This window comes from Methanohalophilus halophilus (assembly GCF_001889405.1).
In the GTDB taxonomy this organism is placed as follows: Archaea; Halobacteriota; Methanosarcinia; order Methanosarcinales; family Methanosarcinaceae; genus Methanohalophilus; species Methanohalophilus halophilus.
On sequence record NZ_CP017921.1, the window covers coordinates 173,014 to 288,356 of the forward strand.

111 protein-coding genes, 5 tRNA genes and 1 pseudogene (2 of these 117 only partly in view) are annotated in these 115,343 nt (G+C 40.6%); 46 read left to right on the forward strand and 71 right to left on the reverse strand.

The features are described from left to right. Both BHR79_RS00870 and BHR79_RS00875 read left to right on the forward strand, forming a co-directional pair. A protein-coding gene (locus tag BHR79_RS00870; RefSeq protein ID WP_072560379.1) for a DUF7109 family protein crosses the window boundary here: on the forward strand, positions 1-41 show its 3' end. Its footprint begins 517 nt before the window's first position; 41 of the gene's 558 nt are visible here — the last part of the coding sequence; its start codon lies off the left edge, out of view; its stop codon occupies positions 39-41. A 34-nt stretch (positions 42-75) separates the two neighbouring features. Further along, positions 76-867 carry a 23S rRNA (uridine(2552)-2'-O)-methyltransferase gene (locus BHR79_RS00875; RefSeq protein WP_072560381.1) on the forward strand — a complete coding sequence of 264 codons (792 nt, stop codon included), beginning with the start codon at positions 76-78 and terminating at the stop codon, positions 865-867. A gap of 3 nt (positions 868-870) precedes the next feature. Here BHR79_RS00875 and BHR79_RS00880 read toward each other — a convergent pair whose 3' ends face one another. After that, positions 871-1,173 carry a DUF211 domain-containing protein gene (locus tag BHR79_RS00880; protein WP_072359243.1) on the reverse strand — a complete coding sequence of 101 codons (303 nt, stop codon included), beginning with the start codon at positions 1,171-1,173 and terminating at the stop codon, positions 871-873. 133 nt (positions 1,174-1,306) lie between these two features. Between BHR79_RS00880 and BHR79_RS00885 the strand changes: the two genes are divergently transcribed. Both BHR79_RS00885 and BHR79_RS00890 read left to right on the forward strand, forming a co-directional pair. Then, on the forward strand, positions 1,307-1,942 hold the full coding sequence (locus tag BHR79_RS00885; RefSeq protein WP_072560383.1) for a histidinol phosphate phosphatase domain-containing protein: 636 nt from the start codon (positions 1,307-1,309) through the stop codon (positions 1,940-1,942). A 23-nt stretch (positions 1,943-1,965) separates the two neighbouring features. After that, the gene (locus BHR79_RS00890) at positions 1,966-2,556 is read left to right on the forward strand and encodes a cyclase family protein (protein ID WP_268766004.1); all 591 of its coding nucleotides are present in this window, start codon (positions 1,966-1,968) and stop codon (positions 2,554-2,556) included. On the opposite strand, the gene BHR79_RS00895 is transcribed toward BHR79_RS00890, so the two are convergent. From BHR79_RS00895 to BHR79_RS00905, 3 genes are all read right to left on the reverse strand, one after another. Next, positions 2,551-3,105: an XTP/dITP diphosphatase gene (locus BHR79_RS00895; RefSeq protein WP_072560387.1), complete on the reverse strand. Its 555-nt coding sequence runs from the start codon at positions 3,103-3,105 to the stop codon at positions 2,551-2,553. The genes BHR79_RS00890 and BHR79_RS00895 overlap by 6 nt on opposite strands. A 71-nt stretch (positions 3,106-3,176) precedes the next feature. Next, a complete protein-coding gene (locus BHR79_RS00900; RefSeq protein WP_234970461.1) occupies positions 3,177-3,767 on the reverse strand; it encodes a Kae1-associated kinase Bud32 in 591 nt (196 codons plus the stop codon). Continuing rightward, complete coding sequence (locus BHR79_RS00905; protein ID WP_072560388.1) at positions 3,752-4,744, reverse strand: bifunctional N(6)-L-threonylcarbamoyladenine synthase/serine/threonine protein kinase; 993 nt, start codon at positions 4,742-4,744, stop codon at positions 3,752-3,754. The genes BHR79_RS00900 and BHR79_RS00905 overlap by 16 nt, the downstream gene beginning before the upstream one ends. Positions 4,745-4,845: 101 nt before the next feature. On the opposite strand from BHR79_RS00905, the gene BHR79_RS00910 reads away from it, so the two are divergent. Beyond that, positions 4,846-5,094, forward strand: coding sequence for a hypothetical protein (locus BHR79_RS00910; protein ID WP_143743590.1), 249 nt, complete (start codon positions 4,846-4,848; stop codon positions 5,092-5,094). A gap of 5 nt (positions 5,095-5,099) precedes the next feature. Here the strand turns inward: BHR79_RS00910 and BHR79_RS00915 are convergent, their stop codons facing one another. The 8 genes and pseudogenes from BHR79_RS00915 to mtbC all read right to left on the reverse strand — a co-directional run bounded on the left by BHR79_RS00915 (position 5,100) and on the right by mtbC (position 13,933). Continuing rightward, positions 5,100-6,203 (reverse strand): DNA topoisomerase IV subunit A, encoded by a 1,104-nt coding sequence (locus tag BHR79_RS00915; protein ID WP_072560390.1) that lies wholly within the window; start codon positions 6,201-6,203, stop codon positions 5,100-5,102. After that, positions 6,203-8,056, reverse strand: coding sequence for a DNA topoisomerase VI subunit B (locus BHR79_RS00920; protein ID WP_072560391.1), 1,854 nt, complete (start codon positions 8,054-8,056; stop codon positions 6,203-6,205). The genes BHR79_RS00915 and BHR79_RS00920 overlap by 1 nt, the downstream gene beginning before the upstream one ends. Positions 8,057-8,145: 89 nt before the next feature. Continuing rightward, entirely contained in the window at positions 8,146-8,589 is a 444-nt protein-coding gene (locus BHR79_RS00925; protein ID WP_072560392.1) for a nucleoside deaminase, read from the reverse strand. A 1-nt stretch (position 8,590) separates the two neighbouring features. After that, entirely contained in the window at positions 8,591-9,817 is a 1,227-nt protein-coding gene (locus BHR79_RS00930) for a peptidase U32 family protein (RefSeq protein WP_072560393.1), read from the reverse strand. Positions 9,818-9,862: 45 nt separating this feature from the next. After that, positions 9,863-10,042, reverse strand: coding sequence for a hypothetical protein (locus BHR79_RS00935; RefSeq protein ID WP_072560394.1), 180 nt, complete (start codon positions 10,040-10,042; stop codon positions 9,863-9,865). A gap of 205 nt (positions 10,043-10,247) precedes the next feature. Further along, positions 10,248-11,765 (reverse strand): APC family permease, encoded by a 1,518-nt coding sequence (locus tag BHR79_RS00940; protein WP_072560395.1) that lies wholly within the window; start codon positions 11,763-11,765, stop codon positions 10,248-10,250. A 78-nt stretch (positions 11,766-11,843) separates the two neighbouring features. Then, positions 11,844-13,247 (reverse strand): annotated as a pseudogene (gene mtbB, locus BHR79_RS00945) ([dimethylamine--corrinoid protein] Co-methyltransferase). Positions 13,248-13,258: 11 nt separating this feature from the next. Then, positions 13,259-13,933: a dimethylamine corrinoid protein MtbC gene (gene mtbC, locus BHR79_RS00950; protein ID WP_449288778.1), complete on the reverse strand. Its 675-nt coding sequence runs from the start codon at positions 13,931-13,933 to the stop codon at positions 13,259-13,261. Between the two features lie 251 nt (positions 13,934-14,184). Here mtbC and BHR79_RS00955 point away from each other — a divergent pair, with 251 nt between their 5' ends. Genes BHR79_RS00955 through BHR79_RS00965 form a run of 3 tightly spaced genes read left to right on the forward strand, consistent with a single transcriptional unit; the run spans position 14,185 to position 17,627 of the window. Further along, positions 14,185-14,964: a helix-turn-helix transcriptional regulator gene (locus BHR79_RS00955; RefSeq protein ID WP_072560396.1), complete on the forward strand. Its 780-nt coding sequence runs from the start codon at positions 14,185-14,187 to the stop codon at positions 14,962-14,964. Positions 14,965-14,974: 10 nt separating this feature from the next. Next, positions 14,975-17,242: a histidine kinase dimerization/phosphoacceptor domain -containing protein gene (locus BHR79_RS00960; protein WP_072560397.1), complete on the forward strand. Its 2,268-nt coding sequence runs from the start codon at positions 14,975-14,977 to the stop codon at positions 17,240-17,242. After that, positions 17,232-17,627 (forward strand): response regulator, encoded by a 396-nt coding sequence (locus BHR79_RS00965; protein WP_072560398.1) that lies wholly within the window; start codon positions 17,232-17,234, stop codon positions 17,625-17,627. The genes BHR79_RS00960 and BHR79_RS00965 overlap by 11 nt, the downstream gene beginning before the upstream one ends. Positions 17,628-17,633: 6 nt before the next feature. Here the strand turns inward: BHR79_RS00965 and BHR79_RS00970 are convergent, their stop codons facing one another. The 13 genes from BHR79_RS00970 to eif1A all read right to left on the reverse strand — a co-directional run bounded on the left by BHR79_RS00970 (position 17,634) and on the right by eif1A (position 28,489). Then, a complete protein-coding gene (locus BHR79_RS00970; protein WP_072560399.1) occupies positions 17,634-17,780 on the reverse strand; it encodes a 30S ribosomal protein S27ae in 147 nt (48 codons plus the stop codon). A 9-nt stretch (positions 17,781-17,789) separates the two neighbouring features. Beyond that, positions 17,790-18,098, reverse strand: coding sequence for a 30S ribosomal protein S24e (locus BHR79_RS00975; protein ID WP_072560400.1), 309 nt, complete (start codon positions 18,096-18,098; stop codon positions 17,790-17,792). Continuing rightward, positions 18,079-18,669: a GTP-dependent dephospho-CoA kinase family protein gene (locus BHR79_RS00980; RefSeq protein ID WP_072560401.1), complete on the reverse strand. Its 591-nt coding sequence runs from the start codon at positions 18,667-18,669 to the stop codon at positions 18,079-18,081. Before BHR79_RS00980 ends, BHR79_RS00975 begins: the two co-directional genes overlap by 20 nt. A 1-nt stretch (position 18,670) precedes the next feature. Further along, a complete protein-coding gene (gene spt4, locus BHR79_RS00985; RefSeq protein ID WP_072359208.1) occupies positions 18,671-18,856 on the reverse strand; it encodes a transcription elongation factor subunit Spt4 in 186 nt (61 codons plus the stop codon). Between the two features lie 14 nt (positions 18,857-18,870). After that, complete coding sequence (locus BHR79_RS00990; protein ID WP_072560402.1) at positions 18,871-19,434, reverse strand: DNA-directed RNA polymerase; 564 nt, start codon at positions 19,432-19,434, stop codon at positions 18,871-18,873. Positions 19,435-19,512: 78 nt separating this feature from the next. Next, positions 19,513-19,878, reverse strand: coding sequence for a DNA-binding protein (locus tag BHR79_RS00995; RefSeq protein WP_072560403.1), 366 nt, complete (start codon positions 19,876-19,878; stop codon positions 19,513-19,515). Next, complete coding sequence (locus BHR79_RS01000) at positions 19,875-21,101, reverse strand: translation initiation factor IF-2 subunit gamma (protein ID WP_072560404.1); 1,227 nt, start codon at positions 21,099-21,101, stop codon at positions 19,875-19,877. The genes BHR79_RS00995 and BHR79_RS01000 overlap by 4 nt, the downstream gene beginning before the upstream one ends. Positions 21,102-21,250: 149 nt before the next feature. Continuing rightward, positions 21,251-22,348 (reverse strand): COG1361 S-layer family protein, encoded by a 1,098-nt coding sequence (locus tag BHR79_RS01005; RefSeq protein WP_072560405.1) that lies wholly within the window; start codon positions 22,346-22,348, stop codon positions 21,251-21,253. Positions 22,349-22,371: 23 nt separating this feature from the next. Continuing rightward, positions 22,372-23,472 carry a COG1361 S-layer family protein gene (locus BHR79_RS01010; RefSeq protein ID WP_072560406.1) on the reverse strand — a complete coding sequence of 367 codons (1,101 nt, stop codon included), beginning with the start codon at positions 23,470-23,472 and terminating at the stop codon, positions 22,372-22,374. Further along, the gene (locus tag BHR79_RS01015) at positions 23,469-25,778 is read right to left on the reverse strand and encodes an efflux RND transporter permease subunit (RefSeq protein WP_091828914.1); all 2,310 of its coding nucleotides are present in this window, start codon (positions 25,776-25,778) and stop codon (positions 23,469-23,471) included. The genes BHR79_RS01010 and BHR79_RS01015 overlap by 4 nt, the downstream gene beginning before the upstream one ends. Before the next feature lie 232 nt (positions 25,779-26,010). Then, a complete protein-coding gene (locus tag BHR79_RS01020; RefSeq protein WP_072560407.1) occupies positions 26,011-26,493 on the reverse strand; it encodes a MarR family winged helix-turn-helix transcriptional regulator in 483 nt (160 codons plus the stop codon). A gap of 382 nt (positions 26,494-26,875) precedes the next feature. Continuing rightward, positions 26,876-27,952, reverse strand: a complete 1,077-nt coding sequence (locus tag BHR79_RS01025) for a KamA family radical SAM protein (protein ID WP_072560408.1) — start codon at positions 27,950-27,952, stop codon at positions 26,876-26,878. A 201-nt stretch (positions 27,953-28,153) separates the two neighbouring features. Then, entirely contained in the window at positions 28,154-28,489 is a 336-nt protein-coding gene (gene eif1A, locus BHR79_RS01030; protein ID WP_072560409.1) for a translation initiation factor eIF-1A, read from the reverse strand. Positions 28,490-28,914: 425 nt separating this feature from the next. Here eif1A and BHR79_RS01035 point away from each other — a divergent pair, with 425 nt between their 5' ends. The 4 genes from BHR79_RS01035 (at position 28,915) to acnA (ending at position 33,286) form a co-directional block, all read left to right on the forward strand. Continuing rightward, positions 28,915-29,340: a hypothetical protein gene (locus tag BHR79_RS01035; protein ID WP_072560410.1), complete on the forward strand. Its 426-nt coding sequence runs from the start codon at positions 28,915-28,917 to the stop codon at positions 29,338-29,340. Between the two features lie 73 nt (positions 29,341-29,413). Next, on the forward strand, positions 29,414-30,052 hold the full coding sequence (locus BHR79_RS01040) for a CDGSH iron-sulfur domain-containing protein (protein WP_072560411.1): 639 nt from the start codon (positions 29,414-29,416) through the stop codon (positions 30,050-30,052). A gap of 310 nt (positions 30,053-30,362) precedes the next feature. Then, positions 30,363-30,482, forward strand: coding sequence for a citrate/2-methylcitrate synthase (locus BHR79_RS10695; RefSeq protein ID WP_234970385.1), 120 nt, complete (start codon positions 30,363-30,365; stop codon positions 30,480-30,482). Between the two features lie 26 nt (positions 30,483-30,508). Further along, positions 30,509-33,286, forward strand: coding sequence for an aconitate hydratase AcnA (gene acnA, locus BHR79_RS01050; protein WP_072560412.1), 2,778 nt, complete (start codon positions 30,509-30,511; stop codon positions 33,284-33,286). 178 nt (positions 33,287-33,464) lie between these two features. On the opposite strand, the gene BHR79_RS01055 is transcribed toward acnA, so the two are convergent. Continuing rightward, positions 33,465-33,896, reverse strand: coding sequence for an FKBP-type peptidyl-prolyl cis-trans isomerase (locus BHR79_RS01055; protein ID WP_072560413.1), 432 nt, complete (start codon positions 33,894-33,896; stop codon positions 33,465-33,467). A gap of 168 nt (positions 33,897-34,064) precedes the next feature. Here BHR79_RS01055 and BHR79_RS01060 point away from each other — a divergent pair, with 168 nt between their 5' ends. Further along, the gene (locus BHR79_RS01060; RefSeq protein WP_072560414.1) at positions 34,065-35,285 is read left to right on the forward strand and encodes an NAD(P)-dependent malic enzyme; all 1,221 of its coding nucleotides are present in this window, start codon (positions 34,065-34,067) and stop codon (positions 35,283-35,285) included. An 8-nt stretch (positions 35,286-35,293) separates the two neighbouring features. Here the strand turns inward: BHR79_RS01060 and BHR79_RS01065 are convergent, their stop codons facing one another. From BHR79_RS01065 to BHR79_RS01075, 3 genes are all read right to left on the reverse strand, one after another. Continuing rightward, the gene (locus tag BHR79_RS01065) at positions 35,294-36,127 is read right to left on the reverse strand and encodes a 4Fe-4S binding protein (RefSeq protein WP_234970386.1); all 834 of its coding nucleotides are present in this window, start codon (positions 36,125-36,127) and stop codon (positions 35,294-35,296) included. 224 nt (positions 36,128-36,351) lie between these two features. Beyond that, entirely contained in the window at positions 36,352-36,855 is a 504-nt protein-coding gene (locus BHR79_RS01070; protein WP_072560416.1) for a type 1 glutamine amidotransferase domain-containing protein, read from the reverse strand. Positions 36,856-36,901: 46 nt separating this feature from the next. Further along, entirely contained in the window at positions 36,902-37,267 is a 366-nt protein-coding gene (locus BHR79_RS01075; RefSeq protein ID WP_072560417.1) for a carboxymuconolactone decarboxylase family protein, read from the reverse strand. A gap of 871 nt (positions 37,268-38,138) precedes the next feature. Here BHR79_RS01075 and BHR79_RS01080 point away from each other — a divergent pair. The 3 genes from BHR79_RS01080 to BHR79_RS01095 all read left to right on the forward strand — a co-directional run bounded on the left by BHR79_RS01080 (position 38,139) and on the right by BHR79_RS01095 (position 40,264). After that, positions 38,139-38,642 (forward strand): CBS domain-containing protein, encoded by a 504-nt coding sequence (locus tag BHR79_RS01080; RefSeq protein WP_072560419.1) that lies wholly within the window; start codon positions 38,139-38,141, stop codon positions 38,640-38,642. A gap of 179 nt (positions 38,643-38,821) precedes the next feature. After that, entirely contained in the window at positions 38,822-39,184 is a 363-nt protein-coding gene (locus BHR79_RS01085) for an Mth938-like domain-containing protein (protein WP_072560421.1), read from the forward strand. Between the two features lie 384 nt (positions 39,185-39,568). Continuing rightward, positions 39,569-40,264 carry a 4Fe-4S binding protein gene (locus BHR79_RS01095; protein ID WP_072560425.1) on the forward strand — a complete coding sequence of 232 codons (696 nt, stop codon included), beginning with the start codon at positions 39,569-39,571 and terminating at the stop codon, positions 40,262-40,264. Between the two features lie 126 nt (positions 40,265-40,390). Here BHR79_RS01095 and BHR79_RS01100 read toward each other — a convergent pair whose 3' ends face one another. Continuing rightward, positions 40,391-40,888 (reverse strand): flavodoxin family protein, encoded by a 498-nt coding sequence (locus BHR79_RS01100; protein WP_072560427.1) that lies wholly within the window; start codon positions 40,886-40,888, stop codon positions 40,391-40,393. 598 nt (positions 40,889-41,486) lie between these two features. After that, the gene (locus BHR79_RS01110) at positions 41,487-42,950 is read right to left on the reverse strand and encodes a HEAT repeat domain-containing protein (RefSeq protein WP_072560429.1); all 1,464 of its coding nucleotides are present in this window, start codon (positions 42,948-42,950) and stop codon (positions 41,487-41,489) included. Between the two features lie 359 nt (positions 42,951-43,309). Here BHR79_RS01110 and BHR79_RS01115 point away from each other — a divergent pair, with 359 nt between their 5' ends. The 6 genes from BHR79_RS01115 (at position 43,310) to BHR79_RS01135 (ending at position 48,919) form a co-directional block, all read left to right on the forward strand. Further along, the gene (locus tag BHR79_RS01115; protein WP_072560430.1) at positions 43,310-44,440 is read left to right on the forward strand and encodes a tyrosine-type recombinase/integrase; all 1,131 of its coding nucleotides are present in this window, start codon (positions 43,310-43,312) and stop codon (positions 44,438-44,440) included. Positions 44,441-44,821: 381 nt separating this feature from the next. Next, on the forward strand, positions 44,822-45,037 hold the full coding sequence (locus tag BHR79_RS10445) for an AbrB/MazE/SpoVT family DNA-binding domain-containing protein (protein ID WP_143743522.1): 216 nt from the start codon (positions 44,822-44,824) through the stop codon (positions 45,035-45,037). Beyond that, positions 45,030-45,176: a hypothetical protein gene (locus BHR79_RS10450; protein ID WP_157198639.1), complete on the forward strand. Its 147-nt coding sequence runs from the start codon at positions 45,030-45,032 to the stop codon at positions 45,174-45,176. Before BHR79_RS10445 ends, BHR79_RS10450 begins: the two co-directional genes overlap by 8 nt. A 112-nt stretch (positions 45,177-45,288) precedes the next feature. Continuing rightward, positions 45,289-45,957, forward strand: a complete 669-nt coding sequence (locus BHR79_RS01125) for a hypothetical protein (protein WP_072560434.1) — start codon at positions 45,289-45,291, stop codon at positions 45,955-45,957. 147 nt (positions 45,958-46,104) lie between these two features. Then, complete coding sequence (locus tag BHR79_RS01130) at positions 46,105-47,640, forward strand: UvrD-helicase domain-containing protein (RefSeq protein ID WP_072560436.1); 1,536 nt, start codon at positions 46,105-46,107, stop codon at positions 47,638-47,640. A 1-nt stretch (position 47,641) separates the two neighbouring features. Then, a complete protein-coding gene (locus BHR79_RS01135) occupies positions 47,642-48,919 on the forward strand; it encodes a hypothetical protein (protein WP_072560438.1) in 1,278 nt (425 codons plus the stop codon). A gap of 338 nt (positions 48,920-49,257) precedes the next feature. Here BHR79_RS01135 and BHR79_RS01140 read toward each other — a convergent pair whose 3' ends face one another. Further along, the gene (locus BHR79_RS01140; protein WP_091828922.1) at positions 49,258-50,130 is read right to left on the reverse strand and encodes a DUF5655 domain-containing protein; all 873 of its coding nucleotides are present in this window, start codon (positions 50,128-50,130) and stop codon (positions 49,258-49,260) included. A 219-nt stretch (positions 50,131-50,349) separates the two neighbouring features. Here BHR79_RS01140 and BHR79_RS01145 point away from each other — a divergent pair, with 219 nt between their 5' ends. The 4 genes from BHR79_RS01145 to BHR79_RS01160 are packed head-to-tail and all read left to right on the forward strand — an operon-like array spanning position 50,350 to position 58,141. Continuing rightward, positions 50,350-53,106: a type I restriction endonuclease subunit R gene (locus tag BHR79_RS01145; RefSeq protein WP_072560442.1), complete on the forward strand. Its 2,757-nt coding sequence runs from the start codon at positions 50,350-50,352 to the stop codon at positions 53,104-53,106. 39 nt (positions 53,107-53,145) lie between these two features. Next, positions 53,146-54,630 carry a PIN domain-containing protein gene (locus BHR79_RS01150; RefSeq protein WP_072562247.1) on the forward strand — a complete coding sequence of 495 codons (1,485 nt, stop codon included), beginning with the start codon at positions 53,146-53,148 and terminating at the stop codon, positions 54,628-54,630. Beyond that, a complete protein-coding gene (locus BHR79_RS01155) occupies positions 54,608-56,593 on the forward strand; it encodes a restriction endonuclease subunit S (RefSeq protein ID WP_072560444.1) in 1,986 nt (661 codons plus the stop codon). The genes BHR79_RS01150 and BHR79_RS01155 overlap by 23 nt, the downstream gene beginning before the upstream one ends. A gap of 36 nt (positions 56,594-56,629) precedes the next feature. Continuing rightward, the gene (locus BHR79_RS01160) at positions 56,630-58,141 is read left to right on the forward strand and encodes a type I restriction-modification system subunit M (RefSeq protein ID WP_072560446.1); all 1,512 of its coding nucleotides are present in this window, start codon (positions 56,630-56,632) and stop codon (positions 58,139-58,141) included. A 1,267-nt stretch (positions 58,142-59,408) separates the two neighbouring features. On the opposite strand, the gene BHR79_RS01165 is transcribed toward BHR79_RS01160, so the two are convergent. Further along, on the reverse strand, positions 59,409-61,010 hold the full coding sequence (locus BHR79_RS01165) for an RNA-directed DNA polymerase (RefSeq protein WP_072560448.1): 1,602 nt from the start codon (positions 61,008-61,010) through the stop codon (positions 59,409-59,411). A 689-nt stretch (positions 61,011-61,699) separates the two neighbouring features. Between BHR79_RS01165 and BHR79_RS01170 the strand changes: the two genes are divergently transcribed. Both BHR79_RS01170 and BHR79_RS01175 read left to right on the forward strand, forming a co-directional pair. Continuing rightward, on the forward strand, positions 61,700-62,575 hold the full coding sequence (locus BHR79_RS01170) for a hypothetical protein (RefSeq protein ID WP_072560450.1): 876 nt from the start codon (positions 61,700-61,702) through the stop codon (positions 62,573-62,575). 58 nt (positions 62,576-62,633) lie between these two features. Further along, positions 62,634-62,972 (forward strand): hypothetical protein, encoded by a 339-nt coding sequence (locus BHR79_RS01175; protein ID WP_072560451.1) that lies wholly within the window; start codon positions 62,634-62,636, stop codon positions 62,970-62,972. 247 nt (positions 62,973-63,219) lie between these two features. On the opposite strand, the gene BHR79_RS01180 is transcribed toward BHR79_RS01175, so the two are convergent. Next, positions 63,220-64,068: a restriction endonuclease gene (locus BHR79_RS01180; protein WP_072560452.1), complete on the reverse strand. Its 849-nt coding sequence runs from the start codon at positions 64,066-64,068 to the stop codon at positions 63,220-63,222. A gap of 368 nt (positions 64,069-64,436) precedes the next feature. Between BHR79_RS01180 and BHR79_RS01185 the strand changes: the two genes are divergently transcribed. Beyond that, on the forward strand, positions 64,437-64,793 hold the full coding sequence (locus tag BHR79_RS01185; protein ID WP_072560453.1) for a hypothetical protein: 357 nt from the start codon (positions 64,437-64,439) through the stop codon (positions 64,791-64,793). 326 nt (positions 64,794-65,119) lie between these two features. Here BHR79_RS01185 and BHR79_RS01190 read toward each other — a convergent pair whose 3' ends face one another. Continuing rightward, complete coding sequence (locus tag BHR79_RS01190) at positions 65,120-65,701, reverse strand: HEPN domain-containing protein (protein WP_072560454.1); 582 nt, start codon at positions 65,699-65,701, stop codon at positions 65,120-65,122. Between the two features lie 309 nt (positions 65,702-66,010). On the opposite strand from BHR79_RS01190, the gene BHR79_RS01195 reads away from it, so the two are divergent. Together BHR79_RS01195 and BHR79_RS01200 are read left to right on the forward strand one after the other, a co-directional pair. After that, positions 66,011-68,266, forward strand: a complete 2,256-nt coding sequence (locus tag BHR79_RS01195) for a DNA methyltransferase family protein (RefSeq protein ID WP_072560455.1) — start codon at positions 66,011-66,013, stop codon at positions 68,264-68,266. 634 nt (positions 68,267-68,900) lie between these two features. Next, complete coding sequence (locus tag BHR79_RS01200) at positions 68,901-69,830, forward strand: zinc ribbon domain-containing protein (RefSeq protein WP_072560456.1); 930 nt, start codon at positions 68,901-68,903, stop codon at positions 69,828-69,830. A 230-nt stretch (positions 69,831-70,060) separates the two neighbouring features. On the opposite strand, the gene BHR79_RS01205 is transcribed toward BHR79_RS01200, so the two are convergent. From BHR79_RS01205 to BHR79_RS10615, 4 genes are read right to left on the reverse strand one after another with little or no spacing between them, the layout of a single operon-like run. Next, complete coding sequence (locus BHR79_RS01205) at positions 70,061-72,727, reverse strand: DNA polymerase (RefSeq protein ID WP_072560457.1); 2,667 nt, start codon at positions 72,725-72,727, stop codon at positions 70,061-70,063. Continuing rightward, positions 72,720-73,052 carry an HNH endonuclease signature motif containing protein gene (locus BHR79_RS01210; RefSeq protein WP_072560458.1) on the reverse strand — a complete coding sequence of 111 codons (333 nt, stop codon included), beginning with the start codon at positions 73,050-73,052 and terminating at the stop codon, positions 72,720-72,722. Before BHR79_RS01210 ends, BHR79_RS01205 begins: the two co-directional genes overlap by 8 nt. 14 nt (positions 73,053-73,066) lie before the next feature. Then, positions 73,067-73,708 (reverse strand): hypothetical protein, encoded by a 642-nt coding sequence (locus tag BHR79_RS01215; RefSeq protein WP_072560459.1) that lies wholly within the window; start codon positions 73,706-73,708, stop codon positions 73,067-73,069. Continuing rightward, positions 73,708-73,848, reverse strand: coding sequence for a hypothetical protein (locus BHR79_RS10615; protein WP_169818151.1), 141 nt, complete (start codon positions 73,846-73,848; stop codon positions 73,708-73,710). The genes BHR79_RS01215 and BHR79_RS10615 overlap by 1 nt, the downstream gene beginning before the upstream one ends. A 134-nt stretch (positions 73,849-73,982) precedes the next feature. On the opposite strand from BHR79_RS10615, the gene BHR79_RS01220 reads away from it, so the two are divergent. The 3 genes from BHR79_RS01220 to BHR79_RS01230 all read left to right on the forward strand — a co-directional run bounded on the left by BHR79_RS01220 (position 73,983) and on the right by BHR79_RS01230 (position 76,881). Beyond that, positions 73,983-74,891 carry a hypothetical protein gene (locus BHR79_RS01220; RefSeq protein ID WP_072560460.1) on the forward strand — a complete coding sequence of 303 codons (909 nt, stop codon included), beginning with the start codon at positions 73,983-73,985 and terminating at the stop codon, positions 74,889-74,891. Next, on the forward strand, positions 74,891-76,093 hold the full coding sequence (gene cas1, locus BHR79_RS01225; protein ID WP_072560461.1) for a CRISPR-associated endonuclease Cas1: 1,203 nt from the start codon (positions 74,891-74,893) through the stop codon (positions 76,091-76,093). Before BHR79_RS01220 ends, cas1 begins: the two co-directional genes overlap by 1 nt. A 113-nt stretch (positions 76,094-76,206) precedes the next feature. Next, on the forward strand, positions 76,207-76,881 hold the full coding sequence (locus tag BHR79_RS01230; RefSeq protein WP_072560462.1) for a hypothetical protein: 675 nt from the start codon (positions 76,207-76,209) through the stop codon (positions 76,879-76,881). 210 nt (positions 76,882-77,091) lie between these two features. Here the strand turns inward: BHR79_RS01230 and BHR79_RS01235 are convergent, their stop codons facing one another. From BHR79_RS01235 to BHR79_RS01275, 9 genes are all read right to left on the reverse strand, one after another. Beyond that, a complete protein-coding gene (locus BHR79_RS01235; protein WP_072560463.1) occupies positions 77,092-77,478 on the reverse strand; it encodes a hypothetical protein in 387 nt (128 codons plus the stop codon). 104 nt (positions 77,479-77,582) lie between these two features. Next, a tRNA-Leu gene (locus tag BHR79_RS01240) sits at positions 77,583-77,667 on the reverse strand. A gap of 254 nt (positions 77,668-77,921) precedes the next feature. After that, entirely contained in the window at positions 77,922-78,422 is a 501-nt protein-coding gene (locus BHR79_RS01245; protein WP_072560464.1) for an SOUL family heme-binding protein, read from the reverse strand. Positions 78,423-78,475: 53 nt separating this feature from the next. After that, the gene (locus BHR79_RS01250; RefSeq protein WP_072560465.1) at positions 78,476-79,174 is read right to left on the reverse strand and encodes a DNA alkylation repair protein; all 699 of its coding nucleotides are present in this window, start codon (positions 79,172-79,174) and stop codon (positions 78,476-78,478) included. Between the two features lie 65 nt (positions 79,175-79,239). After that, positions 79,240-79,311, reverse strand: a tRNA-Gly gene (locus tag BHR79_RS01255). Positions 79,312-79,401: 90 nt separating this feature from the next. Further along, positions 79,402-81,378 (reverse strand): excinuclease ABC subunit UvrB, encoded by a 1,977-nt coding sequence (gene uvrB / locus BHR79_RS01260; protein ID WP_072560466.1) that lies wholly within the window; start codon positions 81,376-81,378, stop codon positions 79,402-79,404. A 33-nt stretch (positions 81,379-81,411) separates the two neighbouring features. Next, positions 81,412-81,723, reverse strand: a complete 312-nt coding sequence (locus BHR79_RS01265; RefSeq protein ID WP_072560467.1) for a TIGR00304 family membrane protein — start codon at positions 81,721-81,723, stop codon at positions 81,412-81,414. Then, entirely contained in the window at positions 81,720-81,968 is a 249-nt protein-coding gene (locus BHR79_RS01270) for a TIGR00304 family membrane protein (RefSeq protein ID WP_072560469.1), read from the reverse strand. Before BHR79_RS01270 ends, BHR79_RS01265 begins: the two co-directional genes overlap by 4 nt. A gap of 30 nt (positions 81,969-81,998) precedes the next feature. Beyond that, positions 81,999-82,742 (reverse strand): hypothetical protein, encoded by a 744-nt coding sequence (locus BHR79_RS01275; protein ID WP_072560471.1) that lies wholly within the window; start codon positions 82,740-82,742, stop codon positions 81,999-82,001. 505 nt (positions 82,743-83,247) lie between these two features. On the opposite strand from BHR79_RS01275, the gene BHR79_RS01280 reads away from it, so the two are divergent. Together BHR79_RS01280 and BHR79_RS01285 are read left to right on the forward strand one after the other, a co-directional pair. Further along, on the forward strand, positions 83,248-84,474 hold the full coding sequence (locus BHR79_RS01280; RefSeq protein WP_072560473.1) for a proteasome-activating nucleotidase: 1,227 nt from the start codon (positions 83,248-83,250) through the stop codon (positions 84,472-84,474). Positions 84,475-84,545: 71 nt separating this feature from the next. Next, positions 84,546-84,620, forward strand: a tRNA-Glu gene (locus tag BHR79_RS01285). A gap of 40 nt (positions 84,621-84,660) precedes the next feature. On the opposite strand, the gene BHR79_RS01290 is transcribed toward BHR79_RS01285, so the two are convergent. Next, complete coding sequence (locus BHR79_RS01290; protein ID WP_072560475.1) at positions 84,661-86,256, reverse strand: hypothetical protein; 1,596 nt, start codon at positions 86,254-86,256, stop codon at positions 84,661-84,663. Next, positions 86,253-87,416 (reverse strand): poly-gamma-glutamate biosynthesis protein PgsC/CapC, encoded by a 1,164-nt coding sequence (locus BHR79_RS01295; RefSeq protein ID WP_072560476.1) that lies wholly within the window; start codon positions 87,414-87,416, stop codon positions 86,253-86,255. Before BHR79_RS01295 ends, BHR79_RS01290 begins: the two co-directional genes overlap by 4 nt. Positions 87,417-87,631: 215 nt before the next feature. On the opposite strand from BHR79_RS01295, the gene BHR79_RS01300 reads away from it, so the two are divergent. Further along, positions 87,632-88,858 (forward strand): RNA-guided endonuclease InsQ/TnpB family protein, encoded by a 1,227-nt coding sequence (locus BHR79_RS01300; protein ID WP_072560478.1) that lies wholly within the window; start codon positions 87,632-87,634, stop codon positions 88,856-88,858. A gap of 7 nt (positions 88,859-88,865) precedes the next feature. On the opposite strand, the gene BHR79_RS01305 is transcribed toward BHR79_RS01300, so the two are convergent. Beyond that, the gene (locus tag BHR79_RS01305) at positions 88,866-90,101 is read right to left on the reverse strand and encodes a M1 aminopeptidase family protein (RefSeq protein ID WP_143743524.1); all 1,236 of its coding nucleotides are present in this window, start codon (positions 90,099-90,101) and stop codon (positions 88,866-88,868) included. A gap of 230 nt (positions 90,102-90,331) precedes the next feature. Beyond that, a complete protein-coding gene (locus BHR79_RS01310; protein ID WP_072560482.1) occupies positions 90,332-90,823 on the reverse strand; it encodes a rubrerythrin family protein in 492 nt (163 codons plus the stop codon). 103 nt (positions 90,824-90,926) lie between these two features. On the opposite strand from BHR79_RS01310, the gene BHR79_RS01315 reads away from it, so the two are divergent. After that, positions 90,927-91,289 carry a dihydroneopterin aldolase family protein gene (locus tag BHR79_RS01315; protein ID WP_072560484.1) on the forward strand — a complete coding sequence of 121 codons (363 nt, stop codon included), beginning with the start codon at positions 90,927-90,929 and terminating at the stop codon, positions 91,287-91,289. Here BHR79_RS01315 and hisC read toward each other — a convergent pair. From hisC to BHR79_RS01355, 8 genes are all read right to left on the reverse strand, one after another. Further along, positions 91,284-92,369: a histidinol-phosphate transaminase gene (hisC, locus tag BHR79_RS01320; protein ID WP_072560486.1), complete on the reverse strand. Its 1,086-nt coding sequence runs from the start codon at positions 92,367-92,369 to the stop codon at positions 91,284-91,286. The two genes, BHR79_RS01315 and hisC, sit on opposite strands and share 6 nt — an antisense overlap. Beyond that, entirely contained in the window at positions 92,356-93,462 is a 1,107-nt protein-coding gene (locus BHR79_RS01325) for an acetylornithine transaminase (protein WP_234970387.1), read from the reverse strand. Before BHR79_RS01325 ends, hisC begins: the two co-directional genes overlap by 14 nt. A gap of 71 nt (positions 93,463-93,533) precedes the next feature. Then, positions 93,534-94,379 (reverse strand): acyltransferase, encoded by an 846-nt coding sequence (locus BHR79_RS01330; protein ID WP_072560490.1) that lies wholly within the window; start codon positions 94,377-94,379, stop codon positions 93,534-93,536. A 134-nt stretch (positions 94,380-94,513) separates the two neighbouring features. Then, a complete protein-coding gene (locus BHR79_RS01335; protein WP_072562248.1) occupies positions 94,514-94,987 on the reverse strand; it encodes a PUA domain-containing protein in 474 nt (157 codons plus the stop codon). Between the two features lie 198 nt (positions 94,988-95,185). Beyond that, complete coding sequence (locus BHR79_RS01340) at positions 95,186-96,646, reverse strand: RtcB family protein (protein WP_072562249.1); 1,461 nt, start codon at positions 96,644-96,646, stop codon at positions 95,186-95,188. 17 nt (positions 96,647-96,663) lie between these two features. Continuing rightward, positions 96,664-97,092: an archease gene (locus BHR79_RS01345; protein WP_072560492.1), complete on the reverse strand. Its 429-nt coding sequence runs from the start codon at positions 97,090-97,092 to the stop codon at positions 96,664-96,666. Positions 97,093-97,136: 44 nt separating this feature from the next. After that, on the reverse strand, positions 97,137-97,748 hold the full coding sequence (locus BHR79_RS01350; RefSeq protein WP_072560494.1) for a CDP-alcohol phosphatidyltransferase family protein: 612 nt from the start codon (positions 97,746-97,748) through the stop codon (positions 97,137-97,139). A 45-nt stretch (positions 97,749-97,793) separates the two neighbouring features. Beyond that, entirely contained in the window at positions 97,794-98,339 is a 546-nt protein-coding gene (locus BHR79_RS01355; protein WP_322787690.1) for an aldolase, read from the reverse strand. A gap of 91 nt (positions 98,340-98,430) precedes the next feature. Between BHR79_RS01355 and BHR79_RS01360 the strand changes: the two genes are divergently transcribed. From BHR79_RS01360 to BHR79_RS01380, 5 genes are all read left to right on the forward strand, one after another. Then, a tRNA-Thr gene (locus BHR79_RS01360) sits at positions 98,431-98,504 on the forward strand. Positions 98,505-98,814: 310 nt separating this feature from the next. Next, positions 98,815-99,237, forward strand: coding sequence for a phosphate-starvation-inducible PsiE family protein (locus BHR79_RS01365; RefSeq protein WP_072560497.1), 423 nt, complete (start codon positions 98,815-98,817; stop codon positions 99,235-99,237). A gap of 381 nt (positions 99,238-99,618) precedes the next feature. Further along, positions 99,619-100,128, forward strand: coding sequence for a cupin domain-containing protein (locus tag BHR79_RS01370; protein WP_072560499.1), 510 nt, complete (start codon positions 99,619-99,621; stop codon positions 100,126-100,128). An 82-nt stretch (positions 100,129-100,210) separates the two neighbouring features. After that, positions 100,211-101,035, forward strand: a complete 825-nt coding sequence (locus BHR79_RS01375) for a CbbQ/NirQ/NorQ/GpvN family protein (protein WP_083432981.1) — start codon at positions 100,211-100,213, stop codon at positions 101,033-101,035. Between the two features lie 7 nt (positions 101,036-101,042). After that, the gene (locus BHR79_RS01380) at positions 101,043-104,015 is read left to right on the forward strand and encodes a nitric oxide reductase activation protein NorD (RefSeq protein WP_072560503.1); all 2,973 of its coding nucleotides are present in this window, start codon (positions 101,043-101,045) and stop codon (positions 104,013-104,015) included. A gap of 5 nt (positions 104,016-104,020) precedes the next feature. Here the strand turns inward: BHR79_RS01380 and BHR79_RS01385 are convergent, their stop codons facing one another. The 3 genes from BHR79_RS01385 to BHR79_RS01395 all read right to left on the reverse strand — a co-directional run bounded on the left by BHR79_RS01385 (position 104,021) and on the right by BHR79_RS01395 (position 106,349). Next, positions 104,021-104,614, reverse strand: coding sequence for a GNAT family N-acetyltransferase (locus tag BHR79_RS01385; RefSeq protein ID WP_072560505.1), 594 nt, complete (start codon positions 104,612-104,614; stop codon positions 104,021-104,023). 105 nt (positions 104,615-104,719) lie between these two features. Next, positions 104,720-105,085, reverse strand: coding sequence for a DUF1641 domain-containing protein (locus BHR79_RS01390; RefSeq protein WP_072560507.1), 366 nt, complete (start codon positions 105,083-105,085; stop codon positions 104,720-104,722). A gap of 10 nt (positions 105,086-105,095) precedes the next feature. Then, positions 105,096-106,349 (reverse strand): NAD(P)/FAD-dependent oxidoreductase, encoded by a 1,254-nt coding sequence (locus tag BHR79_RS01395; RefSeq protein ID WP_234970366.1) that lies wholly within the window; start codon positions 106,347-106,349, stop codon positions 105,096-105,098. A 122-nt stretch (positions 106,350-106,471) separates the two neighbouring features. Between BHR79_RS01395 and BHR79_RS01400 the strand changes: the two genes are divergently transcribed. Both BHR79_RS01400 and BHR79_RS01405 read left to right on the forward strand, forming a co-directional pair. After that, positions 106,472-106,699: a hypothetical protein gene (locus BHR79_RS01400; protein WP_123130975.1), complete on the forward strand. Its 228-nt coding sequence runs from the start codon at positions 106,472-106,474 to the stop codon at positions 106,697-106,699. Positions 106,700-106,756: 57 nt separating this feature from the next. Next, the gene (locus BHR79_RS01405) at positions 106,757-107,197 is read left to right on the forward strand and encodes a universal stress protein (protein WP_072560512.1); all 441 of its coding nucleotides are present in this window, start codon (positions 106,757-106,759) and stop codon (positions 107,195-107,197) included. A gap of 2 nt (positions 107,198-107,199) precedes the next feature. Here BHR79_RS01405 and BHR79_RS01410 read toward each other — a convergent pair whose 3' ends face one another. The 7 genes from BHR79_RS01410 to BHR79_RS01440 form a co-directional block, all read right to left on the reverse strand. After that, positions 107,200-107,406: a hypothetical protein gene (locus BHR79_RS01410; protein WP_072560513.1), complete on the reverse strand. Its 207-nt coding sequence runs from the start codon at positions 107,404-107,406 to the stop codon at positions 107,200-107,202. A gap of 9 nt (positions 107,407-107,415) precedes the next feature. After that, positions 107,416-108,657, reverse strand: coding sequence for a 3-isopropylmalate dehydratase large subunit (locus BHR79_RS01415; protein ID WP_072560515.1), 1,242 nt, complete (start codon positions 108,655-108,657; stop codon positions 107,416-107,418). Between the two features lie 80 nt (positions 108,658-108,737). Beyond that, on the reverse strand, positions 108,738-109,673 hold the full coding sequence (hdrB, locus tag BHR79_RS01420) for a ferredoxin:CoB-CoM heterodisulfide reductase subunit HdrB (protein ID WP_072560517.1): 936 nt from the start codon (positions 109,671-109,673) through the stop codon (positions 108,738-108,740). Next, positions 109,670-110,275: a ferredoxin:CoB-CoM heterodisulfide reductase subunit HdrC gene (gene hdrC / locus BHR79_RS01425; RefSeq protein ID WP_072560519.1), complete on the reverse strand. Its 606-nt coding sequence runs from the start codon at positions 110,273-110,275 to the stop codon at positions 109,670-109,672. The genes hdrB and hdrC overlap by 4 nt, the downstream gene beginning before the upstream one ends. Beyond that, positions 110,272-112,569 (reverse strand): ferredoxin:CoB-CoM heterodisulfide reductase subunit HdrA, encoded by a 2,298-nt coding sequence (gene hdrA / locus BHR79_RS01430; protein WP_072560520.1) that lies wholly within the window; start codon positions 112,567-112,569, stop codon positions 110,272-110,274. The genes hdrC and hdrA overlap by 4 nt, the downstream gene beginning before the upstream one ends. A 176-nt stretch (positions 112,570-112,745) precedes the next feature. Then, a complete protein-coding gene (locus BHR79_RS01435) occupies positions 112,746-113,123 on the reverse strand; it encodes a transcriptional regulator (RefSeq protein WP_083432982.1) in 378 nt (125 codons plus the stop codon). Positions 113,124-113,280: 157 nt separating this feature from the next. Beyond that, a tRNA-Ile gene (locus BHR79_RS01440) sits at positions 113,281-113,357 on the reverse strand. A gap of 386 nt (positions 113,358-113,743) precedes the next feature. Here BHR79_RS01440 and BHR79_RS01445 point away from each other — a divergent pair. Further along, entirely contained in the window at positions 113,744-114,856 is a 1,113-nt protein-coding gene (locus BHR79_RS01445) for a PAS domain-containing sensor histidine kinase (RefSeq protein ID WP_072562250.1), read from the forward strand. 103 nt (positions 114,857-114,959) lie between these two features. Here the strand turns inward: BHR79_RS01445 and BHR79_RS01450 are convergent, their stop codons facing one another. Beyond that, a protein-coding gene (locus BHR79_RS01450) for a flavodoxin domain-containing protein (RefSeq protein WP_072560524.1) crosses the window boundary here: on the reverse strand, positions 114,960-115,343 show its 3' portion. 51 nt of this gene lie beyond the right edge of the window; the window shows 384 of its 435 coding nt (coding positions 52-435); the start codon falls outside the window, past its right edge — the gene reads right to left on this strand; its stop codon occupies positions 114,960-114,962.

The window sequence follows — 115,343 nt, forward strand, 5'->3', positions numbered from 1 at the left end:
TCTCATTGAGTGCGCGGATAGAGGAACTTAAAGAGGCATAACCTTTTATACTTACATAATGAAGGAAGCAATCCAATGGCAAGGCATAGAAGAGATAGATATTACTGGCGTGCAAAAGCCGAAGGTTATCGCTCAAGAGCAGCGTACAAACTCCAGCAGATTAATAAGAAATTTAACGTAATCAGGGAAGACAGTGATGTCGTAGATCTCGGAGCCGCTCCCGGTGGGTGGCTTGAAGTCGCAAGAGAGTTGACAAAAAGGAAAGTTGTCGGTGTAGACATATTGCGTATCAAGCCAATGGACAGAATAACCATCATACGCGGTGATATAACCCGGGAAGAGACTGCAAATCAGATCAAGGAAGCAGTAGGAGAAGAAGGAGCTGATACTGTTATATGTGACGCTGCACCCAATCTTTCAGGAAACTGGAACCTGGATCATGCACGTTCCATCGCTTTGGCCGAATCAGCACTTGAATGTGCAACTCGTATCCTTAAACCCCAGGGAAATTTTGTTGTAAAAGTATTCCAGGGAGATATGTTCAAGGAATACCTGGATAGAGTAAGAGGCGAATTTACCTATGTCCGGGCCCATTCTCCAGAGGCTTCAAGGTCAGAAAGTGCCGAAATATACGTCGTAGGCAAAAAATTCCTTACCGCGCCAATCAGAAAAGGGGAGGAATACGACGTTGCCATCGAAAGAATGGGATCCGGCGGCGACGGTACTGCTTTTGTGGAAGGGTTTGTAGTATTCATCGGTGACACTGAAAAAGGAGAAAAAGTGCGCATAAAAGTAAGAGATGTAAAACCCAATTTTGCTTTTGCAGATGTTATACAGAGACTGGAAAGTCCTGAAGAAGAAAAATGAGAATCACCTGTCCTGGTGAGTCTCCACTTCTTCGATGATTTTTTTACCGGCTGCAATCTCATCTACGCTATGGACCACCGCACCCATGTTCTCTATTTCCTGGCGGATAAGTTCATAATCAAGATCCAGCCCTTCCAGGGTGATCTTTACATTTTCGGTTTTCTGATCCATTTCATAAAGACTAAGATTGACACCATCAACTCCTTCCACATCACCCAACACACCTGCAAGCTCAACTATGGAAGGATTATGTGGCTTCAGAACATCCAGAACCAACCTGCGAATCCCTGACTTATTATTCATCATTCATTATCTCCAATATGAAGAATTATTTAGATATCCATTCCATGCATATGATATAAAAATATGGACATCTATCACAGAAGATATTATCAATGCAAACAATAAATACTTTATACAAAACACAACAGGAATTATCATGATAGATCTGCATACACATACAATATTCAGCGATGGAGAACTTATTCCAAGTGAGCAGGTCCGCAGGGCAAAAACCCTCGGATATGAGGCAATCGGACTTACAGACCATGCCGATTTCACCAATGTAGAACACATCCTCAACTGTGTTACCAAAGCAAAATACCTGGAAGAGCTAATGGACATAAAGGTGCTTCCCGGAATTGAGATCACACATGTGCCCCCTGAAAAAATAGCATCCCTTGCAAAACTTGCAAGAGAACTGGGAGCCGAAATTGTGGTTGTACACGGAGAAAGTCCGGTTGAACCTGTTTTGCCCGGCACAAACCGTGCCGCTGTGGAATGTCAGGATGTGGATATCCTGGCACACCCCGGTTTTATCACCCTAGAGGAAGCCGAAATTGCAGCAGACAACAATGTATGTCTGGAAATTACAGCAAGAGGTGGACATAACAGCACCAATGGGCATGTTGCCAAAATCGCAAAACTTAGCGGTGCGACAATGGTCGTGGATACCGATTCACACCATCCTTCTGACCTGATTACAAAAAGCACTGCATTGAAAGTGGCAATGGGAGCAGGTCTTGAAAAGGATGAAGCAAAGCAGGTGCTGGAAAATTCAAGAGGCCTTATCTGAAAATGACATAGGAAATTATTGATATTACACGATCCATCGCTCCTGAAACCAGAGTTTATCCGGGAGATCCAAAAGTTACCGTTGAAAGGATTGCTTCTATAGAATCCTGCGGATACAGTGTCTCAAAACTTGAAATGGGAAGCCACACTGCCACCCATATCGATGCTCCCGCCCATATATTAGAGGGCGGGGCCACGGTGGATGAAGTGGACTTGTCCTCTCTTGTGGGCAGGGCTTATCTGATCGATCTTTCCGGGAAAAACGAAATCGGAAATGACGAAATAGAAAAAGCCTTTCCCTTCAAAGAAAAAGGCAGATGTGAAATCGTATTGCTGAAAACTGAATCATCAGACCAAAATTTTGCAAGAATACTTCCCGACACCGCAGAATGGATTGCCAAAAAAGGATACCTGACAGTTGGAATCGATTCAGAGTCGGTGGATTCCGGAGAAGAATTGGACAACCACATGATATTGCTTGGAAAAGGAATCAATATCATTGAGAACCTGGACCTTAAAAATGTTGAACCGGGTTATTATGGATTTGTCTGTCTGCCACTAAAAATAAAAGAATGTGATGGGGCACCGGCGCGGGCAATACTTCTCCAGTCATAAGTTTGAGTCAATCCATTCCACAAACTTGTCCACGGCACGTCTTCTGTGGGATACTTTATTCTTTTCCTCATCTCCCATCTCACCAAATGTCCGGCCACCATACAAAAATATAGGGTCATAGCCAAAGCCGCCTTCCCCTTTTTCTTCATAAGCGATGTTGCCTTCAACCGTACCGGTAAACGTCAGGGGTTCTTTTCCAGGCTCACAGTAGCCAATAACGGATTTAAAATAAGCACTGCGATTTTCTTCATCCTCCATCAATTTCAGGACTTTAGGATTGCCAAGATGATCCTCCACAAAGGCGGAATACGGACCAGGAAAACCATTCAGGGCATCGATGAAAAGCCCAGAATCATCAACTATCACGGGCAATCCCAGCTTTTCACAGACCCGACGAGCACCATCGGCTGCGATTGGTTCCAGGTCATCTTCCTGTAATTCAGGGTAACCATCGGTGTTCTGGAGGACCTCAATTCCCCTCTGTCCCAGGATTTCCTTTATTTCTCTGAATTTGCCACTGTTGCCGGTAACGAATATAATTTTGCGCATGATATCACACTATGAGTTGTTAATTGATTATATCTGGCTGTACAAGAACAAAAATGTATGATGAAAATTACTCAGGCGTACCTTCCCCTCGTTTCAATTTCAACAACCCTTTCCAGTACATCTTTCGCAGCTTCAAGGGTGCGATTATAACCCCTGCAGAAGGCATCTATGAGTGCCTCGTGGTTGGGATGTGAGCTTTGAAGGGTCTGGAAGAGCACATGAACATCTACACCGCGGGATTCAAGGTCCTCTGCACTGAAAGCAAGGCCGAAATCGATAAGCCACATCTTGCTTCCATCCCAGATGATATTCGAGGTTGTAAGGTCTCCGTGAATTATACCTGCAGCATGGAGCCTGCCCACAAGTTCCCCGAGTTTTTCACACAAATCTTCAGAAATGACGTGTTTCAATGGCTTACCTTCAATGTAATCCATCTCAATAGTGGAATTATAAATATCATAGATAACAGGTGTAGCCACACCGGCCCGGCGGGCTTGCGAGATCAAACGGGCCTCTGCACGGGTGCGTTCCCTGCGTATCCGCTCATCCAGTTCCCACACACGATAACGTTTAGGGATACGACTCTTGACCAGACGATTATTCCTCCGGATGACCTTTGCCTCTGCACCATCCCTGATCATTTCATTTACTCCTTCAGCCATGTCACATCCACCATGTCAGGACGGTAATTGGGATTTACATGAGAATCCTCGACCCTGATTGTATCGCCTGCCTTATACATAAGAAGACCGAGCCAGGCGATCATAGCACCATTATCCCCCATGAAACGTTTTTCAGGAACATAAAAGGATGCACCACGGTCATCACACATGATATCAAGCATCTCCCGCAGGCGCATGTTCGCACCGACACCACCACCGAGCAACACCTCATTTTTACCGGTATGTGCCAGAGCCCGTTCGGTTACCTCCACAAGCATTGCAAAAGCATTTTCCTGCAAGGAATAACAAACATCCTCCAGCGTATGTTTTTGCAGGGCATCGGTGGCTGCAGTTGAAAGCCCGGAGAAGGAGAAATCCATACCCTTCACCACATAGGGCAGGTTTACGTAGTTCACTGAGTCCTTCGCATACATCTCTATCTGCGGACCACCGGGATGAGACAGGTGGCCACTGCGGGCAAACTTATCAAGGGCATTTCCTACACCAATATCCAGGGTCTCCCCGAATACGCGATATTTACCACGCCTGTAGGCCAGTACCTGGGTATTGGCCCCACTTGCATAAAGCACCACAGGATCCTTTGCAGGTGTTTTCCACCTGCCGATCTCCACATGGGCTACGCAATGGTTCACCCCCACCAGAGGAATTTCAAGGGAAAGGGAAAGGGCCCTGGCAGCAGTTGCCACGGTCCTCAGACAGGCACCCAGACCCGGACCCTGTGAAAAAGAGATTGCATCAATATCACCGGGACTTATGTTTTTCTCTGCAATTTCGTCGAAAAGATTGGAAATTACCCAAAAAGCAAACTGGGCATGATGTTGAGCAGCTTCGCGGGGATGAATGCCCCCGGTTGCCGGTTTGTAGGTATGCGTCACCTCACAGACCACTTCATCTTCGTTAACAACAGCCGCACTCAGATTCCATGCGGTGCCCTCTATGCCAAGAACCAGCGTCACTTGCAATAACTCCTCTGCGGTAATGGGAAGTGGGGAATATTAAGTTTACTGATGCAAACTCAGGTAAGTTATATATTCAGGGAAATGCAAAAAGGGATTCCATGTCAGAAGAGAAAACCGAGCAAACAAAAACAGAGGCACAGGCATCCGTAAAAGAATGGAAGATAGGGGAAATGGGATTTTCCGACCGCTTGGCCACACCTGATGAAGGTATTAGTTATATCCCCCATAAAACAAGCGGCCTTCAGAGTGCAGCTGATATGTGGATTGACAGGGACAGGATGCTGGAAGGCCTCCAAACAAAAAAGAGTGTTGAGGACCTGCTGCAACGCACAAAATTCTTCAAATGACTATTTTAAATTATATCCATATCTGAAAGCCTGTCGGGCAGGTATGTCTTTGTGACAAAGTCCAGACCCTTGCCCGCAAAGGCCTGCTGTTCTGCCTTTTTCCCTATATCAAGCTGCAGGTTAATCTGTTCTTTCCAGTAATCGGTTTCAAACCTGGGGTCTGTAAGTTCACTGCGCAGGGCATCGACATCCTTATCAGTCAATTTATCGGTGGACAATTCATACTCCACGATATCCGAAGGCTGCACTCCGACAAACTTGGCCGCAGGAGTTGCCATGAACTCAGAAAGGTGGGCACTCTTGATGGCACCGTATGCAACTGAAGCATAGATACGATAGGACCATGGGTCACCGTCAGTAAAGACCACAACCGGGATACCCAGTTCTTCATTCATCCTTTTGATCATACGCCGGGTCGAGCGAGCAGGCTGGCCTTTGAGATGTACAAGTATAGCATCATTTAGTTCATCAAAACCATTCTCAATCAAACGGGCATACATACCACCGGTCTCAATCGCTATTATAAATTTGGCATCATGACCTATGAAATCGATATTCTCCACATTAAAAGGGATCTGATAGCCACTTTCACCTACGTCCTCCTGACAATGGATATCACGATCGCCTCTCTTGGTCTCTTCCCTAAGCTGCAGAGGACCAAAAAGTGTAGCACCGTCTTCTTCGGGGCGCATGTGGAAATATTCCCTCTGTAAACTGGAAATTATCTCAAGATCCTCAATCAGGCGATCACTTTCGGGTTGTTCCTTGAATTTGGCAATATTCCAGTTCTCTGAAATATAGTATAATTCCCTCAAAGTTGAACCACGATTATTCCCTATATGGTTATTTAAAAGAAAATCAAGCACATGAGAGGTTTTCAATAACTGGAATGCGCCTTTGACGGTCTTGGCACTCCTTTCACTCTCCCGGCCACCATACACCCATACATCACTGTTTTCATTAAACTCAATATTGTTCTTGGTTCTGCTGGGCATATTCACATAAGGGATCTTTCCATCCACAAAATGCGAATACAACTCCGATGCAAGACCCGTCAACCTTTGCTCTGCAAGCCTGTCATGCTCCTTACGGTGTTCATTCTTAGCCATTATACAACCCCTTTTATCGCTCTGGCACCTGTAACAATCTCTTCCTCAACCCCTTCTACAATAGGAGGTTCTTTTATAGAATCCAAATCCGATGGGTCAGGTAACTGGTAATTCACGGCAAAAGCCTCACCTGGCTTGAGAACAATTTTCCATATGTAATCATAATCATTGCCCATACTGACCACTTTGGGTGCTGGGGTTGCCTCGACCTGGAAAGGCAATATCTCATGTAATTTGAATTCTACTTTCTTACTCCCAAAATTCTTTGTCCTGAGGGATACACTGGCATTACCATCATCTAATTGCCTGTCAACAAGCAGGTTGCCCATCACCCTGGCAACAACAGGATTGATATCCGGTACTTCCCTATCAAGCGTTTCTGCCAGTTTTTCAGCCATCCTGGGCAATACCTTGTTAATAATAACTTCCTTTTCCTTGCGTTTTTTAAGGGAACCTTTCTTTTTAAGAAAGCGGTTTAGTTTCCTTCCCACTTCTTTGAGAGCCAGTTCCACCTCATCCTGAATCTCAGGGATATCCGCAATAGCGTCCTTGGATTCAGATGTAAAAGGTACATTTGTGGAGGCCACATGTATAAGCAATACCAAAGGACCAATAGGCAGCCCTCCGCCCGGCTGGTTAATGCCGTATTGTTTCCATTTGATACCTTCCACACCATGTGTGGTCACACAGCCGCCCTGCTGATAAAGAAGAGGGACCCTGTTGGCAAACCGCATTATATTGACCCTGTCATCCTTTTGCAGATTGCCGCCATATGCAATTCCAACTTCCACGACAAAGGGATTACCGGAATATACGGAGGGAGTACGCGTGGTAGTTGCAATAAAATCTACTTTGAATTCTTTCTCCAGACCTTTATAGATCAATTCTTCACCTATTGGGGACAGACAATCTGTCGGAGGGGACATGATTTTTACTTTCTGGAAGGCATCAAGAAGGCGTTTGGCATCTTCCCTTTCAATGGTGTGCGGGTCCATATCCACATCAAGTCCACTGGCACTACAGATTTCTTCTGCTGTGAGCAAACCTATCTTGGAAAAAGAATATCTCAGAAAGGGAGCAAGTCTTTGCCTTCCAGTATAACGCAGCATTTTCATAAGAGTACCCAGCTCGATACCATGAGGATGCGGCAAAATCTCGCTTGCAGGTTCGGGTATCTTATCAGTGGCCCTGTCAAATATTCTCTCATCACCTTCTGGATCAATGAGTTTTAGGCGGGCATGGGGGTTTACAATGGCTGTGGCTTTGAGATATTCCTCTACCGATTGGCGGCGCCCCTTTACATAGGTGGCCTCCATTTCCATCTCCACCCGGGTTCCATGGGGACGATCCCATTCGGTTATTTCATCTTTCAATATCTCAGGGTCATTGGTGCGGGTATTGATCATCAGTTCATAATAGTGAGCCGGGGACTGGGAGCCTATCTTTGAAATAATCCTGGTAGCATGGCCTGCTGTAAGCTGGGAATAGAGGACCGCTGCAGAGATACCGATGCCCTGCTGTCCCCTGCTCTGCTTGAGCGCATGAAAACGAGAACCATAAAGCAGTTTGGCAAAAACCCTCGGGATCTGATCTTTCACAATACCTGGACCATTGTCCTCAATAATCACAACAACTCCGCTTTTACCCGAGCGTTTAATATGAAGCATAATATCGGGTAGTATCCCCGATTCCTCACAGGCATCCAGAGAGTTATCCACAGCTTCCTTTATCGTAGTAATAAGACTTCTGGGGGCCGAATCAAAACCCAGTATCTGTCTGTTCTTTTCAAAAAATTCGGCGACACTTATTGACTGTTGTTTTTTTGCAAGTTCTTCTGCAATTGGTGCTGGCATTGAACCTTCATCCCCTTAAAAACAAATTTCCTGCAAAATTAAGACCACAGGAGACGCTACAATATAGTCAGCATATATTTATATATTTGTTAGTATGGCTCACTTTCTCCTATATCCTCATTCCAGAGCTCAGGGTATTCCCGAATGAATTCCTTCATCAACATTTTACATTCAGATATATCCAGATCAACCACCACAACTCCTTTGCTACGCAGGAAATCCTGTGCGCCTTCAAAAGTTTCTGATTCCCCGGCAACCACTTTCTTTATGCCAAATTGCACCACGGCACCGGCACACAGGTAGCAGGGCATAAGGGTGGAATACAACACCGTATCCGCATAACTTCCAATTCTGCCCGCATCCCTCATACAGGAAATTTCCGCATGTGCTAGCGGGTCGTCTTCCTGGACCCTGAGATTATGCCCCCTTCCAATAACTTTTCCATTCCTTACAAGGACAGAGCCTATGGGGATACCACCGCTATCGCGACCAGCCATAGCTTCATTTATCGCTTCTTTCATGAATTGATCCATTTCACTCACTCCCGGATGTGCCAGGATATACTATCCTGAATACCTTATCATTGGGCCTGACCCTACCATCTACGGCAAGTCCTACATCCATACCTTTTTCAGCTGATTTAATATTATTACCTTCCACCTGCATGGAAGATACCTGCTGTTCAAGATGAGTATTCTCCCCTTCAATCAGAATAGTATCACCTATATTAAGGCCAGAATCAGTCAGCCTCACATATGCAGCACTCTGGTTTTTATAATAATTTACAACCTCACCTACAAGTTCTTTGAGGATTTGCGATGCATTCATGTCTTTTTCCACAATGAAACCTTCCCGTGAAGGGATCCCGAAATAGAAACCTGTGGAAAAACCTCTGTTATAAACAGCATAAAGCTGTTGATTCCATTCAAGTATCCTGTTGTTTTCAAATTCCCCGCTTCTGCAGGCCTCCAGAGCCTCTGAATAACATCGGGATACAGTGGAAATATACCTTGAGTCACGTAATCGTCCCTCAATCTTGAAGGCATCTATCCCGACTTCTACGAGTTGGGGAATATGTTCAATCATGCACAGGTCCCTGGCACTTAGCAAGTATTTCCCCCCCACCTGCACCTTTGACCCATCATCCGCATTGAGTGTCCATTCCCATCTACAAGGCTGGGTACATTGACCGCAGTTGCCGGATTTACCCAGAAGATATGCCGACAGGTAGCACCTACCGGAAATCGCCTGACACATAGCCCCGTGAACGAAAACCTCCAGTTCCATATCAGTATGTTGCCTGATTTGTTTTATTTGATCAAGACTTAGCTCGCGCGATAGAATAATACGACTTGCACCAAGAGAACCATAAAATTCTGCCGTCGTTGCATTGGAAACATTAGCCTGTGTGGAAATATGTATATCAAGTCCCATAGAGGATGCCTGTGATATCACAGCGGGATCCCAGGCCACGATTGCATCCACTTTTGCTCCCCTGGCGGCTTTGAGGATAGCCGATAAATCAGCAGTGTCTTCAGGATATATGACAGAATTGACAACAAGATAAGCTTTCAACCCTTTTTCTCGTACCGATTTTACAAAATCTGAAAGATTATCCACAGTGATAGCCTTTGCGCGGGAACGCAGGCTCAGCCGATCTACGGAAAAATACACAGCATCTGCATACTGTGAACATGCGTACAGGGTACCTTCATCCCTTACACCTACTACAAGTTCAGGCAGCGGGTAATTAGAATCCATGGGTAGAAAAGGTATTAGGCATGATATAGAGATTTTGTCTTTATATCAGGGAGCCCGCAGGAAATTGTTATAACCGGTTGCTACAAAAACAAGAACCATTCCCATCATTACCTTTTCCATCCGTGGAATATAAAGTTGCGAGCCGGATGTTACAAGATAAAGGCCAAGTGCAACTGTGAAACTTGTGAGAAGTAGCCCGATAATCATATCCTCAATATCTGGCATGTTTTTCGCTCTGATTCAGTTTTGGTATGAATACAAAGTGAAAACGATATGACATGTATATGTATTTTTGCAGGGAGAATTAAATAAAAAATAGTGTATAAAAATGAACAAAAAATTAAAAGAATGGGATTTTAGACAGCTAGAAAATATAGGAGTGAGCATTTCCGGTTAGGAGAAACCCGGAAATGCTTTAGACAAATCCCACTCACTTCTTTTTACTGGAGGAGATACTTGAAACAAGGCTGACAGCACTGATTGTTTCTTTTTCCTTATGTGCCTCGTTTCTAGAGTAGAACCACATTGGCAGGTAAAGTGCCAGTACTATGAATCCTACCCAGGTTGAAGTCCATCCGACTTCAAGACTGTTAAGATAGACTACACCCACAAGACAGAGAGGAATGTTAAACACACCAAAGAGCAATGCAATGTTCTTCCAGCCTGTTGGTGCCTTGAATGGCCTGTCGAGTGCGGCCATTTCCGGGTCTAATTTGGCTTTTACATAGGCAAATAGACTGATACCGTTTGCACATGTGTAACCAATGGCAGATGCTGCAAGGATTGCAGTCGGTGTACCCATGGATATCAACAGGAGGTTGAAAAGACCGATCACTACCATTGCCACAACAGGGGTACCGGAGGAATTTAGTTTACCGAAAATTTTTGGCAGATTTCCTTCAGTAGCCATCGAGTGCATTGCCCTGGCAGAACCAAGGTAAGCAGTCTGGATGATAAGCACCATTGCTGCTATCAACATGACGATTGCAACCACTGCACCGGCAGACCCAAAAGCAGCCTGTGCTACAGGAATCATTGGGGATATTGGTTGTGCAATTGTACCTTCAACACCGAGAACTCCTATTACTGCTGCCTGTACAAGTACGAAAGAGAAGAAACATACTACACCACAGACAAACAGAGCTTTTGGTACGTCAGATCCCGGATTCTTGTATTCAGGACCATAGATAGCCGCTGTTTCCCAGGCACAGGCACTCCACTGAGCCATTGCAAACAGACCAAACAGTATCAAGATATGATGAGCATCCCACGCCCAATCTGCTGGAAGCCACTGGCTTGTGATATTAGACATTACTACATCACCGGTTGCAAAGGGTGCCAGAGTAATTACAATAAGGGGCAACAGCGAAATAGCCGCAAGTATATAGCCGGCAAGTGCACCACCTTCAAGACCACGGTAATTGACCAAGATAAGTCCACCGAATATTACAATTCCCGCAACCAGAGAAAGCTGGTATTCAGTAAATGTTTCTGCAAGTATGGGGAAGAGATTGTACATATAGCCACCGACAAGAATGGCAAATATCGCAAGTACAGGATTCCATGCAAACCAGTAACTCCAGGCACTGAAACCGCCTATCAGTTTACTTTTATCAAATTTTCCCGTGTAATCTTTTGTTTTAAACACATTTTGTGCAAATCCGGGAAGACCCGATGCATGGGGAAAGGCGGTTGCAAGTTCACCATAAGCAAGGTTTTGCATAAAACCCTGGAATACAGAAAGACCCCAAACGATTATTGCAGCTGATGATACCCAAAGAGGGAAATATCCCAGAGAAGGCAGGATCAACAGCGGGACACCAAGTGCGATGGCAAGTCCCTGTTTCCAGTCAATAGTACGTTCCAGTTCACTGGCATCGCACACGACTTTACTACATTGTTCCGCATGATGCAGATCGATTCCTGCATCACCTTTTTCTTCGCTCATAAGAAACACCACGCTCCTTTTTATTGAAATGTATTATAAAGATAATAAATTAAAACCGGGAAACCCCGGCCTTTAAATTTAGCCTGTGATTTCCCTGAATTTGTCACAGCAGTTGATGTCAATATCGAGAAGTTTCTCAATATTCATCTTGGATGCGATACCCTTGGCACATCCTGGAACGGATGTAAGTACGCCAATGTCAAGGTCTTCACGGATTTCCCTCATGACATGCTCGTCACCCAGGTCAAGTGCTTCAACCCCGAGTTTCTTGGCAACATAGTCCTTGGCTTCATTTATGCGCATGTCCTTGGAGAACTGCATCCTGGCAACAAGGTCACCGGCTGCACGCATACCTGTAAGACCGGATGCCATGATGTGTGAGATTGGCATACCTATTGGGTCGCCAACTCCGATCTATATACCATCGACACCTGCAACTTCAACCATTGCCTTGCTGGCACGGGTTACTGCATCGATCGGTGGAGTCTCGAACATTGGAATACCGCCGACACCCATACCCATATCAACATGACAGGGGATGTTTGAAGCTTCAACTGCAGCTTTGGTGAAGGTGACTGAGCGGGCAAGATTCCATGCGGAAGACTTGCTGGTATTGGTGTTACAAACCGGACCGAACACGTTTGCACCAGCCTTTTCTGCAAGTGGTGCCTGTTCATGTGGCCACAGACCAGCAAGAACATTACCTTCAAACTCAAGTTCGCCGTGCATACCAAGAGTCAATTCACCGGCCATACCTGCTTCGATGTAGATGTTGGGGAATTCTTCCCTGAGTGCCTTGATAGAATAAAGGGAAGCATAAAAATCACCATCTCCGGCTGCACCGATAGTATCGAAGTTGACACCGTCACAACCTACTTTCTGAAGGTGCTGCATGATCCAGGTCATGTCACGGGTTGCATGATCACCGGCATGCTCGATGGATTCACGGGCTTCTTTGATCTTGAAAGCCTTCATGAGGTCACCAGGGTTTTCGAATGGACCATCTGGTGTATAATAGAGACCAAGGTTTGGCATTGCACCGTAGAGAAGGGGGACAGTCATGTTCTGCTGACAGACTTCCATTGCCTGCTGTTCCTGGGCAATTACTGGTTTGACAGGTTTGAAACTGTAGTCGATATGACCCAATTCCATTGTGTCAGCACCGAAACCTCTCTCGTGCATCATACAGCCAGTAAGACGGCTGGATGGGATGCCTACTCCGCTGTTACCCTGGTCACCATCGATCCTGAGAGTTCCAATGTCGTGGGTAACCGGGATTTCCATACCTGGTTCGACACTGACAAGGCGGTTGGGATTCATTATGATGTCTGCGAGTTTGTCAATTTGGTCCCCGGAAAGTTCAGGAATGTTACCAAGGTCTGCTGCATCTGCACTACCTTCCTGCAGGTCTGCAATTATCTGCTCCTTGGTCATGGAGATTCTTTCACCGTCTCCCATTCTTAAGAAATATTCATTTGCCATAAATAATCACCTTATAAGAGAAGTTCCTTTGCTTTGTTGACAGCTTCAGTTGCATTTTCTGCATAGCAATCTGCACCGATCTTTTTGGCCCAGGAGTTGGTTGCAGGTGCGCCGCCTACCATGACTTTTACCTTGTCACGGAGACCTTCTTCTTCAAGGGCTTCGATTACTTCCTTTTGGCCCTGGAGAGTGGTAGTCATAAGTGCGGAAATACCGACCATGTTTGCACCAGTTTCCTTGATCTTGGCAATGAAATCTGATACAGGTGCATCACGGCCAATGTCATGGACTTCGAATCCTGATGTCTGGAGCATGGTTGATACAATCGATTTGCCAATGTCATGGACATCTCCCTCTACTGTACCGTTGACAATTACGCTGGCAGCTTTTTCGGATGATTCAGGCATATCATCTTTAAGTTCATCCACACCGGCCTGCATGGCTTCTGCAGCCATCATGACATGTGGAAGGAATAACTTACCCCTTTCAAAAAGGGTACCGACTTCGTTCATACCTGCTGCAAGACCATTCTCAATGATGTCGGGAGCCTCGAGTTCACCACGGGCTTTTTCGACAGCAGCAAGAACCTGGTCTTTCTTGCAACTTACAATTGCATCAGACAGTTCTTTGTATAATTCTTCTTTTGACGTAGTTACAACCTCCTTTCCATAGAGATTTGAGACCACCGATTTAATCGGCTTACTCTCAAGAAAAAGAGGATATGAATTGTATATAGCCTGAATTGCATCGAATTTGCGAAAGATAAAAGAATGATCAAACCCTAAGAGGTTTGTCAAGGGGTATGAGCAATTACCAGTGGTATGGGAAATTATAACGGTTTTAAAATAAATAACCTCGTTTTAATGGACCCTTTTCTGAAATGGTATAAATAATATAAAAAAAAGAAGTTTAACCCCCGTTACTAAAAGGTGAATGTATGCAATCATCATTGAGTGATACTATCTGGCTCTCTGAAAAAAGAAAAAGACTTCTTTTACTACTAATGGAAGGACCCAGAAATATAGACCAGATCAAAACATCCCTTAATGTTACATCCAAAGCAATGATGCCCCAGATAAAAATACTCAGGGAGCAAAACCTAATCATCGAAGAGGACAGGGTCTATCTGCTTTCGGATATAGGGGAAATTATAGTAAAAAATATGGTCCCACTGTTGAAAACCCTGGGGGTAATAGAGGAAAATAATGACTACTGGGCAACCCGGGATTTAAGTTCAATCCCGGAAGAACTTGATTCACGGCTGGGTGATATAGGGGAATGTATGGTAATCGAACCGGATATGAACCATCTTTTTGACCTGCCCGAAGAGTTCAGCAAGAATCTGATCAAATCTAATAAAGTAATGACAATAATGGCCTATTTCCATCCTCTTTATCCCGATCTATATTATGAACTGGCAAACGACGGGGTTCAAATAGACCTTATCCTTACTGAGCCAATTTACAAGCGGATGAAAGAAGAATACACTGATAGATTCCGCCACATTGTTGAACGGGAACATACAAATCTCTATATTTGCAACGAAGTCAATCTTACATCCGTTGTAACAGATAGGTTCATTTATCTCTGCCTCTTCAATAAGAATGATATGTACGATCACAAGAAAATAATGAGTTTTGATGCAAGTGCACTTCAATGGGGTACTGAATTATATGAACACTTTCGCCAGAAATCAACTCTGATAGAATGGGATTGACCCCGACTGAATGATTGAAATGACATGGAAAGATGTACCACTAAAATCCAAACTTGTATTTTTTATCCTGATGGGAATACTTGTGGTACTGATTACATCCACTGCAGTGATTATTTCAACAGTTACAACCCAGGAAGAGGATCTGGCATACCAGCAATCAATAGAGACGGCGAAAAACTATGCCAATAAGTTTGATATTGAAATGCGATCAAACCAGGCCATTGGACAAACGATAGCCCATTCCCTTACACAGTATCATTCAGAAAACCGTACAGAAGTAAACAATATATTACTAAAACTGCTGGAAGAAAACCCTGACTTACTGGGAACCTATGTCTGTTTTGAACCCAATGCATTTGATGGGATGGATAGTAGTTATGTAAATACGACCGGCCACGATGAAACCGGGAGATTCATTCCTTACTGGAACAGAATACCAGGAGAAATAACACTTGACCCACTGCTCGATTATGAAACATCCGGATACTACCAGCTGCCAAAAAAACTAAATCGGGATATCGTTACTGAACCTTATTACTATGAGGGTGTATTCATTGTAAGTTATGTCACACCCATTATGAGAGAGGGTGAATTTATTGGCATAGGGGGTGTAGATGTCTCCCTGAATCACCTTAATGCTGTAATAAACAAGGTAAAAACCTTTGATACCGGCTATGCGATTATGACCGGAAATACAGGGATTCTCATATCTCATCCTACAGATGAAGAACTTGTGGGAGCAAAAACCCTCTATGACTACGGTGTGCCGGAAATTACACAGATGGCTGATGAAATAAAACTCGGCAAAAGTGGCTATATTGAAACAATAGATCCCATTACCGGCAAAGATGTGGTCATGTTCTATGAACCAATAAGGACCTCAAATTTTGCATTTATCCTGGTGGTACCAAGGGATGAAATGCTTGCAGGAGTAACAGACCTCAGGAATAGATTACTTTTGATTTCCTCAATATCATTGATATTCATGGGAGCTGTTGCAATCTTGATTACCAGATCGGTGACAGGCCCGATAAATGAAATAGTGAACGACTTTAAGAATATATCTGATGCTGCGATAGGAGGGAAACTTGATGAAAGGGCCGAAACAGACGTAGATATTGATTTCCGGGAAATACCTGAAGGATTGAATGATATACTTAATGCTCTTGAGAATGCCAGTCAGTTACGAGAAGAGATGGAAAAAGTTGTCAACAACAGCCCCGTAATTGTTTTTAAATGGAAAGCAGAAAAGAACTGGCCTGTTGAAGTTGTATCAAAGAACATATCCCAGTTTGGATATTCTCCGGAAGATTTCGGACCAGATGGCCTTGATTATGGGGATATTGTACATCCGGATGACCTGCCCGAAGTTGAAACTAAACTTGGGGAAATATGCTCCGGTAAGGAAACCCAGTTCAATATAGAGTACAGGATACTGACAAAAGACGGTGAAACCCGATGGGTTGATGAGCGTACCTTTATCCAGAGAGAGCAGCGTGAAGTCATACATAATATTATTAATGAAGATAATGACATTTACAGCCAGGTTTCTGATCTGGAAGGCAAATGCCATGATGTGAAATATCTACAGGGCGTAATCGTGAATATCGATGAAAGGAAAAAAGCTGAAGAAGCCCTTCTCAAAATTGAAGATATACGAAAAAAAGAAATACACCACAGGATAAAGAATAATCTTCAGGTTATATCCACACTATTATACCTTGAATCTGAAAAATTCAGGGATGAGGATGTGCTGGATGCTTTCAACAATAGCAGGGACAGAGTTCGCACAATGGCTCTTGTACATGAGAAACTTTACCAGTCAAAGGACATGGAGAGTATTGATTTTGCAGACTACAGCAAAAATCTTATCAATTATCTGTCCCAATCCTATGTACTGGAAAAAAGTGAAGTCGATATAAAAATTAATGTAGAAAACATATTTTTGGGAATGGATACAGCCGTTCCACTCGGAATAATTATTAATGAACTTGTATCCAATTCATTGAAGTATGCTTTTGATAAGGGTAAAGGCACTATAATAATCGAGCTTCGAAAAATAAATGATCATCACAAACTGGTTGTCAGTGACAATGGTATCGGAATGAAAGGTGAAATTGATTTCGAAGATACAGATTCCCTTGGCCTCCTGCTTGTCCATACACTTGCAGAACAGATCAATGCAACAATAGAAATAGACACATCAAAAGGCACAAGATTTGAAATTACTTTCCAGGAAAAAAATCAAGAAATAACAGAGGGCGAAGATGTCAGGTGAAAAAATCCTCGTGGTAGAAGATGAAAATATAGTAGCCCTTGGCATAAAAAAAATGCTCAAAAGAATGGGGTTCAGGGTGCCCAGCATAGCAGCTTCTGGCGAAGAAGCCATAAAAAAAGCTGAAATCACTTTTCCGGATCTTGTACTTATGGATATAATGCTGAAAGGCAAAATTGATGGAATTGAAGCAGCTGAAAAGATATATGGCACCATGGACATCCCTGTTGTATACCTTACAGCTTATTCTGATGATAAAATACTTGAAAGGTCAAAAAAAACAAAACCCTACGGCTATCTTATAAAGCCCTTTGAGGAAAATTCCCTGCAAAATACTATAAAAGTAGCTCTGGGCAATTACAGGAAAGAAAAAGAAAAAAAAGAGTGAAAATATTTATTTGAATTCAGTATAGCCACATTTACCACAGGTCAACCTGTCCTTATGTTCGGCAAGGAATACACCTTCGCCACAACGGGGACAGAACTGTCTGGTACGTTCGATATTATCGCCGTCTATTTTATAATATTCTTTTACAGCCATGTAACCACCTTATTCTTCACTTGCTTCTTCTGCTTCAGTTTCTGGAAGCTCATTTCTTTTGAGGCTATATTCCTTTTCAACTTCTTTCATGCGGGACGCATCTTCATAGATCCTGGCATAACCGGATAATTCCTGTTTACCGAACATGTTTCTCATGTCCTGGACTATAATAAGTTCAATAGGCACATTCAGCATGGCTGCAAGTTTTGATTTGACATCATTTCTTGCAGGTGTTGGCCCCTCAAAAGTCACATTGAACTTCAGTTCCTTTCTGTTTAGAAGAGTATTGTTCTTCTCTTCAATTATGCTGATATCCATACAACTTCCTCCACATAGTGTATAATTGTTCTTTACAATGCTGTTTATCAATGATCTTGTCAATTAGTTCTGTCATCTCTTCCTTTTTGGAAGCAGTGATTCGGACAAACATCATACCTTCGCCAGGTTGTCCATAGAGAACGACGGATCCTACAGGGGCCATCATTATTGCAGGAAGAGATGCAAGATCTTCTTCTCCCTGCACAAATATCCTGACTCGCCGATTTGAACCTAGTGCTTCCGCAAGTGCATCCACCAGTTCTTCAGTAATTGAACCGGCGGGATTATTTACAACCAGTTCCTTGAAACCTGATTGTTTTGTACCTGTGATCATCTGCTCGCAAGCAGGTTGGCGATGAGTTTTTTCATCGATTACAAGTATATCTGGAATAATATTCGATTTGAGCAAGTGGAACGTAGTAACATCACCTACAGATATAAGTTTTATGGGGTCATCAAGATCCCTTGATACTTTTCCAATGTTATCTTCGCCGGACCCTTCATAAAGGACCCCAAATTTTTTACGTAACAGAGGACGCAGGGATGCGGGTATCGAAATCGTTCCACCCAAATTACCGCACCTTCAAAGCATATTTGTCAGGAATCGTAACCCCTATCTTTTTTGCGATTTCGGACTTTTCAGGGTCCACTATAACCAAAAGTCCGCTCCAATCGTTACTAAGGTTAGTGGTGCCACAAACAGGACATTCCTGACCTGCAACAAGCCTGTGACAGTCCATGCAAACAGATTCAACCATACTAAAACTCCTGATTATTTATTTGCTACAGTGGGTTTTCTCTGTTCATCGAGCCATTCCAGCTTACCCAGAGCAGGTTGTCGCATTGTCAGGCCGATCTTACTGTCACGTGGCTCCCTTTCATTAATACTAACAGCCACTATACGAGCCCTTACTCGATCGCCTTCAGAAAGAGCTTTATTTACGTTCTTACTGATCAGCCTTCCATTCTTTCCATCATAGGACATGAAATCGTCTGTGATCTGGCTAACATGCAGAAGACCGTCCATTGCACCTATGCTGACAAAAGCTCCAAATTCAACGGTTTCAACAACTTCACCTTCGATTACTTCCTGAAGCGTCGGTATGAACATGATCGCTTCAAAAGTAACATCATAATAGACTGCGCCATCTCCTACAAGAATATGACCTTCACCTATCTCATCAATATCAGTGATAGCTACAACAGAGCCGATCTTTTTGTCAACTCGCCCTTCAAGTTTATTCTTGAGAGCATTTTTGACACTGACCCTTACATCATCGGCAAGGAGACTGGGAGCGACCCGAACTGTATCAACAAGCTTCATCCTCTTGTACATATAATTATCTCCGCAATATCATTATATAAGAATACCAGAACTTCTCATCCCTTATAAACCATTGTGCTATTATCCAGATTACAGGAAATCAAGTTTGTTCTTTTGCCTCAGCCTTACAATTGGTATTTCCTTTTCTTTCAACCTTTGCTGTAATCCAATATCATTGGTCAACACAGCTGCATCATAAACGGGTGCAAGGCGGACAATCACATCATCCGCAAATCCCTCTCCTTCTATAATATCACATCTTTGGGATAATGAAATAGCTAATTTCGCAGCCATTTTATCCTTACCCCGACAACGTCTTACAAGGCCATCAAGTTCGTGCAGGATCGCTGTGGGAAGGAGGAATTGATCAAAACCCAATCTCCTGAGTTCCGCAAATATGTCCACACCAAATTGTGCTGGAAGCATTATCCCGTTTGTGTCAATGATAACCTTCAATCCTCAATTACCCCGATACCGATCAATCTCCATCGGGAACCAATCCTGCGGCTTATGGCAACCATTGAACCAATGTCTGCACAAACAGGTCTTTTAAGATTGACCTCGGCAACATCTTCCCTGGCACTTGTAACAATTCCCACAGTTGTGGCTGTGCCGGCGTTTAACATCAGGGGCTCACTTGTCTTGATCTGACCAATTTCCCCTTCATCATCCACTCCGACAACACGATCAAGAAGTTTTAACCTGAGGGTGAAAGAATGATTGGTACTGGGTAATGTCCCGGGTTTACCTGCTACCTGGCCGGTAAGAGAATCACTTTTTGTCAGGTCCGGGTCAAGCTCTGTACCCACTGCCAGAAGACCTCCGGGAGTAGCTTCATCAACGGGAGTCGTACCTGCTATAATACCAGTTACCCTGGTATGAATAGGATCCCAGTGGATGGCACCTTCACTTTCAACTTTCCTGCCTGGTTTTATTTCCAGCTCATCGCCAGCCTTCAATGTGCCCTCTGTAAGGGTACCACCGATAACACCACCTGATATCTGGTCAATAGGAAGACCTGGACGGTTTATATCAAAAGATCTTGCAATGAGCATTCGTGCATCCTTATCAAGTTTGTAGGTAGGAGCCGGAATCACTTTTTCCATTGCATCTATAAGTGCATCAATATTTATATCCTGCTGGGCAGAAATAGGGATTATGGGAGCATTCTCTGCAACCGTGCCTTTGACGAATTCCTTTATCTGTTTATAGTTCTCTATGACATCTTTCCTGTTTACAAGATCAATCTTGTTCTGGACTATGACAACGTTTTTGATACCAATGATGTCAAGAGCCATGAGATGTTCCTTTGTCTGGGGTTGGGGGCATTCCTCATTGGCAGCAATGACAAGAATAGCACCGTCCATAATGGCTGCACCCGAAAGCATTGTAGCCATCAGTGTTTCGTGCCCAGGAGAATCTACAAAGGATATGGTCCTGACTTGTTCTGTTTTTGCGCCACAGTGTGGACATTCTTTCTTTACTGAATAACACCGTGGTTCAGGGCAGGTGGGGCATTTCATCAAAGTTGTATCTGCATAACCCAGACGGATTGAGATACCTCTTTTCAGTTCTTCACTATGCTTATCAGTCCATACACCGGATAATGAACGTACAAGAGTGGTTTTTCCATGATCGACATGACCTACCATGCCAATATTAACACAAGGCTGACTCAATTTTTAATTTCCCTCCCTTTTGGGACTAAAGTAGAAATGTAGTTGATATAAGATGAATTGAACGTGAAACACTTAATAATTCTAATTACGTAAAAATGTTGCTGTCAAAACAGGATTGTACAAAAATAAGGAGAGGAGTGATAAAAACATCACTCTTCTGGTTTTTGACCTGGTTTACGCCTCATATACAACACAATAGCACCTATAACCAATGCTGCAATAGCAAAACCTACAGGTAACATCAATCCGCCTGTATAGGTGTTGGATGAAGCCGATACCTGTGTTTTTATTTTCACATTATCTGAAACCCTGTCATGACCTTTAGTGTCCTCATACTTGATTTCACTGTTTATGGCATATGGTTTTTCAATCGCAGTATCCCCTACTTTAATTTTAAATACCGCAACGGAACTTTCCCCGGCATCCAGATCCCCGAGATATGCCTGATCATCCGTGGTACTGAAAGGATTAGCTGCACTTATACGAACAATGGCATCCTTTACAGGTTCATTACCCGTATTGGTATAGGTAGCATGCAGCATTCCTTCCTCACCAACAGCCAGCTTCCCGGAAACATTGGTAACCTCAAATTGCGCTTCCTTTTTCACATTTACAGGGATGGTAACATTCTGGGAACCCACATCATACCAGAGTCCCACATCCATATTTGTAACTCCAAGACTTGTTTCATTATCCCCGGATACCTGGACATTCTTCTGGTAACCATAATAAAGACTGAGAATCAGGGGATAATCCCCTGATGGTGCATTCTTCGAAAACTCCACATTAAACATAACAGGAGATGAAGTCTGCTCACCGGAAGCCAGTGAACCGGCTTCCTGCGGACCGGATTTCACTTCTACATTGGGATCAGGGGAAGTGAGAATTGCCACAATCCCAATCGCAGTTGTCCTTTGGGATTCATAGGACATTTCCTGTTGCTGTAGTTTCTGATCAAGTACATCTATCGGGTCATCATCCTTTTCAGACCTGAAACCTGTAATCAGCCCCTTATTCATAAGATTGATATTCAAAGTGACGCTATCACCACGATAAAATTCATTATCCCCAACAATGTTTGCGCTTACATCGGGACCGCCATATACAGTGTAGTAGTTATCACTAAAATCAAAGTTATCAGGCAGGGCATTATTCTGCGGGGTAAAGCCCGCAGCAGAGCCCGGAATCAGGCACACCAGGGATATTCCCAGTGCAATTATTCCTATTATTAAATTTCTTTTGTTCATGTTCACTCCTCTCCTTTACAGAATTACTTTTTCTTTTTGCGGATACTGTCAACTACCAGATATATCGTTATCAAAAAAGTCAATAAAAGTGAAATCTGAGTAATACCAATCCATTCATCTGATGATTGCATTGGAACATTTATTTTCATGTTATCAGAAAATGCGTATTCCCCATCCTCATCCATATAGCGTATCTCACTATCTATTGCATATTCCTTGACAACAGCCATAACGTCTGAATTCACATTAAATGAAACTGTATGTTCTTCGCCCGGTTCAAGAGTACCCAGCAATTCAGTAGAACTGCCGGTACTTAAGGGGTCCATGATGACCACCCTGGCAAGAGCACCCTCCGCGGTCAATTCACCTACATTGCGATAAGTCACCTCTATTAGGCTTTCTTCACCGGCAACCAGATCTCCATCGACATTCACTACCTGGAATTTAGCTGCTTTTTCTATATGGATAGGTATTTGCAGAGTTGTATTCGAATTATTGTAGTAGGTAGCATGATCCATGTCAGGTAGCCCTAGCTGAATAGTCTTGCCACCTGTCATACGAACATCCTCCTGATACTCATAGCTTACAGGAAGAAACAGTATATAATCCCCTGCTGGAGCGTTATCCGAAATTTCAATCGTGAACGTCATAGGACGCGAGGGTAAATCTCCGGGAACCAATTTTTCCAGGGTCTGGCCATTGGTCGAAGAATCGATCTCTATATAATCAGTGGGGGAAACAAGACTGGTCTTTATACCGTAGGCAATTGTGCGTTTTGTTTCATATTCCAGCTCTTTCATGGCAAGGGCTTGTTCGGCCTTATCATCCTCCACATCTGTGACGGATTTAAAGCCGTGCAAAATACCCCTGTTAGATAGAATAACATTGACATTGGCTTTTTCGCCCCGATCAAAATGAGTGTCCCCTACTACTGAGGCATGAATATCCGGCATACCATAACCCCGGTAATAATTTGTAGTATATTCATAAGTTGGGGGAATGTACTCTTTCGACTGGGCCGTAGACACACCAATAAATAGAGTTGCAAGCAGTATTACTGAGATCAGGGACAGAAAGACCAGTTGTCTTCTGAAATTATTTGTATTGTGTTGGGTTCTACTCATGTGATATCAGCCCCTGTTTGAAGGTTATTTGCAGATAAATTCAGATTATGCCCTGCTTTTTTTGCTCTGTGTTTTTCCCTCCATTTGTCCAGGGTTACAATTACGGGAGGGAATATGACAAATGTAGCAATCATAGCAAGGGCAACATCGATTACAGTAATAATACCAAAACTGCTTATAATACCAAAAGCAGAAGCAACCAGTGCCAGGAAACCAAATAATGTGGTCAGTCCGGAAGTAACGATAGCCTTGCCGATCTTAACACTGGCTTCACACATAGCTGCTTCAGGTAGAGCACCCTTTTCCCTCTCCTCAAAGTAGCGCTCCATCATAAGTACCGCATATTCCGAACCAACACCCAATATCAGAGCTCCAAGGGTCGCGGTCATCGGCGTGTATTCCATATTCAGATAGTACATAAGCCCTCCAGTCCATCCAATTACCATAAACATGGTTATGACAGGTACAAAGGCTTTCAGGAAATCCCTGTATATTAAAAGCAAACCGGCGAAAACCATTCCAAGACCCAGGTATGTCATGAAAATCCTCCCAGAGGTAAGGGCACCTATTACCTCGATAAACACAAATGAATGACCCGTGATTGTCACACTTACATCTGGTGGAGGAGCAAGCCACTGAATATCGTTTTCAATGACATTAGCAAGAGTTTCAATACCTTCCAGTCCCAGACCGCTCATAGCATCACCAATGTTGAGGTTGACGACCATTATATTCTGGCCACTGATGTATCGTTCCTTTGCTGAATCAGGAATCGCTGAAAGAACATGCCTGACCCCTTCCTCTGAATCCGGAAGCACTCCATCATTGTTCGATTTGACAAGGGAAGCCAGACTTGTGGCTCCATAGATATTCTCACGATTATCAACTTCATGCCGGCTGAATTTATCGACCCAATGTAAAAGGTCAGGGTCTGCAATATTTGAAGTTTTTATGATTATGTTGAGCTCATCATCCCCACCTGTAATATCCCCGAGATGTTGAAGGTCTATCAGGGCAGGCATGTCTTCCGGCACAAAGGTTTCAGTGTCTGTCTGGATTGGCACAAAGGTATCTGTGTAGAGACCGTTTACACAGATCAAACCTGCAATGATGAGTACGGGAACGGGATGCTTCATTGTAAAAGTCGCAACCGAACGCAGGGTATTGTCAATAAAGCCGCCTGAATCATTGCTGGTTTGCTTTTTGCCAGATTTTTTGAACCTGCGTGTGATAAGCCTGTGACGGAGGGAATCGACATGGTGCTTCTTTGCCTTTTCCTGTCTTTTTTTTGCAAAGGTATCAAGCCCGTATATAACAGTCACACCTACAAAAAGAGAGGACAAGAAACACATAAACACACCAATAAGAAGAAGTTTTGCAAAATCCTGTACCATAGGTACTGTAGAAGTCGCAAGAGAAACAAAGCCAAGTGATGTGATTGTAAGCGCAATCATGACAGCCGGACCGGTATGTTTGATCGTGTCGATAACCGCCTCCCTGGGAGATTCACCCCTGTCCAGTTCTTCCTCAATACGGTTATGGAACTGTATGGCATAATCAATTCCCAAACCAATAAGTACCGGAAATGCTGCCATGGATACCATTGTCATGGGTATACCCAGATAACCCATTGCACCGAACGTATAGATTATTCCCAGAAGCACAATTGCAAGGGGCATCAATCTCCATCTTACGTGTCTGAATACAAGATAGAGAACAATGACCATCAAAAAGGCGGAGAGCAAGAGCAATACACCCATACTGGACATCATTTCCTCATTCATCCCTATCTCAAAGGCAGGATCACCGGTGACGATAAAATTGTACCCTGGAGGAAACTCTGCCAGGTCTACCGAAGATTCAACTTCACTAAGAATTTCCTGTTTTCGAATCTCACTGGTGTCCCCTGCCATTTCAATAAAAACAAGTGTATGGGTTTTATCCGGAGACAGGGACGACGGAATATAAGGAATTAATTCGGACAACTGTTCATCATTTTGCGGGATCTCAAATCTTCCGTTTTCCAGATTGTTGGCTTCCTTTACAACCGAAGAAGCACTTTGCGTACTCAGCACACCCGGTATCGAAGACGACATCCTATCCAGACGATCGATCGCTTCCAGTAAAGCCCTGTCCTGTACATCACCACCTTCCACCATAACAACGATGGCTTCCTTACTGAAAAGGCTCAGATAAAGATGATCATAATTCTGGTACAGCTGCGAATCTTTATCTACAAATGTTTCTGTACCCGATTCCATCTTGATCAGCTGAGCACCTTCAAATGAAACAAGAACAAGTAACATTGCAATTATCAGAATGGCAACCGCATGATCCTCTATGAAAATACCCAGTTTCTCAAAGATGTTTTTAATGGGGACCCGCTCCTTTTGATTTATAAATATTATAGATTTACTCAAATATGCTGGATTTCTTGTAGATTAGCATTTGACTATATATTGGCGGGTTTGACCATGCAATTCGTCTATATATAATTTCGCATTTATTAATAGAAAGAATTCATTTATACCAATTATATTAATTATCTGAAACATAGGCAGATATTTTTCGTTCCAGATTTACTACCGAACGCATGCTTTGCAGCATTTCTTCAATTTCATCCTCTACAAGCCCTTCAAGCATGACATTAACGAATTTTTCCACACAGCCTTCAAGAACATCCATATACCTATAACCAGAGGAGGTTAGAGAGATCCATATTTTTCTCCGGTCCATAGGATCAGCTGTCCTTTTTACCAGACCGTCCTTTTCAAGAGAATCAATAATGCTTGTCACACTGCTTTTTTTCAGGTTCAGGAACTTGGCCAGTGCGGAAGGCATCATCTCTTTTTCACGCCCAAGGATAAGGATTGCATGATTGCGATTTTTTAAATTTGGCAACGGCTCGGACTTGTTATCAAAAACTTTTTCCACAACATCATAAAGAACTTTCCTGGATAAAATATCATATTCCAGTTTCAGTTCTGCAAGTTCCTTTATAGATGAATGAAAATCTTCCAATTAGTAACAACTCCACAACATATTTCATATTCCAAATAGTCAATTTATCGAACAATTAGAATAATGAAATATAAATTTAACCCCTGAAACAATTAGCAGAATAGAAAATGCCTTGACAGCCTTAGAAAATGATAAAAAAATCCGTAAATGAACTGGAGAGGGATACAAGCAGAATCCCTCCCGTTTGGAGCGAGTGCTACAGATCAACTCTGATACATATACTTGTCGCTTATGAGGATGCTGGCGTAAAGTAATTAGAACTGAAAACAAAATAGAGCATACTGATAGATTAAAAAATAGACAATTATGAGAAATATATAAATATTATAGATCATAGGTGCCAGCTAACTGACACCATATAACCTGAAGAAACAGTTCCCTTTTACTCAGGTACATTCGGAATTTCCGTTAATTCACCCCGATGATTCCTGAGAACATATTTTTCCTCATCTTTATCTACCATATAATAGTCCGGCATCAAAGGAATTTTACCAACATTGGTTGCAATTACATACATTGGCTGAGCAAGTCCTGTTGTGTGCCCCCGCAGACCATCGCGTATCAATTCCGCGCCTTTTTCTACAGGAGTACGGAAATGATCGATGCCCGGTGCAGGTTCACAGTAGAACAGATAATATGGTCTGATTCTTGCAGTCAATAATTTCTGATGCAAATCCCTTATGGTTTGCACATCATCATTTATGCCTTTCAACAAAACGGCCTGATTACCTACATTAACACCTGCAGATACAAGATCATAGACAGCCCTTTTTGTTTTATCAGTTATCTCTTTGGGATGATTGCACTGGGTGTTCAGCCAAATTGGCACATCATGATACCCACCCAGTATCCTTTTCAGATTATCAGTAATCCTGTGAGGCAAAACAATAGGCAAACGTGAGCCAATACGAATCATCTCAACATGAGGAATATCCCGAAGACTTCCAATAATATATTCAATCTTTTCATCCGATAAAAGAAGCGGATCACCACCCGTTATCAGAACGTCCCGGACCTCAGGATGCTGGCGAATCCATTCAATCCCATCGTCCACATTAAAGTCCAGTTTCAGATCATGATTCACAACCAGTTCTTTCCTGAAACAATGGCGACAATAGATACCGCATTCCTGGAAAACCGTGAATGCGACCCTGTCCTTATACTGCCTGGCTATACTATCAGGCCGTACTTCTTCGGTTGCCCTGTTTTCTTTCCAGACAAGGTAATCTTTCATCCCATACCTGTTATGAGTTTCCTGAAGGGATGGGACAACCTGTTTCCTGATTGGACACTCCGGATCATCCTTGTCCATAAGGGAAGCAAAATAAGGTGTAGTACCCCAGTGTGTATCAAGGGTTTTTATGGCTTCCCTTTCAGATTCAGTTAGATTGATTATTTCTTCGAGCTTTTCAAGAGAATTAATTTGATTAGTAATTTGATCTTTCCATTCTTCACTCATTATAGTGAATACTCCTTAGCAAGAGATAAAAGTCATAAAATATATTGTTTATGGTAGATATTTGTAAATAGAACAAGTTGCTTTGCTCAAATCCAGACAAAAAAAACATATTCAAACAAGCCAAAAAAGGCGTCTAATTAAAAACTGATTGCGTGAATGGATGGAAAAAACGCTCCATCCCTGCAACACATTAAGTGAAAATTATTTCAGATAACCTTTTTTCTGAAGCCAGGCGACTTCCTGTCTTCTGTATTTCCAGACGACATCGGCTTTTGAATCCTGAATATCCCACGGTACTGCAAGAACCACGTCACCTTCCCGTATCCTCATACGTCTTTTACGGGAACCGGGAATTCTTCCCATTCTTACAACACCATCCATACATTGAAGGTCAAGCCTTTTGCCTCCAAGCATTCTGGATACTGTAGCAACAATTTCATTCCTGTCCTTACGCGGAGTCCGGACTTTAGTAAATTGTGCACCCTCACTCTGCTGTTTATTCTTATTCTTTTTTTTGTTATAGTTGTTATAAGCCAGATTGATACCTCATTTAGATTTTATGAAGGATTTCTATTTTAGTAATCAGAAGACGGAATAATACAAATTATCCTCAAAACAAAACCAATTCCTGATAATAAATTATGCAATCACAACGTTGCTCTATATGCATTCAACATATTTAAACCCAATTGAACAGAGTAAAATAAAGATGAAACATATTAATTTGTTGCAATTGTAAATGAGTTACAAAGCAAGTATCATAAAGCCACATTCGATGTACAGTTGCAATATATTCTTTGCATTTGGATCACTGTTTAATGGTAACAGAAAGTACAGGTAAACATCATCATATTTTCCACCATCCTGTCTAATATGCTCCAATATAATACATATCTGTACATACTAAAGCCACCATCTGTTATTAACCAGAAGTACAATATTATTTGATGGGAGGGATTTCCATGAACAACGACAGGGAAGATTTCTGGGAAAAACAATCCTTTGTAGTAATAACTGACAATACCAAGCCGGCAATGAAGTACACCATAGACGAACTAAATGAAAGAGGTAAAGAAGTGTACGTTTTTGATTTATCAGCTAACCCCGGTAAAGGAGATATAAAAAGTGTTGAAGACATACCAGACAATGTAGAAAATACTGTACTGGGAATCACAACATCTAATCCGGCAGACTTTGTGCAGGCTCTCAAAAACAGAGGATGTTCTAATTTCTGGATACACTGGCGTACTGAAACCCCAGAAATCGAGGAGATGGAGGATCCTCATATACAGATAATAAAGGGAAAATGTCCCATGATGTACCTGGGAAAGGATTTCAGCATCCATGGTCTGCATAGATCAATTGCTAAACTTACAGGGAAGTACTGAATAAAACATATACATTATTTTGCAATAATTATTTAAGCTATTCAGGACAAAAGTCTATGCAAGGGGAATGTTAATGGATAAAGGCGACAAAACCATTATAAAAGTATCAAAAGACGGGCCATACATTGTAAGCAATCTAAACAGCCTGCGTAATTCAAAAGGGGTATTCATTGAAACAAAGCCCACCATTGCAATGTGCAGATGTGGAGGATCCGGGAACAAGCCTTTTTGCGATGGCACACACATGAAGAACGGTTTTTCAGGGGAAAAGAAAGAAGATCGCGTTCCCGACAATATGGATACTTACAAAGGAAAAGCAATTACAATCCATGACAACCGTGGGGTATGTTCCCATATGGGCCACTGTACCGACAATTTACCTTCGGTTTTCAGGAAGGGTGTTGAACCCTGGATCGACCCTGACGGCGCTGACCCGGAAGAAATAGCAAGGATTATCAGGATGTGTCCCTCCGGAGCATTGAGCTACACTATGGATGGACAATTGCACAAAGATTATCCGCATGATGCGGAAGTATTTGTCGGGAAGGACCGTCCCTATAATGTTGTGGGAAATATTGAACTTGAGGACCCGGATGGCTCTAGGCCTGAAACCCAGGACCACTATTGCCTGTGCAGATGCGGTGGCTCCAAAAACAAACCATTCTGCGATGGCAGCCACTGGTACGTTGAATTCAAGGATGAGAAAAACTGAACTCATGTACATCTGGTAAAAAGGCATAATATGAGATTGGTTGGCCTTACAGGAAAGCACTTATTATAATTTCTTATTTTTTTTTTGGAAAATAGCACGATCGATGTGACCCAATTATAACACATAAATTATTGGTTTGGACACCGTGTATACAAAACATACGACCCAGAGCCAGAGTTTACGAACAGCTTGCACGTAAGATTGCCGGGAAAATATAGAAGGTCGCATATGAAGGATGTGTGCAAAATGGGGGTAAACCTATATATCCGAATGTAGATTTTATTCCGGTGTCGTCTACAAATATCTTGACATCCCTCCCAAACTTGCAACGGCAGTTTTTGCCATTGGAAGGATATCGGGCTGGATTGCACATTGTCTTGAACAATATTCAGATAACAAATTGATAAGACCACGTGCAAAATTCGTTTAACGAATTTATAATTACAGGTGCCAATTATGGATAATAATTCAGTTTCTTTTAAAGCAAGAGATACTCTTAATACCAGGGGTAAGAAGAGTACCATATACCGTCTGGATAAACTTGAGGAAAATGGCCTTTGCAAAATATCTTCTCTTCCCTATTCCATCCGGGTATTGCTGGAAAATCTGGTAAGGAATACAGATGGCAAGGTTGTAACAGAAGAGGATGTAAAAAACCTTGCAGGCTGGAAACCCGGCAATGTACCGAAAACGGATATCCCATATATCCCTTCAAGGGTTATCCTGCAGGATTTTACAGGCGTACCTGCGGTTGTGGATATTGCCGCAATCAGGTCTGCAATGAAAAGACTTGGGGGAAATCCAGAGGAAATTAACCCCGTAATTCCTGCAGATCTTATTATAGACCACTCAGTACAGGTCGATTGTTACGGCACTTCCTATGCAAGAAACTGTAATGAGAAATATGAGTTCCAGAGAAACGGGGAGCGTTATGAACTGCTGCATTGGGCCCAGAACGCTTTTGACAATTTCAACGTGGTACCCCCGGGAAGCGGCATAATCCACCAGGTAAACCTTGAACACCTGGCAAATGTGGTACATCTGCGGGAAGAAAACGGCGAAATGGTCGCATATCCCGATACTCTTGTAGGAACCGATTCCCATACAACCATGATCAATGGCCTGGGTGTGCTGGGGTGGGGAGTCGGTGGAATTGAGGCCGAAGCGGTCATGCTTGGCCAGCCCTACTATATGCCAATACCTGAAGTTGTGGGTTTTGAACTAAGAGGAGAACTGAAAGATGGTATCACAGCCACAGATCTTGTACTCACAGTAACCCAGATGCTCAGGGAACATGGGGTTGTAGGTAAATTCGTGGAATTCTATGGTCCCGGTTACAGGAAACTTTCCCTGCCTGACAGGGCAATCCTTGCCAACATGGGTCCAGAATACGGCGCAACGATGGGATTTTGTCCTGTTGACGAAGTTACACTGGATTACATGCGCATGACCGGACGCAGTGAAGAACATGTTAACATGGTTCGCCAATATTGTAAGGAGCAGGGCCTGTTTGCAGAAAGTGATGCACCGGTTCCGGAATATACCTCTACCCTTGGACTTGATATGGGTACGGTGCAGCCCTCCCTTGCAGGTCCGAAAAGACCACAGGACCGCATTGTGCTCAGTGATATGTCCGCAGCTTTCCACAGGACAATGAAAGATGTATACTCCCTGAAGAAAGGAAGTGAAGACTTCGAGAGTGATCCGGATTACAGTCGCTGGCTTGAAGAGGGCGGTTATAATGTTGTGGAAAAAACACATCCCGACCACAGCGGGATCATGAAGATCAAATGTGAAGGGGAAGAGGTCGACTTAAACCACGGTTCCGTCGCCATTGCTTCCATTACATCCTGTACCAATACCTCAAATCCTTCAGTACTTATCGGTGCCGGACTGGTTGCGAAAAAGGCAGTTGAAAGAGGGCTTAAGGTTCAGCCCTTTGTGAAAACAAGTCTTGGGCCCGGATCAAAGGCGGTAATGGACTATCTGGAAGCAGCCGGACTTGTACCTTATCTGGAAGCCCTGGGATTCCACCTTGTGGGCTACGGCTGTCTCACATGCATCGGGAACAGTGGCCCCCTGCACGAAGCGGTAGTGAAGGAAATTGAGGACCGTGATCTGACTGTCGCATCGGTACTCAGCGGAAACAGGAATTTCGAAGGCAGGATCAGCCCTCATGTAAAAGCTAATTATCTGGCATCCCCTATGCTAGTTGTTGCCTTTGCCCTGACGGGCACAGTAGATATTGACCTCACAAAAGAGCCTATTGCATGTGACCCGAACGGTGAACCGGTCTACCTGAAGGATATCTGGCCTGCAAACGGTGAGATAGAGCAGTATTGTGATAAATATGTACAGCCCGAAATGTTTGAAAAAGAATATGCCAATGTATTCCAGGGAACTGAACGCTGGCAGGAACTTGACGCTCCGGAAGGATTACTTTACGACTGGAACAATGAATCCACCTATATCCAGGAACCTCCATTTTTCCAGGACTTCCCGCTTGATATCGAAAATATGGATGATATAAAGCAAGCAAGGGCGCTTGTAGTTGTGGATGACAGTATAACCACCGACCATATATCTCCGGCAGGTTCGATTCATGCCGATTATCCTGCAGGCAGGTACCTTATTGAACACGGCGTGGCGGAAGAAGAATTCAATTCCTATGGTTCCAGAAGGGGCAACCACGAAGTAATGATGCGTGGAACCTTCGGTAACGTGCGCCTGAAAAACAAACTTGTGCCTGGTAAGGAAGGTTCATGGACAGTTTACCTCCCCGAGGGAGAGGAGATGCCAATCTATGATGCTGCCATGAAATACATGGAAAATAACATTCCATTGGTTGTAATTGCAGGCAAGGAATATGGAACAGGCAGCTCCCGTGACTGGGCGGCCAAGGGTACACAACTGCTCGGTGTGAAGGCTGTGATCGCACAGTCCTATGAAAGGATTCACCGCAGTAATCTTGTAGGAATGGGAGTGATCCCCCTACAGTTCAGGGAAGGTGAAAATAAAGAAAGCCTGGGGCTTAAAGGTAATGAAAACTACACCATCAAGGGCATCTCAGAAATGAAACCCGGTGGCGAACTCGAGGTTGTAGCCCGTGACCCAGATGGAAATGAATTCACATTCAATGTAACTGTAAACCTCAATTCCGATATAGAGGTGGACTACTGCAAAAACGGTGGAATTCTACACAAGTTCCTGAGGGACAAGGCAAAGGGGGAATAATTCCCCACCTCTTTTTTCATATTTTCCAGAAAAGTAGGCCTATATTTGATTCATATACTATTTTGCTACCTAAAAGATAGATTTCCAGAGCTTATGCTGGTTAAAATATATTGGGAAAAGTTAGTCAGGCAGCCGTAATTTCAGTAAAGGAATTAGGAAATTAGATGAAAAAGAGATATCAGGATGATATCTCTTTGACCTGTATATTAAAATTCAATGCTTTACCGGCAAGGGGATGATTCATATCGAGTATGACTTCCTCATCGCCCACTTCGGCAATCTTTGCAGGAAGTTCCTGGCCATCTGGTGTTTTTACCAGCAACATCATTCCAACTTCAACGTCAATATCTGACTGAATGTTGTCTTTAGGTACTGGTTGGGAAAGCCCATCATTGTATTCACCATAGGCTTCAGAAGGCTCAAGTCTGAACTCTTTTTCTTCACCTTCTTCCATATCTCTGACAGCATCGTCAAATCCCTGAATAACCTGACCTTCCCCTACAGTAAATTCAAGAGGCTCCTCATGGTTTTCGGAACTGTCGAAAACTGTGCCATCATCCAGAGTACCTTTATAATCAATCTTTATTGTGTCGCCTTCTTTTATTGACAATATATCAACTCAGTGTTGTATAAAAACGAGTTTTCACTCATCTCATAGCCAACCGAGGTATTCTACATTACTTAGGTGTTTTGGGTGAATTCCCAGTAGCGAGATTATAAGTATATAGCCTTCACTATTATAAATCAGGGAATTAACCAGTATAGAGGGGAGTAAAAGTTGAAAGATTTGACAGTAAAATCGTGCATGCAAACCGATGACTCACTTGGAAAGGAGTCGCTTCAACTACACGAAAAAAATCATGGGGTCCTTGAAGTGGCAAGCAAAATCCGCCTGGATAATATCCGGGACTTAAGCATTGCCTATACTCCCGGTGTTGCCGAGCCCTGCAAAAAAATCGCTGAAAATAAGGATGATGTATATAAATATACGCTGAAACAGAACACCGTCGCAATCATAACAGACGGCTCAGCCATCCTAGGGCTGGGAAATATCGGTGCATCTGCAGGTTTACCTGTAATGGAAGGTAAAGCTATCATATTCAAGGAACTTGCAGGAATTAATGCATTCCCGGTATGTCTTGATACCCAGGATACCGAAGAAATCATTAAAACTGTCAAAAATATCGCCCCGGTTTTCGGAGGAATTAACCTCGAAGACATAAGTGCACCCCGCTGCTTTGAGATTGAAGAGCGACTCAAAAAGGAATTGCCAATACCCGTGACACATGACGACCAGCATGGAACCGCGATTGTTACAATCGCAGGCCTACTGAATTCACTTAAACTTACCGGCAAAAAAATCAACGAGATAAAGGTAGTTATAGCCGGCGCCGGTGCTGCCGGCATGGCAATTGCCAAAAAACTCCTTCATACAGGAGTGAGACCTGAAAACCTGCTTGTATGTGACAGACATGGAATTATCAGCAGAAAACGTACAGAAGGGATGAATCCTAAAAAGGAAGAGATCGCTGGATTTTCAAATCCTGAAGAAGTAAAAGGCAGTCTTGATGACGCTGTATCCGGATCTGACGTGTTTATAGGCGTATCTGTTCCCGAAATCCTTACAGAAAAAATGGTCGCTTCCATGAACAATGACGCCATTATCTTTGCTATGGCAAATCCCATACCTGAAATCATGCCCCTCAAAGCCTTTGAAGCAGGTGCTCGTATAGTGGCAACCGGAAGATCTGATTGTCCCAACCAGATCAACAATTGTTTGGGATTTCCGGGGATTTTCAAAGGTGCACTGGACACCAGGGCCACCCAGATAAACCTGGAGATGGAACTTGCAGCCGCCAATGCCCTTGCTGCAATTGTGGATGAGGACGGCATTGAAGAAGATTACATAATACCCAATCCTCTTGACAGAAGAGTAGTGCCTGCTGTGGCAAAGGCCGTTGCAGATGCGGCTATTAAGAGTGGTGTTGTCCGTAAATAATGATGGAATTAAAGGGCTGCATCTTTGTAATCATCAAAACCCCGCCTGTCAAGCAGGTCGCCAAAGCGTTCTCCTTTATGTCCGTATTTCCTGTAATAGGCAAGCGTCTTTTCGAGAATAGAAAATAGCTGTTGTTCATCGGCCAATTCAATTAGCTTGTCACAGGAGCGGGGGAAGCGTCCAACCTTACCTCCTACAAATATAGTATAACCGGATTCTGCACCATAGATTGCATCTTTTTTGCAGGACGTGATGCATTCACCACAAAATATGCAGCTGTTACTGTCGATGTCTAACTGGCCGTTATCGATGGTTATGGCGTCAGTCTTACAAACCTTTTCACAAAGGCCACAGGCCACACAATTGTTTTGGATCCATTCAGGTCGCACCACTCCCATAATACCGAAATCATTTTCCTGAGGTTTCATGCAGGATGCAGGACAGCCGGTTATTGCAATCTTGAATTTTTTGGGAGCATAGGTTCCAAAATATAGCTCATCGATACTTGCAGCCAGTTCAGGACAGTTAATGAGACCGTGGTTGCAGACGGTGTTACCCTGACATGACACTACACCCCGTACCTTCTGACCACTTGCCCCGCCAAAGAGACCTGCATTTTTCATATCTTCACTTATATTTTCGACATCATCCAGATCCACAAAAGGGATCTCCGCACCCTGCCGCGAGGTGATATGGACATGTCCTTTTCCATATTTTTCTGCAGCATCGGCAAGGGCACGCAACTGGTTTGCCTCTACACATCCGCCAACAAGATGTGTACGCATTGAAAATTTTTCATCCTGTCTCTGGGGCAGAAAACCATTATCTTTCAGCGATTTCAGGTTGTTTTTTTACTCATAATGGTCACTTATTAATCGAGTGATGAAAAAGGAGTATATAAATATGAGTGACAGGATTTAAAAACCGATATCATTTGTATATGTAGCGAATTATTTTTCAGATAAATATACAGACCTGCAACATTTCGAATTCACTAAATAAAACTGAAGACCAGACGAAATGATAGCAAAAAAGAGGCATCCGGGAAGATCCCGGAAACCATACTTCATCCTTTAATCAAACCAAGCAACTCACGGCCAAAGGCGAAAAGGTCACCCGGGTGACGTGAAGTTACAAGATTGTCATCAACTACCACTTCATTATCCCGATAATCTGCACCTGCCACGATCAGGTCATCCCTGATACCGGGCCAACAAGTGGCTTTGCGACCATCCAGCACCCGGGAGGATATCAGAAGCTGCGGGCCGTGACAGATAGCAGCCACGGGTTTTTCTTCATTCATGAAATGTTTCACTATATCAAGCGCATATTCATTCAGCCGCATTGTCTCAGGTCCCTTGCCACCGGAAATTACCAATGCATCGTATTCTTCTGGATCAATCTCATCAAAGGACAGGTCCGCTTCAACATGATAGCCATGTTTACCTTCAATGGTACCACGGGAAACAGATGCCACCCTCGCATCAATACCTTCCTCTTTCAACCTGTGCAAAGGATAAAACAATTCGAGATCTTCAAAACCATCAGCTCCAAAAACCAAAACTTTCATTCAAATGTACCCCCATAAAAATTAAAAACCGGAATATAATCCGGGATTATTCCTTAAGAAGTTTCAACGCATCCCTGCAGGCAGCTACCGCGGGTGCACCAGAGGTTATGGATATGACCTCCATGGTTTCCATAATCTCTTCAGCCGTAGCCCCGTTTTTCAAGGCACTCTGCATCTGTACAACCGTGCATCGTTCACATTGCTTGGATGCCACCACTGCAAGTGCCATAAGAATCTTCATTTTTGCAGGCAGCGCACCGTCTGATAGGAGTTTCTGATTGCAATGATTGTATTTTTTCAGGAAATGCGGATCGATCTCACCCAATGTTTTCAGAATCTGCGGAGTGAAACCCAGTTTGTTACTCATACTATCCAGTAATTCTTCATGTTCAAGTTCTTCATGTTTAGACATGTAATACCCCCATTTGGTACATGCGTTTTTGGTTGCATGCTATATAAATACATTTGGTGAAGAATATTTCTCCACAGAAGCAGTTTACACCTCGATTAATATTATAATTTTTTGTGACTTCATTTTGGTTAGCAAAAATCTAAAAGTTAATTAGTCGATTATATTGTAATTAAAATTTTTAATTGCTTAAAAAAAAACCTCACACTACAGAAATTCTATCCCCATTTAGGTTATATGGGAAAATATCCTATTAGGAATTGCACCCGGGAACTTTTGCAGCAAGTTCCTGACCTGGATACAGCCGAAAGGGGTTTGGCTTTAAAAATGGGAGTGGGTGGTACGATTGAGAGCAGTGGATGGGGGTCCTATGCTCTCAATTCTCCTGTGTTTTAAAATGAGAAATGAACACATAAGCTGCATATTTGATTTAACAACAAAACAGATATGATCAATGTGGGAAAGGGTGGTTTGTATGATTAGATTTTGGGAATTATTCATGATATCTGGAATTTATGTATTGGTTACAAGCGCTGGATTTTATTTATTCGACTTTTTGCGTAAGATGGAATTCTAAATTTTTTTGAAATCAAGCCTGGTTAAACTTGCCTTAACCTGAAAACTATCTGGATATTACAGGTAATTTACACATAATCATAGTGTCAAGGGTTTTACTATTTTCAATATCCTGTTCTGCTGGCCATATGGCTGCAACGGCCCTTACATTTCAATAATTAATGGAATATAATGGATGCAAAGGTGCGTCCTGTATCCAATTGTACCATCGGCAACAATATTTTTGATATGAATGGAAATACATTAATCGGACCACTTATATACTGACATATATAGATTTTATTCAGGGGGGAGGAGCTTGCCATTTGATGCGCCGGATAAATCCAAAAATCCAGATTATAAAGATAAAATCCAGATCTCAAAACAATGTACGAATAAAGCGATCACTGAAATTATGACTATGGAAGTAGTAGGAATCGATGAGAGCACTTCTATTGAAGACACACTCGAATTAATAGGAAAATATCGGTTTCACAATTTTCCTGTTGTTGATAAGGACTACAGGCTCAAAGGTGAGATCGATCAGAACATTATCCTGGAATTGCTTTTCCATAACAGGTTACCCAGTTCCAGCCATACCCATCTGACTGCGGTAAGGTCACTGGGAGAAGATGCAAAAAGTATCATGATCCCACATCCCCTGACAGTATCTCATGACACCAGCTTATGTGAAGCTGTGGATATGATACTAAAGCACAATATAAATCATGTGTGGGTAATCGACAATAAAGATAAATTGATAGGAGTTGTCACAAAACACGATATCATTAATGAGGCGTACAGGACAGGGAAAAAAGACTGATGGAAGAAATCATTCAGAATTGATGCTTACTTCATCTATATCCAACAACCCCATAGGGTCTTCTAATAGACATTATAGTCAATATGGCAACCTATGACAGGTGGTATTCGGTGATCTATTATTTTTGTCAAATAAAGTCTATATGCTAAAGGAACATACCATGGATCGGGGATAAATCCATGAAGCCGAAAATAGACAATACAAAATTCGGTTCGATTACAATAGAAGGGGAAGAGTACGAAAAAGATGTCCTTATTCGACTGAGCGGAAATATCAAGAAAAGGAAAAAGAAACTGTCAAAAGCGATATACGGTACATCCCACAAGATATCGCTCGATGAAGCAGAACATGTTTATGAAAATGGTGCAGAGAAAATCATAATCGGCTCCGGTCAGAACGGGATGGTGGAATTATCAGATGAGGCACGTGATTTTTTCAAAGCCAAAGGTTGCAAGGTCAAACTCTGTCCTACCCCAGAGGCCATTGATAAGTGGAATTGTGCAAAAGGAAAGGTTATTGGTTTGTTCCATCTCACCTGCTAAAGCAAACGGATTTTTGAGGGACAAATCTATACAGACTGTCCTATGGAGAGGAAGTAAAAATTTCCATTGGGTAAATGAACCATTTATCGATTATCAGACAGGAAAGGTTAGGCAAAACTCCCACTATTTCAAGCCATTAGTAATACGATTCTTGAATATATCAATCATCTATAAACCAAGTTTGATGGGAATATTGGTATTCTTGAGAGGAAGCATATTGATGCTAATGAGCTTGAATCAGGATATAGATTTTAGAGAGGGGATAGATATGTATCAGTTATTACTTTATCGAGATAACTAAAAATAACTATATGTATAAAACTATGCCAATTTTTCCAATCAAATTTTACAAATTAGAACAGGCACTTTTCAAGAGGAGATAAAATGACAGAGAACAATATTACAGAAGATTTGAGAAACATGGCCCTTGAGTTAGGTGTTGATTTTATCAGTATAACTAATAAGTCCTGTTTTGAAGATTCAGATTATACTGGAAACAGGCCCCAGGATGTGATGGATAATGTACAATCAGTAATAATCCTGGGGGTTTCTTTACCACGAGGAACTTTTGAAACGTTACCAAAGGGCAGAGGTGAATATACGAATACACTTATGGCAGCTACAACCACATTGAGGTTGATTGCATTCAAGATAGCTAAACTTATTGAGAAAGAAGGTTATATGGCAACGATTGCCCCAAGTGAAGGAAGTGAGTATGGCTACTGGTATGCCAATCGTGAGACGCTTAAAGCAGATTTATCTTTCAAATATGCTGCTTATCGTGCAGGAGTGGGAAATTTTGGCATGAATCATCTTCTGATCACAAAGGATTTCGGGCCTAAAGTACGTATGACTGCCATACTGACGGATGCACCATTAGATACAGAAGAAAAAACCGAGTTGCCATTTATCAATGATGCATGCAGTGAATGCATGAAGTGTATCGAAGTATGCCCGGTTGATGCTCTTACATCAGAAGGGGTCATTCATAGAGAAAAATGCGCTGAGTATATGTTTAATGTTCTTGGCGGACTTCGATGTGGACTATGCGTTAAAGTGTGCCCTTTGAGCAATTTTTAATTAATTCAAGTGTGGAATTTCTCTGAAAAGATTAAAGATTAAATGAACTCAACCTGAGTTCCAATTAACCTTTGTTAATAGCACGTAAACCCCCTACATGAATTGCATGAAATCAGAGAGATCCAATCACTGAACCTTAGCCTGGATCTCTTTTGCAAATTCCCTTGCCTTCTGTACACGAGATTCGTCAGGCTGTCCCTTAGTAGAAGGACCCATCTCACCAAACTCTTTCATTTGTGGATCATCGGATTCCATCAACATGTCGATGACAGGTTGTGCCAACTCACCCTGACATTCGAATGTACCAAGATAATTTCCACCGGCTGCAATATCCTTGCAGGAGCCGGTCCATGAGTGAATGGCTTCGAACCCTTCAGGAACAGCATGGGTCATGAAAAATGCTATGTTCTTACCAGCTACATTCTCTTTTACAAATTCTGAAACCTTCTCAGGTATATTGAATTGCAATACCGGAAAACCCACAAACACAAGATCATAACCTTCAAAGTTGCTTACATCTGTGATGTCTTTGATATCCTTCTCACCGGTAATTTCCTCATAAATTGCTTCAGCTATCTTCTTTGTATTTCCAGTCTGTGTCATATATGTTACTAATGTTTTCATATAATCCCCCTATAATCATTAAAAAATTACTTACTACTAGTTTATATAGATACGGGATTAGTAAAATGTCTCTTTCTTTTCGGTACAGAATAGCAACTTTTTTGAGAATATCTTGATCTGGCTGTATTTTCACTGGTTGAGAAAGAAGCAATGGATAAACAGGATTTTATCAGAACTGAGAACTATGGTTTAAGGTTTAAACCGACTGCTTCTAGACGTTTAACCTCTGAGTTTAACGTTATTTTAAGAGGGGTTTAAAGTATAAAGGTAAAAACTCCTCGTGGAGTTCCATATTGTTGTTGAAAACAAGAGAACTGGCTTTTTATCTTACTGGTAGAAGGAAGAATTTGGAGTTTGTCGATCCTGTGTATAAAGTTGAAAGGGATGATTCAGGGCAATAAAGTCAGAAGATCATTGATATATCTTATTCTAAATGGAAGAAGATGGGATTCTCTAAAGGTACTTTGCATTACATGAAGCAAAATGCTAAGTCTGGTAAGCCTTTTAGTTTGAATGCTCATGTTAGGGAGAGATTGGAGATGTAGAATACTATTTCTAAATTCTAATAACACCTCCAATCTGGTTACAGTAGTTATTTTCAGCTAATTTTTTTCAATGATTTCTTTGCAGCATCCTGTACTTTTTTGTGTTTATCATACCGGCATGCTTTAAGCGGCTCAACGGATATAGGATCACCTAATTCTCCTAGTGCAAGACAAGCAGATTCTTTAACATACATATCATTAATTGAAAGGGCTTTTATGAGTGGATACACAATTTTTGGGCTTTTGATGAAACCTAAAGCCTTTACAGTTGCTCTTATTAATCTTTTTTTCTTGAAATTATTTTCATCATCCAAAATTTGAACTAAGGGCTCTATGGCATCTTCTCCAACGTTTCCTAGTGCTTGAGCTGCATAATTTCGAACACGAATATCGTCATCATCCAAAACGTGAATAAGTGGTTTTATTGCCCTTTCATCTGCAATCAGGACAAGACCCATGCTTGCATATTTTCGAACTGTAACATCTTCATTTTCTAGAGCTTCTATAACAAAATCAATGTTTTGTTGATCGTATAAGCGATTCGAAAACAAAAGGGCATTCGCTGCAGACAATCGAACATTTTTGTCTTCATCATTCAATGTTTGAAAAATTATTTTAGTTACAGATTCACTTTTAGATTCATGTAATCCCCAAACGGCGCTTTTTCTGATTTCGGCATTTCCACTTTTTAAACTTTTGAATAAACCTTCTAATGCATTTTGAGTGTCTATCTTTCCAAGTGAACATGCAGCGTTTTTCTGAACAATACTAGAGGTGTCATTAAGTGATTGAATAAGGGCATCTACAGAACGTTCATCATTTAGCTCATTAAAACATTTTGAAGCATATTCCCTTACTTCAACATCATCATTATTCAAATATTCTAAAAAGGGTTCTATAGGGGTTGATTTTTCGAATTTTCTGAATGCTTTAGTAACATTTTTAAGGTTTCTTGGAATTTGGGCATCATAATATTTGTTTAATTCTTCTACCGCTTTGTCATCATCAAATTCTTTAAGAGCTTCTTCCGCATAAGATCTAACTTCTTCATTTTTATCATTCAAAAGTTCTAATAATGGATCAATTGCTTTTGAATCACCGATACATCCAAGAGACGATGCTGCTGAAGTGCGAGCTGCCCAATATTTATGCGATAATACTTCTATAAGTGGGTCAACAGCTCTTTTATCATTTAATCCTGCAAGGGACGATGCAGCATAATCTACCACACATTCATCTTCATCATTTAAAGATTGAATAAGAGGTTCCACCGCCCGTAAATCTCCACATTCACCAAGCACCCTTGAAACAAATCTTCTTATCCTCTTATCTTCATTACTCAGGTTTTTTATAAGATATTCAATTTCATTAAAATTCGCCACTTCAAAAATTGTTTCTTCTGCTTGATGTCTAATTTTTGCATTACGATGAGTTATAGCATTGAGTATTCCTTTGAGATCTTTATTATCTATTAAAGATTGCACATTAGGGTCTGCAATTTTATCAATTGAATCCATGTTTGATTCCTATCTATTTATTAGATATTAAAATTTATGATTGAGCCAAAAAAGAACAAAAATACAAATGAAGGTAATTAAAAAAGACAAAATTGTAATGTCTACTTTTTATAGCGTTACAAAAGTTTCAATTTATTGATAGATAGGTTTTAATTAATTTATTAATAGTATTTTAAAATTAATTGTGTATATACTTTACATAAGCGTAGTGTTTTTTAGAGATAACTATAACCCAAAAAAAAGATGCGGGGAGTGGGATTCGAACCCACGAACTTCTACAAGACAGGGTCCTAAGCCCTATTTACAGGGTTACGTAATATTCGAAACCTTTATGAGTATTTAACACTGTATATATTAGTATGAAATACCCACCAGAATTTACCGGCACAAATGCAGATACACTGCAGGACTATAAAAGGCACTTAGACTTGAACAATTTTAAACCAGCAACCATAAATACAAAATTATGGAAAGTCTATGCCTTCTTGAAATTCCACAACAATATGGACGTAAAGAAAGTTACTAAACGGGAAGTAGAAGACTATATCCTACATAGACGCAAAAATAACAAACCTAAAACCGTCCATAATGACATTATTGACCTGAGGTTGTTTTTTAAATGGCTAAAACCTGAAAATAATTTTTTTGAAGACATCCGAAAAGTCAGAGAAAAAAGAAGGTTGCCTACAAATGACCCTATTACCCCAGCAGATGTTAGAAAGCTCCTACGGGCGTGCCAATCACAACGAGATCGGGCCATAACAGCTCTTACCTATGACAGTGGAGCCAGGATTAGTGAAGTGTTGGGGCTTAATGTAGGCGATGTTGTATTTGACCAATATGGAGCAGTGGTTACAGTTGATGGCAAGACCGGAATGAGACGCATAAGACTTGTTGATTCAGTACCAGAAATCCAGCTATGGATTAATCAGCACCCCTATAAAGATGATTCTAAATCGCCACTGTTCACAACAAGCAGAAAGAAAAATGAAAAATTCCAGCGTCTCAATGTAAGGACTGTCCAAAACCTATTCAAAAAACTGGCCGAGGAAGCCGGTATAAACAAAGGCGTACACCCACACGCCTTAAGACACGGTCGATTAACAGAGTTGGTAAAATTAGGCATGAAGGAGATGGAACTCAGGATATTTGCAGGATGGGAACCCGGATCAGACATGCCAGCCACATATCTACACCTTTCAGGAGAAGATGTGGATAAGAGAGTGCTTTCAATACATGGGATTGTGCCGGATGAGGACAAGCCTGAGAAGGATGAAACACTCAAACCTCGTGAATGCCCAAGATGTGGGAAGAAAAATCCCGCGGATGCAAAATACTGCAGCCAATGTTCTCTCGTATTAGATGCAAAAACAGCTATGAATCTAAAAGAGGACCGGACACAGGCTTCAAACGCCTTTAAAAATGCATTAAATAATCCTGAATTTGTAGCCAAAGTCGCCCAAATGATGCAGAAAGAGCAAGAGAGATGAAATGCATTATGTGTTCTGAGACCATCAAATTAGTTCATAAATTCCCTCATTCCAATTTGATGATGTTAAGTCACACATAATTTGCAAATGAATTCGTTTGTTTGACCTTATTTTGCAAATTTGCAGTTACAAGTAATTGATTGCACCTAAAAAACAATATATCAAATATTTTAGAATTATCACCAATAAAATTTTTTGTGGCACCTATTATTGTTTTTCGGTAATGTAGATAGAGAGTGTGATTCTATAGAAATTATCTATCAAATCAATACAACAAGAAACAAGCACTTAGGTGGAAGTAAGGGGGGGTCTGACTTTCATTTATATAAAAAGAAATACAAAGGGAAATACAACAATAAAAACGATATAAAGAGGCCCAAAATGCCACTTACAAGAACGTTAAATAAAGTAGGCAATTCTTTGAAGGTGACAATTCCTTCACAATTTGCCGAATACCTTGACCTCATAGAAGGGTCCAAGGTTAGTATAGCTTTGAAGAACAACAAAATTGTATTCGCTCCGGTCACTGCAGGCCGCCAAACCAACACAGAGACCGGAGAGGCACAAACAGCTATGGAGGGCTGCGGCAATGACTAATATTACTTCTGATGATATAAATGCTTTTGAATTTGCGCAAAATCACCGCGATATATTGTGGAATCTGGCAAAACATGGAACCCTCATTGAGAAAGCGATGGCAAAAGCTTATCTCGAACTCTATGGAGGTCAAAAATGAATCAATATTATACATTTTCCTCAAAGCATTTTGTCTTCTATTTCAGAAAGCAAAATGATATTGAAAATATCTCCAGGTCTTTCATTTCATTTGGCACAAGGAGGGTGGAGTAATGTCTACTGATACTACCCTCCAAAATCCTTTTTCAGAACCTAGTAAACATACGTTGAGGGTAATCATTGACAATATTCAGAAAGTCATAAAAACACCACCAATAAAACCTGATGATACATGGACTTACCATATCCATATAGAAGGTAAAGTCTTAATTCTGACAGGTGCACAATTATCCAAAGGTCCCGGAAGATTCAAAACTTTGTATTTGGATAACTTTGGCAAATACCTCCATATACAGAAAACAGATGATTGGTACAAATTTGTGGAGTATATTTGGGGCATTGCAGAAGAAGGGAGGCTCGAAGAAACAAGTGCTGTTATAGCAGCAGACCTAATTTTTGAGCAAATATGTGTTGATTTTGATGTAACTGACGACAAGACAAGACTGCTCGAAGGGGAAGCATGTTACTGTTTAGTTTTGCATAAACCAAATGATCAACTCTATATGGTTGTACCTTCAGCAGCTGTAATTGAACTATCAAAAGAATGTGGTGCAAGGGCACCTATAGAGGAGGTTAGTGCAGCTATGAGAGCCAGAGGCTACAAAACAGCTAATACTGCCCTTGTGAAAGCAAATGGCACCCCTGTAAGATGTTGGTGGTTATTGCCAAAGGCAATTGAGGAATATGGAGTAGACTTGTCCAATTTTGAGGTGGAATTGTGAGATGGGTAACACCTCTATTACCCTTATTTTTCCTTAAAAGGGGGTGTTACCCCTGTTACCCTGTTACCATAGTAGTGTACGGTAGCGTTTTTTTGGTAACATCCCCTCTAAAAAAGGTGTTACCCTTGTTACATTGGGGTGATGCACATGTCTAATTTGGCAATATGGGGGGCACCAGGAACAGGCAAGACATCAGCTTTGATTGAAAAATACCTACAGAAATCAGGTAAGAAACTGATTGTCACATTTTCTAGATCAACAGCTGACGATATACGTAAAAGGCTCAGTGATCTAAATGGAGAAGAGGTTACAAAGGACGAGGTAAATACCATACATGGAACTTGTAATTGTTTGTTAGCTGAAAAGAAAAATGTGAAATTGATGAAACCAAATGATTACAAACGTTTTGAGAATGATACGGGAAATAAACTATCAAAACCAACACATGATGAAACGGAACCTTCCAAAAGTCGAGGTCTGGTTGATTGTTGGGGGTGGATGCAGAACACAGGCACACCTTATAAAAAAATAACAAAATTTCCGGGTTGGAAGGAACTAAAAATACCCCCATCACAAGCAAGAAAAGTCATAAAAGACTTCCAACAATGGAAACTAGATAATGATAAAATAAATTTCACAGATATGCTCGTAGAAGTGCTTAGGCATCAATTGATACCAGACTGTGATGTTTTATTGGTGGACGAATTTCAAGACCTGACTGCACTCCAATTTAAAATTATAAAACTATGGAGTGAAAATATAGATACAGTAATAATAGCAGGTGACCCGTTACAATCCATATATGGGTTTTGGGGTGGTAGCCCAGAATATTTCAAGCAATTTGATAGTGAACAAACTGTTCTCGACAAAAGTTACAGGTTACCAGCAGCAATATGGGAATATGCATGTGGGCTGGCTAATAGATATAATATGGATATTCCAAAAATAGATACAACAGCACAAGAAGGAAAAATCGATCACTTAAATTACAAACAGTATTTGGCTCATAAATCCTTCTGGAAGGGAAATAAAAATTTCAAAGTATTCCATCTTGTGAGATCTAACTATCAGGCTGCACGCATTGCCCATGAAATGGCTCGTGAAGGAATTCTATGGGCAGGTATTAGTGGATGGACCAAACAGGAAATTATCGTGCTCAATATACTTATAATGGCAAAACATGGAATTGAGAAACTAGTTCTATCGAAGTCTGATATTCTTGCAATGCTGGACCAATTTCCAGTTAACTATTTTTCATATGGTGGTTCAAAGAAAAGTATTAAGGCAGCCATCGAGGAAGAACAATATCGTGATGATTATGGACCACTTTTCGTTGGAGATTCATTGTACAAAATATTGGAATCACCAAATCCTGTAAATTACATGTCTAACCCTTCAGATCTAAAATACGAGAAGTTCCAAGCTGCATTAGAAAAATATGCCGAAGAAGTTACATGGAGCGAAGCAGAAGCAACTGTTCTCACAACTATACATGGAAGTAAGGGACTTGAAGCAGATAGAGTTTTTTTGCATACTGGAATAAGCAATAAAATAAAGAAAGAAATGCGTAAAGATCCTGCTGAAGAAGCTAGAGTATTCTATGTAGGTATAACTAGATCCAAAGAGGAACTAATCGTTGTGAAAGATAAAGGCAAAAATTTCCCTCTGACAAGGAGGCAATAAAGTGCCTACAAATGCAGAAAAGATAGAGGCACAAAGACGATATCTGGATATGTTACAGGACAAATATAACAAAACTCCTGTATCAATCAAAATAAAGGAAGGGAAAAATCCAGACCCTCAGAATATAGACATGAAACTGTATAAATGGTTACCATATAAGGATGTATGGCACCTTGTAGAGGAGCCCATATATACACGATCAATAATGCCTAATGAAGTGTTTATAGACCCTGACACTGACGATTGGTGGACCATGCAGGCATCTATATCTCGACTTCTGGAATACTGCATGAAAAACTATATCCCATTTAATGAATGCGCTTTTAGTGGTGGCAAAGGAATACACGTTTCCTTTTTATTATCTCCTTTTAATCTTCCTGAAAAACTGGAAAGATCTATTAAGTCATTTAACATAGATTATATGCGAATAATTAGACAGATATTAGTTACCCAACTGTTACAGGAAGCAGCTATTCATCCAGATAAAATCGGCCTTGATTGGGGCAAAATCAAGTTCAGTAAAGATAGAAAAGGGACACAAGTTCGCTGCTTTGGCACCACTCGTAAAGATGGTAATTTTAAGACCCAGATTGAGTTGGATAAAATACCAGTTGAGCCTCCAAAACCAGGGAGTTTGCCCCTGAAAATACCAGATAGAATTCAAGAATGGGATATTACAGACACACATTATCACACCATAATAATTGAAGCACTAAAAGCAGAATGTGACAGGGTAAAGAAAGCCAATAGGAATCCAACAAAGGATGTTGAAATCAACGATGAACTTCAAAACTTCCCTTGTATGCGTTACATTATGGCTAATATTGCCGAAATGAAACATGGACGATATGAAGCAGCTAAGGCGATTGTTCTATTATGCGAAAAACTGGGAAAGTCAGAAGATGAAACATACGAAGCAGTACATGAAATCATAAAGAAATGTAAACACTTTACACCTTCGGAACCTGAACTGTATATACATAATGCCATGACTGTCTACGGGGGAAAATATCACTTTAGCTGCATTAAAACTCGTGATCTTGTGGGTTCCGTTGGATGCGATAAGGATAACTGCCCGATCTCTCAGGCATACAGGCAGGCACAGAAACTAACAAAGGCAGACATATCACCCAATACGGTATCGGTTGAGAGGTGGCCAGGATGTATTCATAACGTCCTTGAAGCAAGGGACCCAACCGAAGACATGCTTATTTTATTGTCTGCTTTTTTAGGACAGATGGGAATACCTAAAGAATCTGCACAGGCGATATACAAATAGGAAACCGACAACATGCAGCCTTTTAATATTGCTTATCAAAGGTTAAAAACTTCCAGTTGTGACAAAATCCGGGAAATGGGAATATGTAAACCGGGTCCAAGTTGTATAAATGTTCCAAGTCCTAGATATGCAGCTGATAAAAAAGCAAATGCAGAGAGATTAAAAAGGCAACTTCAGAAGTAAATAAGATCATATTTATTAAATTATTATTGCCTTACCATTTGTCGCCTTGTATGGATGAGTTTATATAAAATAGCGACCTTCAACCTCCCTCAAAATACGCATATAGTAGAAAATATATAATATACTGTGTGTTTTGGATGTTGATTTAGGACATATCATAAATGAACATAATCATATGACATCTGCATTAATCTCCTGATTATTTCTTCATTATCTACAAGATCTTTTTTTACCAAACGGATTCTTTGAAGCCCACTTCTACGGTTGTAATCCATAAGGTCTAAGCCTGATTCAAGAAGCTCGTTTTGGATATCTTCTGAGTCTTCTAGTTTTAATCGCATAATCAGGTAACTTTTCCTTGCCTTAAAACTTACAAAATTATCTGCTGAACCGTCTTTTGCCAAACCAATATAATATTTGTTATATTTGAGTTCAAAGGTGGGATCGATCTCTTTGATTAATTGAAGTAAATTATCCGTCAGTTCCACTGTTTCTTTAGATCCTTTATTTTCCCAATAATACCTATCTACAACTTCAGTTACTTCCTCATCTTCATCGATGAGACCAAGTTCAAATTCATCCAGTATCTTTGTGAAAGTCAGAGCAAGGCCGGAAGTATTTTCCACTTCATAAGCATTCATTTGGATGGCAACAATAGGTATGTTGCCGTTAAAGAGCTGGATTACATTAAAAAATCGACTTGTAATATCCTCGGCTATAATCACAGCACAATGGTCATATTGTGGATATTTCTTTCTTTCATTATCCCAGTATTCTATAGTCCTTATTATGTGAGATTCATCTGTTTTACCTAATTGAATTTCAACTTCATATCTTTTTAAAGAATCAGGGTCCTGAAGTAATAAATCAAGCCGACCAGCACCTCGATGATTGCGTTCTATATCTTTCAGAATCAAATCTCCAAACCCTAGTATTGAAGGATCAGAAGATATTTGCTCCTGTATCCATTTTTCATTTATACCAGAATTTCGTTTCAAAGAAATCTTTTTAAGGTTTATTAAATGCACACCGACCACACCCCAATACATTACTATAGAATAGATATGTGGAAGTCAAGATATAAAAATTATTTTTACCAAAATTCTGAACATGTCTAACAAAAACAGCATAAAATCATTAAACTTTTAATTAACAAACATATTATAGATAAATACAATGATCCAGACCTATCCACAATTAATCTCCATATCCTAAAAAAATAAGTTTACTTCAGCGAGATCAAACGCATGAGCCACAATCAAAAACCCGAACAAGTAGCCAGAGATCTTATAGATAAAAAGTTGGATGATTCGGGCTGGGCTGTGCAGGATAAGAATCGGCTCGACTGGAACGCTTCGACCGGTGTTGCGATAAAGGAATACCAGACCGAGGTGGGACCTGCAGACTATGTACTTTTTGTGAATCAGAAGCCTGTCGGAGTTATTGAAGCCAAAAGGGAAGAGGAAGGTCACCACCTTACTGTTGTTGAAGAGCAGTCAGCTGAATATGCTACGAGCAAGTTGAAGTACCTCAATAATGAACCACTTCCTTTTGTGTATGAAAGTACGGGGAAAGTTACAAGATATACTGATTATCGGGACCCAAAGCCAAGATCCAGGCCTGCTTTCTCATTTCATCGTCCGGAAACATTTCTGCATTATCTCAAACAGGAGAAGAGTTTAAGGGAAAGACTCCTTGAAATGCCCGATTTTAAAACAGATGGATTACGTGATTGCCAGATTCGGGCCATTTACAATCTTGAAGAATCTTTTAAAGAAAACCGTCCCCGTGCTCTGGTGCAGATGGCTACAGGATCGGGAAAAACCTATACTGCCATCACGTTCATTTACAGATTGCTGAAGTTTGCCGATGCTAAGAAAATACTTTTCCTTGTGGATACACGTAACCTGGGAGAACAGGCTGAACAGGAATTCATGGCCTATGTACCCAATGATGATAACCGCAAATTTACCGAACTCTATAATGTCCAGCGCCTGACTTCCAATTATATTTCCTCGGATAGCCAGGTGTGCATCTCCACTATACAGAGACTTTATTCCATACTGAAAGGTGAAGAACTGGACGAGGAATCAGAAGAGGAAAATCCGGCTGAAAAAGAGTGGAAACCAAAAGAACCCCTGCCGGTTGTATATAATGAGAATGTTCCCATAGAAGAATTTGACTTCGTGGTTATCGATGAGTGTCATCGCTCCATCTACAATCTGTGGCAGCAGGTGCTTGATTACTTTGATGCTTTCCTGATCGGCCTGACGGCTACACCAGATAAACGTACCTTTGCTTTTTTCAATGAGAATGTGGTGAGCGAGTACAGTCATGAGGAAGCCGTGGCAGACGGGGTGAATGTGGGTTATGAGGTTTATACGATTGAGACCGAGATCACCAAAAACGGAGCAGAGATCAAGGCCGAGGAGTTTGTCGATAAACGTGAGAAACTGTCCCGCAAAAAACGCTGGGAGCAGCTTGATGAAGATTTCACATATACTTCAAATAAACTGGATCGTGATGTGGTTAATCCCAGCCAGATAAGAAATGTGATTCGCACTTTCAAGAATAAACTTCCCGAGATTTTCCCGGGCAGAAAAGAGTTACCCAAGACCCTGATCTTTGCCAAGACGGACAGCCATGCGGATGATATTATCCAGATCGTGCGAGAAGAGTTCGGAGAGGGGAATGCTTTCTGCAAGAAGGTGACGTACAAGGTGGATGAAGACCCGAAATCCGTCCTGTCCCAGTTCAGGAATGATTACAATCCCAGAATAGCGGTTACTGTGGACATGATTGCTACCGGCACGGATGTCAAGCCGCTGGAATGCCTTATGTTCATGAGGGATGTGAAGAGCCGCAATTACTTCGAGCAGATGAAGGGACGCGGTACACGCACCCTGGATTTTGATGATTTGCAGAAGGTGACTCCCTCGTCAATCTCGGCCAAGACGCATTTTGTGATCGTGGATGCTGTGGGTGTTACCAAATCCATGAAGACCGACAGCCGGCCTCTGGAGCGCAAGAAGGGCATTCCTATGAAGGATCTGCTTGGAGCGGTCACCTTCGGAGCAGAGGATGAGGACGTTTATGTTTCTTTGGCCAACCGGCTGGCAAGATTGGAAAAACAGATTACACCACAGGAGCGGGAAACCTTTGCCGAGAAGACTGGCGGGAAAGAAATCAATGAGGCCATTAAGGATTTGCTCAATGCCCACAACCCGGATGTAATCGAGGCAAAGACGCAAATGATTCAGACAGAAGAGCCGGAAATGTCTGAAAATGAGGCCAGAAGGAAGGCACGGGAGAATTTATTCAGCACTGCAAGGGCTACCTTTACCGGCCAGTTGAATGAGTATCTGGAAAATGTGCGCAAGGTCCATGAACAGATTATCGATACGGTAAATACGGATACAATCCTGAGAGCGGAATGGGACGAGGATGCTGTTATCAGGGCTGATGAGGTGGTAAGTGATTTCAAAACCTATCTGGAGGCAAACCGGGAGGAGATCACGGCCCTGAAGATTTTCTATAACCAGCCCTATCAGCGCAGGGATGTCACTTTCAGGATGATCAAGGATGTGCTGGAAAAACTAAAAGCTGAGAAGCCCTATCTGGCTCCGTTGAGGGTCTGGCAGGCCTACGAGCAGCTGGAGGAGGTCAACGGGAATTCCCCGAAGAACGAACTCACAGCCCTGATCTCCCTGATCCGCAGGGTTACCGAGATAGACCCGGTACTGACTTCCTATGACTTAACCGTAAGCAGGAATTTCCAGAACTGGGTATTCGATAAGCAGGCCGGTACCCTGAAATTCAATGAAGACCAGATGGGCTGGCTGCGAATGATCAGGGATTACGTGGCTACCAGTTTCCATCTGGAAATCGATGACCTGGATTATCCTCCGTTCGATGCACTGGGAGGACGTGGCCGGATGTACCAGCTCTTCGGAAATGAGATGAACACGATGATTGATGAATTGAATGAGGCACTGGCGGTTTGAACTCTTATGGTCTTTCAATAAATGAAGTTGTGTGATGGCATGAAAATTCTATATGATACTAATATTTTGATTCACATACAGGACCCGAAAATTCTTTCTCCAGATCTTCAAGAGTTACTTGCACTAATCAGAGAACATAGTCATCAAGAGGTTATTCATCCTGCTTCTCTCAAGGATATAGAAAATGATAATGACGCTGAAAGAAGAGAGATGATTCTATCAAAACTTCATGGTTATCCAATACTACCATCACCACCTCAACCAAATGATTCATTTGTGTCTTTGGTAGGCACACCTTCAAATTCACATGACATAAATGATAACGAAATACTGTATTCACTTTATAAAGATCTCGTAGATTTTATTATTACAGAAGATAAAGGAATACGGAGAAAAGCATTCCGACTGGATGTTGACGATCGCGTTTTTTCTATCTCTTCAGCACTTGACTATTTCAAAAGATTATATAAAAGGTACGAACCCAAACATACATTGTTAAAGCAATTATATGCTCATGAAATTGACATTGATCAACCCTTTTTTGATTCTCTAAAAAGAGATTATACCAATTTTCAGCAGTGGTGGACGGAAAAATGTGTGAAACAAAGTCGTAAATGTTGGATATATGAAGAGGAAGGGGAAATAAAGGGATTTCTGATGCTCAAAGAGGAAACTGAAGCAATAGACACATATCCTCCTCAACCTATTAAATCTCGGGTCAAAATAACAACTTTAAAAGTAGATTTGTCCGGTTCTAAAATGGGAGAACTGTTTCTAAAAATAGCATTTCAATACTGCATAAATAACAATTTCTTTGAGATATACCTCACCCATTTTGAAACAAACGATGATTCTCTAGTATATGTAATTGGAAATTATGGTTTTGAGAACATTGGAAAGAGAACCTCCAATGGTGAAGATGTATATTTAAAAAAATTCAAAGTGGAAGACACAGGGTTAGAACCTCTTACGATTGCCAATCGATATTATCCATGTTTTAAAGATGATGAAAACATCAAAAAATTTATCATTCCAATCCAACCAGACTATCACGATACTCTTTTTCCTGATTGTTCCAGAAGACAGTTGACTTTTGATGACTATACAAAAATAAACGTTCCTGGAAACGCAATTAAAAAAGCCTATTTGTCGTCCTCAAGAATAACAAAAATAACTCCGGGAAGTATAGTTCTGTTCTATCGCTCTAGAGATCAAAAAGCAATTACAGCTGTAGGTGTGGTCGATCAAGATCCAATTAGAACAACAGACCCCGCAGAACTGAAAAGAATTGTGGGAAAAAGAAGTGTGTATTCCGATGAAGAACTCATGGGATGGACAAAGAAAAACGTATTTGTGATTCCATTTAAACACCATTTATATTTACCAAATCCCTTAAACTTAAACTATTTGAAGGAAAAAGGTATTCTTAAGAGCCACCCCCAATCAATAACAGAAATAAACCATGAACGATATGTAGCCCTAAAAAGTGGTGGCAAACTCGATGAACGTTTTACTGTCAATTAAACCAGAATATGTTGATGAAATCCTAAAAGGAAAAAAGAAATTCGAGTTCAGGAAGTCCATTTTTAAAAGAAGAGATATCACCAAAGTCTTCATTTATTCAAGTTCACCAGTCAAAAAAATTGTTGCATCATTTGAAATTGCCGGCATCATCGAAGATTATCCCGAAAATATATGGGATCAATGCCATGAATATGGAGGTATTACCAAAAACGATTTTTTTGACTATTTCAGTAATACTCAAATTGGTTATGCAATCAAGATTTGCAATCTCCATGAGTTCTCCAAACCAATCGATCCCTATCTGCTAAAAAAAGACTTCAGGCCACCTCAATCTTATTATTATCTGCCTTTAGATTATTTCAGAGATTATGAACCAGTATTAATGGAATCTGGTAACGAGTATCGTACTGAAATGGACAGCAAATTAGATACGCAAAAAAACATGCTGAATAAGAATATTTTAAAATTTGAGGAGAAGTACGGGTGGAAAACAGTTCGTTTAGGTGATTTTGCCATATATAAAAAAGGAAAAAAACCAAAAAAACAACAATCAGAAGGGTCTGATGTATTCAAATATCCATATATCAATATCAGAGCTTTTGATAAAGGGGAAATAAAATATTATACTGATGGAGAGAATTGTGTAATATGTGAAGAAGATGACCTAGTAATGGTTTGGGATGGGTCTCGTAGTGGTTATGTTGGAAAGGCAATAAAAGGTGCATTAGGTAGCACCTTAATGCGTCTCAAGATCCAAGCTACAGAAAATAAATTTGCTTATTATTTTCTGAAATCTAAATATCTTGAAATTAATACAAGAACAAAGGGAACAGGCACACCTCATGTTGACCCTGCTATCCTGTGGAATTATCAATTTCCCTTACCACCCCTCCCCGAACAACGCGCCATCGTTTCCAAAATCGAGCAACTCTTCAGCGAACTGGACAACGGCATAGCCAACCTCAAAAAGGCACAGGAGCAACTCAAAGTGTACCGGCAGGCGGTGCTGAAGAAGGCATTTGAGGGAGAACTTACGCGAGAGTGGCGACAGCAGCAGACTGACCTGCCGGATGCGGAGGAATTGTTGGAGCAGATTCGAAAGGAGAGGGAAGAAAGCTACAACAGGAAACTGGATGAATGGAAAGCGGCGGTTAAAGAGTGGGAAGATGGTGGAAAGAAAGAGAAGAAGCCTTCCAAACCAAAAATGAGCAAAGAAAACAATCTCCTATCTGAAAGTAAAATAAGTAACTTATCCAATTTACCAAAAAAATGGACATGGACAAAGATAAAGGAAATTTCAATTGTAGGAACTGGAATCACACCTCTAAAAAAAAGACGGGATTTCTACGAAAATGGAACAATTCCTTGGATTACTAGTGGAGCACTAAACAAATCCTATGTGAATCTACCATCTGGATACGTTACTGAAACTGCTTTAAATGAAACAAATCTGAAAATTTATCCTAAGCATACTCTACTTGTAGCTCTTTATGGAGAAGGAAAAACACGCGGTAAGTGCTCTGAATTGCTAATTGAAGCAACAACAAATCAAGCTATTGCTGCAATTGTTCAAGAAGGAACTGAAGAAAAAATAAGACCATATTTAAGATGGTTTTTGATGAAAAATTATGATGAAATTAGATTAAAATCTTCTGGCGGAGTGCAACCAAATCTAAATTTAGGAATTATAGAAAATACATTCGTACCTCTTTGCCACTTAAATGAACAACAAGCCATCGTCTCCGAAATCGAAACCCGCCTTTCAGTTTGCGATAAAGTTGAGCAGGACATCGAGGAAAATCTGGAAAAGGCAGAAGCGCTGCGCCAGAGCATCCTGAAAAAGGCCTTTGAGGGGAAACTGCTCAACCAGCAGGAACTGGAAGAGGTACACAATGCACCGGACTGGGAACCTGCAGAGGTGCTGCTGGAGAAGGTACAGGCGGAGATAGCCGGTGCGAAATAAAACGTTACAACTAAAAACATTATCAAAGGTCCAACAATGTCAGAAAACACATCATCCATAGTATCCAAGGTATGGAGCTTCTGCAACGTCCTGCGTGACGGCGGGGTCAGTTACGGAGATTATCTGGAGCAGCTGACCTATCTTATTTTCCTGAAGATGGCCAGTGAGTATAACAAGCCGCCCTATAACCGGGATATCGGGATTCCTGAAGAATACTCATGGGAGGAATTGAAACAGAAACGGGGTGCAGAACTGGACACTCATTACAGGAAGCTGCTTGAGGAAATGGGGAAAAAGCCCGGTATGCTCGGCCAGATCTTCCTTAAAGCCCAGAACAAGATCAGTGACCCGGCAATGCTGTACAAGGTCATTGATATGATCGATAAGGAAAGCTGGGTCATGATGGGTGTGGACACCAAGGGAGAGATCTACGAAGGGCTCTTGCAGAAGAATGCGGAAGATACCAAAAGCGGTGCAGGCCAGTATTTCACACCCCGGCCTCTCATCAAGGTCATGGTGGAATGCCTGCAGCCCGAACCCCTCAAAACCATCGGAGATCCCTGCTGTGGTACCGGTGGGTTCTTCCTGGCAGCCTATGACTTCCTCAAAAACCGGGAAGGAGGATTGAACCGGGAACAGAGCCGCTTTTTGAAAGACAAAACGTTTTCAGGCAACGAAATCGTGGCCGGGACACGCAGGCTGGCACTGATGAATCTCTTTTTGCACAACATCGGTGAGATCGACGGAGAACCGATGATCGACAACACCGATGCACTGATTGCCGACGCAGGTAAACGCTACGACTACGTCCTCACCAATCCCCCTTTTGGAAAGAAGAGCAGCATGACCTTCACAAACGAAGTCGGGGAAATCGAAAAGCAGGATCTCACCTATAACAGGCAGGATTTCTGGGTCACTACAAGTAACAAACAGCTCAACTTCTTGCAACACATCCGCACCATGTTAAAAGCCGCAGGTCAGGCAGCAGTGGTCCTTCCTGACAATGTTTTGTTTGAAGGCGGAGTTGGTGAAACTGTACGCAAAAAACTTCTTGAAACCAGCGATCTGCATACCATACTGAGATTGCCTACAGGCATCTTCTATGCAAACGGTGTGAAAGCAAACGTGCTTTTCTTTGAAGCAAAAAAGGCTGCTAAAGACCCCTGGACAAAAGAAGTCTGGATTTATGATTATCGTACCAATGTACATCATACCCTGAAAAAGAATCCGATGAAATACTCCGATCTTGACGACTTCATCAGGTGCTATAATCCGGAAAACCGTTTCAACCGGGAAGAAACCTGGGGTGAAGACAATCCAGAGGGACGTTTCCGTAGATTCACCTACGATGAAATTGTAGCACGGGACAAAACCAATCTGGATATATTCTGGCTCAAGGACGAAAGCCTCGCTGACCTTGACAACCTGCCTGAGCCTGACATTCTGGCAAATGAAATTGTGGAGAATCTTGAATCAGCTCTTGAAAGCTTTCAGGAGATTATAACTACGGTTAATGTGCAGGATGAAAAACCAGATGAAGAGGGTTAACCAGATAAACTCCTATGAAGCCTTGAACGCCCTCTGTGCCAATCCTCGGCGATATTGTGATTATGCTCTAGGCCCGCCTGCCCCAGTGGATACAGGATTATCGCAGTCAGATATATGCCACTACACCGGATACCCCATAGGAAGCCCACAGAAGGCCGTGACAAAGAGCAACCCTCAATCAATGTGTAGGCCCTGTCTACCCCTCTGCGCCTTGTGAGCGGGCTCTGTGTTAAGCCTCGTGGATATTTGGGCCTAACTCCCTTCTAGACTGTCAACCTATGCAGTTATGCGCACATATCCGCCAGCCCCCATGAATGACACCACTCATCCGTCAAAGAATTTCAACCCACAACCTGCTAAAAAATAACCAAAAAAGCCGCCTGTTGGTGGTTTGTACATCGCCGGTTATGCAATGACGGCACAAAACCGTTCCCTTGCTAGCGATAAGTCACAAAACCCTGTCAAAAGCCCTATTGTTTTATTACACGTATTTTTATTATTTCACGTATTAGGCCACCCTAATTTTAAATTTAAGTGTGTCGTATAGAGTTTTTTACCCTATAGAGGGGGGTTTGTGACGTATCGCTATATAGCGCCTTGTTTTAGTATGACATTAGTTTACCATCTAAATTTTTTTATGTCTAAAACACTAGCAGGCGGGCCCTAGGTTTTCGACAGTAAATTTTGGAGTTTGACGTCTTTAAAAACCAGTTAAGCCTAGAAGTAAATAATCATATATCAGCAGGCGGGTTATAATAATAAAGGATAATAAAACACAAAAAGTAAACAACAAGTTTATAAGGTAAAATAGTTTAAAATGTTAAAGTTTGACGGATTTGTGACGGCACTGTAAAAATTTATTTGAAAAATATGGTAGTGGTGAACACGGGCTTAGAATCATATTGTCTGGAGTGACAGACCCGTGCTCATGGTAGTGGTGTGCCAGTGGAATTTGAAATCATTTAACAAAGGAAACAAAATCTTCAGATTATAACAATATAATGGAAGTTGAAAAAAGTCTTTTAAATCTGAGTCAGAAACTGTTCATGTATGTCAGATCCAAAAAGATAAAAACGCATTAACAGTAATAGTTTTGTTGGGTTTAATAAAGAAGAAATATTGAAACATATTTTCACAAAAACAACCATTGATGGAAATACATCGCCTCCATTTATTTAATTTTTGTATCTCTAGCAGTTAAATTGAATCATCAGAGACAGTGAATTGGTGGATAATTTTTCCGTAATGGAAAATATGATTGAATAGCTCATTCATAATCAAAACTATAATAAATATATTCACCATAGGGTTCGTCTCCATCTGAATTACCTTCTTCATCTTTTATTTCAATCGGTGTTAATTGCTTATCTTCATCATAAAACGAGATATCATTCTCCTTCAGAACACTGAAATAATCATCATTATCTAAAAGACCTGAATCATTTGGCGTAATCCATCCTTTCATTGTTGCTTCATAAGTCAACAACCACTTATTTTCGTATAGTGATTCTGATGTTAGTTCATCAGCTAAAAAAGATGTATCTAAATCTGAATCAAGTAAATTTTTGTTTATCAGATCCAACACCAAAACCTGTGGAATAACATCATTAGAACGAAGAATCGTATTCGCAAAATTTGCTGGGATTTTTATTTCAAATGTCTTAGCCATCCATAAAATCCATGAAAGTTCATAAGAATGCTTTTTGTAAAGATGTTGACCAAGTAATGTATGAATCAGATCTTTTATTTTGTTTTGGTTTTTAAATTCCTTATAATACAATAAAATTTCTATAATTGGTTTTATTGTTTTTGCATCCAATAAAGTGCATTTAAATAATAGCGATTCAAACAAATCCCAATTTGATTCATAAATTTCATATTCTTTTATTCTTCTGATCGCATACTTAAGTACATGTTCACTTCTGTGTTCATCGAACAAATCAAAGGCCAAATTAAAATATTTCCAAATATCTTTTTCTTGCATGGATTCGTTTTTCCTTAAAGAAAAAGTACTTAGAGATAAAACCCATGGATCATCATAAGCCATTGGATAATGATTAATAATTGTTTTTTGTTCGTTTAAGACTAATTGATACTCATTTAAAATAGATTGTAAATAGACAATAAGGTTGTCAACATGATCTCTGTTTGACAAATAGAAGCAATAATCATCATAGTACCTATAACCCTTAAGATCAGGGAATTCTTCTTTAAGTTTTTGATCTATTGCACAAAGTATAATTTCAGCAATAATGTGAGAATTATCAGGCCCGGTAGGAATTCCATTTGTTTGGCCTGACTGACACGCTCTCATATATTTATCTAGTACATTGCCATAATATCTTTGGTAATCATTACGATTGTTTTTTGCTTCCTCTTTGGTATGCAATGCCCACGGAATTGAATGTGTGTAAATAGAAGGGTAAAACCAGGAAATATCTGTTTTTAGTTCAAACATTCTATCATAAGAACAAGTAATACATTTCTTCTTATATTGCTGAAATGAGTTTAGAGTTTGTATCGAACGTTTATTTTTTGGATTTTCAAAACAATTTTCGACGGGCCTGCTTGTAGAAAGTTCTGATTTACTACAATGAGCTTTTATTTCTGCCCAATTATCAATTATGAATTTTGATAAATAAAATTGAGATATGGGGTTCACAATACTTAGTTTTCTTCTAATATGATTCTTTTTAGGAATCAAGTAATCCGTAAGTTGTGTATTTGGTATTTTAGGAACATCATTTCTAGATGTCGGATTCCATTGTGAATCAATTATTTGATGTTTGCTTGCAAAAGATTCTGTTGAAAATGCAGGAGGTAGTTCTTTTGGAAAATATCCATTTTCAAGTAAATTTTTAAGATTCATTGTGAAGTTTATACTATCGTATCAACATTTAAATTTTTGTATTCATTTCAAAAAATTTTGCCGAATTCTAGTGTACTTATAACTAAAAAGAATAGGGCAGTATATAGTTAATAATAAAAAAAGCAAACACTTAGAAATTGTTTATATGACTTTACATTATGAGATAATTGCCGAAGAAAACATGTTGAAAATATTCCAGCCTTTATGCAATAACAAGATTGACTGCCACTACTTCCAATGTACTGGATAAATGCAAAGGTATTAATTATAACAAAGAACGGGAAGGACAGACCAAGCCATTAAGCAATACGATTCTTGAGTATGTGAATCATCCATAACATAAGTTTGAGGATTATATTGGTGTTCTTGAAAGGAAGCATATTGATATTGATGGTTTCGTGTATATTGGCAAAGAGGCCAATGAGATTGATGAGCAAACTATGGACGTTTCAAGGCCACAGAAATTCTTGAATAAGGGATATGTTATGCAGAAGATACTTGATTAATCTCAAAAACAGGATGAGGAATGGGGAGTAGATAGAAAGACGTTTCAGAGAATCAAGAAGAGGATAATTGAGAATAGTGACATTAAATTGAATACTGTTGCTGTAAAAAACTAACTTCATCTTTACTTAGTTAAAGTTAGTAATAAGAAAACGTTTTCTAATGTTAGAGATAATAAAAAAACTATGACGCGGCTCAAAGAAAACACTATTAACCAATTATCACGCTTGATTTGTGGTGAGGATTTTGATTTTTTACCGTATCGCAAATCATCTCAATTAACTGATTTTTTTCAAGAGCTTGGTTTTGACTATACTCATGATGGATCTACCCGAAGATATTGGGTAAGAGACGTGTTAAGCGAAATAAACACCGAAACACCTTCAGATTCCGTATTTCCGTCTCCAGAAATAATTGCTGTAATTGAACACATATTAAATCCAGTGAATTTTCTTGATCTTCCTGATTCTGAAGAAAAACAAAATTTAGGCATTGAACGTGTAAATAAGCTGTTATCTTTACAAGACTTGTTTGTTGAAAAAGAAGAAAACGGTGCTGTTCAACTTCATTCTAGAAAAGGTGACTTTGTATCTACATCAGTAAATAGGGATGAGAAAAAAAGAGTGATGACTTTTTCTCCTTCTGTTTTTGAATTGCCTAAAGGTTCCACAATGAAAAACTGCGTTTCCATAATGATGCCTTTTTCGAAAGAATTTGATAATGTATATTCCGCAATAAAAGCAGCCTGTGTTAGCGAAGGAATACCCTTTCACAGAGCTGATGATTTCTGGAAAAATAGTGTCATAATTCAAGATATTTTTGAACTAATATGCCGTTCATCAATTGTTATTGTTGATTTTTCAAATAGAAATGAAAATGTATTTTATGAAGCTGGTATTGCCCATACTTTAGGAAAACATGTTATACCAATAACTCAAAGTATCGACAGTATACCTTTTGATTTGAGACATCATCGGCATATAGTATATCTAAACAATGGCGAGGGTTTGAGAGGGTTAGAAAAAAAGTTGATTGACCGGCTAGCTTCTCTAAAAGAATAAGTTTTGGAGAGGCGATGTTATGAAAAAAGACAATTTCGTCTATAAAGGGGAGTAATAGATGAGTCATGAAGAACATTCTAAAATAACAAACGGTATCTATGTGTCTTTTGGAGAATTTGTAATTAATTCTGAATTAGTTGTAGAAAATATGAAACTATGTATTTATGAAATGTTTAGTAAAAGAGTGCTTAGTAATACCTTTGAAGGGCAGCAGTACTTAAATCTACTTTTAGCAGATTTTACATCCGCCCCTGTCAGGATGAAAATGAGAGTACTCATGGTTGAATCCTATATTAAGTTATCCAGAGACAAAATTCTCTGGTTGTTTTTTATTATTCTGTATGAGAAATCAAAACAAAAAAATATACAAAATATTCTCAAATGCAACCTTTCATAATACTCAATAATCTTCAGGCAATATAATTGTGAATTTTCCTATTTCGTTTATTGCAATATAGATATTCTGCCGTATTCCACTGGGCAATTCTATCTCTCCTGCTGAAGCTAAAGAAATCGGGATTAATAGTAGGAGTACATTGAATAAATTGAAAAAATAGGGCGAAAGAAGGGCATTTTAATTTGAATACGAAGGAGATGAGGAAGATATCCTTAAGTTTAATTTAATTATTCTCTAATCTATTTACTCAAATATGCTTATAAAGACCCATTTTAATCTTCCCACCTTCACCGAATTCAAGCTCTGAAAAACTAACTCCTTCAAGAAAGGTCATATCTGAATCTTCATAGCGGATTATATCTGAAATCGGGAGCTTTTTTAGTTCCTTCCACAAATGAACTTCAGCAGTAAAACCTTTTAACTGATACATTTCAGTTTCAGAAATCTCCATTTTATAGATTTGGTCTTTATCAGCAAATGCAACTTTCTTTTGAATTCGAATTCCATCTTCTGGAATATCTTTGAATATTTCACTTTGTTTTACAATTACTTCTTGATAGAACAGTTCGTTCAAAGATAACTTTTCATTATTGGACATGAATTTTTCTTCATCACTTTCAAATTTAATATTATTACCATTATAATCAACTAATTCAAAAGTAAGTATTTTTATAATTTCATATTGCTTATGTATTACTGGTAGACAATCACCTAAAAACCAAGAATGGATATCTTCTTTGCCGATTTGACTTAACACTCGTGTTTCAATTCCATAATGTTTTGCCGTTGTTTTTGCTGGTTCTGTAAAATCGTTAGATGAAACAGCTATTACTTTTTGAACGTTGAGATTTTGACACTTTGTTGCTAATTGCTCAATCCACATTGAATCCTGTTTAGTATTTCGATCTCTGCATTCTATGATTATTGTTAAAGGTATGGAGCCAATGTTTGCTTTAATTGAGATATCAACTTCTCTTTGCTGCCCAGTAATTTTGTCGATTAGAAAATCTGGAGAGGTAATTTCATATTCGTCTTTTGTTAATATTTTATGTAGCAGAGAAACCGTTTCTTCTAATTCTTTCCCTTTTCGTGCCATTAAAAATTAAATTAATTGTCATGGTTAAAAAAGTATCTGATAATGATTTCTTTTTAATGATAAATGTGGTTATTTGAGTTTTTTATTTTTGGGTAAAGGTGTACATTTTTTCTTAGGAAATTAAAAAAATGGTTGTGCGTACAGAGTGCAAAACGCCGTACACTTTTTTCGCGTTGTATATATCCCAGAAAAATAGTGCGGGGATATAGTTATCTTAGATTTTTTGTACGGTATCTGTATTCTTTGTTCTTACTTAAAATAGAATGATTTATTTTAATAGTGGTTTTATATATTTGACAATATATTAATTCAAAATATGTTTTGGTTTAAGAGAAATTATTTTGTACAAGTATATTTAATGATTGGGTATGAAGAAAGATGAACTTTTTATTAGAGAGTTTATTGTTGGATTAGGCTTTGTAAGTGGTTTATGGATTGCTGTTGGAATAAATCCAGAATCCCTAATAATTGAACAACTAGTAAAAATTGGGAATACATTAACACCAAAACATAATTTTGGGTTTCTATTAATACTACCAAGCATAACTACTTTAATATCAATTATAAGTGCGTGGTTTTATGGTGGAGTTTTGGGTATGATTGCTATATTACTTGCTTTTATTAGTGGCATACTAATAATTCATTTTACCATGATAGCATCTGTTTTTTTGATGCTTTCTTTATTATTGGCTTCATTATCTGTAGATAATAATTATACTTATTGAATTGATTCATGGCCTTAATAAACATAATTAATAAGATAGTTATTGAGATTAGATATGGTTTTGTATTGTAATTCTATTAAGTCAGGTAATTTTTTAACAATTGGTAGTTCTTGGCTATAAATACTTGTGGGATATATGACATTTCTAAGCCTTGATTTGCTATTACTTTTTGTTCTTATCGGATAACGTGATAATATTGAATGAGTTAGTGGGATTTTTGCTAAAACATAAAGTGGTCCCAATACACTTATGAATTTAAGGGCCTGCAATATTATTTTTTTTATATCAATCGAAAGTTGCAGTAATTGTGAGTCATTCAATTCAGATTAAATATTAACAGATCCCAATTGTTCTTTATCTATATATTCACATTTCTCAAAATTACTAACTAATTGATTTATATTGTCTTTCCATTGTTTTAGATCTATCGAAGATTGATCTAAGGATTCAATACTTTTTTTAATAGAAATTTCTAATTCAGAGACACTCTGAAAAATATCATTTATCTCGCGGGTTGATAAGAAATAAGGATTACGCTTAGATTTTTGCATCTTGCCAATTTCCCGCAAGCCATTTTCACAGTGTACTATATTTTCTTCAGGTGATATTTCAATCAAAGAAAATATTTCATTAATTTCTGGAATATGATTAAGTAATTTAGCAGATCTTTGATATTTTTCTTTTTGGTCAATAAGCATTCTTTTATATATTTCCATAGGATCGTGTCTGATTTCTAGCATGGATTCTTCATCGAATTTTCCAGAAGATAAAGCAAGTGCTTTGTTTGCCTTTTCCACACTTTGGGCAAAGAAAAAGATTGATTGTGGATAACATTTATTTTCATATAATACAACTGAAGATTTTAAATCAGATTTTGCGAGTTTTACAAATTCTTTTACATATTTCATACTCATTCTCTCGTATATAATTATGCCATATTTATACCTTCACTCAAAAAACACAACAAATTTATAATTCATCATATAAATCTTACTGCATAATAATTGTGTGATAAATTATAAATTTGTTGTGTTTTATTAAGTGTGGGGAACAGATTTCTATAGAAATTACTACCTCTGGATAAACAACACAGATAGATATTATAATGATAGATTTAAATGAAAAATGCTTAATAAAGACCTACAAAATATATAATATGAAGAAGAATGAAATTTTAATTATGGAATATCAGATACAATTTACTTGGATTGAATAGCATGGGCACATATAAAAAAGAGACGCATAGCAAAGACTTATATGAGCTATATAAGCATGCAGAGAAAAACACAAAATCCGATTTCATTTCTATTTTTCGATGGTTGCGTAATCAGAATCAAATACTTGGCATAAACGATTTACTCAAACTTCAACAGTATAATTCTCCTAACTATGGACATTGGGAAGTACCACTTTCAGTTATCCAATTATACAATATATTGCTTAATTCGAGAAAGTCTAAAAATATTCTTGATCCAGTAGGGAAATTAGGTTTGTTAGGGGGCATAATCTCAGAAAATGAAAATGTTCAAAATGTCGACATTGTAAGCAGTTTGCATGAATCTGAAGAAATAATACAATCAGTAAATATGCCAAAAGTTTCGCTTACTATTGGAAATATTATTGATCTCAAAGATAATTTAAAAGATAACTACGATGCAATAATAGGCATACCACCAATAAATAACAAGGGGGATGTCAATAATAATTTAGTGGAAACTGCAAAAATGTTGTCCAAGGAAGGAATAATTGCTTTTGTAGTACCACCTCGCATTGCTTGGGATAAAAGCAAAAAATCAATAAAAGTGTCTCTAGAAAACAACGGATTATACCTGTCAGCATTATTGCAATTCCGTCCGGGAACATTTACTACAACAAATATACCTTTTTATCTTGCAATTTTTGAAAAAGTCAATCATGATACTTTGTTCGTAGGGGAAGTTCCTGAAAAATATGATGAATATGATGAATTGATAAAATGCTTTTCAAAAAGAAAAGAGGGAGAAACTATAAATCAAGGAAGATTGGTAGACCCCAATAATTTTAATGGGATCAAATCTCTCAAAGCAAAAGAAAGAGCAAAAAAACTTGCTTCAGAAAGAGGACTTAAACCCATTCCTTTTGATAAGGTAGTTCACACAATAAATACTCCTAAAAAGAGAGGAAAAGATTTTGAAAGATTTGATGAACACCCAGATGCGGTTTATTTGCCTCAAATGGCAACAACAGAAGCAAAAACTCATCAAAACGATCTATCTCCGAAATTGAAATCATATTTGCAACTGATAGTCAATCATGATGTTGTTTTACCTGAATATTTAGCTGAATGGCTTAATACAACATTGGGTATTGCCTTTCGGGAATCAGCAATGCAAGGAATAACTATACCCAGAATAAATAAGAGCAATCTTCTATTAAGTAACCTTTACTTGCCTTCTGTTATAGATCAGCGTAAGGCATTAGATGCTCTTCTTTCAATTCAAGAAATGAAGTCTGATCTAGATGAGCTTGGGTCCAAAATATGGTATCAACCTTTAAATGTGTCAGAGGTCATAACATCTTTAGAAAAAATTAATAGAGAGGAAGTATTTGGCGATTGGATAGAATCTCTTCCATACCCCCTCGCTTCAATTCTTAGATCATATGATACAGTAGACCAAACAGACAAAGACAAATATGAACGGCTCTTGCTTTTTTATGAAGGATTTGCTGAATTTTGCGCAACGGTGCATATTAGTGCATTTAAGAAACAGCCAGCTATTTGGGAGCCATTGAAAAATAAAATAAAACAAGTAATGGCTGAGAATAATTTTTCATTTGAAAAACCAACTTTTGGTTTGTGGGCCTCTATAACAAGTATATTGGCGAAAGAATTACGTTCAATGATTAATGGAAAACAAGATGATAAAGATGCTACAAATGCACTTTATGAAACAGCTGATTTAGAACCATTAGAAATATTGTCATCCAAATCTTTAGTTAATTTAATAAACGAAACTAATAAAAAACGCAATGATTGGAGTGGTCACACAGGGGCTGTTTCCCAAAAAGAAGCTCGTGAAAGACATGACCACCTGAAAAACCAACTATCAAATTTGCATAAAATAATAGGTGATCTCTTCCAACAATATAAGCTTGTGGAGGCCGAGCCATCAGGAATTGATGCTTTGACAGAGTCAAAGTTTAAGTGTAAAGTTAAATTAGTAATGGGTTCAAATCCTCTTCTTGAACGTCAAACATTGCAATTGAGTATGACGTTAATTACAGGGTCATTATATATGTATAACATTGGAAATGATAGGGTTCTTGAACTGGTCCCATTTATTCAGGTCACTGAATCTCCACAATCTGCTAGTTACTTCTATAATAGAGTGGAAAAAGAAGGGTTACGCCTTGTTTCTTATCAAGTTATTAATGAATCAGAAATATTTAGAAAAAATCAGTACCTAGAGGATTTGATAAAAAGTTTTACTTAATGAAAGAAGGGAGTTATGAAGATTCTAACTATTACCAAATATAATATAAAAAGTACTCTTAGACAGTTTCCAAAAAAACAATCATTAATGATGAAAATATATTCTTTTCATCAGCATTTCGAGTATCCATGCACAAAGTGATAAATGTATTTTGAGTAGTAGGTCCTTTCAAAAATAGATTAATGCAGTTTGGTCAAATGTTGCTTTTTATTAGTTAGTAAGTATAAAATACGAATTAATATAATTTTTTGGTGGTTGTATTTTTCAATTCTACCTATAACCCCGATTTTATGTGTGAGTGATAAAATTCGAACCAAAACTTTCTAAAATTCTGAGTATCTTATTTTCAGGATACCTATATCCCAGAAAAATAGTGCGGGGATATAGTTATCTCTAATTTTTTGTACGCTAAGTATTTACAGACTTATTTAAATTAACTACTGGGTTAATCTTTTAAATTGAAACCCAGATAAATGTACAGAACGTTCAATTCACATCTTCTTTTAAAAGAGTGTCACTTTTTCGCAAAAGGAACATTTTTATAATAAACGGTTTATGATCCATTATCATTATACTTTTTTATAAAATGATGTAATATATCATGTTAAATATAGTTTGATTATTGGGTGGTATTATGTATTGCCATAATTGTGGTTCAGAAATAGATGATAATGATGCTGCATTTTGCTCAAAATGTGGAACTAAAATCAAAAAAATAGAAAAAGAAATATTGTCCTCTACACTTGATGTAAAAAATGAAGAAAGTAGGAAGGATGAATCATATATTGAGTTAGATACAGCCAACCAAAATAACACATCTATTAAAAAAGAAAATCCAGATTCGTGGGTTTTTATAAAAATATGTGCATATATAATTTGTGCTGTGGTTATTTCTTCCTTATTTATAGGCCTGTATAATATTGGTAGTGATTTTTATGGGGGTGAGGGAGCGTTTGTACAAGGTGAAGGTGGAGAAGGATTCGTTGCTTCAAATTCTGATATTACCCATAGCTTAACACAAGAACAAAAAAACACTCAAATTTGTGAAGAAATTGTACAAAACTACTATGAAACCCATACATACGTATCGGATGATGTTTTTGATTGCGATAACATGGCAATGGATGTTTGGAATTTAGTAGAAAGTAAAGGAATAAATGCTGAAATTGCCGTGGGTAATGTAGATATGAAGGATGCAAATTTAGAAGATATCAATCATGCTTGGGTAATAGCAGAAGTTTCACCACAAAATTGGGTAGCTATAGAATGTACCAGTGGTTATCTTACATATGATGATGTGTATTATTCGGGTTGGTTCTTTGACAACCCTAAAAACTATCAAAGTTTTTTAAATGTATATACCACTTGGGAATATAAATATCAAGAATATGAAAATTATAGATTATATTATAATGAATTGGTTGAACAGTTTAATGAGGCTGATGCCTATGAGCAAGCCTCACTAAGAAGTGGTCTTGAAATTGCAAGAGAAAATCTTCATCAAAAAGAAAGAGATTTTTTACAGGCTAAAACCGAATTAAATGCATTATTAGAATATGGGTAAATATCATTATGAAATTGAATATATTTCAAAAACATCTTTCCAGAAAACTTCAAGGACTGCAACAATTAAAATTACAGTTTCATCGCGAAAAGCTTTATTGTTTAAATTATTGATTTTTTCAAAATTTATTTCAAATGCTTTGTTAATATCTTGTATTCATGGATTTTATCATTTTGAGACATAAACAAAATAATGTATGTCAACACTTATTGTTTTATTGATTCAGAGCTTTACATAAAAGCATCCATAATTCTCTCCATATTCCTACTCTTAAAATTCAACTCTCCTTCCTTTGCTTTTTTCTTCAAGTAAGCCAAAGCACTCCTATGTTTAATTCCAATCCTTCTGGCATCTTCAGGAGTTAAACCAAGAATAAACTTCTCCACTGCTTTTCCATCAATGAACTTTTGAGGTCTTACAACATCCAACTCCTGCTCATCAATATCATTGGCCTCTTTACCAATATACACAAACCCATCAATATCAATATGTTTTCTTGCAAGAGTGCCAGTATCACCCCCAAACTTATGCTCTGGATGATCTATATACTCAAGAATCGTATTGCTTAATGGCTTGAAATAGTAAGATCCTTGCCTGACTTCTCCAGTCTGATAATCAATAAAAGACTCATAAACTATCTTCTGATAATCCTTAGTAAAAGGTGCTAAAGGCTTGACAACCTTGTCATTTTCTTCTGTTGTCTGAAACCCAACCAGAAAGAAATTGAATGGTTTGATCTGTTCTCTCCATTCCTTGACAGCATTAAGATCCTTGAATCTATCCAATACATTGGAAGTACTGACAGTAAGCTGAGAGATTGCATACAGGCTAGAATATTTCTCAACAATATCTTCCTCAGAAATAATCCCATAATGTAACTTGAGTATATCTTGCCAAATTTCAGCCTGCCAATCTTCAACATCCTTTGGAAACGGATTTGTTAAATGACCAAGCCCATGAAGTTTGTAAGATCTCTCTCCTTCCATGAACTCAATTTTATCCTTGTTTAAGTTGTAGAGTGCATATCTCTTGGAAGAGATCCCATAAAACCACATATCCTCTTTCTCAGGCTTCAATAAAGGAATATCCAGAGCATAAGGATTCAATGGCTGGAAATAATCAACTATCTCCTGTGCATTTTCAGGAGGAACAAAGATTGAATCTGTATCCATATAAGCATGAGTTCCACCAAGTTCTTTGAGTCTGGCTTCAGCCATAGCCAGAAAAAGCCTTGAACCTGCTGTAATCATGACTGCCACAAAAGGATGATAGAAATTACCTGGCTTTTCAAACCTATTCTCTGAAGTACTGAAATCATCAAGCCCATAAACCTGAATATCACTTTTCTTATCTTCTGGATTAAGTTCAATAAAGATCCCATAACTCATTGCGTTAACAAGAATCTTGATGGCCTGTGCTCTGCTCTTTAGATGTTGATATTCAGGATCTTTTTTATCAAGACTTTTCATATCCTGTTTTATCTTTTGCCTTTCCTCAACCATTATCTTGGTTAGGCTTTCTTTGGATGGATCAATATTTATTCCAAGTATCTCCTGAATGTTCAAGTCATCCTGAATCCCAACAGGAACAAACTTGACAGCCTCTATGATCTCAGGGGTCTTTCCAGTTAATAGGACAGAACCGATAACATCAGGCAAAGCATACCATAAACCATCTTTAGAACTTACATGATTTAATCCAACATTATAACTCTCATTCTTGCCTTTGTAATCCATCCTTACAGGCAATATATCCTCATCTGGTTTCAATTTAACAAGGATATTGAAATGAGGCCAGTTATCTGGATTTTGTAAATAATCAAGATCTATATTGGAAAGAATCTTTTTTGCTTCCTCTGTTGCATCTTCAGTCTCAATCCTGTCAGCAATCAAAAATGGCCAGAGATCCAACATTAAAGTAATAGTAGGATACATACTGGTAAAATCAAGAACTGTAACTTGGGTTGGTGTTTTCCTGATCTTGCATTCACACCTGCCACCAAAATAAGCAGTCATTATATTTCCTAACATCTCAGGAGAGAAATCAGGATTCTTTTCTAAAAATGGGTTTATTCCAATTTGTTTCATGGCATGTTTACCAAGAGAAGCAGCACTAAACACTCTGGTTATGGGTATATCAATACCATAAAGATCCAGTTCTTTCACAAGTTCCCTGTAAACTTCAAAAGTAGTTTTGACATCAGTTACAAGATAGTCAATATACTTCTCAGTAACTCGGCCATGTTTTATATTCTTCTTTTTCTTAATGTTGGTATTGAGCCTCTCTCCTACCTTATCAAGTGAAATATGATTCTTTGATTGAAGGAGTACTTCAGCCAGTTTTTGAGCATCTAAAAAGTATCCCCCAAAATACTCTTTACCCTTGTTTTGCTTGGTTGTTGTGAATTTGAAGGAATAAGCAGTACCAAGTTTTTTGATAACAATTGGGGGTTTAACTCTATCATCTGACAGAGTAAGAGTAAACCCACCTTTGTTTTTCCCTCTGGAATTTCCAGATCTCTTGGCTATCCTGCTTATATCAAAGGCCAGATTGAATCCAACACATAAAGTTTGGAAATCATATACCTCTGTATAGAACACATTATCTACAAAATCAGATAGAGTATAGATAGATATAGTATGTCTAGATGCATAGATATTCAAGGCTCTTGTTTCCCTTACATCCAGCATTGAAGGATCATAAAATAACCCTTCATGCTGAATATAGCCATCCTGATATATCTGGAAATATCCAATTTTCATGTTTTGGTACTGGTCTGTTGTAGTCTCAGTATCAAAGACCAATACTCTATCATGTCTCAAAGGTGTGGTTGGAGTTTCACCCTTCCATGCTTTCTTTTCTTTGTGGGTGTATCCCCTCACAGCAACCTTAGTCATGTTTCATCAACTCATGTCCATAACTGAGCAACTGATCCCCTATACCCCTGAGTAATGCACCAACTGAGATAAACCAAAATCCCCTCTGTTCAATAGGTTTGGCCTTTTTTGACCTTTTTTTAGGACTTACCTTGTTCTGTTCTGCTGTAGTTTTGAAATGGCAGCTCTTGCATAGAGGAATTGTTTCATCAGAATTGCATCTACCATAAACATGATGCATCTCTATGACAGAAAGATCATCCTCTCCACATTCAACACAACAAAGAGATGTTTGCTTGTTTCTCTTCTGCTTCCTTGTAGCCTTTAGATATGTTTCTTTATCCATCTGTATCACCTCCTTTAGCTCTTGTAAATCTCCAGAAATTCAGGTTCTTCAATAGTTTCTCCAATTTCATACAGTCTCTCAAGGCTGGTCTCAAGTCTGTACTCGTTACCATCAGCATCCTTTATCTTCATATCCTTGAACTTCTCAAGACCTGAAGGATCTCCTGTTTTCAAGGCCTTCTGTACAGCAGCAAAATATTTTCCAATCCTTGATCTATCTCTGGAATTGGTGACAACAATACTGGTTACTCCTTCATCTTCAGAGTAGATCAGCATTTCAGACTGAATAGAATCAGTTTTTGTGACCTGCCATCTGCCACCCTCTTTTTCCAGATGTGTTCCAAGATGCTTGAGAGCAAACTGTTTGTTTACTCCAAGTTTACTGGTGGCCTCACTCAGAGTTTTACCATGTCTCATTTTCCTCAAAATTTCAAGGGATAGGTTTCTATCCCTTTTCTGACTTGAAGACAGGTTTTGCCATACTGTATTGCTGAGGTCATAATCACTTATCTTCAGATTCCTTAATTGCTTCAGACTTTTATCAGGGGAATACTGATGTTTCCTGATTATCCCCTTTGCATACCTGGAAGTCCTTGATTGAGCATTGAGCCACTCACCATAGGTTCTGTGCTTTCTGGAGAAACGTGGTCTTCCCATTATTTCTCAGCCTCCCAGAGTTTCAGTAATGCTATCCTGATAACTTCAGCCTGAGAGCATCCAAACTTATCTGACAACTGTACAAGTGTCTCCTTGAGATAAGGAGAAAGTGTTGTTATTATTCTTTCACTTTCATTCATTGGTTTTCACCAATAGACTGTATGTACAGCCATACTGATATTAACAATGATATTGATTTTAATACTAAAATGAGCATTAATGATATAAACCATAACAAATATGATATTATATTAGATAGTGAGAGGTAGAAATATTGATACAAAATGAGGCTGATTTTGAGGAGGAAGTTGTTCAGTATTTAAACAAGAATGGCAAGATGCGAAGAGAGCAGTTGATTAAAGTACTTATTGAGGCGCATACACAAACAAACGAAAAAGGAGACAAATTTGTAGATGGTGGATATAGTAAACCCACAATTAATAGAAAACTTGGAGATATGCTTGGATCTGGTAAAATCATAAGATTGAATTACCACCAGCTTAAAAACTATGGCTTTTCTGAAGATGATGGGAGGGCAACATATCTGTTTACTGAGGAAGGGCTACGATTGAAGACACATATTGATGAGGTACTCAAGCTTCTTGCTTCAGATGATGAAATTGATAAACAGATTGCTTTGAAAGAATTAAACCGATACAGTGAAATTTACTCTTTTGATGAAACTCAGCTAGATTTAATCGTGCAAAATCTAGCCTCCAAGAACGCAGAATTGACAAACAAGTTTCTTACTACTCTCAAAAATTACATCATCAACAGAGGAAAAGAGCCGACGGATAAAAAAGCCTTGTTGAACGCTCTAAAGATCGTGCTGGAGAAGCATGGAGAACCAGCCGGAAAAAACAAGGTCACTAGAGAAGTGGCCATCCTTTTACTTAGCCACTATAAAGACGAATATGTACTTGACCAGCTCATCAAAGATGCAAATGCCTTGGATAATCCTCTAGAAGTAGAAGAGGATTATGCCCATGACCCTTCGATGATTGCTGATATTATCATAAAAAATCCTTCAAGACTATTTGAGGCTGAAAGGCAATTGACAAAAGAAGGAAAATATGATGCTTCTCAGTTCATTTCAAATATAAGGGGTCGGTGCATGAGGGCATTTCGAATGAATGATGCTGAAAAAGCAGAGATTCAGAAAAAACTAGAAGAGGAGTTATAATGAAACTCCTTTTATTGAATGGTCATGGAATCGATATGCGGGTGAGCGGGGCAAAACTGCATATCAAGGATGGTAGGTTCACTACTGCTGAAGATCCTCAGAAGTATGTATTCCATCCCAAAAGGGTAGATGTGGATAATGTTGTTATCTATGGGCAGAGTGGCAATCTTACAATTGAGGCTATCAGATGGTTGATCAAACATAATGTTCAAATTACAGTTCTGGATTGGAATGGAAAACTCCTTACTACAATGTTACCTTCTGAAAGTACCAATGTCAAAACCAAGTTTGCTCAGTATCATGCTTTTGAAGATGAACAAACCAGAGTTAAACTGGCAAGGAAGTTTATTGAGGCCAAGATCTCCAAATCTGAGAGTGTTCTTGAGTATTTAAAACAGAGATATCCTGAGATTGAGTTTGATTTTTCAGAAGATCTTGATAAACTTAAAAAGACAAAATCTGTCAGGGAAATTCTTGGTATTGAGGGTGGAGTTGCATGGAAGTACTGGAAAGAGTATGCTAAAGCAATTCCTGAAAAATATGAGTTTAATTCAAGGGTTGATGAATACAGGAGGCCTGTGGCAGCAGGAGATAAGGTTAATGTAATGCTGAATTATGGTTACTCACTCCTTGAGGCTGAATGTTTAAGAGCCATTAATACTGCTGGTCTTGATGGACATGTAGGCTTCTTGCATGAAATGAATCCAAGTAAATACAGTTTAGCCTATGACCTTCAAGAGCCTTTCAGATTCCTTGTTGAACTTACAGTTCTGAATTTGATTGAAAGAGATGTGATGGATAAACAGGATTTTATCAGAACTGAGAACTATGGTTTAAGGTTTAAACCGACTGGTGCTAGAAAATTAACCTCTGAGTTTAACGTTATGTTAAACAGGAGTTTAACGTATAAAGGTAAAAACTCATCATGGAGTTATATCTTGTTGTTGAAAACAAGAGAACTGGCTTTTTATCTTACGGGTAGAAGGAAGACTTTGGAGTTTGTCGATCCAGTCTATAAGGTTGAAAGGGATGATTCTGAGGAGTTGAGGCAGAAGATCCTCTATATGCCTTACTCTGAGTGGAAGAAGATGGGTTTTTCTAAGGGTACTCTTCATTACATGAAGCAGAATGCTAAGTCTGGTAAGCCTTTTAGTTTAAATGCCCATGTGAGGGAGAGGTTGGAGATGTGGGAAGTACATTAATTAAGTATATTTTTTTACACAAAAAGGTGAATATAAGCAACTATATTTTTTATATAATTTTATATCTTATAGACTACAAAAATGATTTATAGAATTTTGTTTCATTTATACATATGCATAGTTTGGAAGTAGTCACTCTTTTTTTACAAGCAATTGTAACTCTGTATGCATTTTTCTTTGCAGTATATGCGCTTGGGATAAAAAAATATGCTAAAAATATTACTTATCATTCTTATTTTGACGCAATATCATTAGCAGTTTTAAGTTCTATATTTATATATACTTTAATGCTGTTCATTTATTCACAAGATTTAAATTTATTATCTTTTTATATTCATATCAATATATTAGAAATTATATTGAGTTTTATAGAACGTTCAAATATTAATTATTTTAATGTTGCATATAGTATATTCATTTTTATAATCGGATTGATGTTTATATATGCAAAGATTTTACTGGATTTGAATAAGTCAGAAGAAAGATTTTCCCAAAAAATAAGTAATATTCAGCTAGAAAAGGGGAAGGTAAAACCATTATTTAAAATAACTTATTACATCTTTAAATATTACTTGTCTAACATGGGGATCTATGGAAATTTAGTATTTATTTTAATGTTAATTTTTCTTGTTTTACAATTTCCAGAGATATCCTTTTTCGGATTAATTACATTTATTATTGGAGTTTATTTGTTTTTAGGGGCTTTTATTTTTATAACAACATTAATCATATTTTGTGTTTCATTTTGTAAAGTAAGACTACTCCAAAATAGACTGAAGCATCTCTGAGGCCACATAAACATAAAAAGAACTTACATAGTATAATTATTTTTAATTATGCAGATGCTTTGAAAACGTATTATTCTTGTTCAATTACTTAAATAATATTTGAGATAATATTACAAAATCTAGTGCTTTTAAAGATAACTTTAAGTAAAATATTATTTCTAAAAATATTACAAAAGATTCAAATAAATTCTTATAAAAATATATTAGATATTATTCTGCTCGAACTTTATCAATTTTTAGGTTGATTTTTCCATTTTTACTTTTTAATTCATGCCATTCGCTGTTTGTTAAAGTTACAGAATGAGTTCTTTTCTTTTGCACATTCGCCCCATCCCTAACTGTACCAAAATATATTGTATTCGTTTCTAAGATTCTATTATCGAAAAGAAGTGAATAATCAACCTGGACATTATCAGCATCCATTGTGCCAATATTTGTAGTATCGAAATAACATTCCACAATTATATTGTCATTTGATAATGTGTTATATTCATAAGTGTTTTGTCCATCAACAATAACTTCATAATTACCTGTACAACCTGATATAAATACTATGCAAATAATGGATAGAATGAGTGTCGTTTTATTACAAAACATATATTTTTAATATGTACTCCTAATATATATATTTTTTATATGCCCTAGATTTTACATAAAATAGCGTACAAAAAATTGGAGATAACTATATCCCAGAAAAATAGTGCGAGGGGTGGGATTCGAACCCACGGACTCCTACGAGAATGGGTCCTAAGCCCATCGCCTTTGGCCTGGCTGGGCAACCCTCGCCCGATTGATGTTGGTTAAATACATACCTTACATATTAAATTGACGGATTATTGAAAGCAAATTTGTGGAAAACAATATGCAGCCCTATGAATATAGTCCTAAGCCCTGCGCCTTTGGCCTGGCTGGGCAACCCCCGCAAGAAGATTGAAAATTGTTCTGCATACTTCCGGCATCACAACCCGTACCTGATGATACGGCTGTGCGGGAAGTGGTCTTACATGGGCGCACACAGATATTAATGTTGCGCAAAAATGTCATTCAATCCTGATACCAATCTCATGGCGTTTCAAAAAATTCGGAACCCAGGGCGGGTCATAACTTAGCCGGAAAAATTTGCCTGTGCGGATGTACTCATGGGAATCCAGGAACTGTTCAAGGTAACTGCGTTTATGGGAGATGATGGCATCGGATATGCTGCCCCTGAACTTAACCACCGCAATCCTGCGAGGGGACAGTGTTTGCAGGGCCACTTCCTTTGAAAAAGGAGCAGGCGGTTTTGTGGAAGTAAATTCGCCAGGTAGCACAAAAGCCATCTCCACTTCCTTCTCCTGAGGATAACATGTTATCACAGGAGTGGTCATTGAAATCTTCAGCCGATTTTCATTGGAGCCGAAGATGTATGCAGCTATTTTCCTGAAAGCCTCATTAGAACTCGATGCATTAGTCCTGGCGACTATCATTTCCGGATAATAACGAATTTCGATATCATCAGCCGGCTTCTCCAATATATCATATTCAGCAGTAGGAACCCCCATAATCAAACCCCATTATACATGGGCAGCAAACATTGATCACTGTTTCGAACCAATCAAGGATTCTTAGCAGCCTTGCGGTTAAGTCTTTCCAGAACCTTTTCACTGCGAAGTTGCCGCAGAGCATCCGAAGCAATCCAGCCGGCACTTTTCGAATCAATATCTCCTACACGTTCAGCACATTCTATGGCCCTGTTATTAAGGTACAGACTGCGTTTTCCTATCTGACGCAGAGCCCAGTTTACAGCCTTTTTCACCATATTGCGCCCGTCGACAGCTTCACGTTCAATTACAGGGAAAAAAGCAAGAAAGTTTTCATCAGTAGCCTGTTTATCGCTTACAGCCAGCCGGGCCATCATAACAAACCCGGCCCTTTTGACAAACTCCTCATGTTTGCCACTCCACTCGAAAGCCTTCTTCCAGGCAAGAGAGGTCTTTTCAAACAGGTTCATGCAACACTGATCGCAGATCTCCCAGTAATCAAAATCCCTTGCCCACCGATCCATCTGTTCTGTCGTGACCTTTGAAGGTTCATCCATCATACTGGCAAGAATACGAGTCTCCCTCAAATCGATATTCCAAAGCTCAAGGGCCAGTTCATGATTTGTTCCTATCTCCTTTGCAATGCTGCGCAGAATCGGTATTGAAATTCCCAATGCCTCAGATGGCGTGATACCATAATTTTTCATACCATCCACAGCAGTGGGATTGGCATTCTCATACAATTTTTCAAGAATAGTATCTGTTGTTGTCATGAAAAGACATCAAATACTTAAACATAAATATCTTTGTCCAAAAAAAGATTGTAAGAAAAAGAGAATGCGTCGACCGGGATTCGAACCCGGGTTTAGGGCTTGGAAGGCCCCAGTCATAGCCACTAGACCATCAACGCTCACTGCAACCTCTTGATAGTATTTTTCAGATATAACCCTTTCGGCCATGCCATTTATGAATACACGGTATTGCCACCAGCAAAATACAATTAGAGAGAATAGGTTTCCCTCATTTCCCTGATAGCATCCCTCAGACGAGCTGCTTCCTCGAATTCCAGGTTGCGGGCAGCCTCATGCATCTCCGCCTCCATATCAATGAGCATGCTGTTGGCCTCCATTTTGGAAAGACCCATGTCAACTCCGGTAGCAGGAGTGGATACTTCTTCAGCCTCCACGATTTCACGCTGAATTTCCTTCATGATACTGGTCGGTGTAATGTTATGCTTGCGATTGAATTCCAGTTGCAGATTACGTCTCCTTTCCATCTCACCCATTGCACGGGACATTGAACCGGTAATCCTGTCCGCATACATAATAGCATAAGCATCCACATTCCGCGAAGCCCGGCCAATCGTCTGGATGAGAGAGCGTTCCGAACGCAGGAAACCTTCCTTATCTGCATCAAGTATTGCCACAAGAGCGACCTCGGGAATGTCCAATCCCTCACGTAACAGGTTGATCCCCACAAGCACATCAAAGGTACCCTTACGCAATTCCCGCACGATCTCGGCCCGCTCCAGGGTATCGATGTCCGAATGCATATACCGCACCCTGATACCCATCTCCAACAGGTAGTCGGTCAGGTCCTCAGCCATTTTCTTAGTCAGAGTTGTCACAAGAGTCCTGTAACCTCTTTCCGATATCTTCCGGACTTCTTCCATCAGGTCATCGATTTGATTGGCCACAGGCCTGACCTGGACCGGTGGATCAACCAGCCCTGTAGGACGAATGATCTGCTCCACTACCTGATCACTCAATCCCAGCTCATAATCCGCAGGTGTGGCGGAAACATAAACCGCCTGATTGATCCTCTCCTCGAATTCCCTGTAATTCAGAGGCCGGTTATCGAAAGCCGAAGGCAGACGGAACCCATATTCAATGAGGGATTTTTTGCGTGCCCGATCCCCGTTATGCATCCCCCCTATCTGCGGGATAGTCACATGGGATTCATCGATGATGAGTAAATAATCATCCGGAAAGAAATCCAGCAGTGAAGAAGGAGCCTCGCCTGGTTTGCGCCCGTCAAAATGACGGGAATAATTTTCAATACCACTGCAGTACCCAAGCTCTTCTATCATTTCAATATCAAACCTTGTGCGTTGCATTATACGCTGGGCTTCCAGTAATTGACCCTGTTTTTCAAATTCGGAAACTGTATCCTTCAATTCCTCTTCAATAGCTACAAGGGCACGATCAATCTGTGACTGGGGCATAACAAAATGTTTGGCAGGATAAATCACAACCTGCATATCATCTTCCACTTCACGTACAACCTTTCCGGTCAGGGGTTCAAAATAAGAAATCCTGTCAATCTCATCACCGAACATTTCTACCCGCACTGCTACATTATCCTGCGCCGGGAAGATCTCAACAGTGTCCCCACGGGCACGAAAAGTACCCTGGGTGAATTCCACATCATTCCTTTCATACTGGATATCTACAAGTTTACCGAATATCCAGCTCCTGTCAACCTCATCTCCCGGTTTCAGGAAAAGGGACATTTCCTGCCATTCCTTGGGTGAACCCAGGTTGTAGATGCATGAAACACTGGATACAACAATTACGTCCCTGCGTTCCATAAGCGACTTGGTGGCAGACAATCTCAGCCTGTCTATCTCTTCATTTATGGAAGAATCCTTTTCAATGTAGGTATCCGTTGTGGGGAGATAGGCCTCTGGCTGGTAATAATCGTAATAACTAACAAAATATTCCACCGCGTTGTCCGGGAAAAAGTCGCGGAATTCTGAAAACAACTGGGCTGCAAGGGTTTTGTTATGAGCAATTACAAGGGTCGGTCTCTGCACATTTTGAATGACATTTGCCATTGTGAAAGTCTTACCTGATCCGGTCACACCCAGCAGTGTCTGGTGCCTAAAATCACCGATTATACCATTCGAGAGGTTTTCGATCGCCTGTGGCTGGTCACCACGAGGACTGTAGTTTGATACAAGTTCAAACTCCGGCATATTACATCCTATCTGTTGTGAAAACGTATATAATTATACCAATATTACCATCAAAAGGTAAATCAGCATCAGAATGAGGGCAAGCAACATCGCCTTTTTAGAAGTGTTGCTATCTGAGCCAAAAATTATCGGCAGGGGACCGATCATTATCACTCCTCCACTATTCACATCGGAGCGAAAATAATCTCCCTCATCACCTGTTTGAACTCCATTCACAGTACCATGTGTATGTGATGACGGCTGTTTTTTGTGAAATGCGTGTTGTTCACGGACACCCCGTATTATCAGGAAAAGGCCAAGCCCGATAAGGGTCATTCCTCCGTAAACGAGTAAATTCCCGATCAACGGTTGGTCCTCCATAACAAAATGTAAATCGCAAATATTAAAAGTCCTAATAAAAGCATTGAATAGGAAACACCTTCAGAAGAACCTATAACAATTGGAATAGGACCTATCAGCACAAGCCCGCCAAATTCTGACTGGGTTCCATTTTCATCAATCACTTTTGTAATAAGACCTAAAAACAATAAAAAAAAGCCGATTGCAGTCAGCACGAAACCCTTTGTTATAGAATTCTCTGCTGAGCTCATGAGAAAAGATAGGGATTCAGATTTTAAATATCATGTCCTCTGGATATAACCTGGAGAAAAGGACTGATGAACTGAAGATTGCTCTTCCATATCGCCCACATAAAGATACTCCCGGTTGGTGCGATTGCCCCGTCTCTGGAGGAGGTCTTTACGATACATCCGGGAAAGGTATGTGGATACAGTGCTCAGTTTGATTGGGCCATATACCTGCTCATACTGATGCTGTATTTCCTGTGAAGTACCCCACATACGTGGGAACTCGTATTTCAGGAACAATTCAAGTCTTTCACTTATTGTCAACGAGGGATCTGGTTTTGATTTATTCACCTGTTGAGAAGGAAAAGACCGGTTTACGCTACCACCTTGCTTTCCTTGCTGGACATGAGGTGGCTGGGACATCGATGGTGCTTGGGTGGTGGGTTGCATGGGAGGTAAGGGTTGTGGCATCATCGACGGGTAGTAAACCGGTGGGTAATACATTGGATTATAGTAATGTTGTGCTGGCATAGGCGGATAATTTGGAGGAACCATCTGTGGCGGAACCTGTTGCTGCTGTGGTGTATATTGAACACCGGCATGTGAAGGCGTGTTTACTTCATGACTGTTTTGTGATTGTGAAGAAAGGTTAAAAGATGAAGATTCTTCCGATTGAGGTTGCGCCTCACCGAACATGTTGATAAACTGGATCGAGCGATTTTGCCAAGTATCTCCTTCAAATTGGACTCTGGCAACCTCGTTATCATCATCATCGAATAACTCGAGTCGAATTTTCATCCTTTAGCCTCTGCATAAGTCCATTCATCCCCTCAGATGCAATGGAGTGCAAAGCCATTCATCCCCTCAGATTTATGGTTTGCATTGTTTAGATTGATTTGTGAAGTGTTATCACAGTTTCACACACATCCATTATATGCAATATTTGATATGATAAGATCATATATAAGTCTTTTGTTATATATTTGTTTTAAACTGTTTTTTACTTGTGAAAAACAATAAAATAAAAGTAAACAATTTAAAAATCCATATTCTCCCCCTATTCACAACAAAGAAAGAGAACAAAGTGATATAAATATTACCATAACTTGCCTATTGTTCCAGCGGAAACAAGGGGGTTGTTTTTATCTGTATAGAAGTGTGAAACAAGACATATAACAAGATAATATGCGTAAAAACACAGATAAGAGTCATAAAAACATAGGTAAAAATACATATAACACGCCCAGATAATACCCGAAAACAGGAGTGGATTTATATTCGATGATATGCATAGGGACGCATTATGTCCGATGCAACTGCAAATACTCCTATTGAAAATACCAATAATAATGTCGATACTGCGGAGGAGATGGACTCTGAGATCGAATCACTCAAAAAGGAAAATGAGGAACTCCGAGTCCAGAGTGAATCAATGAGAGCAAAGCTTCTTGAAGCCAATATGCTGGCAAACAACTACCTCGAGGAAATGGAAAAACTCAAGGAGCAACTCGAGCGTATTACATCACCCCCCCTTTTCATTGCAACTGTCATGGAAACAGAAGATGACATGGCACTTATCCGCCAGCATGGTAACAATCAGGAAGTAGTTACACAGATTCCCGCGGAGTTCAAGGAAGAAATCGAACCAGGAGTGCGTGTATCAATCAATGCTGCATTTTCTATTGTATCAATAATGCGAAAAGCAACCGACATGCGCGCCCAGATTATGGAAGTAATCAACTCCCCTGATGTAGATTATGATATGATAGGCGGCCTGGATGACGTACTCAACGAGGTAATCGAATCCGTAGAGATGCCCCTTACCGAACCCGAACTATTCGATAAGATCGGTATCGAACCCCCATCCGGCGTCCTTATGTATGGCGACCCTGGCACAGGAAAAACACTGATTGCCAAAGCAGTGGCATCCCGTGCGCATGCAAGTTTCATACGCATGTCTGGTTCGGACCTGGTCCAGAAATTCATCGGAGAAGGAGCAAGGCTTGTGAAAGATGTATTCCAGATGGCCCGGGATAAATCCCCATGCATCCTGTTTATTGATGAGATTGATGCCGTGGGCGGAATGCGTACCCACGACGGCACCACAGGTTCTGCAGAAGTAAATCGTACAATGCTGCAACTGTTGTCCGAAATGGATGGATTCGAGCCACGCGGCCAGGTCAAGATCATAGCGGCCACAAATCGTATTGACCTGCTTGACCCGGCACTTCTCCGCCCGGGAAGGTTTGACAGGGTAATCGAGGTACCAATACCCGATGAGAAAGCGCGCGAGGACATCCTCAGGATCCACACCCGCCATATGAATCTTGCAGATGATGTGGACATGACCAAACTCGCCAAGATGGCAAACGGACTGAGTGGAGCAGACCTCAAGATCATTGTCAAGGAGGCAGGGATGTTTGTCCTGCGTCGCAGGGGCGAACAAATCACCATGAAGGATCTGACTGAAGCCTTCAACAAGGTCACAACTGAAGAAGAACAGAGCACAGCAAGCGGGATGTTTGCCTAACCCCGCTTCTTGTTTTTACAAAAGCTTAATATAACATAAATTGCTTTAGAATTGTGCCCTCATGGCAATGCGCTCCGATAGTGTAGCACGGCCAATCATACAGGACTCTCACTCCTGTGACTCGGGTTCGAATCCCGATCGGAGCACCTATTTTTCACCACCAAAATAAAAATACAGCAAAATGCATCAGTAGTTAAAATTAATCGAACCAACTTTTTCCAGAGTGTCAACTTCAGGAGAATAATGCACATTATCCCCTGTTACAACCCTTTTCGAGATCTCAATCTCCATTTGCCTCATGAACTCATCCACGGTATTACCCATAAGGATAACAGGCAATCCTATCCCGACCATTTCATCAAGCACTTCTGCCGGATCAGCCTCGGCGCTGAATTGGCGGGTAGGCGCCCTGATATTCCTGGCAAAAGCCTTTGTGGTGCGGCCACCCATGAAAACCTCATCAATGTAATCTTTTTCAAAAAGGTGGTTCAGATATTTCACAAAAGAATATGACCTACCCCTTCTTTCATCCCGCAAGTAAACAAAGGGCAGAATCTTCTCTTTACCTGCAAGCTGCTGACGTATCATTTCCGTGCTTTCCACATCATTCACTTCAGCAGCATTAAAAAGTACACCCGATTCAAGCTCCAGCCACCGAGGTTGCATTGACTGCAGATAGGAATCCAACTCTTCATCAGGGATAGGGTCACTGCCAATTTCAGCAAGCACATAATTTAACCCATAAACGGTTTCAGCACCAAGTAAACCCCTGTGCGTTTCCGGTATTTCTACATTTATTGCAGTAGCCCCACGTTTTTCAATTTCTTTTTTAATATAATCCTGCAACACAGGATTCTGTTCACAGTTAATAACCACAGTATTTCTGGGAACTGAACGTGCAAAGGACCTCGCAATCTCACGCTTATCCCTGCCCAGGGTGGAAAGATGGTCCTGTCGCACATTGGTGATCACGATAATACGTGGTTTCACAAAAATCTCATTAACCATTCTTGTGGTATATTCAGTTATCGCCTGATTTTCAATGATGACAACGTCCTGCCTTTCATCAGGAGTATAGGACTCTATTACAGGTACAAATTCCTTGTATCCATGGATGTTTTCATACAACATGACATTTGGACCCAAACGTTCAATCGGTATTGCATAACCATTAATTATAAGGTGGGGACGATTGCCGGTAACCTTGGCCAATGTATTATAACCACGCCTTATTAGTATCTCAGAAAGACGACTAACTGTAGAAGATTTACCACGAATCCCGACAACATCAATACGTATGTCCGTCATTTCCAGCAGGTCACGATGCTTAATACCTCTTTTAAGAAAACATTTGAAACATTTCAGGGGACTGCGTTCTCCTACTTTGATAGTCAGCAGGTCATCACTTTCATCCATTACAAAGCTTTTTTCTGCACCCATCATGTCCATTAACAATGATTGGCGCATTTTCTCCGCTTCTTCAGATAACTCGAAGTGTTTGGCGCTACATGCAAGCGTATTTCCGGAACAGAAGCTCAATTGCCAGTCCTCTGCATCGGCATGGGCAACTTCCATGGAAGGCACTTCATTCAGAGGTACTTCCCTGTATGCATCCACCCCGGCAAGTTTTGATGCCATGGCACGCACCCGGTCCACTTCCCCCCAGGCTTCCGAGGATAATGAAAACATTTTCCCACTGTAAGCAAGAATGTCTTCATCACTGCGCAATCTCCAGGTCCATTTCCCATTTTTGTTATATATTTCATAAATAGCCCGCCTCATTCATCACCCTCCGAGAACAGAGAAGCATCCCATACATTTTTTTCCATGGGTTTGCCTACCCAGTTAATTTTTACAAAAGCTATCGATATAACAGCGGCCAGCAAAGCCAGAAGTATCTGATAAATACCCACTTCATGGAACAAACCCGTCGATTGTCCCTCCCCCAGGATCCCGGCCAGTATTATGAGAGGGGCCAGAATGGATATCTGTAGAGGAATGAACAATTTCCTCTCAGCAGGAGGAGTGACATGTAGATTATAAGCATTTAGACCGGCAATCAAACCCAGGAAAAAGATGGACAAACCACGAGATACCGGGAAAATGAATACAAAGGGAATTGTTAACGCAAGAGAGATAGAAGTTCCAAGCCCAATGAGATTCCTTCCATAAAGCAGAGTTGCTTTCTGGATTATGGTTATGCCTATGAAGGAAGCAAGCAGGTTGAAAAAGTAAAGCATCAGGAACCACTTGTTTTCCAGACTGAAGATAGCCAGGATGGCCATTGAAACAACACCTACACGAATTCCATAGGACTGCCTGACAATTTCGGAAAATGCCAGAGAAACGATGAACAGGACAAAAGCAGAAAAACGGTTCATAATGGAAGAGGCAGGATAAACGTCCACTGCAACCTGTTTTAGTAAAGCTATATCTGACTTCGGGCTGAAAAGAATTGGCGGGGTGAGACTGCCAATTGTTTCAGCTATAAAAGGATTGATCAACAACCAGGCTGCTGCGATCAGCCCCAGAAAAATACCCACAGAAGTCAATATATCCGCTACCCTGTATTGAGGCTTTAGACGGGAATAATTATAAGCCGCCAGCCCGGGAAGAATACTACCAAAGAATACAACTTCAGTGAAATCGTAACCAAGTCCCTTCAGGGAAAAAAGACCCACCACAGGAAATACCGAACCTATCAGTAATGTGGCAACAAGTTCATTTCTTCCATATATCATTGTATTCTTCTGCAAGTAGAGAAGGCCCATGTAAGCAATAATAACACCTACAATGAATAATGGCAACATTAAGAAATTTTTGCAGGTGTAGATGGCAAGCACAGGAACAACAATCACACCTCCCAGACGGTAACCAAATAACTGGGTCAATATGATTACTTCCAGAATTCCAATTATAGCCAGGATTACCGCAATGAGCATAGATAATATATTGCGTTAAATATATATTAGTCTTTCCAAACGATTAATGCAGACAGTTACCTGCATTACCATATACACATTTACCCATAGTGGAACACAACCGCCATAAAATAAATAAAATATATATTACAAAAATTATATATGCATATAAGGCTTACTAATAAATAGATAGGGAGCAAGAAGACATCCATCCATTAAAAGGGAAAAGGTACTGAATGCTACTTACATATAAAATCCGACACAAAAAGGACTTTTCAGAAGAGATTCGGAAAGCCCGCAAAATTGCCGAATTATGCATCAGGGATCAGATTTCCTCCCGAAATGCTTCATCTCCCGTGCAAAATGAAAATTCTATACCTTCCTTCCCTCTAACTTCTCAAGAACCCCTCTTTTTTACCCCTATTCCTTCTTTGACCCATCCCCAATCTTTTTCCAAAACTGGAAATAAACCGATTATGACCTATGATGACGTGAAACACATTGGCCTAAAATCCATTATTTCCAACCAGATACTGAAAAAATATTCGAAAAATAAAGGGATGAAGAATGTAAAAAATGTCAAACTGGTGATACCAGAACAGGGCATAAAACTAGATAAAAAGCAAAAGGTCCTTTGGATACCATCCATTAAATTCAAACTGGAATACCACTTTGATAATAGTTTCAAAAGAATTACCCAGATTGAAGTAGACAATGAATTTGCCCATATCGCGATTGTTTACCCCGAAAAAGAAACGGAATACCCTGATTCCTACATAGGCGTGGATCGCAACACCCGTGGACATATTGCAGTGGTAGCCCATCCTGAAACAGGAAAAGTGTGGAAATTCGGTAAAAACCGGATGCACACACACAAGAAATATGAAAATATGAAAAGACAAGTTGAAAAAAAGGGTAAATTCAAGAAACTCAAAGCACTCAAAGTTCGTGAAAAGCGAAAGATAAAGGACATGAACCACAAGATCAGTCACAAGATCGTGGATATTGCAATCAGAAATAATAGTGGCATTAAACTGGAAAACCTGAGTGGCAATAAGAAAAAACCCAGGATTACTAAAGAATACTCCCTGAACAGCTGGTCCTTCCATCAATTACAGCAATTCATAGAATATAAGGCCAGGCTGCATGGAGTAAAAATTGCCTATATTGATCCACATTCAACGAGCAAGAATTGCAGCCTTTGTGGACTTACAGGCAAGCGCCACAGTAAAAATTTTGAATGCCCACATTGTGGACATGTTGACCATGCTGATGTCAATGCTTCCTTTAATATCGCATTGAAGAAAAATAGCATAGGTCAATTCACTGCAGAAAGAGATGCAGTGAAAGGGAGCACTGATGCCCCTCGAATGGCCCTGGCAAGGAACCTCAAAAGGACCCGCAAAGCCAACCATAAAACACCCATACAATATGCATGGGAAGTATGTCAGTTTTTACCCTAACAACTTATCAGACAAAATTAGAATACATTTGATCGAAATCTTTGCCTGAAATCGATTCAATTATTGAAATATGATCAGAAGTATCCACATTACCGGAGGCCAGCAACTTCCTGTTGGCAATTTGCATTCTTTCAAAGCCAACTTTTTCATAAATATCCGATACGAAAACAAAAGATTTACTGTAACCATAGCCAATCATTTCTGAACCGGAAGTGCTATATTCATCCGGAATAGACCAGCCATCAAGAGCCTGTGCAAAATGTTGTTCTTTTTTGTCATAATCCTCCTCAAGTTCGGATTTCATAGCCAGGGCCTTTTTCGGATTTATTTGTTTTAATACCAGGAAAGTATAAAGGTTGGCATAACCTTCATGCATCCAGAGTTGCTCAAAATTGCATGCATGGGTCCAGCTGTGGGAAAGTTCATGTATCAGCACACGATCCCCTGCTGAGTGTAAAAGGGATATTGTACCATTCCCATAATTGAAACCATGGTAACCCTTTGTTTCTGCGACTGAAGATTCCCTTATTATGAGATCTGAATTGCCCGGAAAAGGGACCCCCCAGACATCCTCCAGCAAGGGAAGATATGTAACTGTTTTGTCCAGCACCTCCTGTGCCCATTCATCATTTCCTTTTCGGTATTCAACACTGATGTTGACATTCCTGCCTCCCAGGGAAATAACCTCACTGGCAACCACGCGGTCCACTGTTTTTACACAATCAATCCGCAAAGGAAATTCCTGGAAACTTTCATTTCCAAACGTATAAACTACACGATCATTTAGATTTTCTTTTGCATAACTCACATCTGCCAGGCATGCCTCATAGTTATCAGGAACAATGAGTTTTACATTTCCAGAATCTGATTGTTCCCCTATTGTGAAAGTAGCATAGATAGGATCCGTCTGGACATCATATTCCAGTGTGAAAGTGTAACTATCCCCATACCAGACATTCTCATTGAATGCGAACATGTAATAGTTGCCACCATTTTCAGCTCTTTTGAGCCTCACTTCAGAAGAATCATCATAGGAACTTAGATTCGAATGATCCTGAAAAAGAGGATAATTCAATGAAGAGTAAAATCCCTGCCAGTAACGAGTATTTGCATCCTTATTGGTAAAAGTGATCTCTTTTGTGACATGGACAACTTCTGGGCCGACTTCATATACAGAATTCACTTCCACTTCATTCTGTTCCCATTCAGCGCAAGCCGTAGAAGTTGCCAGCACAAAAAACAAAACTAGCGCAATAATAGAACAAAATACAATGCTGATAAAAGAATAATGTCCAGATTCCATTACCCGTAATGTTCCATGACCATAGGGATAATAAATATGGCAATGAATATACAATTAATGTACATAAAAAGCCGTATATTAATTAACACAAATAAAAATGTAAAATCTAAACCAACAGGTATCAGCAATAAATAAAAAATAAGAGAATATGCCCTAATCAACAGAACACTTTAATCAATTTTCTTGAACTTAGAAGCTGGGGCACCACAAATTGGACATACATCCGGTGCACCATTTTCTACAGTATTGCCACAAACTTCACATACGTAATACTCAACCTCTTCATTGTTGCCTACATTATCAAGGGCTTTTTTGTAGAGTTCGGCATGAATTGCTTCTACCTGGTTGGCCACATCAAAACTCCAGACAGCCTTACCGTTACCTTCCTCTTTTGCTTGTTTTATGAATTCTGGATACATTTCCTCAAACTCATAGGTTTCCCCTTCAATGGCCTCATTGAGGTTTTCCTTTGTGCTTTTTATGCCATTCATTATGCCGAGGTGATTGTGGGCATGAATAGTCTCAGCTTCTGCGGCGGCCCTGAACAGTTTTGCTATTTGAGGATAGCCTTCTTCATCAGCTTTTTTTGCAAAGGCCAGATACTTCCTGTTTGCCATGGATTCACCGGCAAATGCTCCTTCAAGGTTTTCAAGCGTACTCATAGAATATACTCCTTATTTTGTAACCGTACCACCTTAGACCTGATACTATGTAAAAATGTGCCTCATCCACAAATATAAATAGCACCCTGCCATCCCACTAATCATGGAAAAGAGACCTGATGATACGCAGATGGCCGCTTTTGAGGCAGGGATCAAACTGGGAGCCCTCTATCACCAGTTCACGGGTTCACCACTTAACCTGGAAAATGTGGAAAGCCTGGAAAAAGCCATTGCTGAAAGCATTTCTGTACAGCCTTTTGTTGAAGAGATCAACGTAACTATAAACAGGGACATGATATCCGAAAAATTAAATGGTGAATTCGGATACTGCGAACTTGAAGGGAAAATGTTGACCGTAGGGCTGAAAGTAATTCACGGAGATACCAGAATCCGGGCATCTATGACATACAATAGAGAACTGGATTACCCACTTATGGAAATAAATGAAATTGAAAGCCTCTCATAAATAGGTCGAAAAGCCTTCCACAACTCTTTCATTTTGCTTTCTTGTGCCCACAGTGACCCTGATAAAGGAATTTCCTGCATCACGGAAAGAAGTGCAATCCCTGACAATTACTCCCCTGCGCAACAGGTGGTCGCATACATCCTTTGCACCATAGGGGGCAACATCCACAAGTATAAAATTAGCCTGTGACTCATATACTTTGAAAGGCAGATTTGCCTGCAAATATTTACGACCCTCGATTACCATCTGTTGGCTGGCCTCCAGATGCTCTTTGTTCGAAAGGGCAGCAATACCTGCTGCAACAGCCGGTGCACTTACATTGAAGGGAGTAGCAGCTTTCATATATTCGACCTTAAGCCAGGCAGGCATTATACCGTAGCCAAGTCTTAAACCTGCAAGCCCGAAGGCTTTGGAAAAGGTCCTTCCAACAATAAGATTATCATATTCCCCTACAAGAGATACAATATCTGAGCCTGCAAATTCCACATAAGCCTCGTCCACAAAAACCAGGCACCCAACCGAATCCAGCAATCTGCGCAGTTCCTTTTCAGCAGTGATATTGCCCGTGGGGTTGTTTGGGGAACAAATGAAGACTACTTTTGTATTCTCAGTTACAGCAGCAATGACCCTGTCAATATCCACGTCAAATTTTTCGTTCCGTTTCACAAATACCGGTGTGGCACCACATGCAGTTGCAGAAATCTCGTAATACGAAAAAGTGGGAGTTGTAATCACAACTTCAGAATCTGCAGATATGAGCATTCTCATCAGGCCGTCAAGCAAACCATCCATACCCGGACCGGATGCCACTACATTGTCCCGGGGCATACCAACATAAGCGGAGACCGCATCCACAAGTTCCCTAGCATCCGCTGAAGGATAAATATTCACATTACCGGCAGCTTCCTGCAGGGCACTGACTGCTGCCGGAGAAGGACCCAGGGGATTTTCATTTGAGCCGAGTTTGATAATCGAATCAGGTTCCAGATTATATTTTTCAGCGATCTCGGCAATCGATTTGCCCGGCACATAGGGAGCTATCGACCTGATCTCAGGTTTTACCAGTTCATAAATTGCCAATTATATCCACCACCGAATCTACCTGTTCTTCGGTTATGACAAGGGGAGGCACCATACGCAGGATGTTACCTGCTGTGCAATTGAGCAGTACACCTTTCTCAAGGCCCGCAGTTACCATTTCCGCACATGAGTCCTCCATACGTACGCCCATCATCAATCCTTTACCCCGGATTTCCAAGAAATCCTCACGGTTTAAACCCTCCAGTTTCTTCACGAAATACTCGCCCATAATACGGGAGCGTTCTAAGAGTCCTTCTTTTTCAATTGCATTGATGGATGCCAGGGCTGCTGCAGAGGCAAGAGGACCTCCGCCAAAGGTTGCTGCATGCTGGCCCTTCTGGAAAACAATACCTTCCCTGCTTGCAATGGCGCCCATGGGGAATCCACCCCCCAGTGCTTTGGCCATTGTCATTATGTCCGGGGTCACATTGAAATAATCCTTGCAGAACCACTTGCCAGTACGCCCGAAACCAGTCTGCACCTCATCGAATATCAAGAGGGTATCGGTCTCATCACAGATTTCCCTGACCTCTTTAAGGTAATTTGAGGAAGGAACATTGACACCACCCTCACCCTGGATGGGCTCCACAATTACCGCTGCTGTATCCGAATCAATAGTATTTGCAATTGCCGGGGAATTATCATAAGGTACAAAATCAACCCTGCCGGGAAGGGGTTCAAAGGGTTTCCTGTAGGCCTCTTTGGAAGTTACTGCAAGGGCACCCATTGTCCTGCCGTGGAATGAGCCTTCTGCAGCCACGAAATTCTTTTTCCCAGAATGGGCCCGGGCCAGTTTCATGGCAGCTTCTACGGCCTCGGTACCCGAATTGCAGAAGAACAGGCGATCCATGCCGGTAACCTGTGACAACTTTTCTGCAAGGTCGGCCTGTACATCAGTATAATAGAGATTGGATACATGGATGAGTTTGCTTGCCTGCTCCTGTATTGCTTTAACAACTTTAGGGTGACAATGTCCCACATTGTTTACGGCTATTCCTGCCACGCAATCGATATACTGTTTGCCGGCAGTATCCCACACAAGAGCACCTGCTCCTTTATCCAGTGCGATAGGATAACGACCGTAGTTTTGCATAACGTATTTTGAATCTTTCTCTACAATAGAGTTATAAATCTCAGTAGTTTCACTCAAAAAAGAACACCTTTTTATTGTGGTTGGTCTGCTATGTCCAGTTTTATCAGTTCCCTGCTCCGGGAGACCTCGTCTTTTTCACGTATGAATGTGGTGCCGCCGGTGGCTCGCATCACACCATCAACCCTTGAATCCTCATGAATCCGGATAGAATAAGCATTGATCTCTCCCAGTATATGGGTACCTTTACCCACTACAACCCTGCCACGGGAGACAATGTTACCATGAATAGCATTATTTTCACCGATCTCAATATCACTGGCTGTCCGGATACTTCCATACAAAGTAGTAGCACCGCCCATTTTCAAAGATTCAGCCCTTATATTGCCTACGAGCCTGCAGCTATCTCCTATGGTGGCCGCCCCTGGTACCCTTATAGAGTCTGCAGATATGCGAGACCCGTTGGGAACTACCATAGCGCCATAACTGATCTCTTTTGCTTCCTCTTCAAAGAATTCACTCATAGCCTTCTCTACTTCTTCACCCTTACCCATACGTAAAAGTTCGGAGATATATAGGAAAATATAAGTGATTACAGGCACAGGATTACGAACAACTATCCAGCCATGAGCTTCAAACCCTCTGTTGATCTTCACATCATTACCAACATCAAGATCTCCATTAACGAAAAGTTTGCCATCTATATTCACAAACTCGCCAATATAGCCATTTTCGCCACAGCGCACATTGCCACCGATTTTTGACCAGATGTCTATACGAATATCAGACCTGGCAAGTACATCACCTGATACAGATACCCTTTCTCCGATTATCACCGAATCAGCAATTATACCGTAGCGTATATCGGAATGGTTTCCTACTATAATATCCTCATCCAGAACAATATTATGTTCTTCCATTTTGGTATTTGGAGGAATTACAAAGGTTTTCAGGAGCTGGTCTTCTTCGATAGTTTCACCTTCTGAGGAAGTACAATATAACTTGCATAGTTATTTGTTGAATATATATTTAGATTTTGATTGCGACGTCCATTTCAGCTGCTATCCACCCCAACCCTGACATCAACAGCCGGGCCGTTGTCCATGGCAAGAACTTCTTCAGGAGCAAGTAATAACTGCCCTGTAGCAATAAGATTGTCCTGTTTATCCACAAGCAAAACTTCATCTCCAGCCCTCAGATCAGGGTCTATGTTTTCCACATGCTTGGCAAAGGCAGTTTTCCCTTTTGAGACAAAGGGAATTGCATCGTCACACATCATCACGCGATAGCCTGGTATTGGAAGATGGGAATGAATCAATGAGGCCCCCTCAATACTCAAAGTGAACATCCCGTCCCTTGCACGTACTGTGGCCATACGTTTTCCTTCGGAAAATACCTGCCTGATCCTTTTTGTACGGGATAACTTAAATGTGATTTCACCGGAAAAGAGAATGTTCCCACATCCCTTCCCAAACTGGTAATCAGCCATGGTGCGGACCTGTTTAATACGTGATTCCTCTTTTGTCATAGCCATAAAAAAGCATTAGGACATTAAATGAGTAGCGGTGAATACATGGGGATTAATCAAACATTTTAAATATTATAGTCACCCATTGGAAGGTGAGGAAGCGGAACCTGTCATATGGTTTAATACAGAATTACTGTAACCAAGCAAAACCATTCATCCCCTCAAACAATGTGTTCCCTTCCTCATATTCTCTCAATCTTAACCTTTTACAACACCCAGAGGCATGAGTTTTGCGACCTTACCTGCAATACCAAGCCTGTGTACAACATCCACAACCTCACTGCTGGATTTGTAAACTCCAGGTGCTTCTTCGGCAATGACCGAAGGGTGGGCTGCCTTGACAGAAATGCCCTGACCACTGAGGTCTTTTTGGATCTCTTCTCCCCTGAAAGTGTGTTTCGCACCGGAGCGACTCATTACCCTGCCAGCACCATGACAGGCGCTTCCAAAGGATACATCCATTGCTGACTGCTTACCGCAGAGCACATAGGAGGGGGTGCCCATACTGCCGGGAATAAGCACCGGCTGACCTACATCCCTATAAGCCTGAGGGACATCGGGATGGCCTGCAGGGAAAGCACGGGTGGCACCCTTGCGATGTACATAGACCTGTTTTTTTCCACCGTTTACATCATGTTCTTCCAGTTTGGCGACGTTGTGGGCTACATCATAGACCAGATCCAAACCCAATTCATCCACATCCATATTCATTTGTTGTTCAAAAACTTCGCGACAGTGGTGCATTATGATCTGACGATTGGTCCAGGCATAGTTGGCTGCTGAGGCCATTGCACCGAAATAAGCCTGTGCTTCTTCTGATTGTGCCGGTGCACAGGCAAGCTGCTTGTCAGGCAGATCGATTTTGTATTTTTCCACTGCACGGGTGAGATTGCGCAAGTGGTCGGTGCATACCTGATGACCCGCACCTCGCGATCCACAATGGACCATGAAAGTAAGCTGGCCCTGTTTGAGATTAAAGGCTTCAGCTGCGACCGGATCATATATCTCATCCACATACTGCAATTCCAGGAAATGATTGCCGCTTCCCAGGGTTCCAAGCTGTGGCCTGCCTCTTTTGTGGGCTTTGGCACTAACCTGTGCAGGGTCGCTTCCTTCAATGCACCCTTCACCTTCACAGTGGGTAAGATCAGCTTCTACACCATAACCCTGCTCCACAGCCCAGCGGGAGCCATTAGTGAATATGGCTTCAAGTTCACTTTCCGATGCACGTATGCGGCTTTTGGAACCCACACCCGAAGGTACAGCCTTGAAAAGGGAATCCAGCAAGTCATTGACTTTACCGTCCACATCGGATTTTTCCAGGTTGGACCTGATCAGGCGTACACCGCAATTGATGTCAAATCCCACGCCTCCGGGACTGATGACACCTTCCTCGGCATCAAAAGCGGCAACTCCCCCTATGGGGAAACCATATCCTACATGGGCATCGGGCATTGCCATTGAGAATTTCTGTATTCCTGGCAGGGTGGCCACATTGGCTACTTGGTCAACTGCTTCCTTTTCCAGATTGGTGAACAATTTATCTGAAAGATATATCCTGCCCGGTACCCTCATCCCGGGTTTGTAGCCGATGGGAACTTGCCATATATCATTATCTATCCGTTCAAGTCCTTCTATTTCAGGTCCTTCTGTATCCATCCTATCAAATCCCCTTTTCATGTATCCACTGTAATACGTACCGTAACTCCTTGTGATGTAATTTGTACACCAAGGTCATTATATGTTACCGCTTTAACTTCGGTGTCAAATACGTGCTTTTCAAGATTCAGGGGCTCCCCCTCTGCTTTTGCTGAAAGTAGGTATTCATCACCTTCCTTTTCAATAGCAAACACTTCAAAGCTACTGAACACAACCATATTAACTTCAAAGAGGTAAAGTAGTTCAGAAAGCCAGTCCACAAGGAGGTTTTCCATATCAGGTGCCTGTAATTCAATATACTCAGTAATCTGTGGATTAATGTCAGAAGTATCGATCATAACATTGAACATAGCCTCGGCAGCATTTGCGAAGGCTTCTTCTGCGGTTCTACCAAAGGCTTTGAACCTCGCATCTGCGGTATGTTCGATATATTCGTATTTTTTCATTAGGACAACCAATTACAGGGAGTAATTTAAATCATGCGTCTGTTTCAGCCCAGACGTGTGCGAATAAATCGTATACGTTGCAGGGCAGTTACATGGGAAGCAATGCCCATAAGGATAAGGGACCAACCAAGCAGGGTGTAACCAAATATAGCCTGCGGATAGATTATGTGTAACAGCGATGCGGCCATGATCAGTACAAGACGGTCCGCCCTGCCCATAATTCCACCGTAGAAACGACCTATGGATAATGCCTGGGCTTGGGTACCGAGATAACTTGTGAGAAGAATGCCCACCATTGTGAACAGGCCGATACCCCAGCCTGCATATTCACCGAAGATCAGGCCCCCGACGATAAAGACATCTGCATAGCGATCGACCACATGGTCAAGGAAATCACCGGCTTTGTCGTTTGTGAGAAGATAGCGGGCCATGCTGCCGTCCAGCGCATCAAACAGGGAGTTGAGGACCACAAATATGAGTGCCGCACCTATCAGAAAAATGTTGGCCGCCCCCAGGGCATAGCACAATCCTGCGGCTGCGGAAAAAAGCAGGGAAGCAAGTGTTACCTGGTTGGGGGTTATGCCCGTGTCTGCAAATATCTTTGCGAGTCTTGATATGGGGCCTGCAAAAACAGGCCTGAAGCGGTCCAGGGTCATTGTATAATCCCCTTAGTTGTCCTTCCATGATTTAATCTTTTACTTTCACAACGAACTTTTAGCAAGATCGTAGTAATAGCGTATCTTGCAGGTGTGCTCGATCTGTGTGGTATTGATGTAGGCATGATCCAGGGTTTTTCCTGTAGAGATGGTGCCGTGGCTTTTGACGATAAGCCCGTCGCATTCTGTCAGGGCCGCAGCGGAGTTTGCGGCGAGTTCTTCACTGCCGATAGCCCCTTCCACAACCGGAACCGGCCCGAGGAAACATACACCTTCACTATCCAGTGGTTCGATACTACCTGATTCATCCAGCAGTGACATGACTACGGCAAAGGGGCAGTGCCCGTGCACGATGCATCCGGCATCAGTCTCCTGATAGATACGCCGATGCACCCGGGTTTCCGAAGACGCAAGACTGTCAAATTCGCAGGTGGTCTGAATGGGCACCTCCACCACATTTTCCTCACAAATCTCATCCAGCGGGCATCCGCTGCGGGTTATCACCATGCTGTTGCCCCGACGTACACTTATATTTCCAAAATGAGACTCAACCAGCCCGTGATCCACGAGTTTTTTCCCGATTCTTGCCATTTCCTGCCACATAAGTGTTAGATATAGTCCAACCAGCCATAAAATTTATGTGCCATTATGCTATCTATGGGTTGCATTCGATACCATAAGCGCCTCGGTGGCTCAGCCTGGCAGAGCGAGTGACTTGTAATCACTAGGTCGCGTGTTCAAATCACGCCCGGGGCTTTCTACTCCCAGTATGAATCCTAATGTTTTCATATGTTTTTTTGTTTATTTATCCAAATAAAAGAAGATATTAAGTATAGCATTTTAGAATCATAAAAGACAAGTGAAAACTGCCTTAGTTTAAAAGGCTAATCCAAATTACTAATTCAATATTGATGGCTATATTTCTTTAGAAATAATTATATTGAGGATTTTTACAAAGCCACCTTTTCTTTCTCTTAATAATTAACATCGATATTTTAAAGCAAACATGTTATATCGATGCTATTCCAATTACTAATAGTCTAATTTGGGAGTAGAAAGGGTAAACATGATCAATCATGATGAAATATTTGATACAGTTATAAAGTATGTTACTTTTTCCGTCCTTTATATACTAATAGTAGCAATAATTGTTGGGTTACTAAAAATTATATATAATGTCGGATATATTATATATGAACTTCTTGGCGGCAATTTCATCCATATAAATTTCATCGACGTAGTTGTTGGCGTTCTTACAATTTTTATTCTTATTGACCTTTTCAAAACTTTCGTTGATTATCGTGAGCATAAACGAATCAGAATTGTCTATATAACGGATGCTACTATTTTGATAGTTATGCGTGAACTAGCAGCTGGAATTTATGTAAATCGAATCCAATATGAATTTATTTTAAGTTTATCAATCTTACTACTCGTATTGGGCCTGATAAGAATTCTAGTTATAAAATATCCTGCTGATAAAGTATAAGCTTCTGTCCTTGTTATTTGCAGTCCATTAACAAGTATAGGCCTTTTGATATAATGTTTCACAGAATAGCAAATAATAAATTCTAAGAAGGTTTTTAAATTTCTTTACCTAATAAGAGTGGCCATTTTGCTTAAAACGATTCTCTTGAAAGGACCATTAACAATTAAGTACTGTATGTCAATTACACCCACCTGACAAAGGTGCCTTTAAGCAAGAAAAACATAAAATTAATTGCCACGACAATTATAATATAACATTTACCCCCATGAGCAGGATTGAAACTCTGGGAAGAGGAACCACTCATGGATGTGCTTTTGGTCAAAATTCAATATCCACCAAAACAAGGACTTAAAGCACATTAAACCAATTCAGGAAATAACCATGACCAACGCTGATGAAATCATAAAATATCTTGATATGAATGAACACCCCGAAGGTGGGTATTTTAAAGAAACTTACAGATCCGGAGAAACGATCAAACACAAATACCTACCAGACAGATTTACTCTGGATCATGTGTTTTCCACGGCAATCTACTTTTTATTAAAGCAAGGTGAATTTTCAGCACTTCACACAATAAAACAGGAAGAAATCTGGCATTTTTACAGCGGGGCGCCTATTGACATACATATGATACTTCCAGATGGTGTTTATGAATCGATCCATCTTGGAAACGACATATTAAACGGTGAAGTACCACAGGGTGTTGTCCCTGCAGGTTCAGTCTTTGGTGCAACAGTGTGTGACAGTACCAAACATGACTATTCACTTGTGGGATGTACGGTCGCACCGGGTTTTGAATTTGAGGACTTTGCACTCCATAAGAAAGATGAATTACTTGAAAGATTTCCCCATCACAGGGAGTTAATTGAATCATTGACAAGAGAATAATATTCTTAAAATGATCAAATAAACATACTCAACTTCCCACTACCTACATATAAATGAGAATACAGACATAAACATGGACACGATGAAAAAGATCAATTACCAGGAGCAGCCTGTTGAAGAATACGTCATCAGGGAAGAGCCTTATTACGTTCCTGTAAAAGATGAAGTTGAAATATTCACCGCTGCTTACGAAAACAATCTGCCTGTCAACCTGAAAGGACCTACAGGTTGCGGGAAAACCCGGTTCATGGAATATATGGCATACAAATTAGAATGCCCACTTATTACAATAGCCTGCCATGAAGACCTTACAGCCAGTGACCTTATAGGGCGATTCCTCATAAAAGGCGAATCTACCGAATGGAATGATGGACCCCTTACAAAAGCGGTAAGAAACGGTGCCATCTGTTACCTGGATGAATTCGTGGAAGCCAGGATGGACACAAGGGTTGTCATACACCCCCTCACTGACGACAGGCGGGTAATGCCAATTGATAAACTGGGAATAATACTTCATGCCCCTCCGGAGTTCATGTTAACTATTTCCTACAATCCTGGCTACCAGAGTGTCTTGAAAGACCTCAAACAGAGCACCCGGCAGAGATTTGTTGCCATAGATTTCGATTACCCGCCTGCAGACATTGAGTATGAAATCGTGGCACATGAGAGCGGAATTGATATGGAAGACGCCCGGACTCTTGTGGAAATCGGTCAGAAAATCAGGAACTTCAAGCAACACGGGCTTGAAGAGGGAGTCAGTACACGCCTCTTAATCTATGCAGGCATGCTTATGCGCTCTGGCATTGAACAAAAAGAGGCTTGCAGGGCGGCAATGATCAAGCCTATAACTGATGATCATGAGCTCCAGAAAAGCATTGATGAAATAATATCCGCTATTGTGGAGTGAGGGACTATTGCCTGCAGATAAGGAAAATATTGCAATCCGGAATAAGAGGGTCGCAAATACATACGAGGGAGCAAAAAAAGAATTAATACCCCTGATGGATGAAGAAATTTTTCATTTATGGCAATCAGTGATAAATATTGTAGCTGAAAAGGAAACAAAATGTGCCATCAAATTCATCCGGAAAACAAAAAAAGTCTTCCCGGTAATTCCCCCCTCTCAACGTCTACAACTACTTCTCGCAACACAAAGGTTTGCTGCTAAATATCCCCGCACATCCCTCGTCTTCTTTAGTGATGCTCCTCTTGCAATAGCCAGTCTTGATAAAGCAGGTTTTGAGAAATGGGAAACTACAGCATCAAAACTGGTCGAAAAGGAAGAGGATATCGCAATAATATTTATCCAAAAGACATCCAGATTACTAAATGATTTCGAGCTGGATGAGATACTGGATTGGATCGAGAGAGGTTGCCAACTTTTCTCGACAAGGCCAGAAGCTGTGCAATTGTTTTTTGAAGGAATATTCACCGGACTTGCAAATCACACGAGGAAAACCAGCAGAAAACAGAGAAACTGTTTGCTTGAAAAGGGTTTCAAACTTGCACTTACAAATCATAGGTGTGTGCAAAGCTATTTTGAAAATGCCCCTCCTGTTATCATAGAACTTACAAAGGATGATTTTAAAAAATGGACCAGCACCGGCGAGAAAATAGCGGAAAGAAGTACATTTTATGGCAGGGAATATTACAATAATTCCTATACCACTCTGAAAAGAATAAAACCTGTATTCTATGATTTAATCTTTGATAATGCACAATCCCTGCTGGAAAAAGAGCAATTGATTGCAGGAATTTATTTTTCAAAACTTCGGGAAATCCTGCTCAATATCCATCCTGAAGAACTAAAACCCTGGGTAAGCACCGGTATTAAATTATTTGAAAGAGACCGGGAAATAGCAATACAGTATTTCCGCAATTCACCCATCCTGCTTCAGGACCTGGAAATAACCGAACTTGAAGAATGGGCAATGAAAGGCCTGGAGATTTTTGAAAATGATTCTGCTGGCGCAGGATTGTATTTCTCCCTTAAATCGGGAAATTCCAGAGAATTCATAGAATATTTGATGAGCGGAGTTGCTCTTAAAAGGGTTACCAAAGTCCTGACATATTATGCATTAGGCATCTCAGGAATAAATTTTAACATCCGTTCCAGGAATCTCCTGCCAAAAGACCATGTAAATTCCATACAACCTGTAGTTTCCGGAAAAACCATCTACCTTGTACCAACAATGAAAGGGTACGGGGATTTTGAAGATAACTTCATGATCTACAAGTTAAGTGTTATGCATGAAGTAGGGCATCAGAAATTTGGCACCACAGAATATGCAACAAAAGCAATCCTGTCACTATTAAACAAAACATCAATAAACATTAATTCTACACCTCTGGAAAAAATTATTGGTTCTGTAGATGACAGGGAAAACACGGTCAGTCTTCAAGATGTAATCAGCCTGTTTCCGGAACCATCTATTGCAACAGATATCATGGGAATTGTAGAAGATGCCAGAATAGAATATATGACAACACATGTTTACAGGGGTCTGCGCCGGGATTTTGAAAAAGTCAGGGAAAAGATGGTCAAAAACAGGAAAGTACCACAAAATGGGAGTGGAAAATTCATGGAAGCCTTTCTTTTATCATCTGTGGGCCATGAGCCATCATTCGTAGTTGATGAATTCCTAAAAATTCTTCTGGAAAAAGCCAGGATTCTCCTGGACTTGAGAATCTTCCAGCCAAAATCTTCCACTCTTGACTCTCTGGAAGTTACATTTGAAATATACGAAATGCTTGAAAAAAATAACCTTACTGAAAATTCCCAACAGTATACTAGCGTGCAAAACCTTGAGTACCGGGGTGTCGGGGCCGGGTTACATTCTGGAAAAGAGATAGATGGGGATACAGGGAAAACATTAGAACGGTTTATACCCCTGACAGAATTAGAACTTGATGAAAAGGAGATTACACAAGAAAACACTCAGGCAGGACCAAAGTGTGCCCTGGCAAAAAAATGGGAGGTACTTAGCAGTTTTACCTACGATGAGTGGGACAGCAGGTTGAGGGATTACAAATCCAGATGGAGTACCGTCTATGAAGTCTGTCCGGCGGGTAGACCGACCGATTTTTATCGGGACACCCTACAAAACTACATCCATGAAATTTCACTAATAAAACGTATATTCAGGATGATGAAACCGGTTTCCTTTCGTAAATTAAGAAGACAAAACGAGGGGGATGAAATCGATTTTGATGCGATTACCGAAGCTTTCACAGATAGAAAATGTGGTATAAATCCCACTGAACGCCTCTATATACGCCGGGATAAGCGCGAGAGGGATGTTGCCACCCTTTTTCTTGTTGACATAAGTGCATCCACCAGCAAAAAACTGGATAATAACAAAAGCATACTGGATGTAGAAAAAGAGGCACTTGTACTGATGGTAGAGGCCCTGGAAAGCATTGGGGATAAATATGCAATCTATGCTTTTTCCGGCGATACCAGAAATGATGTGGAATACTATACCATAAAAGATTTCAGGGAAGTTTTTTCAGAAAATATTGAATGTAAAATCGATGCACTGGAACCTGCAGATAACACCCGTCTGGGCCCTGTAATCAGGCATTCCATAACAAAGCTGAAAGGAATCGATGCGAAAATTAAACTTTTGATATTATTGTCTGACGGGGAACCATATGATTTTGGGGTTGGCGACGGGAAATACGATGGAGAAGTAGCAATTGAAGATACGAAAATGGCAATTCAGGAAGGAAAAGCCCTTGGAATGCACTTTTTCTGTATAACTGTCGATTCAAAAGCAAGCGATTATATGCATTCAATATTTTCCGATGTGGGATATACCATCATTGATAATGCAACTACACTTCCAGAAAAACTTCCTATGCTCTATAACAGGCTTACGACCTGATCAATTCAAAGACGGTTTTCTTTTTCAGAAATAATTTTCCTCAACATCTTCACAACTTGTGGTTCATCTTTTTGCGGTCTCAAAAATACAGCCAACAATGCAATTAATATCAAAGCGTAGTCTGACAATCCGTATAACAGTTCAGGAGGGTTGGCATAATCGTAAGTGCAATCAGACACATGAGCTGCATTGACATCCAGTCCATAATACATATGTTCCTCATCCGAGCCAATCATGCAAAAACCACACGATACATAGAACCGGCCAGCAGCGTAATGGTGTGGAGATCTATAGGAGGTAGTCACATAAACACGGCTGTATCCCTTATGGCGGGCATGCTCAATGATGCAATTGACCAATCTGTGGCCGTGCCCCCTGTTCTGCTGGCGGGAAAAAAGAAGCAATATATAGATAGCATCCCTGGCATCATATGCATAAGCAACAGCACTTCCCCATGAAAAACGGCGGGAATGCATTGCAAATTCGCAGTCATGGAAATAATCCAGCAGTGAGAAACTGTCATAGATTGCCCGGGAAGCATCGATGGCCTCCTTGCAACAGGCCACTCGGCCTAGGTCCCTCTCTTCGTCTGAACGCATAAAACACCTTAAAGGAAATCAGGAAGGTCGCAAGTATAAATGTTATGGTGGAAAAGCAAAATTGAAGTGAAAAAAGAAAGAAGGAAAACAGGAAAGTGCGGGAAATTATTCCCCTATATCCTCCGAAGCCCTGCCAAGAGCTTTCAGGAATTCAATGGCTATCCCCAGCCCTTTCTGGAAATCCTCATCCCCCATCTCACGAAGTGCGCCATACATCCCCACCTTTGGAGGGTTCATCAAAGCCCTATCCAGACCCGGATCCTGCATACTCCTTTCCATTACATCCACAAGATCGGTACTGGCAACCCCGTTGAGCAGTTTTAACATGGGAGTCATCACATTCGCAACGCCGTGGATCGTCTCATCATTTAAGTAACTCTGCATGATACGGGCAGTCCTGACAATATCCAGGAAGGCGTCGATGTCTGCCTGTGTCATTCCTATATTAACATTCTCTATATCTTCAGCCATACCAATCACCTCACATCAATGCCTTAATACTCATGTCCCAGTGCAGGTAGTAATACATCCGGTACAGATACCAGCCAAGCTGGGTGGTATCGAACGACTGGGGTGGGTTCTTGTAACTCCAGGTTGCAATGTATGCCCTACCGGTATGGGCATCAGAGGCCATGTCCGTAATTATCGGGCAACCGGTCTCACCCTTGTACTTCGATTTGATATTGTTGCCATTGATCGTATTGATCAGATTATGAGATACAACCTGCGCCTGATAGTGTGCACCAATTCCTGTTTTAAGGATGTCAGCCGGACCATTGTCCCCCACAATATACACATTATCCTTGTCCCCTACCGGACCGCGATATTGTAATGTTGTTTTATCCGCGGGGATCCACCCTTTCTCATCTGTAATACCCGAATCCAGTACAGCCTGTTGTGGCTTATGGGGAGGAACTGTGATAAGCAGGTCATAGTTTTCCTGCCTGCCGTCGGTAGATTCAACCGTCTTGTTTGAAGCATCAACCTTGCCAAGCTGGAATTGCCTGATGGCCTCAATTCCTTTTTCTTCAAGGCGACCGGTAACCAGTTTGTTAAACTCCGGCGGACCTATTGGTTCCATGGGCCAGAGAAGCGTCAGTTGCACATCATCCCTGATATTGCGTATATCTCTCAGGTAACTCTCCAGCAAAAAGGAGAATTTTACCGGCGCACCGGGACAGGGTATAGGCATCCTGGAAACTGAAACCACTATCCTGCCACCTTTGAAATTGCGGATAAGCTCCCCGACTTCCAGGGCATCTTCCATAGATGTATAGAATGTATTTAGATCATCTTCAAGACCCTCCACACCGGAAGCATCCGGTCTTGCCCCCATTGCAATCACAAGATGATCATAGGAATACTTTGTACCGGATTTGACCGTTATCTGCTGTCTGTTCAGGTCAATACCCATGACTTCACCCCGGTCACCAAAACGACTCTTAATCCTGGGACTCAGTGATTCTTTCCTGGGCCTGACCAGGTCTTCAGGAGTGTATAAGCCAAAGGGCAGAAAAGTAAAACCACCCTGGTTGATCCCCATATCGTTCCTGTCAAGCACTGTAATTTCAAGTTCATCCTTTGCAATTTTGTGCCTGAACTCACGGGCCAGTGTGTTTGCAATCACCGCACCCGCATAACCGGCTCCAAGTATCAGTACTCTCTCTTTCATGACAATCGCCTGTTGCAATATTATTACAGTACTGATATTGGATGCCAGTCCTATATAAATCAAATTAAGTACGGCTACTGTAACAAGAATATTAGAAGTACTGCAACCTGAATAGGAAAAAGTCCGTAACGGCGTTAATCGCCCCTTTTCGGGAAAACACCCATAAGCAGATAGCACCGCAAATAATGAATAGGCAGGTTCCAAATATTAATATAGTGAACAATATGCCACCTGAAAAAGGAATATTCCAGATAATAGTGTTAATCACTACAGTAATAATATATGTTGCAACAGTTAACCTGATTTTTCAAATGGCGGGTGGAACTATTCCTATTTATGCACCCGGGACCCTGGTTGTAGCATTGCTGGGTTATGTACTTGGAACGTACCTTTACTCGAAAATATATGAATGAGAAGCCTTTCCAAATGTTAATATAATCTATCTTCATTATTATGTAGTGGGGAATTTAATGAATAATGTAAAAAAGATTTTAATTGCAACAGATGGCTCTGAACATTCCAAAAAGGCAGCATCCGAAGGAATAGGTCTGGCAAAAACCTATGGAGCAAAGGTATTTGCAGTATACGTAATGAAAGAACTTTCATCAAAAACCCTTCCTTATGGAGCAAAAATCACAAATTTTGACATCCCCCACGAAGACATAAAGAGGGAAGGACAGGAAGCCCTTCAGTATGTGGAAGAACTGGGAGACCCTCAAGGAGTAGCGGTTGATACAGCTCTTTTGACAGGGAATCCTGCAGAGGAAATACTGGATTTTGCAAAAGAAAATGAAATAGACATAATCGTTATGGGCTCACTGGGACGCACAGGCCTGGAGCGCTATCTGATGGGAAGCGTTTCTGAAAAGGTCCTAAGACATGCAAAAACTGCGGTAATGGTAATCCCTTGAAATTATTCAAGGGATTCCAGTGCTTTTCTCAACATATCTGTTGATTGTTCCATTTCAGAAGAGGCTGCAGAAACGTATTCTGCAGCCTGCTGGAATCCCGCATCCTCAAGCTGGGGAATCCATTTTTCAAAACTATCACAATGATTTTCGTTGTGCTCTATCCAATGCCCAAGCAAATGTTTCAGTTTATCCCTGTTTATTTCTTCCATTGTACCATCTCATACCTTACGCGGATCGGTAATCTCACCTTTTATAGCCGAAGCAGCAACCGTTGCGGGGGAAGCAAGATAGATATAGCCACCTGTACCCATACGACCCCGGAAGTTGCGGTTTGCAGTAGAAATACATACTTCACCCTCACCAATTACTCCCATGTGACCACCCAGACATGGACCGCATCCCGGGGTACCCATAGTTGCACCTGCATCTAGGAAAATCTCTATTAATCCTTGTCTTGCGGCTTCCTTCATAATCTGCCTGGAAGCCGGTATTATAATCGTCCTCACAGCAACTTCATTTCCTTCCAGAACTTCTGCCGCAGCTTCGAGATCCTCCAGCCGGCCATTGGTACAGGTACCAATAAATGCCTGATCGAGTTTTTTGCCTGCAATCCCGGAAACACCACAAACGTTATCCACTTCATGGGGACAGGCAACCTGCGGTTCAAGGGAGTTCACATCGATGTGATATTGGGCTACGTAATCTGCATCCTCATCCGAATAAACAGGTTCATAATCACTAACTGCCCTGTCTTTCAGGTATTCAAAGGTCGTGGCATCGGGAGGTACTATACCCGCCTTGGCACCCATTTCGATAGCCATATTGGAAAGGGTCATCCTGCCTGCCATGGAAAGGTCCTCTATGGCATCCCCATAGAATTCAACTGCCTTGTAGGTCGCCCCGGAAGCGGTCACCTCCCCGATGATCTTGAGGGTAAGGTCCTTGGCATAAACCCTCTCTCCCAGTTTTCCTTCAGCTGTAACCCTGATGGATTCCGGTACACGGAACCAGAGTTTGCCGGATGCGAATATTTCGGCCATGTCCGTTGCCCCTACACCAGTACCGAAGGTACCGAAGGCACCATATGTACAGGAATGAGAGTCAGCACCCACGATCAACTTACCTGGCATTGCAAAACCCTTCTCAGGCAACACCTGATGGCAGATACCGTTACCAATGTCATAGAAATTGCGTATGCCCTGCTGACGCACCCAGCCCCTGATATCCTTCTGCAAACCTGCAGTAGTATCGGAATTCGCTGGTGCCAGATGGTCAAAGGGGATCACTATACGTGAAGGATCCCAGACATTTTCAACTTCCATCTGACGGAAAGAACGGACGGCCAGAATGCTGGTACCGTCGTGGGCCATTGCATAATCAATATCAGCTATCACAAAATCATTGGCCTTTGCCTCTTTGCCGGCTGCCCGGCTGAATATCTTCTCGCTGATAGTACTCAAAATTAAACACCTGTGAGATTCATGGGGAAAATACGCTTTTACCCTGTATAGATGTTATGCACCATAATCTTTTCCAATACTCAGAGATTCTCCAGGAAACCAGTCAGGTCAACCGAATGGGTTTGGAAGCCACAAATATTCATAGGATCACCGCCCAATGCCAGAGCAGTGAACTGGGCAACGTTCATGTGAACCATATCATACTCCTGGCCAAACTCCTTTTCTATAACAGGCTGATAACGGTCATACTGTACCTGACAGTTGGGGCACATATGGAGTACAAGTTGCACACCTGCTCTTTTCAGGCTTTCCAGTTTGGCATGGGTGGCTTTCAGGGACATTTCACGGTTTACATAACGCTGGGAAAATCCCGCACCGCATGTCAGGGTCCTGTCCTCATACCATTCCACCACATCACCACCGCAGGCTTTTGCAATACGGTCGATGAGCTCTGGATGTTCCGGGTTGCCGGCTACGTCTTCATAATCTATCTTGTAGTAATGACAGGCATGATGGGTAGCTATTTTAACATTGGAAAAATCGATTGTCGATAGTTCTGCGATCCTATCGGCCATTTTTGCCAATACTTCCACAACATGATAGAAGTTTCCAACCTCATCGAAGCTGTCCACTTCATATTTCAGGTCATCAAGCCCTGCAGCCTCTGCATTGTCATTGACAAGGTTGATGACCTGCCTGTTATTATTAAGCAGGGAGCAGGATTTCTTATTGATGGCATAACATGTGGCACACATTGTTGTGATATTGGTGTAGCCTTCTTTTCTGGCCACGGCAAAGTTGCGGGCTGCAATCGCCGTGGTGGTCATCTGGTCAAACAGGTCAAAATAATGTCCCAGACCGGTACAGCAGGACTGCTTCCCGCTGACAAGGTAATCCACCCCAAGCCTGTCGAATACGTATTTGGTGGAACTTTCAATACCGGGGTACTCCGCACTCACAAGACAGGATTTAAACAACAACAATCCCTTTACAGGTACATCCGCAAGTTCCTTCATTCATCCTCACCTTCTTCTGCAGCCATCTCCTTAAGCATGGCAAAGCGGCCCTCAAATCCGATTCCCTTAAGTAGCGCTTTAATCTCACCCCTTTCGTCTTCTATGGACAGGGGACCCAGACCGAGTTCCTTCCGGATATCCTCCAGATTGTCCCTGAAATACTGCCAGTGTTTACCCAGATCCTCCTCCATTTGTCCGATATAGGGTGCAGGTATCTGGCTGATACCCAATTTGGCAAAAGATTCGGGATATTCGAAAAGCACACTCAACCTCTCCATACCAATGCCTTTGTTAATTGCCATCTGACGTAATACCTGCACAGCCTGTGAAGGACTATTGTTGCGCGGACAGCGCAGGTTACATGTATAGCAATAAAAGCAATTCCATATCGTCTTATCTTCAATTACACTCCAATCGTTCTCTTTGACCCTTTTCATTACATCGCGGGGATTGTAATCACTGTATCGTGCCGCAGGACACGAAGAGGTACATGCACCACACTGCATACAGCGTTCGATACCGATAGAATCCGAGGTCCGGAGGCTTTTCTTAACGGTTTCTACAAGTGATTCACATTTTGGAGTATCATAATTTTCATTCATTCTTCCACCTCTTCCAGGGAAGAGAACATGTCACTGAGCCCCTTTGCATGAGGAATATAAGCCTTCTTGAGATGCAATCGATCCCCATATTCTGCCTTATATTCAAGGAAGCGTGTCTCAGCCAGTGGATAAATTATTTCACCAATCTGGTTATCCGGTGGTTCTTCCACAAAAATGACATGGCAGATGCCTCTACTGAATGCCATGTCAAGCACCTCCGCTGTCACAATGGTTGTTGTCGGCACCCTTATGATCTTTGTAGAAGCGGGATAATCCTGCGCACTACTTCCTATATTATCAATAGTTGAATATGCGATGTTGCGACTGGCAAAGACAATCGTATCCCCTGCTTCAGCCAGACCTTCTATCTCGGCCACAAGTTCTTCCCTGCTGTAGCCCTTAACATGGATTGCACCTTCATCACAGAGGGAGGTGCAATAGCCACATCCATTACACACAAGCGGATCGATTTTTACCTCATCTTCGATGGAAATAGCCCCAAAAGGACATGATACACACTTGCCGCATAAAGTGCACACATCTGGGTCTGCAACTGCAATATGCGAATCCAGGTATATCTCGCCTGCCGCCAGGAAAGCATGAGCACGGGATGCAGCAAGGCCGGATTGGGCGATTGAATCTGTTATATCCTTGGGAGACTGGGCACTCCCACAGACAAATATACCTTCCTTTGATGTATCAACCGGCCTGAGCTTGGAGTGTCGCTCCTTGATGAAACCGTCTTCACTGAGATTGGCATCCATTATCCTTGCAATCTGCTGTGTACCCTCTGAAGGTTCCATGGCAGCAGAGAGTACCACCATATCCGCAGGCAATTCCATAAGTTGCTGGTTCAGGGTATCTTCTACCTTCACCACAAGATCGGAATTATCTCTTTCTGCAATCTCTGCGGGTCTTCCACGCACAAATTGTACACCCATTTCCTGTACGGCACGGTAGTAGTTTTCATACAGTCCAAAAGCACGCATATCAATGTAACAGATGGTAACATTCACATCCGGATATTTTTTCTTTATAAGGCTGGCATGCTTAAGAGCTGCCATACAACAGTAACGGGAGCAGTAACGGTTTCCCGAAGATTTCTCATCCCTGGAACCCACACACTGGATCATAACAACGTTTTTTGGTTTTTTTGCATCAGAAGGGCGCAGTAATTTACCTTGAGTGGGGCCATTAACACCAAGTATGCGGGCAAGTTCCATCTGGGTTGTGACATTGGGAAAGCGACCGTAACCGTATTGGGGTTTAGCGGAAGGATCATATTCATCAAAACCGGTCGCAGCAATAATGGCCCCCACCTGTATTCCGATATGTTTGTCCTGTTGGGAGAAATCAATAGCATCTACATTACAAACCTCCCTGCACCTGCCACAGTTGCCTCCCTTAAGTTCTATGCAATGCTCAGGATTGATGGAATATATCTGGGGTACTGCCTGGGCAAATTTTATTGATATGGCTTTTTTGTCCTTTGACCCACAGTTGAAGTCATTTTCAGTAACTACAGGGCATACTTCAGCGCATTTACCACAACATACACATTTATCAGTTACATATCCGGGATTCTGAGTGATGCTTACCTGAAAATTACCGGTAGTGGAATTTATATTCCTGATCTCACAACCAGTCAGCAGTTCTATGTTGGGATGAGATGCAATCTCATTCATCAGGGGACTGAGAGAACACATGGCGCATTCCTCAACCAGTTTCTCCGGGGAAAATATTTTACCAATCTTTGCGGCATTGCCACCTATTGTCGTTTCTTTTTCCACAAGATAAGTGTGCACTCCACTATTGGCAAGATTCAGGGCGGCATTTATACCGGAGATTCCACCACCAATTACAAGGCCATCCGGGTTTATAGGTAAACTTTCCTGTTCAATAGGTTGTGCCCGAAAAAGGCGAAACATACCGGAATTAAGCATAGAAAACGCTTTTTGGGTGGCCCTGTCGGAATCGGTATGCACCCAGGAGCATTGTTCCCTTAAGTTGACAACTTTGAGAAATTCCTGATTTATTCCGCATTGGGAAGCACATTTTTTGAAAAGGTTTTCATGCTTGGCGGGTGTACAGGCCCCCACAACCACCCTTTCAAGACCGCTATTTTCAATCTCGTCCTTAAGGTACTGTTGACCCCGATTGGAGCACAGGTACTCATAATCGAATACTTTACTGTCCGGAAAAGATTTCTTAAGCTGGTTAATATCAATATTGTCTGAAATATTGCCCCCACAATGGCAAATAAAAATACCTGAGGGTTTTTTCGTATAATTCATTAAATGAGGTCTTCAGAAAGCAATATATAAAATTAGCCCGAAAGGGTACATTTGTTGCCTGAAACAGACAATACTAATGTATAAATCTCCAATCGGGCAAGAGGGTGAGATAAATATTTAATCTGTATTTAAAAAAGGGAAATTAACAAGGAATCAGATGAAAAAAGAAATGCCAATCAGGAGAATTCCTTGAGACGATTGATATTTTCCAGTAGAATCTGATTCTCTGAAAGAATTTCATGTTCTATACTTTCAATAATGGAATCCATGGGCACTGCAAGTTTATAGACTTTGATAGGCCTTCCCTTTCCTTCATTGCGTTTTATTTCCTCAAACTTAACCCAGCCTTTTTTCTTCAAGAGGAAATTCATAGCAATGCTCACTTCCGGTTGCCTTAACTGTGACATTGATTCTATTTTCCGAGAAGATACTTCTTCGCCACATGAAAGACAAGCAAGTGTCCTTGCAATCGGTTTTGAAAGGTGTAGCCTTCTTAGCAGCTTTGCAATTTCTCTTTGATTTTCATTCATTGAAAGTAGTTCATCTTCTTCCATGGAAACACCGATAAATAATTTGAATGGGATGTTCATCAGAATATATAATATTCATATATGTACTTAATATTTATATTATACATTCAATATATAAAGTTATGGAAGTACGGACGTTATCAGTTGTTCAATCGAAAAAATTGTACAAAAACAGATATGATGGTGGGCCCGCTGCGATTCGAACGCAGGACCTCACGGTTATCAGCCGTGCGCTCCACCAAGCTAAGCTACGGGCCCATTGGAACACGATTTGACATCGCGCAACCACTCAAATACACACCCTTATACTTTAAGGTTTCGGCTAATTAGCTTCATTATAAACCAGATTTACTGAACAAAACAAAAATCCCGATATATCCAGGAAAAATGTAACAACGAGATACCGAAGATACTTTTTTAAACCAATAACCCAAATTTAAATTGTGTACAATAAAAATATATTAAGATCAATTGTATTCCTCACATACGGAATCTTTACTGTACTAATAATAATTATATTTGCAATCTTATATTACAATGTGAACATGTCCCTGTATAATTTCATTGTTACCATTACATCTATTTTAATATACCTATTTATATTTACAATTTTAACATTTAAATTATTAATTAATTCCAGCAAAATGGAAAAAGACATTTTAATAAAAGAAAACGCTGTCGAAAAAGCAATCAATCCTATAGGCTTTATAAATATGGATTATAAATTTATTGATGTAAATAATGCTTTTCTAAATTTATGGGGATACGACAACAAAGTGGACGTTTCTGGAAAAACTATCTTTGATTTTTTCAGGAGAGAAAAAAGGACCAGAGAAATAGTACAAACTTTGATTTCAGAAGGAAGGTGGGAGGGAGAAGTAGTATGTGTCAAAAAGGATGGGACAGAATTCCCTTCATTGCTGTCAGCAAACTTATTACTGGACAAAGATGGCAAACCCCTTGGCATTATGGGATCTGCTATGGACGTCACCAAATACAAAGAAGCAGAAAATGCAATAATAGAAGGCAAAATTGCTGCAGAAAACGCAAATAAAGCAAAAACTGAGTTTTTAAGAAATGCAAGTCATGAACTCAGAACACCCTTAAATTCGATCATAGGCTTTTCCAGTATACTGATTGATAAGCGTGATTCAGAGCCATTAACTAAAAATCAGTTGAAATATATCAAAATTGTACTGAAAAATGGTGATCATTTATTGAAGGTATTTAATGACATTCTGAGTATCGCAGACATTGACCTGCGAAAAACAGAGATTTATGCCCGTCCATTCAATATATTGGAAGCGATAAAGAATATTGAAGAGGGCCTAAGGCCTTTTGCTGACTCCAAGAAAATAAAATTGACATTTGATGTAGATCCAAATTTAGAAATAATAAATGGAGACAAGGAAAAGCTGAAACAAACATTATATAATCTTACTGAAAACGCCATTACTTTCACACCCCAAAATGGTTTTGTATCTCTAACAGCAAGAAAAATAAATGGTTATATTGAGATTAGCATAAAGGATACAGGTATCGGCATATCCCAAGAAGATAAGAGCAGACTGTTTCTACCCTTTGTACAACTTGATGGTTCAACAACTCGCAAATATGATGGTTTGGGACTTGGCCTCACTATTGCCCAAAACTTCATAGAAGCCCATAATGGCGATATCTGGGTTGAAAGTGAAATTGATAAAGGCAGTACCTTTACTTGCAAAATTCCAACTAATCTCCAAATTCCTGAAAATTGATCTTTAATTATTATTATAAAAAATATAACTATGGAATTCATCCTAAAAAATGAATTCATACATAGGTGAATTATCAAACTTTTGCTTTTTCAAGGCAAACGCATCACTTTCTTTTCAATTTCCCGGCCAGGTCTTTGCCAAGCCTGTTGCATTCCAGAAGGTCCTTTTCATTTGGAGAATACTGGATTCTCAGTACAGGGTCTATAACTTCCATACCTGCTTTACGTAGTTTATTTGCTATCTGGACAGGAGCTTCCCCACTCCAGCCATAGGAACCAAAAGCAGCACCGGTTTTACCCTCCACTCCAGCATGCACCATTTTATCAATGAACTTCGAAATTGGTGGATGCATTGCATAGTCAAATGTGGATGAACCCACAGCAATCGCATCGGCAGAAGCGGCTTCTGCGGGATCCCATTCGAAGAAACTGTCCACCTTTACTTCAACATGTCTTGTCCTTGCACCTTCAGCTATGGCCTCAGCCAT

Bases quoted from the DNA above. Each gene is read 5' to 3' on its own strand.
- BHR79_RS01130 (WP_072560436.1), top strand. From the start codon at position 46,105: ATGTCTAATTTGGCAATATGGGGGGCACCAGGAACAGGCAAGACATCA.
- BHR79_RS01210 (WP_072560458.1), bottom strand. From the start codon at position 73,052: ATGGATAAAGAAACATATCTAAAGGCTACAAGGAAGCAGAAGAGAAAC.
- acnA (WP_072560412.1), top strand. From the start codon at position 30,509: ATGGATAATAATTCAGTTTCTTTTAAAGCAAGAGATACTCTTAATACC.
- BHR79_RS01325 (WP_234970387.1), bottom strand. From the start codon at position 93,462: ATGCAAAACTACGGTCGTTATCCTATCGCACTGGATAAAGGAGCAGGT.
- BHR79_RS01205 (WP_072560457.1), bottom strand. From the start codon at position 72,727: ATGACTAAGGTTGCTGTGAGGGGATACACCCACAAAGAAAAGAAAGCA.
- BHR79_RS00955 (WP_072560396.1), top strand. From the start codon at position 14,185: ATGCAATCATCATTGAGTGATACTATCTGGCTCTCTGAAAAAAGAAAA.
- BHR79_RS01075 (WP_072560417.1), bottom strand. From the start codon at position 37,267: ATGTCTAAACATGAAGAACTTGAACATGAAGAATTACTGGATAGTATG.
- BHR79_RS00925 (WP_072560392.1), bottom strand. From the start codon at position 8,589: ATGGATCAATTCATGAAAGAAGCGATAAATGAAGCTATGGCTGGTCGC.
- BHR79_RS00965 (WP_072560398.1), top strand. From the start codon at position 17,232: ATGTCAGGTGAAAAAATCCTCGTGGTAGAAGATGAAAATATAGTAGCC.
- BHR79_RS01435 (WP_083432982.1), bottom strand. From the start codon at position 113,123: ATGGAAGAAGATGAACTACTTTCAATGAATGAAAATCAAAGAGAAATT.
- BHR79_RS00960 (WP_072560397.1), top strand. From the start codon at position 14,975: ATGATTGAAATGACATGGAAAGATGTACCACTAAAATCCAAACTTGTA.
- BHR79_RS01195 (WP_072560455.1), top strand. From the start codon at position 66,011: ATGGGCACATATAAAAAAGAGACGCATAGCAAAGACTTATATGAGCTA.
- BHR79_RS01190 (WP_072560454.1), bottom strand. From the start codon at position 65,701: ATGAAATATGTAAAAGAATTTGTAAAACTCGCAAAATCTGATTTAAAA.
- BHR79_RS00975 (WP_072560400.1), bottom strand. From the start codon at position 18,098: ATGGATATCAGCATAATTGAAGAGAAGAACAATACTCTTCTAAACAGA.
- BHR79_RS01275 (WP_072560471.1), bottom strand. From the start codon at position 82,742: ATGAAAATTCGACTCGAGTTATTCGATGATGATGATAACGAGGTTGCC.
- spt4 (WP_072359208.1), bottom strand. From the start codon at position 18,856: ATGGTTGAATCTGTTTGCATGGACTGTCACAGGCTTGTTGCAGGTCAG.
- BHR79_RS01180 (WP_072560452.1), bottom strand. From the start codon at position 64,068: ATGGCACGAAAAGGGAAAGAATTAGAAGAAACGGTTTCTCTGCTACAT.
- BHR79_RS00940 (WP_072560395.1), bottom strand. From the start codon at position 11,765: ATGAGCGAAGAAAAAGGTGATGCAGGAATCGATCTGCATCATGCGGAA.
- BHR79_RS10450 (WP_157198639.1), top strand. From the start codon at position 45,030: ATGACTAATATTACTTCTGATGATATAAATGCTTTTGAATTTGCGCAA.
- hdrB (WP_072560517.1), bottom strand. From the start codon at position 109,673: ATGAAGGAACTTGCGGATGTACCTGTAAAGGGATTGTTGTTGTTTAAA.
- BHR79_RS01445 (WP_072562250.1), top strand. From the start codon at position 113,744: ATGGAAAAAGACATTTTAATAAAAGAAAACGCTGTCGAAAAAGCAATC.
- BHR79_RS01300 (WP_072560478.1), top strand. From the start codon at position 87,632: ATGCTACTTACATATAAAATCCGACACAAAAAGGACTTTTCAGAAGAG.
- BHR79_RS01290 (WP_072560475.1), bottom strand. From the start codon at position 86,256: ATGAGGCGGGCTATTTATGAAATATATAACAAAAATGGGAAATGGACC.
- BHR79_RS10615 (WP_169818151.1), bottom strand. From the start codon at position 73,848: ATGAATGAAAGTGAAAGAATAATAACAACACTTTCTCCTTATCTCAAG.
- BHR79_RS00935 (WP_072560394.1), bottom strand. From the start codon at position 10,042: ATGCCAGATATTGAGGATATGATTATCGGGCTACTTCTCACAAGTTTC.
- BHR79_RS01310 (WP_072560482.1), bottom strand. From the start codon at position 90,823: ATGAGTACGCTTGAAAACCTTGAAGGAGCATTTGCCGGTGAATCCATG.
- BHR79_RS01350 (WP_072560494.1), bottom strand. From the start codon at position 97,748: ATGACCCTGGACCGCTTCAGGCCTGTTTTTGCAGGCCCCATATCAAGA.
- BHR79_RS00930 (WP_072560393.1), bottom strand. From the start codon at position 9,817: ATGGATTCTAATTACCCGCTGCCTGAACTTGTAGTAGGTGTAAGGGAT.
- BHR79_RS01230 (WP_072560462.1), top strand. From the start codon at position 76,207: ATGCATAGTTTGGAAGTAGTCACTCTTTTTTTACAAGCAATTGTAACT.
- BHR79_RS01005 (WP_072560405.1), bottom strand. From the start codon at position 22,348: ATGAACAAAAGAAATTTAATAATAGGAATAATTGCACTGGGAATATCC.
- BHR79_RS01160 (WP_072560446.1), top strand. From the start codon at position 56,630: ATGTCAGAAAACACATCATCCATAGTATCCAAGGTATGGAGCTTCTGC.
- BHR79_RS01150 (WP_072562247.1), top strand. From the start codon at position 53,146: ATGAAAATTCTATATGATACTAATATTTTGATTCACATACAGGACCCG.
- BHR79_RS00875 (WP_072560381.1), top strand. From the start codon at position 76: ATGGCAAGGCATAGAAGAGATAGATATTACTGGCGTGCAAAAGCCGAA.
- BHR79_RS01165 (WP_072560448.1), bottom strand. From the start codon at position 61,010: ATGAATCTTAAAAATTTACTTGAAAATGGATATTTTCCAAAAGAACTA.
- BHR79_RS01235 (WP_072560463.1), bottom strand. From the start codon at position 77,478: ATGTTTTGTAATAAAACGACACTCATTCTATCCATTATTTGCATAGTA.
- BHR79_RS10445 (WP_143743522.1), top strand. From the start codon at position 44,822: ATGCCACTTACAAGAACGTTAAATAAAGTAGGCAATTCTTTGAAGGTG.
- BHR79_RS01085 (WP_072560421.1), top strand. From the start codon at position 38,822: ATGAAGCCGAAAATAGACAATACAAAATTCGGTTCGATTACAATAGAA.
- BHR79_RS01215 (WP_072560459.1), bottom strand. From the start codon at position 73,708: ATGGGAAGACCACGTTTCTCCAGAAAGCACAGAACCTATGGTGAGTGG.
- BHR79_RS01175 (WP_072560451.1), top strand. From the start codon at position 62,634: ATGAGTCATGAAGAACATTCTAAAATAACAAACGGTATCTATGTGTCT.
- BHR79_RS01155 (WP_072560444.1), top strand. From the start codon at position 54,608: ATGAACGTTTTACTGTCAATTAAACCAGAATATGTTGATGAAATCCTA.
- cas1 (WP_072560461.1), top strand. From the start codon at position 74,891: ATGAAACTCCTTTTATTGAATGGTCATGGAATCGATATGCGGGTGAGC.
- BHR79_RS01390 (WP_072560507.1), bottom strand. From the start codon at position 105,085: ATGGCTGAAGATATAGAGAATGTTAATATAGGAATGACACAGGCAGAC.
- BHR79_RS00920 (WP_072560391.1), bottom strand. From the start codon at position 8,056: ATGCCAGCACCAATTGCAGAAGAACTTGCAAAAAAACAACAGTCAATA.
- BHR79_RS01010 (WP_072560406.1), bottom strand. From the start codon at position 23,472: ATGAGTAGAACCCAACACAATACAAATAATTTCAGAAGACAACTGGTC.
- BHR79_RS01280 (WP_072560473.1), top strand. From the start codon at position 83,248: ATGTCCGATGCAACTGCAAATACTCCTATTGAAAATACCAATAATAAT.
- BHR79_RS01410 (WP_072560513.1), bottom strand. From the start codon at position 107,406: ATGGAAGAAATAAACAGGGATAAACTGAAACATTTGCTTGGGCATTGG.
- BHR79_RS01335 (WP_072562248.1), bottom strand. From the start codon at position 94,987: ATGACAAAAGAGGAATCACGTATTAAACAGGTCCGCACCATGGCTGAT.
- BHR79_RS01200 (WP_072560456.1), top strand. From the start codon at position 68,901: ATGTATTGCCATAATTGTGGTTCAGAAATAGATGATAATGATGCTGCA.
- uvrB (WP_072560466.1), bottom strand. From the start codon at position 81,378: ATGCCGGAGTTTGAACTTGTATCAAACTACAGTCCTCGTGGTGACCAG.
- BHR79_RS01345 (WP_072560492.1), bottom strand. From the start codon at position 97,092: ATGAAAAAATACGAATATATCGAACATACCGCAGATGCGAGGTTCAAA.
- BHR79_RS00915 (WP_072560390.1), bottom strand. From the start codon at position 6,203: ATGGCTAAGAATGAACACCGTAAGGAGCATGACAGGCTTGCAGAGCAA.
- BHR79_RS00880 (WP_072359243.1), bottom strand. From the start codon at position 1,173: ATGATGAATAATAAGTCAGGGATTCGCAGGTTGGTTCTGGATGTTCTG.
- BHR79_RS01400 (WP_123130975.1), top strand. From the start codon at position 106,472: ATGAATAGGCAGGTTCCAAATATTAATATAGTGAACAATATGCCACCT.
- BHR79_RS01110 (WP_072560429.1), bottom strand. From the start codon at position 42,950: ATGGATTCAATTGATAAAATTGCAGACCCTAATGTGCAATCTTTAATA.
- BHR79_RS01340 (WP_072562249.1), bottom strand. From the start codon at position 96,646: ATGGATACAGAAGGACCTGAAATAGAAGGACTTGAACGGATAGATAAT.
- BHR79_RS00900 (WP_234970461.1), bottom strand. From the start codon at position 3,767: ATGGCTGAAGGAGTAAATGAAATGATCAGGGATGGTGCAGAGGCAAAG.
- BHR79_RS00970 (WP_072560399.1), bottom strand. From the start codon at position 17,780: ATGGCTGTAAAAGAATATTATAAAATAGACGGCGATAATATCGAACGT.
- BHR79_RS01405 (WP_072560512.1), top strand. From the start codon at position 106,757: ATGAATAATGTAAAAAAGATTTTAATTGCAACAGATGGCTCTGAACAT.
- BHR79_RS01365 (WP_072560497.1), top strand. From the start codon at position 98,815: ATGATCAATCATGATGAAATATTTGATACAGTTATAAAGTATGTTACT.
- hdrC (WP_072560519.1), bottom strand. From the start codon at position 110,275: ATGAATGAAAATTATGATACTCCAAAATGTGAATCACTTGTAGAAACC.
- BHR79_RS01040 (WP_072560411.1), top strand. From the start codon at position 29,414: ATGGATAAAGGCGACAAAACCATTATAAAAGTATCAAAAGACGGGCCA.
- BHR79_RS00895 (WP_072560387.1), bottom strand. From the start codon at position 3,105: ATGCGCAAAATTATATTCGTTACCGGCAACAGTGGCAAATTCAGAGAA.
- hdrA (WP_072560520.1), bottom strand. From the start codon at position 112,569: ATGAATTATACGAAAAAACCCTCAGGTATTTTTATTTGCCATTGTGGG.
- BHR79_RS01025 (WP_072560408.1), bottom strand. From the start codon at position 27,952: ATGAGTGAAGAATGGAAAGATCAAATTACTAATCAAATTAATTCTCTT.
- BHR79_RS01250 (WP_072560465.1), bottom strand. From the start codon at position 79,174: ATGACAACAACAGATACTATTCTTGAAAAATTGTATGAGAATGCCAAT.
- BHR79_RS01330 (WP_072560490.1), bottom strand. From the start codon at position 94,379: ATGGAAGAACATAATATTGTTCTGGATGAGGATATTATAGTAGGAAAC.
- BHR79_RS01385 (WP_072560505.1), bottom strand. From the start codon at position 104,614: ATGCGTTCAGACGAAGAGAGGGACCTAGGCCGAGTGGCCTGTTGCAAG.
- BHR79_RS01355 (WP_322787690.1), bottom strand. From the start codon at position 98,339: ATGGCAAGAATCGGGAAAAAACTCGTGGATCACGGGCTGGTTGAGTCT.
- BHR79_RS01375 (WP_083432981.1), top strand. From the start codon at position 100,211: ATGAAAAAGATCAATTACCAGGAGCAGCCTGTTGAAGAATACGTCATC.
- BHR79_RS01315 (WP_072560484.1), top strand. From the start codon at position 90,927: ATGGAAAAGAGACCTGATGATACGCAGATGGCCGCTTTTGAGGCAGGG.
- BHR79_RS01270 (WP_072560469.1), bottom strand. From the start codon at position 81,968: ATGAGCTCAGCAGAGAATTCTATAACAAAGGGTTTCGTGCTGACTGCA.
- BHR79_RS01245 (WP_072560464.1), bottom strand. From the start codon at position 78,422: ATGGGGGTTCCTACTGCTGAATATGATATATTGGAGAAGCCGGCTGAT.
- BHR79_RS00885 (WP_072560383.1), top strand. From the start codon at position 1,307: ATGATAGATCTGCATACACATACAATATTCAGCGATGGAGAACTTATT.
- BHR79_RS01370 (WP_072560499.1), top strand. From the start codon at position 99,619: ATGACCAACGCTGATGAAATCATAAAATATCTTGATATGAATGAACAC.
- BHR79_RS01070 (WP_072560416.1), bottom strand. From the start codon at position 36,855: ATGAAAGTTTTGGTTTTTGGAGCTGATGGTTTTGAAGATCTCGAATTG.
- BHR79_RS01170 (WP_072560450.1), top strand. From the start codon at position 61,700: ATGACGCGGCTCAAAGAAAACACTATTAACCAATTATCACGCTTGATT.
- BHR79_RS01145 (WP_072560442.1), top strand. From the start codon at position 50,350: ATGAGCCACAATCAAAAACCCGAACAAGTAGCCAGAGATCTTATAGAT.
- BHR79_RS01115 (WP_072560430.1), top strand. From the start codon at position 43,310: ATGAAATACCCACCAGAATTTACCGGCACAAATGCAGATACACTGCAG.
- BHR79_RS01185 (WP_072560453.1), top strand. From the start codon at position 64,437: ATGAAGAAAGATGAACTTTTTATTAGAGAGTTTATTGTTGGATTAGGC.
- BHR79_RS01295 (WP_072560476.1), bottom strand. From the start codon at position 87,416: ATGCTCATTGCGGTAATCCTGGCTATAATTGGAATTCTGGAAGTAATC.
- BHR79_RS01095 (WP_072560425.1), top strand. From the start codon at position 39,569: ATGACAGAGAACAATATTACAGAAGATTTGAGAAACATGGCCCTTGAG.
- BHR79_RS00990 (WP_072560402.1), bottom strand. From the start codon at position 19,434: ATGTACAAGAGGATGAAGCTTGTTGATACAGTTCGGGTCGCTCCCAGT.
- BHR79_RS00910 (WP_143743590.1), top strand. From the start codon at position 4,846: ATGTCAGAAGAGAAAACCGAGCAAACAAAAACAGAGGCACAGGCATCC.
- BHR79_RS01125 (WP_072560434.1), top strand. From the start codon at position 45,289: ATGTCTACTGATACTACCCTCCAAAATCCTTTTTCAGAACCTAGTAAA.
- BHR79_RS01100 (WP_072560427.1), bottom strand. From the start codon at position 40,888: ATGAAAACATTAGTAACATATATGACACAGACTGGAAATACAAAGAAG.
- BHR79_RS01035 (WP_072560410.1), top strand. From the start codon at position 28,915: ATGAACAACGACAGGGAAGATTTCTGGGAAAAACAATCCTTTGTAGTA.
- BHR79_RS01015 (WP_091828914.1), bottom strand. From the start codon at position 25,778: ATGTTACTTGTTCTTGTTTCATTTGAAGGTGCTCAGCTGATCAAGATG.